The 113875-nt window shown below is 68.2% G+C and carries 103 protein-coding genes and 1 tRNA gene (2 of these 104 cut by a window edge); 52 read left to right on the top strand and 52 right to left on the bottom strand.

What is annotated here, in order from left to right; genetic code table 11:
• From DIZ26_RS34370 to DIZ26_RS34360, 3 genes are all read left to right on the top strand, one after another.
• Positions 1-1195, top strand: partial view of a dihydrolipoamide acetyltransferase family protein gene (locus DIZ26_RS34370; protein ID WP_112248701.1) — the 3' portion only. It extends 278 nt beyond the left edge of the window; only the last 1195 of its 1473 coding nucleotides appear in the window; its start codon lies beyond the left edge, outside the window; it ends in the stop codon at positions 1193-1195.
• 154 nt (positions 1196-1349) lie between these two features.
• Entirely contained in the window at positions 1350-3767 is a 2418-nt protein-coding gene (locus DIZ26_RS34365) for an NPCBM/NEW2 domain-containing protein (RefSeq protein WP_232828809.1), read from the top strand.
• A gap of 58 nt (positions 3768-3825) precedes the next feature.
• Positions 3826-4659: a DMT family transporter gene (locus tag DIZ26_RS34360; protein WP_198676413.1), complete on the top strand. Its 834-nt coding sequence runs from the start codon at positions 3826-3828 to the stop codon at positions 4657-4659.
• 40 nt (positions 4660-4699) lie between these two features.
• Here the strand turns inward: DIZ26_RS34360 and DIZ26_RS34355 are convergent, their stop codons facing one another.
• Complete coding sequence (locus DIZ26_RS34355) at positions 4700-6046, bottom strand: serine hydrolase domain-containing protein (RefSeq protein WP_112248699.1); 1347 nt, start codon at positions 6044-6046, stop codon at positions 4700-4702.
• A 132-nt stretch (positions 6047-6178) separates the two neighbouring features.
• On the opposite strand from DIZ26_RS34355, the gene DIZ26_RS34350 reads away from it, so the two are divergent.
• On the top strand, positions 6179-9412 hold the full coding sequence (locus tag DIZ26_RS34350) for an ATP-binding protein (protein ID WP_198676412.1): 3234 nt from the start codon (positions 6179-6181) through the stop codon (positions 9410-9412).
• A gap of 1 nt (position 9413) precedes the next feature.
• Here the strand turns inward: DIZ26_RS34350 and DIZ26_RS34345 are convergent, their stop codons facing one another.
• The 5 genes from DIZ26_RS34345 to DIZ26_RS34325 all read right to left on the bottom strand — a co-directional run bounded on the left by DIZ26_RS34345 (position 9414) and on the right by DIZ26_RS34325 (position 14301).
• Positions 9414-10040, bottom strand: coding sequence for a TetR/AcrR family transcriptional regulator (locus DIZ26_RS34345; RefSeq protein WP_112248697.1), 627 nt, complete (start codon positions 10038-10040; stop codon positions 9414-9416).
• Positions 10041-10364: 324 nt separating this feature from the next.
• Complete coding sequence (locus tag DIZ26_RS34340) at positions 10365-11183, bottom strand: ABC transporter permease (RefSeq protein ID WP_112248696.1); 819 nt, start codon at positions 11181-11183, stop codon at positions 10365-10367.
• Positions 11180-12163, bottom strand: coding sequence for an ATP-binding cassette domain-containing protein (locus tag DIZ26_RS34335; protein WP_112248695.1), 984 nt, complete (start codon positions 12161-12163; stop codon positions 11180-11182). The genes DIZ26_RS34340 and DIZ26_RS34335 overlap by 4 nt, the downstream gene beginning before the upstream one ends.
• 105 nt (positions 12164-12268) lie before the next feature.
• The gene (locus DIZ26_RS34330) at positions 12269-13585 is read right to left on the bottom strand and encodes an MFS transporter (RefSeq protein ID WP_112248694.1); all 1317 of its coding nucleotides are present in this window, start codon (positions 13583-13585) and stop codon (positions 12269-12271) included.
• The gene (locus DIZ26_RS34325) at positions 13582-14301 is read right to left on the bottom strand and encodes a GntR family transcriptional regulator (RefSeq protein WP_232828807.1); all 720 of its coding nucleotides are present in this window, start codon (positions 14299-14301) and stop codon (positions 13582-13584) included. The genes DIZ26_RS34330 and DIZ26_RS34325 overlap by 4 nt, the downstream gene beginning before the upstream one ends.
• A 379-nt stretch (positions 14302-14680) precedes the next feature.
• On the opposite strand from DIZ26_RS34325, the gene DIZ26_RS34320 reads away from it, so the two are divergent.
• The gene (locus DIZ26_RS34320) at positions 14681-16141 is read left to right on the top strand and encodes a S8 family peptidase (protein WP_232828798.1); all 1461 of its coding nucleotides are present in this window, start codon (positions 14681-14683) and stop codon (positions 16139-16141) included.
• A gap of 101 nt (positions 16142-16242) precedes the next feature.
• On the opposite strand, the gene DIZ26_RS34315 is transcribed toward DIZ26_RS34320, so the two are convergent.
• The 5 genes from DIZ26_RS34315 to DIZ26_RS34295 form a co-directional block, all read right to left on the bottom strand.
• On the bottom strand, positions 16243-16746 hold the full coding sequence (locus DIZ26_RS34315; protein ID WP_112248692.1) for a DinB family protein: 504 nt from the start codon (positions 16744-16746) through the stop codon (positions 16243-16245).
• Positions 16743-17273 (bottom strand): DinB family protein, encoded by a 531-nt coding sequence (locus DIZ26_RS34310; protein WP_112248691.1) that lies wholly within the window; start codon positions 17271-17273, stop codon positions 16743-16745. Before DIZ26_RS34310 ends, DIZ26_RS34315 begins: the two co-directional genes overlap by 4 nt.
• Positions 17274-17415: 142 nt before the next feature.
• A complete protein-coding gene (locus DIZ26_RS34305; RefSeq protein ID WP_112248690.1) occupies positions 17416-18948 on the bottom strand; it encodes an acyl-CoA synthetase in 1533 nt (510 codons plus the stop codon).
• 148 nt (positions 18949-19096) lie between these two features.
• Complete coding sequence (locus DIZ26_RS34300) at positions 19097-20215, bottom strand: DUF5938 domain-containing protein (protein ID WP_198676411.1); 1119 nt, start codon at positions 20213-20215, stop codon at positions 19097-19099.
• Complete coding sequence (locus DIZ26_RS34295) at positions 20215-21012, bottom strand: SDR family NAD(P)-dependent oxidoreductase (protein WP_112248688.1); 798 nt, start codon at positions 21010-21012, stop codon at positions 20215-20217. The genes DIZ26_RS34300 and DIZ26_RS34295 overlap by 1 nt, the downstream gene beginning before the upstream one ends.
• Positions 21013-21214: 202 nt before the next feature.
• On the opposite strand from DIZ26_RS34295, the gene DIZ26_RS34290 reads away from it, so the two are divergent.
• Positions 21215-21832, top strand: coding sequence for a TetR/AcrR family transcriptional regulator (locus DIZ26_RS34290; RefSeq protein ID WP_112248687.1), 618 nt, complete (start codon positions 21215-21217; stop codon positions 21830-21832).
• Positions 21833-22008: 176 nt separating this feature from the next.
• Here the strand turns inward: DIZ26_RS34290 and paaK are convergent, their stop codons facing one another.
• The 3 genes from paaK to paaI are packed head-to-tail and all read right to left on the bottom strand — an operon-like array spanning position 22009 to position 24991.
• Positions 22009-23322, bottom strand: a complete 1314-nt coding sequence (gene paaK, locus DIZ26_RS34285) for a phenylacetate--CoA ligase PaaK (protein WP_112248686.1) — start codon at positions 23320-23322, stop codon at positions 22009-22011.
• Between the two features lie 39 nt (positions 23323-23361).
• Positions 23362-24567, bottom strand: a complete 1206-nt coding sequence (pcaF, locus tag DIZ26_RS34280; protein WP_112248685.1) for a 3-oxoadipyl-CoA thiolase — start codon at positions 24565-24567, stop codon at positions 23362-23364.
• A complete protein-coding gene (paaI, locus tag DIZ26_RS34275; RefSeq protein ID WP_112248684.1) occupies positions 24557-24991 on the bottom strand; it encodes a hydroxyphenylacetyl-CoA thioesterase PaaI in 435 nt (144 codons plus the stop codon). The genes pcaF and paaI overlap by 11 nt, the downstream gene beginning before the upstream one ends.
• A gap of 149 nt (positions 24992-25140) precedes the next feature.
• On the opposite strand from paaI, the gene paaN reads away from it, so the two are divergent.
• From paaN to DIZ26_RS34260, 3 genes are read left to right on the top strand one after another with little or no spacing between them, the layout of a single operon-like run.
• A complete protein-coding gene (gene paaN, locus DIZ26_RS34270) occupies positions 25141-26826 on the top strand; it encodes a phenylacetic acid degradation protein PaaN (RefSeq protein WP_112248683.1) in 1686 nt (561 codons plus the stop codon).
• On the top strand, positions 26819-28207 hold the full coding sequence (locus DIZ26_RS34265) for a serine hydrolase domain-containing protein (RefSeq protein ID WP_112248682.1): 1389 nt from the start codon (positions 26819-26821) through the stop codon (positions 28205-28207). Before paaN ends, DIZ26_RS34265 begins: the two co-directional genes overlap by 8 nt.
• Positions 28204-28722 carry a flavin reductase family protein gene (locus tag DIZ26_RS34260; protein ID WP_112248681.1) on the top strand — a complete coding sequence of 173 codons (519 nt, stop codon included), beginning with the start codon at positions 28204-28206 and terminating at the stop codon, positions 28720-28722. The genes DIZ26_RS34265 and DIZ26_RS34260 overlap by 4 nt, the downstream gene beginning before the upstream one ends.
• A gap of 366 nt (positions 28723-29088) precedes the next feature.
• Here DIZ26_RS34260 and DIZ26_RS34255 read toward each other — a convergent pair whose 3' ends face one another.
• From DIZ26_RS34255 to DIZ26_RS34245, 3 genes are all read right to left on the bottom strand, one after another.
• Positions 29089-29430 carry a TraR/DksA family transcriptional regulator gene (locus DIZ26_RS34255; RefSeq protein ID WP_112248680.1) on the bottom strand — a complete coding sequence of 114 codons (342 nt, stop codon included), beginning with the start codon at positions 29428-29430 and terminating at the stop codon, positions 29089-29091.
• A 154-nt stretch (positions 29431-29584) separates the two neighbouring features.
• Complete coding sequence (locus DIZ26_RS34250; protein ID WP_112248679.1) at positions 29585-29896, bottom strand: hypothetical protein; 312 nt, start codon at positions 29894-29896, stop codon at positions 29585-29587.
• Between the two features lie 154 nt (positions 29897-30050).
• Positions 30051-30599: a sugar O-acetyltransferase gene (locus tag DIZ26_RS34245; RefSeq protein WP_112248678.1), complete on the bottom strand. Its 549-nt coding sequence runs from the start codon at positions 30597-30599 to the stop codon at positions 30051-30053.
• A 109-nt stretch (positions 30600-30708) separates the two neighbouring features.
• Here DIZ26_RS34245 and DIZ26_RS34240 point away from each other — a divergent pair, with 109 nt between their 5' ends.
• The 7 genes from DIZ26_RS34240 (at position 30709) to DIZ26_RS34210 (ending at position 40255) form a co-directional block, all read left to right on the top strand.
• Positions 30709-31647, top strand: a complete 939-nt coding sequence (locus DIZ26_RS34240; RefSeq protein ID WP_112248677.1) for a LysR family transcriptional regulator — start codon at positions 30709-30711, stop codon at positions 31645-31647.
• A 570-nt stretch (positions 31648-32217) separates the two neighbouring features.
• Positions 32218-33249, top strand: coding sequence for a zinc-dependent alcohol dehydrogenase family protein (locus tag DIZ26_RS34235; RefSeq protein WP_112248676.1), 1032 nt, complete (start codon positions 32218-32220; stop codon positions 33247-33249).
• 197 nt (positions 33250-33446) lie between these two features.
• Positions 33447-34727, top strand: coding sequence for an ABC transporter substrate-binding protein (locus DIZ26_RS34230; protein WP_112248675.1), 1281 nt, complete (start codon positions 33447-33449; stop codon positions 34725-34727).
• Between the two features lie 44 nt (positions 34728-34771).
• The gene (locus tag DIZ26_RS34225) at positions 34772-35671 is read left to right on the top strand and encodes a carbohydrate ABC transporter permease (RefSeq protein WP_112248674.1); all 900 of its coding nucleotides are present in this window, start codon (positions 34772-34774) and stop codon (positions 35669-35671) included.
• Positions 35668-36573, top strand: coding sequence for a carbohydrate ABC transporter permease (locus DIZ26_RS34220; RefSeq protein ID WP_112248673.1), 906 nt, complete (start codon positions 35668-35670; stop codon positions 36571-36573). The genes DIZ26_RS34225 and DIZ26_RS34220 overlap by 4 nt, the downstream gene beginning before the upstream one ends.
• A 168-nt stretch (positions 36574-36741) precedes the next feature.
• Entirely contained in the window at positions 36742-38385 is a 1644-nt protein-coding gene (locus tag DIZ26_RS34215) for a hypothetical protein (RefSeq protein ID WP_232828796.1), read from the top strand.
• A gap of 85 nt (positions 38386-38470) precedes the next feature.
• A complete protein-coding gene (locus DIZ26_RS34210) occupies positions 38471-40255 on the top strand; it encodes an NHL domain-containing thioredoxin family protein (protein WP_112248672.1) in 1785 nt (594 codons plus the stop codon).
• Positions 40256-40513: 258 nt separating this feature from the next.
• On the opposite strand, the gene DIZ26_RS34200 is transcribed toward DIZ26_RS34210, so the two are convergent.
• The 6 genes from DIZ26_RS34200 to DIZ26_RS34175 form a co-directional block, all read right to left on the bottom strand.
• On the bottom strand, positions 40514-40762 hold the full coding sequence (locus tag DIZ26_RS34200; RefSeq protein WP_112248670.1) for a DUF6458 family protein: 249 nt from the start codon (positions 40760-40762) through the stop codon (positions 40514-40516).
• Between the two features lie 187 nt (positions 40763-40949).
• Positions 40950-41726, bottom strand: a complete 777-nt coding sequence (locus tag DIZ26_RS34195; RefSeq protein ID WP_112248669.1) for a DUF4097 family beta strand repeat-containing protein — start codon at positions 41724-41726, stop codon at positions 40950-40952.
• A gap of 363 nt (positions 41727-42089) precedes the next feature.
• Positions 42090-43385: a hypothetical protein gene (locus DIZ26_RS34190; protein ID WP_198676410.1), complete on the bottom strand. Its 1296-nt coding sequence runs from the start codon at positions 43383-43385 to the stop codon at positions 42090-42092.
• On the bottom strand, positions 43382-44053 hold the full coding sequence (locus DIZ26_RS34185; protein WP_112248668.1) for a hypothetical protein: 672 nt from the start codon (positions 44051-44053) through the stop codon (positions 43382-43384). The genes DIZ26_RS34190 and DIZ26_RS34185 overlap by 4 nt, the downstream gene beginning before the upstream one ends.
• On the bottom strand, positions 44050-45375 hold the full coding sequence (locus tag DIZ26_RS34180) for a hypothetical protein (RefSeq protein ID WP_112248667.1): 1326 nt from the start codon (positions 45373-45375) through the stop codon (positions 44050-44052). Before DIZ26_RS34180 ends, DIZ26_RS34185 begins: the two co-directional genes overlap by 4 nt.
• 392 nt (positions 45376-45767) lie before the next feature.
• Positions 45768-47627 (bottom strand): acyl-CoA dehydrogenase, encoded by a 1860-nt coding sequence (locus tag DIZ26_RS34175; RefSeq protein WP_112248666.1) that lies wholly within the window; start codon positions 47625-47627, stop codon positions 45768-45770.
• 91 nt (positions 47628-47718) lie between these two features.
• On the opposite strand from DIZ26_RS34175, the gene DIZ26_RS34170 reads away from it, so the two are divergent.
• The 4 genes from DIZ26_RS34170 to DIZ26_RS34155 all read left to right on the top strand — a co-directional run bounded on the left by DIZ26_RS34170 (position 47719) and on the right by DIZ26_RS34155 (position 51713).
• Complete coding sequence (locus DIZ26_RS34170) at positions 47719-48246, top strand: histidine phosphatase family protein (RefSeq protein WP_112248665.1); 528 nt, start codon at positions 47719-47721, stop codon at positions 48244-48246.
• Between the two features lie 93 nt (positions 48247-48339).
• Positions 48340-49629 carry an MFS transporter gene (locus DIZ26_RS34165; RefSeq protein WP_112248664.1) on the top strand — a complete coding sequence of 430 codons (1290 nt, stop codon included), beginning with the start codon at positions 48340-48342 and terminating at the stop codon, positions 49627-49629.
• A gap of 3 nt (positions 49630-49632) precedes the next feature.
• Complete coding sequence (locus tag DIZ26_RS34160; protein WP_112248663.1) at positions 49633-50796, top strand: anhydro-N-acetylmuramic acid kinase; 1164 nt, start codon at positions 49633-49635, stop codon at positions 50794-50796.
• Between the two features lie 26 nt (positions 50797-50822).
• Complete coding sequence (locus tag DIZ26_RS34155; RefSeq protein ID WP_112248662.1) at positions 50823-51713, top strand: alpha/beta hydrolase family protein; 891 nt, start codon at positions 50823-50825, stop codon at positions 51711-51713.
• On the opposite strand, the gene DIZ26_RS34150 is transcribed toward DIZ26_RS34155, so the two are convergent.
• Positions 51703-52194 (bottom strand): AAA family ATPase, encoded by a 492-nt coding sequence (locus tag DIZ26_RS34150; RefSeq protein ID WP_232828795.1) that lies wholly within the window; start codon positions 52192-52194, stop codon positions 51703-51705. The genes DIZ26_RS34155 and DIZ26_RS34150 overlap by 11 nt on opposite strands.
• Positions 52195-52278: 84 nt before the next feature.
• On the opposite strand from DIZ26_RS34150, the gene DIZ26_RS34145 reads away from it, so the two are divergent.
• The gene (locus DIZ26_RS34145) at positions 52279-53343 is read left to right on the top strand and encodes a DNA polymerase III subunit beta family protein (RefSeq protein WP_112248661.1); all 1065 of its coding nucleotides are present in this window, start codon (positions 52279-52281) and stop codon (positions 53341-53343) included.
• A gap of 211 nt (positions 53344-53554) precedes the next feature.
• Positions 53555-53914: a hypothetical protein gene (locus DIZ26_RS34140; protein ID WP_157979898.1), complete on the top strand. Its 360-nt coding sequence runs from the start codon at positions 53555-53557 to the stop codon at positions 53912-53914.
• Here DIZ26_RS34140 and DIZ26_RS34135 read toward each other — a convergent pair.
• Positions 53862-54665: a CPBP family intramembrane glutamic endopeptidase gene (locus tag DIZ26_RS34135; protein WP_112248659.1), complete on the bottom strand. Its 804-nt coding sequence runs from the start codon at positions 54663-54665 to the stop codon at positions 53862-53864. The genes DIZ26_RS34140 and DIZ26_RS34135 overlap by 53 nt on opposite strands.
• Positions 54666-54667: 2 nt before the next feature.
• Positions 54668-55255 (bottom strand): TetR/AcrR family transcriptional regulator, encoded by a 588-nt coding sequence (locus tag DIZ26_RS34130; protein WP_157979897.1) that lies wholly within the window; start codon positions 55253-55255, stop codon positions 54668-54670.
• A 179-nt stretch (positions 55256-55434) separates the two neighbouring features.
• On the opposite strand from DIZ26_RS34130, the gene DIZ26_RS34125 reads away from it, so the two are divergent.
• The 3 genes from DIZ26_RS34125 to DIZ26_RS34115 all read left to right on the top strand — a co-directional run bounded on the left by DIZ26_RS34125 (position 55435) and on the right by DIZ26_RS34115 (position 57930).
• Complete coding sequence (locus DIZ26_RS34125) at positions 55435-57162, top strand: hypothetical protein (RefSeq protein ID WP_112248657.1); 1728 nt, start codon at positions 55435-55437, stop codon at positions 57160-57162.
• Positions 57163-57278: 116 nt separating this feature from the next.
• Positions 57279-57536, top strand: coding sequence for a hypothetical protein (locus DIZ26_RS34120; protein WP_157979896.1), 258 nt, complete (start codon positions 57279-57281; stop codon positions 57534-57536).
• The gene (locus tag DIZ26_RS34115) at positions 57529-57930 is read left to right on the top strand and encodes a G5 domain-containing protein (RefSeq protein WP_198676409.1); all 402 of its coding nucleotides are present in this window, start codon (positions 57529-57531) and stop codon (positions 57928-57930) included. Before DIZ26_RS34120 ends, DIZ26_RS34115 begins: the two co-directional genes overlap by 8 nt.
• Before the next feature lie 70 nt (positions 57931-58000).
• Here the strand turns inward: DIZ26_RS34115 and DIZ26_RS34110 are convergent, their stop codons facing one another.
• The 3 genes from DIZ26_RS34110 to DIZ26_RS34100 all read right to left on the bottom strand — a co-directional run bounded on the left by DIZ26_RS34110 (position 58001) and on the right by DIZ26_RS34100 (position 61414).
• Positions 58001-60322 carry a polysaccharide lyase family 8 super-sandwich domain-containing protein gene (locus DIZ26_RS34110; RefSeq protein WP_408610299.1) on the bottom strand — a complete coding sequence of 774 codons (2322 nt, stop codon included), beginning with the start codon at positions 60320-60322 and terminating at the stop codon, positions 58001-58003.
• A 176-nt stretch (positions 60323-60498) separates the two neighbouring features.
• On the bottom strand, positions 60499-61026 hold the full coding sequence (locus DIZ26_RS34105; protein ID WP_157979895.1) for a VanZ family protein: 528 nt from the start codon (positions 61024-61026) through the stop codon (positions 60499-60501).
• A gap of 314 nt (positions 61027-61340) precedes the next feature.
• Positions 61341-61414, bottom strand: a tRNA-Gly gene (locus DIZ26_RS34100).
• 235 nt (positions 61415-61649) lie between these two features.
• Here DIZ26_RS34100 and DIZ26_RS34095 point away from each other — a divergent pair.
• The gene (locus DIZ26_RS34095; RefSeq protein ID WP_232828794.1) at positions 61650-62090 is read left to right on the top strand and encodes a MarR family winged helix-turn-helix transcriptional regulator; all 441 of its coding nucleotides are present in this window, start codon (positions 61650-61652) and stop codon (positions 62088-62090) included.
• 236 nt (positions 62091-62326) lie between these two features.
• Positions 62327-62902, top strand: coding sequence for a dCTP deaminase (dcd, locus tag DIZ26_RS34090; RefSeq protein WP_112248653.1), 576 nt, complete (start codon positions 62327-62329; stop codon positions 62900-62902).
• A gap of 95 nt (positions 62903-62997) precedes the next feature.
• Here dcd and DIZ26_RS34085 read toward each other — a convergent pair whose 3' ends face one another.
• From DIZ26_RS34085 to DIZ26_RS38045, 5 genes are all read right to left on the bottom strand, one after another.
• Positions 62998-64479 (bottom strand): PQQ-binding-like beta-propeller repeat protein, encoded by a 1482-nt coding sequence (locus DIZ26_RS34085; RefSeq protein ID WP_112248652.1) that lies wholly within the window; start codon positions 64477-64479, stop codon positions 62998-63000.
• Entirely contained in the window at positions 64479-65993 is a 1515-nt protein-coding gene (locus tag DIZ26_RS34080) for a hypothetical protein (protein ID WP_112248651.1), read from the bottom strand. The genes DIZ26_RS34085 and DIZ26_RS34080 overlap by 1 nt, the downstream gene beginning before the upstream one ends.
• Positions 65994-66122: 129 nt before the next feature.
• Positions 66123-66341, bottom strand: a complete 219-nt coding sequence (locus tag DIZ26_RS34075; RefSeq protein WP_112248650.1) for a hypothetical protein — start codon at positions 66339-66341, stop codon at positions 66123-66125.
• Between the two features lie 43 nt (positions 66342-66384).
• Positions 66385-67215: a DUF4097 family beta strand repeat-containing protein gene (locus tag DIZ26_RS34070; RefSeq protein ID WP_112248764.1), complete on the bottom strand. Its 831-nt coding sequence runs from the start codon at positions 67213-67215 to the stop codon at positions 66385-66387.
• On the bottom strand, positions 67212-67958 hold the full coding sequence (locus tag DIZ26_RS38045) for a collagen-like protein (protein WP_198676408.1): 747 nt from the start codon (positions 67956-67958) through the stop codon (positions 67212-67214). The genes DIZ26_RS34070 and DIZ26_RS38045 overlap by 4 nt, the downstream gene beginning before the upstream one ends.
• Positions 67959-68084: 126 nt before the next feature.
• Here DIZ26_RS38045 and DIZ26_RS34060 point away from each other — a divergent pair, with 126 nt between their 5' ends.
• Positions 68085-68885, top strand: a complete 801-nt coding sequence (locus tag DIZ26_RS34060; RefSeq protein WP_232828793.1) for an SDR family NAD(P)-dependent oxidoreductase — start codon at positions 68085-68087, stop codon at positions 68883-68885.
• Between the two features lie 2 nt (positions 68886-68887).
• On the opposite strand, the gene DIZ26_RS34055 is transcribed toward DIZ26_RS34060, so the two are convergent.
• From DIZ26_RS34055 to adh, 6 genes are all read right to left on the bottom strand, one after another.
• A complete protein-coding gene (locus DIZ26_RS34055; protein ID WP_157979894.1) occupies positions 68888-69697 on the bottom strand; it encodes an LppX_LprAFG lipoprotein in 810 nt (269 codons plus the stop codon).
• 91 nt (positions 69698-69788) lie between these two features.
• Positions 69789-71939 carry a (Fe-S)-binding protein gene (locus DIZ26_RS34050; protein WP_112248646.1) on the bottom strand — a complete coding sequence of 717 codons (2151 nt, stop codon included), beginning with the start codon at positions 71937-71939 and terminating at the stop codon, positions 69789-69791.
• 177 nt (positions 71940-72116) lie between these two features.
• A complete protein-coding gene (locus DIZ26_RS34045) occupies positions 72117-74972 on the bottom strand; it encodes a M36 family metallopeptidase (protein ID WP_232828792.1) in 2856 nt (951 codons plus the stop codon).
• A 335-nt stretch (positions 74973-75307) separates the two neighbouring features.
• Entirely contained in the window at positions 75308-76507 is a 1200-nt protein-coding gene (locus DIZ26_RS34040; protein ID WP_198676407.1) for a S53 family peptidase, read from the bottom strand.
• Between the two features lie 253 nt (positions 76508-76760).
• Positions 76761-77138, bottom strand: coding sequence for a DUF779 domain-containing protein (locus DIZ26_RS34035; RefSeq protein ID WP_112248644.1), 378 nt, complete (start codon positions 77136-77138; stop codon positions 76761-76763).
• Positions 77138-78661, bottom strand: a complete 1524-nt coding sequence (adh, locus tag DIZ26_RS34030; protein ID WP_112248643.1) for an aldehyde dehydrogenase — start codon at positions 78659-78661, stop codon at positions 77138-77140. The genes DIZ26_RS34035 and adh overlap by 1 nt, the downstream gene beginning before the upstream one ends.
• A gap of 112 nt (positions 78662-78773) precedes the next feature.
• Here adh and DIZ26_RS34025 point away from each other — a divergent pair, with 112 nt between their 5' ends.
• On the top strand, positions 78774-80228 hold the full coding sequence (locus DIZ26_RS34025) for a GAF domain-containing protein (RefSeq protein ID WP_112248642.1): 1455 nt from the start codon (positions 78774-78776) through the stop codon (positions 80226-80228).
• 90 nt (positions 80229-80318) lie between these two features.
• Here DIZ26_RS34025 and DIZ26_RS34020 read toward each other — a convergent pair whose 3' ends face one another.
• On the bottom strand, positions 80319-81332 hold the full coding sequence (locus DIZ26_RS34020) for a LacI family DNA-binding transcriptional regulator (protein WP_112248641.1): 1014 nt from the start codon (positions 81330-81332) through the stop codon (positions 80319-80321).
• A gap of 173 nt (positions 81333-81505) precedes the next feature.
• On the opposite strand from DIZ26_RS34020, the gene DIZ26_RS34015 reads away from it, so the two are divergent.
• Both DIZ26_RS34015 and DIZ26_RS34010 read left to right on the top strand, forming a co-directional pair.
• Positions 81506-82411: an amidohydrolase family protein gene (locus DIZ26_RS34015; protein ID WP_232828791.1), complete on the top strand. Its 906-nt coding sequence runs from the start codon at positions 81506-81508 to the stop codon at positions 82409-82411.
• 112 nt (positions 82412-82523) lie between these two features.
• The gene (locus tag DIZ26_RS34010; RefSeq protein ID WP_112248640.1) at positions 82524-83087 is read left to right on the top strand and encodes a cysteine dioxygenase; all 564 of its coding nucleotides are present in this window, start codon (positions 82524-82526) and stop codon (positions 83085-83087) included.
• Positions 83088-83147: 60 nt separating this feature from the next.
• On the opposite strand, the gene DIZ26_RS34005 is transcribed toward DIZ26_RS34010, so the two are convergent.
• Positions 83148-83822, bottom strand: coding sequence for a haloacid dehalogenase type II (locus DIZ26_RS34005; protein WP_232828790.1), 675 nt, complete (start codon positions 83820-83822; stop codon positions 83148-83150).
• A 52-nt stretch (positions 83823-83874) separates the two neighbouring features.
• Here DIZ26_RS34005 and DIZ26_RS34000 point away from each other — a divergent pair, with 52 nt between their 5' ends.
• The 4 genes from DIZ26_RS34000 to DIZ26_RS33985 all read left to right on the top strand — a co-directional run bounded on the left by DIZ26_RS34000 (position 83875) and on the right by DIZ26_RS33985 (position 86808).
• On the top strand, positions 83875-84480 hold the full coding sequence (locus tag DIZ26_RS34000; protein ID WP_112248639.1) for a TetR/AcrR family transcriptional regulator: 606 nt from the start codon (positions 83875-83877) through the stop codon (positions 84478-84480).
• 101 nt (positions 84481-84581) lie between these two features.
• Positions 84582-85394 (top strand): class I SAM-dependent methyltransferase, encoded by an 813-nt coding sequence (locus DIZ26_RS33995; protein WP_112248638.1) that lies wholly within the window; start codon positions 84582-84584, stop codon positions 85392-85394.
• A 91-nt stretch (positions 85395-85485) separates the two neighbouring features.
• Positions 85486-85905, top strand: coding sequence for a hypothetical protein (locus DIZ26_RS33990; protein WP_232828789.1), 420 nt, complete (start codon positions 85486-85488; stop codon positions 85903-85905).
• A 24-nt stretch (positions 85906-85929) separates the two neighbouring features.
• Positions 85930-86808 (top strand): MarR family winged helix-turn-helix transcriptional regulator, encoded by an 879-nt coding sequence (locus DIZ26_RS33985; RefSeq protein WP_112248636.1) that lies wholly within the window; start codon positions 85930-85932, stop codon positions 86806-86808.
• 39 nt (positions 86809-86847) lie between these two features.
• Here DIZ26_RS33985 and DIZ26_RS33980 read toward each other — a convergent pair whose 3' ends face one another.
• Positions 86848-87963, bottom strand: coding sequence for a TIGR03118 family protein (locus tag DIZ26_RS33980; RefSeq protein WP_112248635.1), 1116 nt, complete (start codon positions 87961-87963; stop codon positions 86848-86850).
• Positions 87964-88102: 139 nt separating this feature from the next.
• Between DIZ26_RS33980 and DIZ26_RS33975 the strand changes: the two genes are divergently transcribed.
• Positions 88103-88927: a PhzF family phenazine biosynthesis protein gene (locus DIZ26_RS33975; protein WP_112248634.1), complete on the top strand. Its 825-nt coding sequence runs from the start codon at positions 88103-88105 to the stop codon at positions 88925-88927.
• Here the strand turns inward: DIZ26_RS33975 and DIZ26_RS33970 are convergent.
• A complete protein-coding gene (locus DIZ26_RS33970) occupies positions 88924-89559 on the bottom strand; it encodes a hypothetical protein (protein WP_112248633.1) in 636 nt (211 codons plus the stop codon). The genes DIZ26_RS33975 and DIZ26_RS33970 overlap by 4 nt on opposite strands.
• A 213-nt stretch (positions 89560-89772) precedes the next feature.
• Between DIZ26_RS33970 and kdpF the strand changes: the two genes are divergently transcribed.
• The 6 genes from kdpF to DIZ26_RS33940 all read left to right on the top strand — a co-directional run bounded on the left by kdpF (position 89773) and on the right by DIZ26_RS33940 (position 97551).
• Positions 89773-89862, top strand: a complete 90-nt coding sequence (gene kdpF / locus DIZ26_RS33965) for a K(+)-transporting ATPase subunit F (RefSeq protein WP_112248632.1) — start codon at positions 89773-89775, stop codon at positions 89860-89862.
• Positions 89862-91523, top strand: a complete 1662-nt coding sequence (gene kdpA / locus DIZ26_RS33960) for a potassium-transporting ATPase subunit KdpA (protein WP_112248631.1) — start codon at positions 89862-89864, stop codon at positions 91521-91523. The genes kdpF and kdpA overlap by 1 nt, the downstream gene beginning before the upstream one ends.
• A 65-nt stretch (positions 91524-91588) precedes the next feature.
• The gene (gene kdpB, locus DIZ26_RS33955; RefSeq protein WP_269815416.1) at positions 91589-93607 is read left to right on the top strand and encodes a potassium-transporting ATPase subunit KdpB; all 2019 of its coding nucleotides are present in this window, start codon (positions 91589-91591) and stop codon (positions 93605-93607) included.
• Positions 93608-93628: 21 nt separating this feature from the next.
• Positions 93629-94279 carry a K(+)-transporting ATPase subunit C gene (kdpC, locus tag DIZ26_RS33950; RefSeq protein ID WP_408610297.1) on the top strand — a complete coding sequence of 217 codons (651 nt, stop codon included), beginning with the start codon at positions 93629-93631 and terminating at the stop codon, positions 94277-94279.
• A 12-nt stretch (positions 94280-94291) separates the two neighbouring features.
• Positions 94292-96877, top strand: a complete 2586-nt coding sequence (locus DIZ26_RS33945) for a sensor histidine kinase (RefSeq protein WP_112248629.1) — start codon at positions 94292-94294, stop codon at positions 96875-96877.
• A complete protein-coding gene (locus DIZ26_RS33940; protein WP_112248628.1) occupies positions 96874-97551 on the top strand; it encodes a response regulator in 678 nt (225 codons plus the stop codon). Before DIZ26_RS33945 ends, DIZ26_RS33940 begins: the two co-directional genes overlap by 4 nt.
• A 7-nt stretch (positions 97552-97558) precedes the next feature.
• Here the strand turns inward: DIZ26_RS33940 and DIZ26_RS33935 are convergent, their stop codons facing one another.
• Complete coding sequence (locus DIZ26_RS33935) at positions 97559-98449, bottom strand: alpha/beta fold hydrolase (protein ID WP_157979893.1); 891 nt, start codon at positions 98447-98449, stop codon at positions 97559-97561.
• Between the two features lie 83 nt (positions 98450-98532).
• On the opposite strand from DIZ26_RS33935, the gene DIZ26_RS33930 reads away from it, so the two are divergent.
• On the top strand, positions 98533-99387 hold the full coding sequence (locus DIZ26_RS33930) for a hypothetical protein (protein WP_112248626.1): 855 nt from the start codon (positions 98533-98535) through the stop codon (positions 99385-99387).
• Here DIZ26_RS33930 and DIZ26_RS33925 read toward each other — a convergent pair.
• Positions 99363-100346, bottom strand: a complete 984-nt coding sequence (locus tag DIZ26_RS33925; protein WP_112248625.1) for an ArsR/SmtB family transcription factor — start codon at positions 100344-100346, stop codon at positions 99363-99365. The genes DIZ26_RS33930 and DIZ26_RS33925 overlap by 25 nt on opposite strands.
• A 57-nt stretch (positions 100347-100403) precedes the next feature.
• Between DIZ26_RS33925 and DIZ26_RS33920 the strand changes: the two genes are divergently transcribed.
• Complete coding sequence (locus tag DIZ26_RS33920) at positions 100404-101378, top strand: NADP-dependent oxidoreductase (protein WP_232828788.1); 975 nt, start codon at positions 100404-100406, stop codon at positions 101376-101378.
• Between the two features lie 33 nt (positions 101379-101411).
• Positions 101412-102659, top strand: coding sequence for an SGNH/GDSL hydrolase family protein (locus DIZ26_RS33915; protein ID WP_232828787.1), 1248 nt, complete (start codon positions 101412-101414; stop codon positions 102657-102659).
• On the opposite strand, the gene DIZ26_RS33910 is transcribed toward DIZ26_RS33915, so the two are convergent.
• From DIZ26_RS33910 to DIZ26_RS33900, 3 genes are all read right to left on the bottom strand, one after another.
• The gene (locus tag DIZ26_RS33910) at positions 102656-104077 is read right to left on the bottom strand and encodes an aromatic amino acid lyase (RefSeq protein ID WP_232828786.1); all 1422 of its coding nucleotides are present in this window, start codon (positions 104075-104077) and stop codon (positions 102656-102658) included. The two genes, DIZ26_RS33915 and DIZ26_RS33910, sit on opposite strands and share 4 nt — an antisense overlap.
• Before the next feature lie 137 nt (positions 104078-104214).
• Entirely contained in the window at positions 104215-104463 is a 249-nt protein-coding gene (locus tag DIZ26_RS33905; RefSeq protein WP_112248623.1) for a type B 50S ribosomal protein L31, read from the bottom strand.
• Positions 104460-105560, bottom strand: coding sequence for a CobW family GTP-binding protein (locus tag DIZ26_RS33900; protein ID WP_112248622.1), 1101 nt, complete (start codon positions 105558-105560; stop codon positions 104460-104462). The genes DIZ26_RS33905 and DIZ26_RS33900 overlap by 4 nt, the downstream gene beginning before the upstream one ends.
• A 136-nt stretch (positions 105561-105696) precedes the next feature.
• Here DIZ26_RS33900 and rpmG point away from each other — a divergent pair, with 136 nt between their 5' ends.
• On the top strand, positions 105697-105864 hold the full coding sequence (rpmG, locus tag DIZ26_RS33895) for a 50S ribosomal protein L33 (RefSeq protein WP_112248621.1): 168 nt from the start codon (positions 105697-105699) through the stop codon (positions 105862-105864).
• Positions 105865-105869: 5 nt separating this feature from the next.
• On the top strand, positions 105870-106175 hold the full coding sequence (rpsN, locus tag DIZ26_RS33890; RefSeq protein WP_112248620.1) for a 30S ribosomal protein S14: 306 nt from the start codon (positions 105870-105872) through the stop codon (positions 106173-106175).
• 1 nt (position 106176) lies between these two features.
• Here the strand turns inward: rpsN and DIZ26_RS33885 are convergent, their stop codons facing one another.
• The 3 genes from DIZ26_RS33885 to DIZ26_RS33875 are packed head-to-tail and all read right to left on the bottom strand — an operon-like array spanning position 106177 to position 108075.
• Entirely contained in the window at positions 106177-106935 is a 759-nt protein-coding gene (locus tag DIZ26_RS33885; protein ID WP_112248619.1) for an IclR family transcriptional regulator, read from the bottom strand.
• Positions 106936-106959: 24 nt separating this feature from the next.
• The gene (locus DIZ26_RS33880) at positions 106960-107172 is read right to left on the bottom strand and encodes a hypothetical protein (protein ID WP_112248618.1); all 213 of its coding nucleotides are present in this window, start codon (positions 107170-107172) and stop codon (positions 106960-106962) included.
• Positions 107173-108075, bottom strand: a complete 903-nt coding sequence (locus DIZ26_RS33875) for a GNAT family N-acetyltransferase (RefSeq protein ID WP_232828785.1) — start codon at positions 108073-108075, stop codon at positions 107173-107175. It abuts the gene before it with no gap.
• Positions 108076-108152: 77 nt separating this feature from the next.
• On the opposite strand from DIZ26_RS33875, the gene DIZ26_RS33870 reads away from it, so the two are divergent.
• The 5 genes from DIZ26_RS33870 to DIZ26_RS33850 form a co-directional block, all read left to right on the top strand.
• The gene (locus tag DIZ26_RS33870) at positions 108153-108896 is read left to right on the top strand and encodes a GNAT family N-acetyltransferase (protein WP_112248617.1); all 744 of its coding nucleotides are present in this window, start codon (positions 108153-108155) and stop codon (positions 108894-108896) included.
• Between the two features lie 95 nt (positions 108897-108991).
• Positions 108992-110536 carry a histidine ammonia-lyase gene (hutH, locus tag DIZ26_RS33865; protein ID WP_112248616.1) on the top strand — a complete coding sequence of 515 codons (1545 nt, stop codon included), beginning with the start codon at positions 108992-108994 and terminating at the stop codon, positions 110534-110536.
• Positions 110537-110553: 17 nt separating this feature from the next.
• Positions 110554-112209 (top strand): urocanate hydratase, encoded by a 1656-nt coding sequence (gene hutU, locus DIZ26_RS33860; protein WP_112248615.1) that lies wholly within the window; start codon positions 110554-110556, stop codon positions 112207-112209.
• Between the two features lie 142 nt (positions 112210-112351).
• Positions 112352-113350: an ABC transporter ATP-binding protein gene (locus tag DIZ26_RS33855; RefSeq protein WP_112248614.1), complete on the top strand. Its 999-nt coding sequence runs from the start codon at positions 112352-112354 to the stop codon at positions 113348-113350.
• Positions 113347-113875 carry the 5' portion of an ABC transporter permease gene (locus tag DIZ26_RS33850; protein WP_112248613.1) on the top strand. The gene runs 131 nt beyond the window's last position, so only the first 529 of its 660 coding nucleotides appear in the window; the start codon lies at positions 113347-113349; the stop codon falls past the right edge of the window. Before DIZ26_RS33855 ends, DIZ26_RS33850 begins: the two co-directional genes overlap by 4 nt.

The raw sequence follows: 113875 nt of genomic DNA, 5'->3' as shown, positions 1-113875 counted from the left end.
CACCGGTGCCGAGGACATGGTCCCGTCGATCCCCGACGGCGACGAGATCGAAGCCGGCAAGATCGGCGGCGCCGCTCCGGGTGGCCGGACGGCGGTCCTGGTCGGCTACGGCCCGAAAACCACCGAAGCAAAGCGCCGCCCGCGCAAGGGCGGGGCTCCTACGTCGCCCGGCGCTGCTGCTCCTGCGTCGCACGCTGCTGAAACTGCGGTGGCGCCGCAAGCCGCGCCTGCAGGTGGTGCCGCGCCTGGCTCGGCTTCGCCATCGCCGGCACTCGCCGGACCCTCCGCCTTCCCTTCGGTTGCCGAAGGCAACCGTGGGTCTGTGCATGTGCTGGCCAAGCCGCCGGTGCGGAAGTTGGCCAAGGATCTGGGGATCGATCTGGCTGAGGTGACCGCCTCCGGGCCGGGTGGGGTGATCACTCGGGCGGATGTCGAGAACCACACGGCTGCGGCCGTGACGTCCGTAGTACCGGCTGCTGCTCCTGTGGTCAGTGCGCAGGGGGACACCCGGATTCCGATCAAGGGTGTGCAGAAGGTGATGGCGCAGGCGATGGTGAGCAGTGCGTTCACCGCGCCGCATGTGACCGAGTGGATCACCGTGGACGTCAGCGCCACGATGGAGCTGGTCGACCGGCTCAAGCAGGACAAGGCGTTCCGCGACCTCCGGGTCTCGCCGCTGCTGATCCTGGCGAAGGCGGTCACGCTGGCGGCTCGCCGTACGCCGATCATCAACGCGGCGTGGGACGAGGCCGCCCAGGAGATCGTGCTCAAGGGTTCGGTCAACCTCGGTATCGCCGCAGCCACCCCACGCGGGCTGATCGTGCCGAACATCAAGGGCGCCGAGTCGCTCACGCTGCCCGAGCTGTGCGCGGCGCTGAACAACCTGGTCGCCGTGGCCCGCGAGGGCAAGACGCAGCCGGCCGACCAGGCCGGTGGGTCGTTCACGATCACCAACGTCGGCGTGTTCGGCGTCGACGCCGGTACACCGATCATCAACCCGGGTGAGGCCGCGATCCTCGCCTTCGGCGCGGTTCGCAAGCAGCCGTGGGTGGTGAACGACGAGATCGTGCCCCGCTGGATCACCACACTGGCGCTGTCCTTCGACCACCGCCTGATCGACGGCGAGAAGGGTTCCACCTTCCTCGCCGACGTGGCCGGCATCCTCGAGGACCCCGCCCGCGCACTGATGTTCTGACGGGTCAGGCGAACACCAGGAACCCCGGGCGATCCGCCCGGGGTTCCTGCACGTCGAGCGCTGGTTTTCGCGCTGATTGAATGTGTTGTCGCCTGCGCACGGCCCGCGTACGTTCCATCGCAGTGAGTGCCCGCCCACCCAGATGGAGTCCGCCGTGCGCCGACGTCTGCTTGCCGCCTTTCTCGGAATCGCCTTGTTCAGTGGGCTTCCCGCACTTCCGGTGCAGGCCGCGCCGGCCGCCGCGGCTGCCAAACCGAACCTCGCGCCGACGCCGCCGATGGGCTGGAACAGCTGGAACACCTTCGGCTGCGACATCAACGAGAAGGTGATCCAGGGCACCGTCGACGCGATGGTGTCGTCGGGGATGGTTGCGGCGGGGTACGAGTACGTGAACCTCGACGACTGCTGGATGGCGCCGCAACGTGACGCCGCCGGGCAGCTGACGGCGGACCCGCGGCGGTTTCCCCACGGAATCAAGGCGATCGCCGACTACGTCCACGCCAACGGTCTCAAGCTCGGCATCTACTCGTCCGCCGGTTCGTACACCTGTGCCGGCCTGCCCGCGAGCCTGCACCACGAGACCGTGGACGCGCAGACCTGGGCGAGCTGGGGTGTCGACCTGCTCAAGTACGACAACTGCGGCGACCACGACGGCATGTCGGCCCAAACCCGCTACCGGACGATGAGCGACGCGCTGGTCGCGAGCGGCCGCGACATCCTCTTCAGCATCTGCGAATGGGGTCAGAACCAACCCTGGTTGTGGGCCTCGGAGGCAGGCGGTCATATGTGGCGGACCACCGGCGACATCGCCAACAACTGGCCGAGCGTGATGTCACTGCTGGACCAGCAGGTCGGGCTCGAGGCGTACTCCGGACCGAACCAATGGAACGACCCCGACATGCTCGAGGTCGGCAACAGCGGCCTGACCGACGGCGAAAGCCAGGCGCACATGAGCCTCTGGTCGATCCTGAACGCGCCGCTGATCGCGGGCAACGACCTTCGCAACATGCCCGCGACGACGCGGGATCAGCTGACCGACCCGGACGTCGTCGCGGTCGATCAGGACTGGGCCGGCCAGCAGGGCAAGAAGATTCGCGACGACGGCGACCTCGAGGTCTGGTCCAAGAAGCTCTCCGACGGCTCCGCCGCGGTCGTGCTGCTGAATCGATCGCAGAGCCTCGCCACCATCAGTACGACGGCCGGCGCACTCGGGCTCGGCGCCTCCTCGACGTACACGGTGAAGAACTTGTGGACCGACGCCGTACGGGCTTCAGGCGGGACGATCCGCGCGCAGGTGGCATCGCACGAGGCCGCGATGTTCAAGGTGACGCCGGGTGCTTCGGTCGGCCTGGCGCCACTGGTCGTGGTGGAGGCCGAGCCCGTGAAGCCCTACGTCTCCACGGCTGGGCGAGTCGACGTACGGGTGAAGATCAACAACGACGGCCCCGCTGCGCTGACGGCTGCGCAGCTTGCCCTGAATGCACCGAGCCCGTGGTCGACGACTCCGGCCGGATCGACGCAGTTGCCAACTGTCCCCGCTGGATCGACGGGTGTGGTGACCTGGCACCTCGCAGCCAGTCAGCCAGCCCTTGGACCGGTGGAGCTGACTGGGAGTGCTGACTGGACCTGGAACGGCAGCGTGCAGCACGCTTCGGGCGGAGGCGGCTTCACGGTGTCCGATCCGCCGCCAGTTGGTCGTACGACGCTGTCCGATCAGGCGTGGGTGTATTCGGAGAACTATTGGGGTCCGGTCGAGCGCAACCAGAGCGTGGGCGGTCAGGACTCGGGGGACGGCAAGCCGCTGACGGTCGCCGGCACGGTGTATCCGAAGGGACTCGGCGCCCACGCTCCTGGCCGGATCGGGTTCTTTCTCGACTCGAACTGCACCCAGCTGACCGTGGCGGGCGGCATCGACGACGAGGTGGGCGACCAAGGTCAGGTGCGCTTCGAGGTGTGGGGTGACGGGACCAGGTTGGCCCAGGCCGACGCGAGCGGCTCCGGTGGTGCCGTGACGCTGAACGCGAATCTGAGCGGTGTGGATGTACTGGAACTGCGGCTCGATCCAGGGGCGACGCCCGATTACGACCATGCGGACTGGCTCGATCCGCAGATCACCTGCCTCGGTACGCCGCCGCCGGCCGGCAAGTCCAAGCTCGGTGACCGGCCGTGGGTCTCCATGACGAACGGCTGGGGTCCGCTCGAGCGGAACCGCAGCGTCGGTGAGCAGGCTGAGGGCGACGGACAGCCACTCACGGTGGCCGGTGTGGTCTACCCGTCCGGTCTCGGCGGTCACGCGAACGGCGCAGCGAGCTTCTACCTCGGCAAGCAGTGCAGCAGCTTCACCACGTCGGTCGGCATCGACGACGAGGTAGGCGACCGCGGGCAGGTCCACTTCGAGGTCTGGGGTGACGGCACCCGCCTGGGCCAGGCCGACGCCACCGGAGCCGGTGGTGCTGTTGCGATCAACGCGACGGTCACCGGCGTCGCGGTACTGGAGCTACGTCTCGATATTGCCGGTAGCCCCGACTTCGACCATGCCGACTGGCTGAATGCGGAAGTCACCTGCAGTTAGCTCTTCCACGGTCAGGAACTCGGTGGTGGTTGCCCCCCTGCTCGTACAGGGTGGTGGGGTGACGGTGTTGCTGGCGGTGCTCGGTGCGGCGGTGCTGCACGCGGCGTGGAACGCGATGGCGCACGGCGTACCGGATCGCCTTGGTGGGTTCGCGCTGCTCGCGTTGTCGTCCGGCGCGTGTGCCGTCGTCGCGATCGCGATCACAGGGCTGCCACCGGCGAAGGCGTGGCCGTACATCATCGCTTCGGTGGTGGTGCATCTTGCGTACTACGGCGGGTTGGTCATGTCGTACAACCTCGGTCAGTTCAGCCAGGTCTACCCCCTGGCGCGCGGTACGTCGCCGTGGGTGGTCGCGGTGGTCGCGGTCGTGGTGCTCAACCAGCACCTGATGCCGCTGGAGTTGGCCGGCGTACTGCTCATCTCGGCCGGCCTGATCGCCCTGGTCTTCATCGGCGGCCGCCCAAAACGCCACCAGGCGCCTGCTTTGCTCGCCGCGTTCGGCACCGGCCTGCTGATCGCCGCCTACACGGTGGTCGACGGAGTCGCCGTCCGCAAGGTCCCGCTCGCGTCGTACATGGGCTGGACCTTCACCCTCCAGAATGCCGTCCTGATCCTCTTCGTCCTCTGGCGACGGGGCTTGAGCTTCCTCCGGGTAGAAAAGCGCTACCTGTACGCCGGCCTCGCCGGCGGCCTGGTCTCGCTCGCCGCCTACAGCCTCGTCCTATGGGCCCAAACCCGCGGAGCCCTAGCCGCCGTCGCTGCCCTCCGCGAAACCAGCATCATCTTCGGCGCCATCATCGGCGCCCTCTTCTTCGGCGAACGCTTCGGCCCCAAACGAGCCCTGGCCGCCACCGTAGTAGTAGCCGGCATAACCCTCATAACCCTCGCCTGACAGCAGCCTCGGGCACGAGCTGCGTGGGCGTCGTGCGGGGTTAGTGGTGTTGGCCGAAGGCTAGGGGTTGGCGGGTGCAGAGGTAGGTGGCCCAGTGGAGGGTGGTGGGGTCGCCGGTCGAGTCGCGGGTGATGCGGAGGAGTTCGCCGGTTTCGCGGCCGGAGACTGTGCGGTAGAGGTCGGCGGAGATGCGTTCGAAGACCGCGGGTCCCTTGTGGGCGGGGGCTCCTGGGGCGGCGGCTTCGAGGCGGCCTTCACGGACCGAGAAGACGAACGGCTGGCCCTCGGTGAACCAGGTGCCGAGGACGCCGGTGAGTTCGTCGGGGACCGAGGTGCCGGGGATCCACGGCTTGGGTGGCAGCGGGTCGTCGTCGAGCACCTTGATCGCCAGGTCGGTGGCGAGGCCGGCCGGGTCGGGGGCGGAGGTGGTGTTCATGAGCGCGATCCCCGCAGTACCGGACGGGCGGTGCACGAAGCTGCCGGTGATGTGACCGGGCATGCCGCCGGTGTGGCCGACGAAGACGCGTTCGCCGAGGCGGAGCAGCATGAAGCCCAGGCCGAAGCCGAGTTGCCAGCGGTCCACGTCCGCCATGATTTGCGGCTGGCACATCTCGTCGATCGTGTCCTTGGAGAGCACCTCGTCGACCGGATCGGCGATGAACGCCATCCACTTCGCCAGGTCCTCGGCGGTCGAAGCGAGCCCGCCGCATGCGTCCATCGCGCCGAGGCTGAGCAGCGGCTCCCGCACGGGCACATCGGAGAACGGCGGAACGTAGTACCCGGTGGCGGCCGGCCCGCCGTCCATGCCGACCGTCGTACGGCGCATCTCGAGCGGCTGCAGGATCCGCGCCTGCACCGACTCGTACCACGATCGGCCGTCGAGCCGGGCGACGATCTCGCCGAGAAGCGAGTAGACCAGGTTCGAGTAGTGGAACCGGTGGTGCGGCTTGCCGATCCGCTCGGCCTCGTTCCAGCCCGCAACCAGTTGCTCACGGTCCGGGAACTTCATCTGGTCCCAGACGTCCCCGACCGGTTCGCGCTGCATCCCGCTGACATGGCTGAGCATCTGCCGGATGGTGATTCCCGCGTGCTTGCTCTCGGGCACGAACTGCTCGAGCCGGTCGTCGAGGCTGAGCTTGCCCTCGTCGCGCAGCGCCATGATCGCGACCGCGGTGAACGTCTTGCTGTGCGAGGCGATCAGGTACTGCGTATCCGCGGTCGGCGCCACTCCCGGCGTCTCGAGATCGGCGGATCCCGCGCCGCCGGACCAAGCCAGTGCGCCTTCCCGTACGACGGCGCCCACCAACCCGGGCACGCGATGTTTGCTCTGACGCTCGGCGAGGATCCGGCTCAGATCGGACTGGGTCTTGGCGGCGATCTCGGTCACCCGGCCGACAGTAATGCACGACCCGGTCGGTGCTGGAAGGTGTCGGCATTCATGCCGGCCGGATCGGGGAGATGACAAAAGACAGGGGAGATGGGGCGGGTGGTGTGGGAGGCTGGAGGGGTGCGCATAGCGGTGCTTGGGCCTCTCGCGATGTGGGCGGCCGACGGTAACCCGCTGGACGTCCGCGGACTCCGGCTGCGCGGGCTGCTCGCGCGGCTGGCGCTGGACGCGGGGCGCCCGGTCGGGATCGACACCCTCGTCGACGGGTTGTGGGGCAGTGAGGCGCCGAGCGCCAACGCCCTGCAGTCGTTGGTGTCGCGGCTCCGGGCGAGTCTGCCGGTCACCGAGTCGAGCATCTCGGTGCAGTCCGGGCCGGCCGGATACACGCTGACGATTCCGCCGGAGTCGGTCGACGCGCTGCAGTTCGAGGATCTTCTACTCCGTGGTCGCCGGCTGCTCACCAGCGACCCGGCGCAGGCGAGGGCCCTGCTGACTCAGGCCGAGCGCCTCTGGCGAGGTGACGCGCTCACGGATCTGCGCGATCTCCCGTTCGCCGGGATCGAGGCCGACCGTCTCGCCGAGCTGCGACTGGGCGCGGCCGAGGACCTCGCCGAGGCCGCCGTGACCAGCGGCCACGCACGCGACGTGATCGCGGAGCTGGAGCGCCTCGCCCTCGCCCAGCCGCTGCGCGAACGCCTGCACGAACTGCTGATGAGAGCTCTGTACGCCGATGGTCGCCAAGCGGAAGCGCTCTCGGCGTACGAGCGGGTCCGGACCACGCTCGCCGAGGAGCTGGGTGCCGATCCGGGCACCAGGCTGCGCGAACTGCATGTCGCAGTACTGCGTGGGGACGTGATCGACCCGGCTGCTGTCGTCGCTGTGCCGACGCCGGTGCCGTCGGCGCCGAAGAGCAACCTGCGTGCGCCGCTGACCAGTTTCGTGGGCAGGTCCGACGATGTCGCGGAGCTGACCAGGCTGCTCACCAACGGCACGCGGCTCGTCACCATGGTCGGTCCTGGTGGTGCCGGCAAGACTCGGCTGGCGACCGAGACCGGGCGCTCACTGCTTGAACGCGGCAGTGATGGGATCTGGTTCGTCGAACTCGCTCCGCTCGGCGATGCGGCCGATGTCGCGCCGGCGATGCTGAGCGCGCTGGGCGCCAGCGAGTACGTGGACAGCATCAAGACCTCGCTGACTCCGACTCACCTACCTGCCAGCCGGGCCGCGACCGAGCGGCTGGTCGAGGTGATCGCCGATCGCCGCGTGCTGCTGGTGCTGGACAACTGCGAACACCTGGTCCAGGAAGTGGCCGGGCTGGTCGATTCGCTGCTGGCCGTCTGCCCGCGGCTCCGGGTGCTGACGACCAGCCGCGAGCCGCTCAGTATTCCCGGCGAGCACTTGCACCAGGTCGGCCCACTCGGGTTGCCGCCGGAGGACAGCGAGACCGACGCCTACCCGTCGATCCAGCTGTTCGTCGACCGCGCCCGCGCAGTACGGCCGGACTTCGCCGTCACCGACGAGAACCGGCAGGCGATCGGGGAGATCTGCCGACGGCTGGACGGGATGCCGCTGGCGATCGAGTTGGCCGCGGCCCGGTTGCGTGCGTTGTCCCCGGAGCTGATCGTCGAACGGCTCGCGGACCGGTTCAGGTTGCTGACGAGTGGTTCCAGGACGGCGCTGCCCCGGCATCAGACTCTGCGGGCCGTCGTCGAGTGGAGCTGGGACCTGCTCGACTGCGACGAGCAGGCCGTCGCCCGCCGACTGGCACGCTTCTCCGGTGGCGCGACGCTCGAAGCCGCCGAGCAGATCTGCAGCGGGCCAGGCATTCCCCCCGAAGCGGTGCTCGGTGTGCTCGCATCCCTCGTCGACAAGTCGCTGGTCGAGGCGGTCGCGGGTGAACGCTCGGTGCGCTACCGGATGCTCGAGACGGTCAAGGCGTACGGCGCTGAGCAGCTCGCCGCATCCGGTGAGCTCGACCAGGTGCGGAAGGCCCACACGCAGTACTTCGTGGACCTCGTCCGCCAGGGGAGCAAGGAGTTGCGGACCGGTTCGCAGCTGCAGTGGATCGCGAGGTTCGACGCCGACAACGAGAACCTGCTCGACGCACTCCGGACCGCGGTGGATCTAGGTGACGCGGACACCGCGATCGGTCTGGTCTCGGTTCTCGGCGAGTACTGGAACATGCGGGGCCGGCCGGCAGAGGCGGTCACGTGGTTCGAGGCAGCGCTGGGCGTGCCGGGTCCGACCGACCCGCTGGTCCGCGCCTACACGCTGATGATGTACGCCCTGGGCACCTTGTCGTCCGGTGGCGATGTGGCAGTGTCGTTCCCCAAGGCCATCCGTGGGCTGGCCCGCGTGCGGCTGCTCGCCCGCCGGCATCCCGTCGTCGCGGAAGCCGGTGTCGGTCGCTTCACCAACGCGATCTGGGCCGCGATCCGCCGCGACAAGGCCGGCTGCTTCCGGGAACTCGACGAGGCCCGGACCCACGACGACCCGTGGACCCGGAACATGGCCGTGATGATGTCGGCGATGTTCCGCGAGAACGAGGGCCAGGTCGACCAGATGGCCGCCGACCTCACCACCGCGCTGGCCGGTTTCCGGGCGCTGGGCGACCGGTGGGGTACTTCGCTGGCGCTGCGCGGCCTGGCGAGTCACCAGGGCACGGTGGGCGACTACCGGGGCGCGGTCGACTCTCTCGAGGAGGCGCTGAAGCTGACCAACGAGCTCGGTACCACCGAAGGGCTGTCCCAGCTCCTCGGCCAGTGCGCGATGTACCGGCTCGAGCTCGGTGACGAAGAGGGAGCAGTCCAGGACCTGCAGCGCTCGCGCCAGCTGGCCGAGGAGACCGGCAGCCGTGGCGGCGAGGGCATCGCGATGCTCGGGTCGGCCGTGATCGCCCGTCGCGCGGGCCGGCTGGACGAGGCGCTGGAGCTGGCGCAGGCGGCGTACGGAACCCTCGATCTCAAGGCGGAGCGGATGGCCCCGCACGGCCAGGCGATGATGCTCGGTCAGCTGACCCGGGTCCGGGTCGCCCGCGGCGAGCTCGCGGAGGCGCGCGAGTACGGCCGGCAGGCGGTCGAGCTCGCGCTCGGTACCGAGGACATGCCGCTGGCCGCGGGGATCGTCGAGTGCTGGGCCGAGGTCGAACTGCTCGCGGGCGACGCCGTGCAGGGTGCCCGGGCGCTGGGCATGGCCGGGGAACTGCGTGGCCTGCGGGCCGTCGGCGACACCGACGTACGCCGGTTCCAGGAACGGGTCCGCGAGGCGCTCGGAGCCGACGGATTCGAGGCGGCCTATGAAGCAGGCGCCGCACGGACCCGCACGGAAGCCTTGGCCGAGCTCCGGGCCCGGGTCACGCCGGCCTGAATCAGTTCACCATCAACGACACGGCCAGGTCGCGGAGCGCCCCGGAGATCTTCGCCTCCGGCGGCCGCGGGTCGGCGAGCATCCAGTCGTACACGACGGTGTTGACGGCGCCGATGAAGCACAGTCCGACGAACCGGAAGTCCCTCGGCTCGATCTCCCGGCGGGCGACCGCGGTCTCGCCGACCTGCACGACGCTGGAGATCAGCAGCTCCCGGAAGGCGATCCGCTGCTCCTCGACCGCAGGGCTGATCCCGACCACCTCGACGAACGAGATCCGGGCGCGGCGCGGATCGGCCATGATGGTCTGCAGATAACCGTCGACTGCCGCCACGATTCGCTCCCGGACGGGCGCGTCGGCTGTCGCGGCCAGCGCCTCACCCGTACTGCGGACGCCCACCTCGATGAGCTCGGCGTGCACCGCGAGCAGCACGGCCTCCTTGTTCCGGAACTCGTGGTAGAAGTGCCGCGTCGACACTTTCGCCTGTGCACACAGGCGTTCCACCGAGGTCGCGGGATAGCCTTCGGTCCCGAACAGCTCCAGCGCGGCGTCCAGCAGACGCTCCCGTCGTGCCGCCTTCCACTCGTCGACCGAGCGCCCGGAGTAACGGCGTACGGAGGGTTCGCTCATTGCACCTCTTGTCGATACCCCGTGCCTGAACTCTCGTCATCTTAGCCAGACCGACTCCCGATTTCTGACCAGTTTCCAAGCGAAAACTCCACCTTTCGCTTGCCCTGCAAGAGATCGGGCCCATCCGGCCCACGCCACCACCCCTTCGCCGCGTCCTCAGTCGGCTGGCTCCCACCACCTGAATCGCGAGGCTCCGAGGTCGCCTCCTCGGTTGCGCCCGGATGCGACTTCGTTGCTCTGAGCAATGAATTGTGGAACGCAGGAGCGCCCGTAGCTGGCGGCGGGGAGCCGGCACCTGCGGGCGCTCGTTCGGTACTGCGGGTTTCAGGTGCGGCGGCGGTAAGCGCGGATCGCCAGGGGAGCGAAGACCGCGATCAGGCCGACCATCCAGGCCAGGGTGATCAGTAGCGGCTTCTCGACCGGGCCGCCGAGCATCAGGCCGCGCATCACGTCGACCAGGTGGGCGACCGGGTTGATCTTGACCCAGGACTGCAGGAAGCCGGGCAGGGTGCCGGTCTGGACGAAGATGTTGCTGCCGAAGGTGAGCGGGAACATCACCAGGAACGCGATGCCCTGCACACCCTGTGCGGTCTTCAGTTTCAGTCCCAGCCAGACCCAGATCCAGCACAGCGACAGGGCGAAGAGCAGCACAACCAGGCAGGCGAGCAGCCCGTTGCCGACGCCGTTCTGGAACCGGAAGCCGAGGATGAACCCGGTGGTCATCAAGATCACGATCGACAGCGTGTACCGGACCGCGTCGCCCAGCACCGCACCGATCAGCGGCGCCACCCGGGCGATCGGCAGGCTGCGGAACCGGTCGAAGACGCCCTTGGCGAAGTCGTCGTTCAGACCGACGCCGGTGCCCATGGTCGAGAAGACCACCGTCTGGACGAGCAGACCCGGCAACAGATAGGGCAGGTAATCGTGCCAGGTGCCGCCGTTCGCGATGGCCCCACCGAAGACGAACAGGAACAGCAGCAGGAAGATGATCGGCTGGAACGTCACGTCCGCCAGTGCTTCGGGGTTCTGCTTGATCCGGACGATGTTGCGCCAGGCGAGCGTCAGGCTCTGCTCGACCCAGGCGAACGGCCTGCTCCGGCGGGCGGCGTGCGCCGCGACCGGTTCCAACGTGGCGGTGCTCATCGGCCCGCTCCTTCCAGTACTGCGGTGTCTTGGACGGCGGCGTGACCGACCAGGGCGAGGAACACCTCGTCCAGGCTCGGCAGCCGCAGGGACAGTTCGGTGACGGCGATACCGGCCTCGTCGAGCCGGCGGACCACGATGGGCATCGAGGTACCGTCCGGTACCGGCGCGCTGACCACCGCGTTCACCACGTCGACCGTCGGCCGTACGCCGACGGCCTCCGCGACGATGGCCGCGACCCGCTCCAGATGACCAGGCTCGGCCGGCCGTACGTCGAGCGTCTGCCGGCCGGCCTGGGCCTTCAGTTCGGCCGGGCGCCCGGAGGCCACCACCCGGCCCTTGTCGAAGACCATCAGCGAGTCGGCCAGCGCGTCGGCCTCTTCCAGGTACTGCGTGGTCAGCAGCACCGTGGTGCCGTCGAGGACCAGGTTGCGGATGGTCTCCCACACCCCGTTTCGGGCATGCGGGTCGAGACCGGTGGTGGGCTCGTCGAGGTACAGGATGCTCGGGTTGCCGACGAGGCTGGCGGCCAGGTCGAGCCGGCGCCGCATACCGCCGGAGTACGTCTTGGCGATCCGGTCACCGGCCTCGCTGAGTTCGAACCGCTCGAGCAGCTCGGCCGCCCGGAGTTTGGCCTGCGCCCGGGGCATGCCGAGCAGCCGGCCGATCATGACCAGGTTGCGGTGGCCGGACATGTCCTCGTCGACGGACGCGTACTGGCCGGTCAGGCCGATGATCTCGCGGACCCGGGGCGCCTCGCGGACGACGTCGAACCCGCCGACCGTCGCGTGTCCGGCATCCGGCCGCAGCAGGGTGCCGAGGATCCGGACCGCTGTGGTCTTGCCGGCGCCGTTCGGGCCGAGGACGCCGAGCACGGTGCCGGTGGGCACGGTCAGGTCCACGCCGGCCAGCGCGGTGGTGGTACCAAACTTCTTGACCAGACCTTCGGCCGAGATGGCGACCTGGTTCGTTGTGGACATCGGTTCCTCCCAGATGACTGTTTCTGGGACAACCGTGCTCCTGACCGCTGGTACCAGCCTGTCACTCGGCTGAGAGCGCATATCAGCCGGTGCCAGCGGCTGAGATCAACTCGTCAGCGGGACGACCTGGTTGGCGCGCAACGCCTCGTAGACCTCCGGGTTGTACCTGGCCAGGGTCGCGCGGGCGCGGCGCCGGTACCGCAGGATCTGCACCGTCCCGAGACCCCACAGCACGTACTGGAACGTCAGGGCCCACTTGAAGTCGCCGATGCCTTGCGGAGCACCACCGGACGACGCGTCCAGCAGTACCCCGACCATGCCGATGCAGATCAGCGTCGCGATGAACCCGCCGGTGTTGACCATCCCGTTCGCCGCGCCGAACCTGGTCGCCGGGTTGAACGTCCGCGCGTAGTCCAGCCCGAGCATCGAGCCAGGACCACCAGCGGCCTGTACGACGATCAGCAGGAGCAGCACCGGCATCGGGGCCCGCCCGGGCCAGAGCAGTACTACGGTCCACATCGTCACGGAGCCCGCGATCACCGCCAGCACGATCCACGAGCGGTAGAAGGGAAACTTGGCGGCGTACCGGCCGACCAGTGGGCCGTAGCAGAGGCCGGCCAGGACCGGCAGGATCAGCATGGACGCCGCGGTCGTCGGAGCGAGGCCTTCGCCGCGAACCAGGAACGGGTAGCCCCAGAGCAGGCCGAAGGTGCTGCCGGAGAAGCTGGTGGTGAAGTGCGTCCAGAGCCCGAGCCGGGTGCCCGGTTCCTTCCAGGCCCGGCGCAGGTTGCGGCGGACCTCGGTGAGCGATTGCTTCGTCCGGTGCAGCGGCTCGTCGTACGGGCTGTTGCGGAGCAGGAAGATGACGGCCAGACCCGTGATCAGGCTCAGCACGCTCGCGCCGGCGAAGGTGGCGGTCCAGCCGAACGCGTTGAACGCGGCGGCCATCGGTACGGTCGACACGATCGCGCCGATTCCACCGAGCATCCCGGTCGCCTGCGACATCACCGGCTGGCGAAGCGCCGGGAACCACGACATCACCACCCGCAGAACGCTGATGAAGACGAGCGCATCGCCGACACCCAGTACTGCGCGGGCCGCGAGCGCGGCTGGGTAGGAGTCGACCAGGCTGAAGGCGGACTGCGCGATGAAGAGCAGGCCGGATGCGGCGATCAGGAGGCGTCTGGAGCCGTAGCGGTCGAGCAGAATGCCGACGGGGACCTGCATGGCGGCGTACACGGTCAGCTGGACGACGGTGAAGCTGGCGAGCGCGGAGGCGGAGATGTGGAACCGCTCGGCCGCTTGGAGGCCGGCGACGCTCATCGAGCCTCGGTGCAGGACGGTGACGAGGTAGGTGAAGACAGCGGTCGCCCACACCGCCCAGGCTCGCCGACCGCCCAGAGGGAAGCGGAGCTCGGTCACTGCACGCCCCGCAGATCTGTCGCGGCGACGTGGATGTGGGCGATGACGAGTTCGCGGAAACGCTTGGCGCTGTTGCCGCCGAGCGCGTCGATCATCTCCTGGTGCGCGGCGACGGACTTGTCCATCCGCGCGGGCTGCACCTCGATACCCGGTACGCCCATCCGGACCTGGCGGTCGCGCAGGCTGTTGTAGAGCTTGGCGAGGATTTGGTTGCCGGCGGCACCGACGATGGCCTCGTGGAACGCCCGGTCGGCCTCCAGGAAGCTCTTCGCGTCGCCGGCCTTCTTGTGCTTGCGCATCTCCTCGACCAGCGGGACCAGCTTGTCCACCAACTGCTTGCGGCGCGGCCAGACCTTGGCAGCGGCGTGCGTCTCGATCAGCTCGCGCGCTTCGAGGACGTCGTTGATCTCCTGCGGCAGGACCGGCAGGACGAGCGCGCCCTTCTTCGGGTACAGCTTGACCAGGCCGGACTCCTCCAGGCGCAGCAGGGCCTCGCGTACCGGCGTACGGGAGACTCCGACCGCGGTGGCCAGCTCTCCCTCGGTCAGCAACTCGCCGCCGGGGTAGACCCGGTCGAGGATCGCTGCCTTGACATACGCGTAGACGCGCTCCGCTGCCGGGATCCGCTCGGCCGCCGGACCCTCCTCGGCGACGATCCGCGCGATCTCGGTCGTCTCGTCCCCCAGTACCACCGTCGCCGGCTCTTGCTCCGGCACCCCGCTACTCAACTCTCACCCTTATCCATGCAGCTCGTATCTCTGTTGTATCTATCTTACACATCAGGATCCACCGCCCTCGGCGCGGAGAGGTCCAGGCAGCTGTGGACAACGGGTGTCAACAGGGGACGTGCGCCTGGATCGGCTGTTGACTCCACAGGTTGTCCACCTGTCAGCCTCGCTTGTCCACGAGTTATCCACAGGGCCTTCCACAGCTGTGGGCAAGGGGTCGTGGGCGGAGCGTGACGGTGGGAACGGTGGGTACTGCGGAATGCAGGGTTTCCCGTGTCTTGGGTGGTCAGGAGCCGCTGAGGTCGCGAACCGTTCTAGAGTCACCCGGAGCGTTTCCGTTCACTCGCTGTCGCCCCGAGGAGAGAGTGTGTTCCGAACCTTTGGTACCCGCCGGCTGAGTGCCGGACTGGCCGTCGCCGCGCTGGCGTTCACCACGGCCGGCGCCGCAACCGCTGCCCAGGCCTCGCCGTACGCGGCGAGCGGCTCCGCCACCACTGCCGCCGCCGAGTCTGGTGTGCTGATGAACTACGTGGTGAACACGAAGGCCAGCCCGGGTCACGTGCGCAAGGTCGTGGCCGCGGTCAAGGCCGCCGGCGGCACCGTGGTGCAGGCGTACGACCAGATCGGCGTGGTGGTCGCCCAGTCGACCAACCCCGACTTCCGTACCGACGTGCGGACCGGCCGCAACGGCCGCGAAGTCCAGTCGGTCGGCGCCACCCGGACCGCCGCCGTCAGCGAGGGCCCGGTCGGCTCCGCTGCCGCCAAGCTCACCTCGGCCAAGAGCATGATGGCCGGCCAGGCCGCGCCGGTCGCGGACCCGCGCGAGGCCGAGCAGTGGGACATGAAGCAGATCAAGGCCGACCAGGCGCACGAGGTCACCGACGGTTCGCGTCGGGTGCTGGTCGGGATCAACGACAGCGGTGTGGACGACACGCACCCGGACCTGGCGCCGAACTTCGACGCCCGCGACTCGGTCAACTGCATCAACAACGGCGTACCCGACACCACCGTCGGCGCCTGGCGGCCGACCACCAGCTTCCACGGCACACACGTGGCCGGCACGGTGGCTGCCGCCCGGAACGGCATCGGCATCGTCGGAGTCGCGCCGGGCGTCCGGATCGCTTCGGTGAAGGTGGTCAACGACGACGGGTTCATCTACCCGGAGTACGCGATCTGCGGCTGGATCTGGGCCGCCGAGCACCACATGGACGTGACGAACCACAGCTACTACATCGACCCGTGGGAATTCTGGTGCAAGGACAACGGCGACCAGGGCGCCGTCCAGGAGTCGGTACGGCGTGCTGTCGCATTCGCCACCAAGAAGGGCGTGCTGTCCGTCGCGGCGGCCGGTAACTCGAGCTACGACCTGGCCAACAAGACCACCGACAACGGCAGCCCGGACGACAGCACCCCGGCACCGCGCCAGCTCAACAACAGCTGCCTCGACCTGCCGACCGAACTGCCCGGCGTGATCACGGTCGCCAGCACCACCCAGGCGCGGGCGCTGAGCAGCTTCTCCAACTTCGGTCTGAACAAGATCGACGTCGCGGCTCCTGGTAGTGGCATCCTGTCCACCTTGCCGGGTGGCGGCTACGGAACGATGAGCGGTACTTCGATGGCGTCGCCGCACGTCACCGGCGTCGCCGCCCTGATGAAGTCGGTGCACCCCTGGTGGACGCCGCGCGACCTGGAGAAGGCCCTCCGCAAGGAAGCCGACGACACCGCGTGCCCGACCACCCCGGACGCCCGCTGCACCGGCACCACCGCCAACAACGCCTTCTTCGGCGAAGGCATCGCCGACGCCCTCGACGCAGTACACCGCCCCTGAACTGAGCCAGGGGGCCCTCCGCCCAGGACCCCCTGGCTCCCAACCGCCAGCCCCCGCCGCGCCGCGCGCCGGGGGCTGTTCCACGTACTACGCCAAGCGGGCTAGCCGGTCTTGCCGTCGAGGAGTTCGCGGAGGATGTCGAGGTGGCCGAGGTGGCGGGCCGTTTCCTCGATCATGTGGCAGAGGATGAACCGCACCGAGGCTTGGTTTCCGTCGCGATCAGGTGCGCGCTGCACGTCGTCGAGAGAGAACCCGGCGACGATCTCGTTCGATCGAGCGCACTCCTCGTCGTACTCGTCCAGCAGTCGGGCGAGCGGGACGCCGTCCACCATCATCTCCTCGTTCCGCGGACCACCTTCGGTCCACGGCGTCTGGCCGGTGTCCGGAACGCCGAGCAGGTCCTCGTGGAACCAGGAGTACTCGATCCAGCGCATGTGCGACACGAGTCCCGCTACCGTCATCAACGGCGAGGTCGGCAGCAGTTTGCGATAGGCGTCGGCTTCGCTCAGTCCCTCGCACTTGCCGCGGACGAGCGATCGTTGCAGGTCGAGCCAGCCGACGAGCTGCGTCCGTTCGTCACCGGTGAGCGGAGGTCGGCCGGTCACTCGGGCGCCTTGGTGTAGCTGGTCGTACCGTCCAGCAGTTCGCGGATGATGTCGAGGTGACCGAGATGCCGCGCGGTCTCCTCGATCATGTGGCAGAGGACGTACCGCAGCGAGGCGGCTTCGCCCTTGGCGGCGTACGGGCCTTTCTCCACCTCGTCCAGCGACAATCCGGCGATCGTCTCGTTCGACCGGGCGCACTCGGCGTCGTACTCGTCCAGCAACTGAGCCAGCGGTACGTCGTCGACGAACATCTCCGCGTCGGGATGCCCGTCCTCGGTCCACGGGGTCTGCCCGGTGTCCGGCACGCCCATCAGGTTGAGCTGGAACCACGAGTACTCGTTCCAGCGCAGGTGGGCGACCAGGCCCGCAATCGTCATCAGCGGCGAGGTTGGCAACAGCTTGCGATGCGCGTCTTCCTCGCTGAGGCCTTCGCACTTCATCCGCACGAAGGATCGCTGCAGATCCAGCCAGCCGGTCAGTTGGGTCCGCTCGTCAGAGGTCAGCGGCGGACGGGAAACAACAGTCATTCAAAGCTCCAAGGAAGAAAGGAGCTGCCCGGGATCTCAGTCGCGGGTGCGACGGACAGGCAGCACGACGGGAACACTCGACATCGCGCTCACCTCCCTTCCGTCGCTCGACCGCAACCTTAACTGTCGCGGGTGTCATCGCCTACTGATTTAACAGGCGTGCCTTCACCTCGTTCTTGAGCACCTTGCCCACCTTGGACCGGGGCAGGTCGTCCCAGACCACGACCTGTTTGGGCGTCTTCACCCCACCGAGCCGGCTCTTGACGAAGTTCCGTACTTCGGACTCCGTCACCGTCAGCCCCGGGTGCAGTTGCAGTACGGCGGTCACCCGCTCGCCCCACTTCTCGTCGGGCATCCCGACGACGGCGCAGTCGCGAACGGCCGGGTAGGCCATCAGCGCCTGCTCGACCTCGGCCGAGTAGACGTTGAATCCGCCGGTGATGATCATGTCTTTCGCTCGATCCACTAGGTAGAGGTAGTTGAACTCGTCGAGGAACCCGATGTCCCCCGTGTGATGCCAGCCGTACTGCGAGGAAGCCGCCGTCGCCTCCGGGTCCCGGTAGTAACCGGCCATCACCAGCGACCCCCGGACCACGATCTCCCCGCGTTCGCCACGACCGGCCAGTTGCCCGTCGTCGGTCATGATCGCCACCTGGGTGAGCGGACTCGGCCGCCCGGCGGAGGTGAACCGCTCGACCGCCATCGACCCGTCGGCGTGGAAGTGGTCGGCCGGCGCCATCGTCGCGATCATCATCGGCGCCTCGCTCTGACCGAACAGTTGCCCCATCACCGGCCCGATGCGGGTCAGCGCCTCTTCCAGGCGTGCCGCGGACATCGGCGCGGCGCCGTACCAGAAGCACTGCAGGGAGTTCAGATCCGTTGTGGACAAGGCATCGTGGGACAGCAACATGTAGATGAGCGTCGGCGGCAAGAAGGTATGAGTGACGCGATGCCGTTCGATCAAGGCAAGGAAGTCGCCCAGGTCCGGCGCGGGCATGATCACCACCTCGCCGCCGAGCGCGAGGATCGGGAAGCACAGCACGCCGGCCGCGTGCGTCAACGGAGCAAGGGCGAGATAGGTCGGCCGCCCCTCGAACGGGTAGCTCATCAAGGTGATCGCCGACATCGTCTCCAGGTTCCGCCCGGTCAGCATCACCCCCTTCGGCCGGCCGGTGGTCCCGCCGGTGCCGACCAGCAGCGCGAGGTCGTCGAGGGCCGGCGCCTCCCACGGATCAGCCGGTACGCCGTCCAGCCAGTCGACCAAGCTCGTGGCTATCGGCAAGGAATCGTCCAGGCAGATCACCGTGGTCAGCTTGGGTAGGTCGGGCAGGATCCGTTCGACCAGCGGGAGGAACGCGCGCTGGAAGATCAAGCAGGAGCAATCGAAGGAGTCCAGCAGTTCGCGGTTCTCGGCCGCCTCGTTGCGAGGATTGATCGGGCACCAGACCGCGCCGGCCCGGGAGATGCCGAAGACGCAGGCGAACGAGATCGGGTTGTTCGCCGACAGGATGGCGACCTTGTCGCCCGGTGAGATCCCGGACTTGTGCAGTGCGCGAGCCACCTGGTGGGAGAACTCCTGCACCTCGGCATAGCTGAGGCTGGCCCCGTTCATGGTCAGGCAGGGCTCGTCCGGTCCGAGCGAGGCCCCCTTGTCGAGGTAGTCGAACAACCGCACGCCAGCTCCCAAACGCGATTCCCCAGTCCCGGTAGGTGGATCCAGGTGCAGGTGCGGGAGCGCCCGGGGGGTGGGTAGAACTCCCGCACCTGGTCCTGGTGTCCCGCGCCGGGTACGCCTCGTCCTGTGGCGACCCCGGCGCGGGCGATCAGTGGTGCACGGTCACGACCGGCTCGAGTACCAGCCCGAAGCTGCGTAGTACGCCGAGTAGTTCGCGGTGTCCGAAGGCCTGGCAGGCCGACGCGAGTCCGGCGCGACGCGGCGGCTGCTGAAGCAACGAGTACGCCGCGTACGCCTGCAGTGCACCGGTTTGCTTGTAGTTGCTGTTGCCGTGGATGACACAGTGCGCCCGGCCGAGCGGACCCGAGGCGTGGACCGAGTCGAGCGAGGTGTTGATCCTCGGGTTCTCCCGGGGTGGCATGCTCGCCTGCACCGAGGCGGCGACCTCGCCGAGCGCGGCGTCCTGCTGGTCGAGGGGGAGCGTCTTGATCTGGCTCTCCACCATCTTCACCGCCTCGACGACGCCCTGCATGACGGTCCGGTCGAAGACGCCGCCGGCCACCTTGACGTTGGCCACCCGGGGGTCGTGCCTGAACCACACCGGGTGGCTCGTCCCACCCCAGGGCAGCGCGAGGGCACTCGCATGCTGTCCCGGGACGTTCACCTCGAAAGTGGTCAACGGATCCCACTTCACGAGTTCGTTCTGTTCGAGGTAGTGCCAGTCCGCCTTCAGAATGGTGAAGATCGTCTGGGTCGACGCGTACGTCGGGAAGCCCTTCCAGAGCACCAGGATGTCGAGCGTGTCGAGCCCCGGTGTCTCCAGGCAGATGTTCGCCGCGATCTCGCCGGTCGTGTACATCTGGGCGACACCCGGCGACAGCAACAGGCCTTGCGCGGCGAACTTGTCGCTCCAGTTCTTCTCCGCCTCCAGCATCCAGTCCTGCTCGCCGGTGGTGTCCAGGTAATGGCAGCCGGCCGCCAGGGACGCCTCGACCACCTCGGGCCCGTACTTGACGAACGGGCCGACCATGTTGCTCACGACCTTGGCGCCGCTGAACAGCTCGGTGAGCGCAGAGACGTTGTGCTCGACCTCGACCACCTCGTGGTCGACAGTCTCGATACCGGGGACCTTGTCGAGAACCTCTTGTACCCGGGCCTTGTCGCGTCCCGCTGCGATGAAGGGGACGTTGTATTCGCGCAGGTACTCGCAGACGAGCCGGCCCGTGTACCCCGAGGCGCCGTACACGACGACCGGTTTGCCGCCCATCACATGCCCATTCCGCCGTCGACCGGCAGGCCCGCGCCGGTGATGAACTTGGCGGCGTCGGAGGCCAGGAACACGACCGCGTCGGCCATGTCGCCGACCTCGCCGAGGCGCCCGAGCGGGGTCAGCCCGATCACGTCACCGACGGCGGCTTCCGCCGACGGCCAGAGCCCGAGGGTGACCATGTCCGCGGCCAGCTGCATGCCCATCTCGGTCGGCACCAGGCCGGGGTACACACAGTTGACGCGTACGCCGTACCCGAGCTTGCCGGACTCCATCGCGGCGACCCGGGTCAGCCGGTCCACCGCCGACTTGGTCGCGGAGTACCCGGCGATGCCCGGGAACGGGATCGTCGCCGCAACGCTGGAGATGTTGACCACCGAGCCACCAGACCCCGCCGGTCCACCCGGGCGCATCGCCCGGAACGCGTGCTTCACGCCGAGCGCGGTGCCCAGCACGTTGATCTCCAGCATCGTGCGGACATCGGCCGGATCGAGGTCGACGACCAGACCGGACAGTTCGACGCCGGCGTTGTTCACCAGGATGTCCAGACCGCCGAGCTCAGCGATGGTGGCGGTGACGGCCGCCTCCCAGTTCGCGTCGTCGGTGACATCCAGTGGCACGAAGGCGGCGGTGGCGCCGGTGTCCTTCAGCCGGTCCGCGGTCGCCTTGCCGAGATCTTCCTGGATGTCCGCGATCACCACCGAAGCACCGGCCTTCGCCAGCGCCTCGGCCATCCCCGCCCCGAGGCCACGAGCGCCCCCGGTCACCAGCGCCTTGCGGCCGGTCAGGTCGTACATGCACTTCTCCTCCCGCTGCGGGGTGCCCGATCACCGATGAGGTGCGGTGACCGGGCGGTCCTGACAGCGTTGTGGAGATCTGGACAGTCGTCAAGAGTTCCTTGGACAACTGTCAAGAAATCGTTTCGTTCGGGGTACAGTCGGAGGACTACCTCCGGCGCGATCCGATCGTGGTCGCAGCCGGGATTCCAGGAGGCCTGACGTGACCGAGGTGACCGATCGCATCTCGCGCCGGCAGGTGGACAAGTTCGCGGAGCGCCGCTCCCAGCTCGCCACCTCGGCGCTGCGAACGCTGTCCCAGCTCGGCTACGCCCGCACCAGCCTGCGCGAGATCGCGCAGAACTCGGAGTTCTCGCACGGCGTCCTGCACTACTACTTCCGCGACAAGGTCGAGCTGATCATGTACTGCGTCAAGCAGTACAAGGCCGAGTGCGTCACGCGGTACGACCAGATCGTCGCCACCGCCGAGGACGCAGACCAACTCAAGGTCGACTTCGGTGCGGCCCTGGCCGTCACCTGCGAAGAAGACGCCACCATGCACCGCCTGTGGTACGACCTCCGCAACCAGTCCCTCTTCGAGGAGTCCTTCCGCGAGGACACCCTGGAGATCGACAAGTCCCTCGAACAGATGATCTGGCGCATCGTCACCACGTACGCCGACCTGGCCGGCCGCGACCTCACAGTCACCCCCGCCACCGCCTACGGCCTCCTCGACGGCCTCTTCCAGCAAGCCCTCTTCCGCCACCTCGCCGGCGACCCCACCGCCCTCCCCACCCTCCGCACAGCCACCGAACAAACCCTCCCCAAGTTCCTCACCTGACTCCACCCGTGCCCACACCTGCGGGCGTTCCCTCCTGAAAGTGTGGGCTGGCGCGGGGCGTACAGATCGACAGGTAGTGCACCTCCGTACGGCGTACACGGGGTGCCGGGTCGCGCTCAGGTGCACTAGTTGCCGTCGGCTACTACCTGTCCGTCGGCACGCCGGCGATCATGCGGTCAGAGGTGGCGGCGGTCGTTGATGCGTTTTGCTTTGCCCAGGGAGCGTTCCAGGGCGTGGGGTTGCAGGATCTCGACGCTGGCCGAGATGCCGATGCGGTTCTTGATGAGGTTGGTGAGGGCGTTCGCGGCGGGGGTGTGGTCGGTGAGGCCGGGGGCGGCTTCTACCTGGACGGTCAGTTCGTCGAGGCGGTTGGGGCGGGTGAGGGTGCAGAGGTAGTGCGGGGTGAGGCCTTCGATGGTGAGGATGAGTTCTTCGATCTGGGTGGGGAAGACGTTGACGCCGCGGATGATCATCAAGTCGTCGGTGCGGCCGGTGATCTTCTCCATTCGGCGCATGCCGGGGCGGGCCGTGCCGGGGAGGAGTCTGGTGAGGTCGCGGGTGCGGTACCGGAGTACCGGGAAGGCCTCCTTGGTCAATGTGGTGAAGACTAGTTCGCCTTCGGAGCCGTCCGGGAGTACCTCGCCGGTGACGGGGTCGATAATCTCCGGGTAGAAGTGGTCTTCCCAGATGTGCAGGCCATCCTTGGTCTCGACGCATTCCTGCGCGACGCCGGGGCCCATCACCTCGGACAGCCCGTAGATGTCGACCGCGTGCATCCCGGTCCGTGACTCGACCTCGGTGCGCATCTGCTCGGTCCACGGTTCGGCGCCGAAGATTCCCACCCGCAAGGAGGTCTCGCGGGGGTCGATGCCGCGAGCAACCATCTCGTCCATGATCGACAGGAAGTACGACGGCGTGACCATGATGATCTGGGCGCCGAAGTCGCGGATCAGGTCGACCTGGCGTTCCGTCATCCCGCCGGAGACCGGTACGACGGTGCAGCCGAGCCGCTCGGCGCCGTAGTGCGCACCGAGTCCACCCGTGAAAAGTCCATATCCATAAGCGACATGGCACACGTCTCCCGCGCGACCACCCGCGGCGCGGATCGAGCGGGCGATCAGGTCGGCCCAGTTGTCGATGTCGGCCCGCGTGTACCCGACCACGGTCGGGCGCCCCGTCGTACCGGAGGAAGCGTGCACCCGGACGACCTCGGTCCGCGGTACGGCGAACATGCCGAACGGGTAGTTCTCCCGCAGGTCGTGCTTCGTCGTGAACGGCAACCGGCTCAGGTCCTCGAGCGACTTCAGGTCGTCGGGTGCGAAACCAACGCCGTCCAGCGCCGCGCGATAGTGCGGGACGTTCTCGTACGCCGCGCGCACGGTCGCCTGGAGTCCGGCGAGCTGCCGCGCGCGGAGCTCGTCCACGGACAGCCGTTCACCGGCGTCCTGGAGCTCCACCGGACACGCCTCACCGAGGAACCGATCGGTCATCCCAACCTCCCTAGAGCCCCAGTATTGCCCTGGGTAGCACTACGGCCGTGCGAGCAGGGTCGCGATGCCCTGACCCACCCCGATACACATCGTGGCCAGCGCGTACCCGGCGTCGCGGTGGCGAAGCTCGAGAGCGGCTGTCAGGGCGAGCCGGGCGCCGGACATCCCCAAGGGGTGTCCCAGGGCGATAGCGCCGCCGTTCGGGTTGACGTGCTCAGCGTCGTCGGGAAGCCCGAGCTCGCCCAAGACCGCGAGCGACTGCGCCGCGAACGCCTCGTTCAGTTCGATCACGCCGATCTCGGACAACGCGATGCCGGTGCGCTCGAGAAGCTTGCGGGTGGCCGGGACCGGCCCGATCCCCATGATCCGAGGCGGTACGCCGGCCGCGGCGGTGCCCACGATCCGCGCCAGCGGCGTGACGCCGAGCCGCGAGACGGCCTCGCCGCTCATCACCAGCAGAGCAGCAGCCCCGTCGTTCACGCCCGACGCGTTGCCGGCCGTCACCGTGCCCGGCGAACGGAACGGCGTCTTCAAACCGGCCAGCGCTTCGAGAGATGTCTCGCGCGGATGCTCGTCGACTTCTACGGTGGTCACGGCGCCCCGCTTGCCAGGCACGGAGACCGCGGCGATCTCCTCCGCCAGACGCCCGTTGGCCTGCGCCTTCGCGGCCCGTTGCTGACTGCGCAACGCGAACAGATCCTGGTCTTCGCGAGAGATGCCGAAGTCAGCGGCCACGTTCTCGGCCGTCTCCGGCATCGAGTCGATCCCGTACTGCTTCTCCAGCAAGGGATTGACGAACCGCCAGCCGATCGTGGTGTCGAAGATCTCCGCCTGCCGAGAGAAAGCACTAGTTGCCTTCGGCATCACGAAAGGTGCCCTGGACATCGATTCGACGCCACCGGCCAGCACGATCTCGTTGTCTCCGGCAATGATCGACCGAGCCGCCGAGGCGACCGCATCGAGGCCGGAGCCGCAGAGCCGGTTGATCGTCGTACCGGGCACGCCCTCCGGCAAACCCGCCAATAACAAGGCCATCCGGGCGACGTTGCGGTTGTCCTCGCCGGCCTGGTTCGCGCAGCCGAGGATCACATCGTCGATCGACGCCGGGTCGAGCGCGGCGTGCCGCGCGAGCAGCGACGAGATTGCGTGCGCCGCGAGGTCGTCCGGGCGGACCGCGGCGAGCGCGCCGCCGTACCGGCCGATCGGGGTGCGAATACCGTCGACCAGAAATGCCTCACGCGCCATCGTTGCTCTCCTTCAACACTGTCCCCGGCAATTGTCGGCTCCGACCGCGGAACTCGGCGATCAGGTCGTCGCCGCGGCGGACCGTGACGTCGTAGATCCCGTTCCGCCCGTACGACGCTCGCTCGCGCGCCTCGGCGACCAGGAGGTCCCCGCGCTGAGCCGGTGCGACGAAAACGATGTCGGCCCCTTGCGCGACGGTGACCTGGTTGCGGGAATTGCAGGCGAACGCGAAGGCCGAGTCGGCCAGGGTGAAGACGAAGCCGCCGTGCGCGATCCCGTGCCCGTTCACCATGTCCTCGCGCACCGGCATCTCCAGGACGGCCGTTCCTTCGCCGACCCGGACCAGACGCATGCCGAGGGAGGCGCTGGCACTGTCGTCGGCCCACATCGCCGCGGCAACGGCCGCGGCCAGGTCCTCGCTCATCCGTCCACCAAACTGAGTCCCGTTGAAGCTCACTGCAGAGGGGTTGTGACACTCTATCGGCGATCTGGTCATTGACTGTAACATCACCTCTGAGACCCGGCCTACGCTGTTCGGTAGCAGCAGGCAGTTCCCGACCCTGGAGCGCGCAGATGACCACCGCACCGACCCGTACCGATTGGCTCGCCGCGCATCGTGAGCGCCTGGACGGAGCTCTCGCCGCGATCCGCAGCCGGGGCTACTTCTCCGCGTTCCCCGAGTCGCCGAGCCCGCGGGTGTACGGCGAGACGGCGGCCGAGGACGGCAAGGCGGCCTTCGAGGCGCACCGCGGTACGGCGTACCCGGTCGAGACGCCGGGCTCGAACGGCACGGTCAGCACCGAGGAATCGCCGTACGGGATCTCGCTGGACGTGCAGTATCCGCGCACCGTCGAGGACGGCCTGGACGAGCTGCTCGCGGCGGCCCAGCAGGGGATGCCGGACTGGCGCAAGGGCGGGATCGAGACTCGCGTCGGCGTGACGCTGGAGATTCTCGACCGGCTGCACAAGCGCGTCTTCGAGTTGGCCAACGCGGTGCAGCACACGAGCGGTCAGGCCTTCGTGATGGCGTTCCAGGCCGGCGGCGCGCATGCGCTCGACCGGGCGCTGGAGGCGATTGCCTACGCGTACGAGGAGATGAGCCGTTACCCGGCCGAGGCGGTCTGGGAGAAGCCGGCCAAGGGCGACCCGATCCGGCTGGAGAAGAACTTCACCGTCGTCGGCCGTGGCGTCGCGCTCGTCATCGGCTGCAACACCTTCCCGACCTGGAACTCCTGGCCCGGCCTGTTCGCGTCGCTGGTCACCGGCAACGCGGTGGTCGTGAAGCCGCACCCGCTGGCCGTGCTACCGCTCGCGATCACCGGCGAGGTCTGCCGCGAGGTGCTCGCCGAGGCCGGCTTCGACCCCAACCTGGTCACCCTGGCCGTCGAGCACCCCGGCGACGGGCTGGCCAAGCCGCTCGCGCTCCGGCCCGAGGTGAAGATCATCGACTTCACCGGCGGCAGCGAGTTCGGCGAGTGGCTCGAGCAGAACGCGACGCAGGCCGAGGTGTTCACCGAGAAGGCTGGCGTCAACGCCGTACTGATCGACTCGACCGACTCGTTCAAGGCGCTCTGCAACAACCTGGCCTTCACGCTGTCCCTGTACTCCGGCCAGATGTGCACCACCACCCAGAACCTGTTCGTCCCGGCCGACGGGATCGAGACGGACGAGGGTCACAAGTCGTTCGACGAGGTCGGCGCCGGGATTGCGAACTCGATCGGCAAGCTGCTCGGCGACGACGCGCGCGCGGTCGAACTGCTCGGCGGCATCGTCAACTCCGCCGTCGTCAACCGCCTCGAGTTGGCGCCGGAGTACGGGCAGGTCGTGCTCGAGTCGCGCGCGATCAAGCACCCGGCGTACGAGGATGCGGTGGTCCGTACGCCGTTGCTGGTCGCGATCGAGGCCAAGGACGAGGAGGTGTACGGACGCGAGTGCTTCGGCCCGGTCTCGTTCCTCGTCCGTACGGCGGACACCGACGAGTCGATCCAGCTGTTCCGCAAGACCGTCGACGAGGGCGGCGCGATGACGGCCGGGGTCTACTCCACGGACGAGACCGTGCTGGAGAAGGTCCGCGACGCGGCGCTCGAAGTCGGGGTGGCGTTGTCGGAGAACCTGACGGGCCAGGTCTTCGTCAATCAATCGGCTGCTTTCAGCGATTTCCATGGCACCGGAGCGAATCCGGCCGCCAACGCGACGTACACCGATGGTGCGTACGTTGCGAGTCGCTTCCGCGTCATTCAGTCTAGGCGTCATGTCTGACGCCCTGGATTCCGAGAACCTGCGAGAAGCACTCGCGTACTACGACAGCTGGCTGGCGTTCAACCAGCGCTACCAGCGGATACCCGGGGTCCAGGCGGCGGTGTACGCCGGCGAGGCGGTCGCGCTCTCCTCGGCGTACGGGCTCGCCGATGTCGAGCAGGGCGTGGAGCTGACGCCGCAGCACCTGTTCCGGATCGCTTCGCACTCGAAGACGTTCACCGCGACCGCGGTACTGCAGCTGGCCGAGCAGGGCAGGCTGCGGCTCGACGACAAGGCTGAGCTGCACGTCACTGAGCTGGTCGGGACTCGGCTGGGCGGGCTCACCGTCCGCGAGTTGCTGGCGCACGCCGGTGGTGTCACGCGCGACAGCGGCGATGCGGGCTGGTGGCAGCTGGTCAAGGCGTTCCCGGATCGCGAGGAGCTGCTCGCCGTACTGCGTGACGACACGTCCGCGGTGATCGCCGACAACGACCGGTTCAAGTACTCCAACATCGGCTACGGGCTGCTCGGACTCGTGATCGAGGCGGCCGGCGGTACGTCGTACAACGACTACGTCCAGACCGCGATCGTGGACAAGCTCGGGCTCTCCGGGCTGGGTCCGGAGCTGGATGCCGCGCGGAGTACGGAGTACGCGGCGGGCTACAGCGCGTACAGCTACGCCGACCACCGGGTGCCGATCGATCACGTGGACACCCGGGCGCTGGCGTCCGCGACCGGGTTCTTCGGCAGCGCGAGCGATCTCGTCACGTACTTCTCGGCGCATTTCCCGGGCGACAACCGGCTGCTGACCGACAAGTCGAAGCGGGAGATGCAACACCCGCTGTGGCAGACGACGGAGGAGGACTGGCCGCGGTACGGGCTCGGTCTGCAGGTGTCGAAGAGCGGCAAGCGGAAGCTGTTCGGCCACGGCGGCGGGTACCCGGGGCACATCACCCGGTCGCTCGTCGACGGCGAGCAGCGGATCGCGGTGTCCGTGCTGACGAACGCGATCGACGGCCCGGCCGGACAACTCGCGGAAGGCTTCTTCAAGCTGCTCGACCTGGCCGGCTCCAAGGAGCGTGGGACCGAGGCGGGGCTGGAGCGCTTCACCGGCCGGTTCGCGAACCTGTGGACGGTGTACGACTTCGTCGTACTCGGCGGGCGTCTCTATGTGCTCGACCCGACCTCGCCCGACCCGGCAGCCGAACCGCAGACACTGGAGGTCGACGGCGACGAACTGCGTGTCACCGGCGGCTCGGGGTACGGCTCGTACGGCGAGTCCTACCGCTTCAACTTCGGCCCGGACGGTCAGGTCGAGTCGGTTCGCGGATCCGGCGGACTCCTCTCTCAGCCGATCGACCGTTTCACCCTCCCCGACCGGGTGCGTACCGTGCAGGCATGACGATCCACGGGGAGCACCCCTTCCTGCCACCGGAGTCGGAGCGAAGCCCGGTACGGCGGTTGCGCGGGCGACTGCCATCGCCGGTCGGCCTCTGGACCACCGCGTACGACGGCAAGCGCGCCGGGCTGACCGTGTCGTCCATGCTGATCGCCGACGGTGAGCCCGGTCTCGTGATCGGGCTCATCGACCCGGACTCCGACCTGTGGAAAACGTTGCGCTCGGCAAGGACCGCCGTGGTCAGCCTGCTCGGCGCCGGCCACCAGCAACTCGCGGACGCCTTCGGCTACGTCGCTCCCGCACCCGGCGGCCCGTTCCGGATGATCGACTGGACCGACACCGCCTGGGGCCCAGCCCCCGTCGGCGTCACCACCTGGGCCGGCTGCACCCTGGTAGACCCCGATCCCCCCGAACTCGGCTGGTCCCTCCAGGTCCACCTCGAAATAGCCCACGTAGAACTCCACCCCGACGACCTCCCACCCCTCATCCACCGCCGCGGCCGCTACACGGTGCTGTAAGCGCCCTGCCCACGCGACCTCTTACGTCGGTCGCTCTCCACCCCCTGCTACGGCACTCCTCCGCTGCCTCCCTCTGGGATCAGCGGAGGCCAGTCAGTTGGCCGAGGGCGATTGCCAGATCTCGATCGCCGCCGACGGCCACCATGCGCTGACAGGTGGCGTCATCGGCGGCGCTCTGGTGCATCACGTTGGTTGGCGGTGTGTTCTCGGGCCTTGCGGTGGATCCGTTGCGTGAGGGGAGTGTGTACCGGCGGACAGGAGGTGGCGGGAGTGGGGTAGTGCACCTGAGCGTGAGGAGGGGGAGCGTACGGCGTACCAGGGTGTGCACTACCTGTTCGTCGGTACGCCGGGCTCGCGGTGGTTGGGTTAGTTGGTCGAGGCGCAGGTGGTGCAGGTGCGGGCTGTTGGGCGTGCTTCGAGGCGCTCGTCGGAGATTGGGCGGCCGCAGAGCTCGCAGGTTGTGTAGGTGCCTGCGGTGAGGCGGGCGATGGCGGCGTCGATTTCTGTCAGGTGGTGGCGGGCCTGTTCGGCGAGGGCGCCGAGTTGGGAGCGTTCGAAGGCGATCGTCGAACCCTCGGGATCGTGCTCGTCATCGGCGTTGCTGTCGCGGGATGCGGCCACCATCGCATCGAAGTCGCCGGTCAAGCTCGCCAGGCGCCCCAGCGTCTTCTGCCGCTCACGTTCGAGGCGCGTCCGCTGATCGTCCATCTGTCCATTCTCAACCGTCGTCGCCCGCGAGTTCCTGGCCTGGCTCAGCGCCAGCTTCCCAGCCTCGCCCAATACGACCAGCACCGCGCCTATCTCTTCGGCGGCAGCCCGGCAGGGTTGTTGCCCGGGCCCGCCGCCCTCGGCTTCGTGCTGCTCAGGTCGGCGCCGACATACCTGGCGACGGAGCTGGATAGACCAGCGGAGCCAGCACTCGGGCGGCGGCCTCGGCGCCTTGAGTTGCTTCGACGGCGAAGGCTTCGGCGATCAAAGCCCGGGCCGCTGGTGACGTGTCAGCTGCGTGCTCCTCGGCGAACTCGCGCGCGTCCTGGGAACGATCCGCCAGCAGTGCACCCTGGACCGTCGCCGCGATGACATCGGCTCCGGCGGTTCCTGCCCAGCCCAGCCCTTCGGTCCGCCAGCCCGTGTCGGTCTGGTCGGCAGGTGGAGCGCTGTGCTGGTCGTCCATACCCCCAGATTGTAGGCAGCTGAAGCCGCTGGAAGGACCACCGCCAGTTGCACCCGGCCGCCTGCGGCCGAGCGCAACCATCAACGGGGTTCACCCAGGAGCTCTGCCGGTCCTGATCCGGTACGCCGTAGGCCTGAGACAGCGCCTCGACGCGTCACTTCTGGCTGATGTCTCGGATGTGCTTGGCTGGTACGCCGGCGGCGAGGGTGTTCGGGGGGACGTCGTGGGTGACGACTGCTCCTGCGGCGATGACGGAGTTCTCGCCGACGGTGACGCCTTGGAGGACCATCGCGCCGGCACCGATCCAGACGTTGCGTTCGATCCGGATCGGGGCGGCGGAGATGCCGTCGCGGCGGGAAGCAGGCGGGACCGGGTGGCCGGAGGTGATCAGGCTGACGCCGGGTCCGATCATCACGTCGTCGCCGATCTCGATGCCGCCGATGTCGTTGAGCTGACACCGCTGATTGATGAAGACGTTGCGGCCGACGCGGATGTTGATCCCGTGGTCGCAGTACAGGGGCGGGATGAGGGTGAACGTCTCGTCGACGGGATGCCCGGTCAGTTCACTCCAGACCGCGCGGATCGCGTCGCGGTCGTCGTACGAGAGTGTGTTGAGCCGCTCGGTCATCCGGATCGCACGCTCGACCCGCTCGCGGATGCCGTGCACCTCGGTCACGCCGCTGTCGGTCCAAAGCTTGGCCATGTTGCTCCTCACTCGTTTGTTGAGTGGTGATGCAAACAGGGCGCGGCAGGACCGCACAAACAACCGCCGGATCGGCGAGCCACAACCCTTGGTTGTCTAGGGTGATCGGGTGGATCTCGAGGCCGTCCGGACGTTCGTGGCAGTCGCCGATGGAGGGCAGTTCCGCATCGCGGCCGACGAACTCGGCATCACGCAACAGGCTGTCTCGAAGCGCATCGCCGCCTTGGAACGAGAGCTCGGCGTACTCCTCTTCGCTCGTTCCGCCCGCGGCACGCAACTGAGCGTCGACGGGCAGGCCTTCCTGCCACACGCCCGCGAACTCCTTCGGGTCGCCGACCGCGCGATCACCTCGGTCCGGCCTGGTCGGCGCGCCCTGCGCATCGACGTCCTCAACCGTCGCGCCGCCCCGGCCGCAGCGCTGCACGCCTTCCACCAAAGCCATCCCGGCATCGATCTCGACGTCGTCACCTTGCCCGACGCCGACGTGGACTCCGCGGTCGCAGCCGTCGCCGATGGAACGATCGACGCCACATTCCGAGCCGTCACGCGGCGCCAGCTCGCTCTTCCCGTCAAGGCGTTCCGGGTCATCGACGACCCTCACCAGCTCCTCGTCGGCCCCCGCCACCCGCTCGCGGAGGCGACCAGCCTGACGCCCGCCGACCTTAGGCCGTACCGGATCTGGATGCCCGGCATGATGCCTGGCTCCGAGTGGCGCCTGTACTACGAGGAGCTCGCGCGCGCCTTCACGCTCGCGATCGACATGGGAGGTCCGAGCTTCGGCGTCGAAGTACTCCTCGACGAACTCGCGCACTCCACCGACCTCGCCACCTTCGTCGGCGAAGGCACCCGCTATTTCTGGCCGGAGACGTTCGACCTCCGCCGCATCCCCATCGTCGACCCCACCCCGGTCTATCCCCACTCGATCATCTGGCGCGACGACAACCCCCACCCAGCCCTCGCAGCCTTCCTCCACCACCTGCAATCAACCACCACCCCTCCGACGGGGAAGACCTGGGTCCCTCACTGGGCTGAAAAGGTAGAGAACTAGTATTACGGGCAGTCCGCCCCCGCGGCTCCTCCGTCGCCGCTCCCCACCCCCCAGCTACGGCGCTCCTACGTCACGCCTTCCGCTGCCTTTGTTCGAGGGGATTGCGCTGATGTCGGGCTCGCACTGCGGATCGGGATCTCATCGGACTCGCCGTCACCCACATCGTTGCGATCGCCGGCCTGGTCAGCCCTCGAGCCGTCGAGCTCGCGAACGCCACCATCCAGCGAACAGACAGTTGTGCGAGGTGGAGCCGTCATTTCCGCGGACACGCACCGAGCGGCGGTGCGTCTCGCGTCGCACACGAGGTGGGGCGCGACATAAGAGCGCCAGAGCTGGGGTATGCCGAGAGGCGTCGAACTGCTCGGCGGTCGCATCGGAGCTGCAGATCAGCGAATTGGCTTGGTTGCGGTCTCCGAACGCGACCAACCCGATTCAGAGATGACGCCGGCCCCACGCGTTCGAACAAAGGCAGCGGTAGGTGCGACGCAGGAGCGCCGTAGCTGGGGGGTGGGGAGCGCCGACGTAGGAGGTGCGTGGGTGGCAGTCGTTGAAAGATCTAGAGTGCTTGGCATGAAAGCGACGACGATTCATGCGCCCTTCGATGTGCGGCTCAGTGACGTTCCGGATCCGGTGATCGAGAAGCCGACGGATGCTGTGGTGAAGATTGTTGCCGGGTGCATCTGTGGGTCCGATCTGTGGTCGTACCGCGGGGAGAACAAGATCACGCCGGGGAGCAGGATCGGGCACGAGTACGTGGGGATCGTGCAGGAGGTGGGGTCGGAGGTCCGCACGGTGAAGCCGGGTGACTTCGTCGTCACGCCGTTCGTCGCGAGCGATGGGACGTGTCCGAACTGCAAGGCCGGGCTGCAGTCGGTTTGCCAGAACATCGTGGGGATCGGCAGCAAGGGTGCCGACGGCGGGCAGGGTGAGTACGCGAAGGTGCCGTGGGCTGATGGCACGCTCGTTGCGACGCCCGAAGTACCGGACGATGCGTTGGTTCCGTCGTTGCTGACGCTGTCCGACGTCATGGGTACGGGCTGGCATGCGGCTCGGTCAGCGAGAGTGAAACAAGGTGACACCGTCGTGGTGGTCGGCGACGGCGCTGTTGGTTTGTGTGGGGTTCTCGCCGCCGCCCGGATGGGTGCTGAGCGGGTTGTCGCGCTGTCGCGGCACGAGTCGCGGCAGAAGCTCGCCCGCGAGTTCGGCGCGACGCACATCATCGCCGAGCGTGGGGACGAGGCGAAGGCCGCAGTACTGGAGCTGACCGACGGGGTGGGAGCGGACGCCGTACTGGAGTGTGTTGGCACCGACCAGTCGTTCAAGACCGCGTTCGATGTCGCCCGGCCGGGCGCGACCGTCGGGTTCGTCGGCGTGCCGCACGGTGTGGAGGTGCCGATCCGGACGATGTTCAGCCGGAACGTCGGGTTGGCGGGCGGTGTCGCTCCGGCGCGCCAGTACCTGCCCGAGCTGATGGCGGACGTACTGTCGGGAGCGATCAACCCGGGTCTCGTCTTCGATGCGGAGCTGCCGCTGAAAGCGGTTGCCGAGGGCTACCAGGCAATGCACGAGCGGCGCAGTATCAAGGTTCTGCTGCGCCCCTGACGGCGACTGGCCGGAAACCCACGCATTGAGTTCAGGCCGTGAAGGCCCTCAACAATTGCGCACATTAAGGTGTCACATCTACACAACGTGCGTGTGTAGAGCGTTGACACCCGCCCGTACGCGTGCCCAGAGTTGGCCCGTCAAGGGGGCATTCATGATGTCCAGACAGCTCCATGAGCTGATCGGAGAGTGAAAAAATGCGTGGTGGTTTGAGCAAGACCTTCGCGGTCATGGGTGCCGTGGGTCTTCTCGCGGTCAGTGCCTGCGGTAACAGCGACGACAACTCCGGTGGGGGCGGCTCGTCGGCCAGCAAGGACGTCACCGTCTTCACCTGGTGGGCCGACGGTGGCGAGAAGGCCGGACTGGACGGCCTGGTCTCGACGTTCAACACCGAGTGCAAGGACTACAAGTTCGTCAACTCCGCCGTGGCCGGTGGCGCCGGTTCGAACGCCAAGCAGGTGCTGGCGAACGACCTGGCCGCCAAGAAGCCGCCGTCGACCTTCCAGGCGCACGCCGGCGCCGAGCTGGGCGACTACATCAAGAACGGCCAGGTCGACGACGTCAGCGACCTGTACAAGGAGTTCGGTCTGGACCAGGCCTTCCCGAAGAGCCTGCTCGACAACCTGACCGTCGACGGCAAGATCTACTCGGTACCGGCCAACGTCCACCGCGCCAACGTCGTGTGGGCCAACCCGACGGTGCTGAAGAAGGCCGGCCTCGACGCCACCAAGGCGCCGGCCTCGGTCGACGCCTGGATCGCCGACCTGGAGAAGCTGAAGGCGGCCGGGGTCAAGGCTCCGCTGGCCACCTCCAAGGGCTTCGCCCAGGAGATGGTGATGGAGGTCGTGCTGCTGGCCGAGCTCGGTCCGGACAAGTTCACCGGTCTGTGGAAGGGCGACACCGACCCCAATGGCGCCGATGTGACGGCCGCGCTGACGAAGTACCAGAAGCTGCTGAGCTTCAGCAACGTCGACCGTGACGCGGTCGACTGGCCGGACGCGCTGGGCTACGTCAACAAGGGCCAGGCCGGCTACACCGTGATGGGTGACTGGGTCGCCGCGCAGCAGCTCGCCGACAAGGTGCCGGACTCGGCGTACACGTACTGGCCGGCGCCGGGCACCGCGGGGGACTTCCAGTTCCTGGCGGACTCGTTCACGCTGCCGACCGGTGGTCAGGACCCCGAGGGCGCGAAGTGCTGGCTGAAGGTGGTCGGTAGTTCGGAGGGCCAGAAGGCCTTCAACACCAAGAAGGGCTCGATCCCGGCCCGGTCCGACGCGGTGCCGACGGACTACCCGAAGTACCAGCAGTCCGCGATGGCCGACTGGAAGTCGAACAAGATCGTGCCGTCCTGTGCACACGGCGCTGCCTGCAGCCTCGGCCAGAACGACAGCATCCTGTCCGCGATCAGCCAGTTCAGTGGCAAGCCGGACGTCGGGACGCTGCAGAAGGCCCTGGCGGCCGCGATCAAGTCGTCCTGATCCGCGTTGTCCTCACCGATCGCTAGAGATCTGGAGTCCTGAGCATGCATGGAAGGATCCGTACCTGGGGTCCGGGTGCGTTGGTGTTGCTGCCGACGGTGTTGTTGCTCGGGTACTTCGTCTACGGGTTGATCGCCTGGACCTTCAACACCTCGTTGACGGACAAGCACAACGCCCGCCCGCTCCCGACGAAGCATGTCGGGTTCGAGAACTACGTCAACCTGTTCGGTGAGGACCGGTTCCTCAACTCGCTGAAGAACCTCGGCGTGCTCACGGTGGCGTTCATCGTGGGCACGCTGATCTTCGGCGTGTTGTGGGCACTGCTGTTGGAGAAGGGGGTCACCGGCGAGGGCGTGTTCCGGTCGATCTTCCTGTTCCCGATGGCGGTGTCGATGATCGCGTCCGGCGTCGTCTGGGGCTGGTTGCTGAACCCGTCCCAGGGCGACGACGCGCGCGGCCTGAACCGGCTGTTCGACCTGCTGCACCTGAATTTCCTGGAGAATCCGTGGTGGACCGCGGGGAGTCGATGGACGACGATGGCGTCCATCGCGCTGCCCGCGGTCTGGCAGTTGTCGGGGTACATCATGGCGCTGTTCCTGGCCGGCTTCCGCGGTATCCCGCCGGAGCTGCGCGAGGCGGCGCGGGTCGACGGCGCGTCGGAGTTCAAGCTGTACCGGTACGTGCTGTTCCCGCAGTTGTCCCCGATCGCGTTGTCGGCGCTGATCATCCTCGGGCACATGTCGCTGAAGCTGTTCGACCTGATCTACGCGATCACCGGGCCGAACCAGTTCCGTACCGAGGTGCCTTCCGTCTACATGTGGAACACCTTGCTACGCAGCGATATGGCCAAGGCGGCTGGTATCGCGATCGTGCTGCTCGCGGTCGTCGCCGTCCTCGTCATTCCCTATGTCGCCTACACCGTCCGGCAGGAGAGCGAAGAATGACCGTCGTGGAGGCATCGGCTGCCACCGGTAAGGCCGCGGCGGCGATCAGCCGGAAGCCGCAGCGCAGTACGATCAGTGACGGATCGACCAGGAAGAGCCGGACTGTTCGCTACGTCCTGCTGCTGTTGTTCCTGCTCTTCGTCCTGACGCCGGTGTACGTCGTACTCATCACCAGTTTCAAGACCTCCAGCGACACCACCGCAGCCGCGCAGTGGTCGTTGCCGCAGACCTGGACCCTGGAGCCCTGGCGCAAGGCCTGGGACGTCCTCGAGCCGTACATGGTCCGCTCGCTCTCCCTGGCGGTGCCGGCGGCGATCATCGCGTCGATGATCGGTTCGGCGAACGGGTTCGTGCTGGCCCGCTGGCGGTTCCCCGGCGCGAACCTGGTGTTCGCGTTCATCCTGTTCGGGATGTTCATCCCCTACCAGGCGGTGATGTTGCCGCTGCGGCAGACGTACCAGGACCTCGACGTGACCCGCGGCATCCCGACCCTGCTGATCACACACGTGATCTACGGTCTGCCGATCTGCACACTGATCTTCCGCAACTATTACGCGACCGTGGTGCCGAACGAGATCATCGAGTCGGCCCGGGTGGACGGCGCCGGCCTGATCCAGACGTACGCGCGGATCATCCTGCCGATCTCCATCTCCGGCTTTGTGGTCACGCTCATTTGGCAATTCACGTCGGTCTGGAACGACTTCCTGTTCGCGCTGTTCCTGACCCAGCAGAACAACGGCCCGGTCACCCTCGGCCTGGCGGCGCTCGCGGGCGGCCAGAAGGTGGACTACGCGGCCTCGATGGCCGGTGCCCTGATCACGTCCTTCCCGACCCTGCTCGTCTACATCCTGCTCGGTCGCTGGTTCATCGGCGGCCTGATGGCAGGCGCCCTCAAGGGCTGACCCCCGTACTACGGCCTTGCGGCTCGCGCGCACTCCGGTGAGCGCGAGCCGCGCGTCGTACTGGATTCACGTCGGGTGTGTGTGTCGTCACGGCGTGTCGAGACCTTCATCCACAGGACGCGCGCACGGCCCTGCGGGCAGGTGCTCATCAGCGGTAATCTCGCCAGGGTGACCAAGTCACGAGGCCGGGACGGACGCGGCAGCCACCTGCGGCTGGTCGACTCCAGTCCGGGCTCCACCCCAGCGCAGCCGCCGGCGGGTGTCGTGGGGACAGACCTCGACACCACGCCGAGTGTTGCCGTGCTGGAAACCCTGCAGGAAACGCTGCAACTCGACCTTGCTGCGGCCCCGCCCGCGCTGCATCCGGTGATCGCGGAGGCCTCGGTCGCCCGATCCGCCGCGTTGCTCGCCGACCAGCTCTGGCCGGCCGGGCAACCCGACGAGATCGGTGAGGTGGAACGGTTCTTCTGGGCCGACGCAGCTCGCGTGCTCGGCGAGCGGCGGGACCTGGAATCCTTTGTCCTGTTGACGAGTCTGGCGCGAACGGTCGGTCCGGCCGGGCGGTTGCCGCTGCAGCGAGCGCACCTGTCGCGCGGGCGTACGCAGTACGGGGTGCCTGATTGGGTGTCCCGGATCGCGGGGTTCCGGCTGACCAGCGCGATCGTGTCCGAGGACGTCAGCGGGGACGGGCTCAGCGTCGTGCTCGACTACGACGACGACCAGCATCCGCACACCGTGGTGGTGTTCGTCGACAACAACCAGGGCGCGATCGCGAAGGATGTGTTCGTCGGGCCGCCGGTCGATCGGGTCGTCGAGGCCTATCAGCGGGGCGGGCGGGTCACCGTGCGCACCGTCCGGCCGGCGACGGCCGCCGGGATCATCCTGCAGGCGCTGGGGGAGACCCACGATCACGACGACCCGCCGGTGACCGAGGACTTCGAGTTCTTCTCGGGTCTGCTGGTGAACCGGCTGACCCAGTTGCCGGAACGGCCGATCCGGCCGCCGGTGCGGCCGCAACTGTCCGGGCGGCAACGCGACCAGCTGGTGACGGAGTTCCTCGACTCCGGCTATGCGAGCGGTCTGCCCGACGACGCGGCCGATATCGCGCGACTGTGGATCGACCATGCTGTTGACCGGACGGTTGGCGGGCCTCTTCGGGTGAGCGCCGTACTGGTCGAGTTGTTCCTTTCGTACTGGTTGCCGCGCAAGGTGCTTGCCGACAGCACCTACTTCGCCGCGGTGCCGTTGGTGGTGAAGGCTTGGCTCGAGTTCGCGGGGGAGCGGACGGCGCTGGATCTGGCGACGATCGAGGAAGCCGTCGACGCCGTGGACGTGTGGACCCCTGCGTTGGAGGCGGCGGCGCTGGCGGAGCCGATCGGGTCCCGCACCGGCGAGCGGGTGTTCCTGGACGACACCAGCGAGGACCTCGAAGACGCCTACCGAACGCTGGCCGGCCTCGGCGCGCCCCCACAACCGGACCTCCGCGGCCTGGACAAGTCTCAGGCCGCGACCTTGACCGTGCTCGCCCCGCACGCCTGGCTGCTGGCCGGCGAGACCCTCGGTACCGACTACGCCGCCGAGGCCTACGAGATCGCCGACCGCCTGGTCCGCGACGCCCCCGACCTGCTCACCAAGGCCCGCCTCTCCACCTGGCCCCGAGCCATCGTCTGGCTCCTGGCCCACCGCCACCGCCTGGTAGGCCCCGGCGAACCCCTCACGCCGTTGGCTTTGGCGTCCGAGCTCTCCTCCTCCCCACCCACCCTCCGCAAAACCGCCAAACTCCTCACAGACACCCTGATCCTGCCCCGCTGAGCAAAGCGAAGGGAAGGAAGGCGAAGGGACGGTCAGTAGGTGGGCGGGCGCTCGGGCCGGTTGAGGTGGGACGGACAATGGGCGTATGCATGTGCGCGCGCCGGAGCTCAAGGGTCGGGGATGGTTGAACACCGGGGGACGGGAGCTCAAGCTCGCGGACTTCCGCGGACGGTTTTTGTTGCTCGATTTTTGGACCTTTTGCTGCATCAACTGCCTGCATGTGCTCGACGAGTTGCGGCCGTTGGAGGAGAAGTACGGCGATGCGCTGGTGATCGTCGGCGTGCATTCGCCGAAGTTCGCGCATGAGGGGGAGCAAGCGGCGGTCAAGGCGGCGGTGGAGCGCTATGAGGTTGCGCATCCGGTGCTCGACGACCCCGAGCTGGTGACCTGGCAGAACTACACCGCTCGCGCCTGGCCGACGTTGGTGCTCGTGGACCCGAACGGGTACATCGTCGCGCAGTACTCCGGCGAGGGGCACGAGCACGCCCTGGATGCCCAGTTGGCCGAGTTGATCGCCGAGCACGAGAAGGCCGGCACGCTCACCCGGGGCAAATCGCCGTACGTCGCGCCGGAGCCAGAGCCGACCGAGCTGCGCTTCCCCGCCAAGGTGGTTGCTTACGGCAATGGATTCCTGGTGGCCGACGCCGGGAACCACAGCATTGTTGAGCTGGCGGACGACGCGACGACGGTGGTGAGGCGGTTCGGCACCAAACGGCGCGGATTCGCCGATGGTCCTGCCGACCAGGCGTCCTTCTCCGAGCCGAACGGGTTGACCCTGCTGCCGGACGAGGTCGCCGCGAAGGTTGGGTACGACGTGGTGGTCGCCGATACCGTCAACCACGCGCTCCGCGGGATCAACCTGAGGACCGGCGAGACGCGGACGCTCGTGGGCACCGGCAAGCAGTGGATGGACGGCGACGGCACCGGCGTACTGAGTTCGCCTTGGGACGTCGCCTGGTGGCAGGACAAGATCTGGATCGCGATGGCCGGCGTACACCAACTGTGGACGTTCGACCCGTTCACCGGCACGACCGAAGTGGCCGCCGGTACGACGAACGAAGGTCTCCGCGACGGAGCGTTGGAGCAGGCCTGGTTCGCCCAGACCAGCGGCCTCGCGGTCGACGGCGATCGGCTCTGGCTCGCCGACTCAGAGATCTCGGCCCTGCGCTGGGTGGACACCGAGGTGCACACGGCCATCGGGACCGGCTTGTTCGACTTCGGCCTGCGTGACGGCAAGGCCGAGGAGGCGTTACTCCAGCACCCACTGGGCGTGACGGTCCTCCCCGACGGGTCGATCGCGATCGCCGACACCTACAACGGCGCCGTACGCCGGTACGATCCGCGCGCCGGCCTGGTGGAGACGATGGCGACCGGTCTCGCCGAGCCGAGCGGAGCTGTTGTATCAGGCAACGAACTGCTCGTGGTGGAGTCGACCGCGCACAGGCTGACCCGGATCCCGCTGGGCGCGTCGGCCAAGCCGGACGAGTTCTCCACGAGGACCCAGCGGCCGCCGATGGAGATCGCGGCCGGCGAGGTGACGCTGGAGGTGGTGTTCTCGCCGCCGCCGGGTCAGAAGCTCGACGATCGGTACGGGCCGTCGACCCGGCTCCTGGTGTCGTCGACGCCGGAGGCGCTGCTGAAGGAGGGTGCAGGCGATACGACCGACCTGGTTCGTCGCCTGGTGATCGACGAGCACGTCGGCGACGGGGTGCTGCACGTCGCAGTACAGGCCGCTTCTTGTGACGACTCGGCCGAAGTCGAGTTCCCGGCCTGCCATCTCCACCGCCAGGACTGGGGCGTACCAGTGCGAGTGACGGCAGATGCCGCCACTCGCGTCGAGCTGGTGCTGTCAGGCGCCGCCAGAAGCTGAGCTGCGAGCCCCAGAAAGTCGTGCGCGAGCACTAGAAGCTGAGCTGCGAGCCCCTGAAGCTCGTGCGCGAGCACTAGAAGCTGAGCTGCCAGCCCCAGAAGCTCGTGCGCGAGCACTAGAAGCTGAGCTGCGAGCCCCTGAAGCTTGTCTGCGAGCGCTAGAAGCTGAGCTGCGAGGGCTGGTGGTGCTGCCCTCTGTCCTTCCTTGCAAAGTCTAATTTAGTGCTTTTGTGCTCGCTCAGCGGAGTTGTCCACAGGGTTATTCGGTGATGTCGCGGTGGTGTTCTTCGACTACGCGGTATTCCTCTTCGACCGCGGGGTCGATCGCTTCGGTCGGGACGCGGCGGCGCCGGTTGGTGATGTAGAACGACAGGGCGATCCCAGCGAGGCCGGCGAGCATCAGGATGTACCCGACCGCGGTCAGGTTGACGGCGTCCCACGAGTCGCGGACGGCGAACGCGAAGATGGCGCCCACCACCATCAAGAAGATCCCCACACCGATGCTCATACCCGAGCCCTCCTCGAGAAGATCCAGACACTTAGACGCTACGCCCGTCCCGGCACCGAGGTCCATCACCTACGTGTGTCGGTGGTCACCCACGGCAACCAGCCAGGCTGGTACGACCTCCACGTACCCGCGCGTAAACCCCGTCCGTCGGCTGCGCGCAGTCCACCGGCCAGGCGCAGCCGATGGGTCAGTTGGAGTGGAGAACTACGTCGCCGCTGACAGTCGTCGCGGTGATCTTGTGGTCCGCCGACGTGTTGTTGGTGAGGTCGTTGTCGATCTCGCCGCTTCGGGTGTCCGCCGCGATCTGGTAGTCGCCCGCGGGGGCCTTGACGGTGATGTCGCCGCTAGTGTCCTCGGCCTTGACGTCGGTCGCCTCGTCGAGCGCGATCGTCAGATCGCCGGAGACGGTCTTCGCGTTCACCGGACCCGCCTTGAGGTGTTCGGCGTGGAGATCGCCCGAGCTCGCGTCGAAGTCGAGCTTCCCGGACAGTCCGTCGATCACCGCGTCGCCCGAGGTGAGGGTGAGCCTGACGTCGCCGCTGACGTCTTCGAGTTCGACCCGGCCGGAGTTCGAACTCGCGTCCACCCCGCTGACGCCGGCGATCGAGAGGTCGCCGCTGCCGTGCTCGCCGGTCACCTTCGTACCGCGCGGGACGGTCACCTCGAAGTCGACGTGGCACTGCCAGCCGCAGTCGTTGGTCAGCCGGAGCGTCTCCCCGTCGACCTTGTACGCATCACCGTGCTTCACCAGCCAGTAGGAACGCTTCTCCTTGACGGTGGTCTTGTCGCTGTCGCCGACCTTGATGGTGATGTCCGCATTCGCGGAGTCGAGCCTGACCTCCGAGATCTTGCTGGTCACCTCGTGCTGGTCGCTGGAGTCCTTGTCGCCGACCATCCAGAGCGTGCAAACCCCCGCCGCCGCCACGAGCAACGCACCCACCTGCCGGGTGTCAGCCATCGCCATCCGCCTCTTCTCGTCCCTGCCCCACTTGTCGCTCGACAGTAGGTCCGGGACGCCGGCAGGCGGATCAGGCACAACCCCCAGAACCGCCCTGACCCCAACCCCCGAAACAACCCGAACTCAGGAACGGCCGACCGAGAAAAAGACAGCTGCCGTCTGCAGCGGTCGAGCTGAGGGAAAGCGAGGTGAGCGCTGAAGCCCGGTGGGTCGGGGAGGAAGTGCCGGGTCGGACAGGCGATAGCCCGGTGGGTCGGGGAGGAAGTGCCGGGTCAGACAGGCGATGTGGGGTGGGTCGGGGAGGAAGTGCCGGGGTCGGGCAGGCGATGTGGGATGGGGCGAGGGAAGGGCGTGATGGTTGGGGTGGGTTCAGGACTTGTATTCGCCGCGGGATACGGCGGCAGCGAGATCGTTGCCCAAGGCGCCGAAGAAGGTGCGGGCCCAGAGGTCGGTGCCGTGCCAGTACGGGCCGTCGTCGCCGGGGAGCGACTTCGGCGCTACTCCGCGCTTGAGCGCCTGGCGGCATTCCGCGCAGAGCGGCAGACTCACCGTGGTGCCCTCGGACTCGACCTGCGTCGGACGCCCAGAAGACCTTCCGTGCAAGGGATTGAACGCACAAAGCGCCTGTACTACGGGAGGCTTGCGCCCCTCCGCGAGAGCTTTCGCGATCTCCAGTTCGCGCCGGCCCTGGTCGAGCAGCACCATCGCACCCACCACGTCGACCAGATCGCGAGACGCGTCCAGTACTCGCTCGGCCGCGTCGTGCGCATCAAGGGCCAACTGCTGATGACGCAGCCCGTCACCGGCCACGGTCGGCAGAGCGGCCAGCTCCGAACCGAGGTCGGTCAGCTCTGCCGTCGTCTCCCGGGTCAACCGACGACGACGCTCTGCGGCCACCGTAGCTGCGACATGCGGCGGAATACTGAACGGCTTCTCCCGACGGACCGCACCACCACTACCGCGCCGCCGCAACCCGATCCACAGCCCCAGCGCGACCAGAATCGCCAGCACCGCCAAACTGATGCCTAAGGCAACCAAACCACCAGAGGGACCGCCGTCGGACGAGGCCGCATCGCCCGACCTCGCTCCGGCCCCCTCCGGCTTCGGCGTGGTCGCCGGCAGCGGCGGCCCGGCCAACAGCTCGTAGAACCGAGCCAGTACCTCGGTCGGCCCCGCGTCGTACCCGGTGTCGTCCAGCGCCCGATCCCGAGCCGGGCTCAGCACCTTCTCGTCGAGCGTCGGGACATCCTTGATCTCGTACCACGGGAAGCGCCCGCCGCCATCGACCACGACGTACAGGCCCGGTTTGCGGAGCGCATCCATCACCAGCGTGATGACGTTGCTTTCCTTGCCCTGGAACGCGTCGCTCGGGCTCAGCGGCAACACGATCGTGTAGACCGGATAGCCGAGCGCCTTCGCCTTCTTCCGGACGTCACCGATCATCGTTGCGGACAGCGCCGGCGCATACACAGGATCGATGTAGACAGGATCCTTCACCAGTGCAGCGGCAATCTCCCGAGCACGCTCGGCCGGCGTCTGCTCCGCATGGCTTGGCGCTGTTTGAACCAGAAGAGAGTCCTGGGCCGGGACCGCCAGCGCAGGGGCCGGCAAGGCGAGAGCGCCGAGGAGGAGAATGCCGGCAACGAGGCCGAGGCGGGGCTTCATGAATGTCCTTCGCGTCGTCGGGCGACCAGAGCCGCCAGGCCTAGGACCGGCAGGGCGAGAAGTGCTCCGCCCATCAGGCCGAGGGTGAATCCACCGAGTCCGTTGCCGAGTGCCTTGGCCGGGGTGAACCGTTCTGGTTCGTACGTCGGTTCCGGCTCGTCGGGCAACGGCGTCGTCCGGGCGGCACTGGGCTGGTAATCGCTGTCTACCTCGACCTCGTCCAGGTAGGCGGCGACCTCGTCGGCGGCAGTCGCCTTCGACGAAGAGGCGTAGGTGGTCCGCGGGCTGCGTACTGCGATCAGGTGGGCCGCGCCGCTCGTCGAGTACTCGTCGAGGACGAGGTAGAGACCAGGCTTGCCGTTGGCCACCGCGAGCCAGCCGGCGAGTTGGACGACGTCCCTCTTCTCCGGGAACCACGGACCCGTCGGCACCGCCGCGGCGTACACCGGCACCGGCGCCTTGGCGATCAGCTCCGCCGCCCGCCGTACCGACTCCGCCTCGAACCCTTCCGACCCGGCGAACAACGGATCGACGTACACCCGATTCGTCTTCCAGGCGGCAACGGCTGCCGTCACCCGCGGGTCGGACCGGAAGTCGGCGTTTGCCGGCGTGGTGGAGGTCAGTACGACGAGCAGGCCGGCCGCCAGCGCCAGCAAGACCCGCCTCATCGGCCGGCCCCGTAGACGCGTTCGACCCGGTCCGCCAGATCGTCTTCGAGCGCACCGAATCCGGTCGCCAGCAACGGCTCTTCCTTCGGATCGAGGGTCCAGTACGGAACGGCCTTGCGATCGAGCCCGAGCAACCCGGACTTCTTCCACAGCCGGAACCCGCGCGGAGTCTCGCCCCGAGCCAGCACCCGCGCACAGGCAGGACAAGCCGGTACTTCGGTGTCCTCGGTCCAGGCAGCCTGGACGCTGCCCGGCTGGTGGGTCGGGTCGAAGAAGCAGGGCGGCTGGACCTCCTTGCCCCCGGCAACTTGTTGAGCTTGCCGGGCTAGCACCAACGCGCCCGCGGTCGCTGCCAGGTCCTCCGGGGCCGCACTCCGCAGCGCGCGGGCAGCCGTCAACCGCTCCGACGCGTCGTCCCGTTGATCCAGCAGCTCGGGCAGCTTCACCTTCGCCCGGCCCCGGTCCGACGCCGTGATCCGAGCTTCCAGGTCGCGTACTGCGCGATCCGCCTTCGCAATCCACCGATCCGCCTGCAGCTGAACCGAGGCGATGCGGGTCGGCGTTCCAGCTTCGGTCGCGCCGATGCCGGCCTTCGCCTTCGAGCGCGCCTTCGTCTTCGAGCGCGCCTTCGACCTGAGGCGGGCTTTGGCGGACGGTCGCCGGCGGTGGTGCCGCAGCGTCAGACCGATCACCAGCAGGAAGCCGACCAGTCCGCCGGCGCCCATGCCGATGAACGCGGACAAATCCTCCTTGTCCGTCGTGGACATGCCGGAGTCGTCCTCGTCCGCCGGATCCAGGTCACCGGCCGGTACGTCGGGCAGCGGGCGGCCGTCGTACGCCGTCGCCGCTTGCTGGATGGTCCGGACGATGCCCGGGGCCGGACGGCTGGTGACGACCTTGTTGTCCCACTTGTCGTCCAGCTGGACCCGGGTCAGGCTGCGCCCTTTCAGTCCACCCGGCCGGATCAAGGTCTCCTCGCCCGACCAGTTTTCGCCGGCGGCCGTCCAGACCAGATACAACCCGGGTTGCCCGACGCGTGCCTGCAGCAACGTCGGTAGGTCGAGATCGCCCGATCTGGTGACCGGGGTCCGCGGTAGCAGGGCGATGTACACCGGGAAGCTGACCGTCCGGGTCGCGGCGCGGATCCGGTCCAGCTCGGCCTGCGGGAAGCTCGACCGCATCGCCGGATAGAGGTAGACGTGGTCGGTCCGCCAGGCTGCGGCGATCTGGTCCGGGAGTTCCGGCGGGGCCGCCGCGGCGGGGAGCGGGAAGAAAAAGGCGAGCGCGGCCAGTGGCACCAGGCGCAGCAGTCGGGCGGACATCGAAGCCAGCGTACGACGCGACGAACTGAGCCGAGATCCCGCCTGCGGAGCCAGCCGACGACGCGACGAACCGAGCCGAGATCCCGCCTGCGGAGTCAGCCGACGACGCGGCGGAACCGGACGAGCTCCTGCCTGCGGAGTCGGCGTACGACGTGGGGACACGTCTTCGTTGACGCTGCGGCGGTCGCAGGGGTTCCGGACGAAGCGCGGCCCTGGCCTGGACAGGGGAGACCAAGCCAGGGGCGCGCATCGCACGGGCAGAAACGTTCCTTCATCAGCCCCGCGCTCACCAGGGCAGATCGCGGGGCAGATCAGCTGCCCCGCGACCGGGCCTCCGACTCGGCCCGCGCAAGCGGCCGAGCCGGAGGGGCCTCACCCCGGTCGAACAACGGTCAGAAAGCCGACTCGGGCAGATCCATCACATCGAGGTCGGTCAGCTCGGCCTTGATCCGCTCGGCGCGCACAGTCGGCATCGTGGACCGGACGAACCACTGCGCGGCCGCGAGCTTGCCGGCGTAGAAGTCCTGGTCCGCGGGCGACAGCTCGCCACCCAGCTTCTCCAGTGCGACCTCGGCCTGCCGCAGCATCAGCCAGGAGCACACCACGTCGCCGAGCACGTACAGCAGCCGGGAGGTGTTCAGGCCGACCTTGTAGATGTTGCGCGGGTCGCCGTTCTCTGCCTGCGGGTTGCTCGACATCAGCGCCTGGCCCATCACGCCAAGGATCTTCTGGGTGTCCTCCAGGCCCCTGGCGAGGAGTCCGCGCTCTTCCTTCAGCCGGCCGTTACCGGCCTCGGAGGCGACGAACTGCTGGATCTGCTCGGCGAGGTGGCCGAGCGCCTTGCCCTGGTCCTTGATGATCTTGCGGAAGAACAGGTCCTGACCCTGGATCGCCGTGGTGCCTTCGTACAGCGTGTCGATCTTGGCGTCGCGGACGTACTGCTCGATCGGGTAGTCCTGCAGGAAGCCGGAGCCGCCGAAGGTCTGCAGCGACTCCGTGCCGAGCAGGGTCCACGACTTCTCGGAGCCGTAGCCCTTCACCAGTGGGAGCAGCAGGTCGTTGACCCGCTCGGCCTCGAGATCGTGCTCGCCGGCGTACCGGGCCTGCTCGGCGCGGTCCTGGTAGGTCGCGGTGAACAGCACCAGGGCACGCAGCGCCTCGGAGTACGACTTCTGCGTCATCAGCGAGCGGCGTACGTCGGGGTGGTGGGTGATCGTGACGCGCGGGGCGTCCTTCGCCGGGTTGGTCAAATCGGCGCCCTGGACCCGCTCCTTGGCGTACTCGAGCGCGTTCAGGTAGCCGGTCGACAGGGTCGCGATCGCCTTGGTGCCGACCATCATCCGCGCGTACTCGATGACCTGGAACATCTGCGCGATGCCGTCGTGCACCTCGCCGAGCAGGTAACCCTTGGCCGGGATCGTCTCGCCGAAGGTGATCTCGCAGGTCGTGGACACCTTGATGCCCATCTTCTTCTCGACGTTGGTGACGAAGGCGCCGTTACGCTCCCCGGTCAGCTCGCCCGTCTCCAGATCGAAGTCGTACTTCGGTACCACGAACAGGCTGAGCCCCTTCGTCCCCGGGCCGCCGACGCCCTCGATGCCCTGCGGGCGGGCGAGCACCAGGTGCACGATGTTCTCGGTCATGTCGTGGTCGCCGGAGGTGATGAACCGCTTGACGCCCTCGATGTGCCACGTGCCGTCGTCCTGCAGGGTGGCCTTGGTGCGACCCGCGCCGACGTCGGAGCCGGCGTCCGGCTCGGTCAGCACCATCGTCGCGCCCCAGCCGCGGGCGATCATGTGCTGGGCGATCAACTTGTCCCGCTCGGTGCCGTTACGCCACAGCACGTGGGCGAAGTTCGGCCCGGCCGCGTAGATGTGGATGGCCGGGTTGGCGCCCAGGACCATCTCGGCGGCGGCCCAGCGCAGCGAGGGCGGGGTCGGCTGGCCACCGAGCTCCGGCGGCAGCTCGAGCTTGTACCACTCGGCGTCCATGTAGGCCTGGTAGCCCTTCTTGAACGCCTCGGGCATGGTCACCGAGTGCGTCTCCGGGTCGAACACCGGCGGGTTGCGGTCGGAGTCCTCGAACGACGCGGCCAGCTCGTTCTTCGCCAGCCGGTCGATCTCGCCGAGCACCTCGCGTGCGGTGTCGACGTCCATATCGGCGTACGGCCCCTGTCCGAGCACCTCGCCACGGCCCAGGACCTCGAGCAGATTGAACTCGATGTCCCGCAGATTCGACTTGTAGTGGCTCACGCGGTTTCCCCTGCCTCTTCGCTGCATGTACTCACGAGTAACTTAAGTATATACCCGTCAGTAACAGACGCAAAGGGAGTTGGCTGGGGCAATGACTGTGAAGCTCATCTACGAGACGCACTCGACGACCGTCGACAACGAGGGCGGCGTCGCGACCGGATGGTTGCCGGGCGTGCTGTCGGCCGCGGGCGAGCGGGAGGCGGTGGAACTGGGGCAGCGTCACCCCGAGGTCGATGCCGTTTTCAGTTCCGATCTGCGCCGCGCAGTACAGACTGTCGAGCTCGCCTTCGCAGGACGGGACATTCCGTACTTCCAGGACTGGCGCCTGCGCGAATGCAACTACGGCGACCTCAACGGTGCTCCGAGAGAACGCCTCGAGCCGCGCCGGCGGTACGTCGATCACCCGTTCCCCGGCGGCGGCCAGAGCTACCGCCAGGTCCTCGCCCTCACCAGGTCCTTCGTCGCCGACCTCAAGACCCTGTACGACGGTCGCACGGTCCTCGTGGTCGCCCATTCGGCCAACCGCTGGTCCCTCCAGCACCTCGTGGACAACACCGCACTCGAAGATCTCGTCGACGCACCCTTCGACTGGCAGCCCGGCTGGGAGTACGAGGTCTGACCAGTGGTCGTCGGGTCGCCGTGGCGGAAGATATAGACCAAGATGGGAACCGAGACGGGAGGAAAGTTACCGGGGGCTGAGCCGAGGAGAGCTATGAGCAGCACCGCGCGGGTCGAGGACCGGGTGGACCGGCGGTCGTTGGTGGCCGGCACGGTCGGGAACTTCGTCGAGTGGTACGAGTTCGGCGCCTACGGGTTCTTCGCGACCGTGATCGCGGCGAACTTCTTCAGCAGCACCTCGACCAGCGACGCCGAGAGCCTGATCAAGACGTACGCCTCGTTCGCGCTGGCGTTCTTCTTCCGCCCGATCGGAGCAGCCGTCTTCGGCCGCCTGGGCGATCGGATCGGTCGCAGGCCGACCCTCATCCTGGTGCTGCTGCTGATGACCGGCTCCACCACGCTGATCGGCGTACTGCCGACGTACGCGACCGTCGGGGCCGCGGCGCCCTGGCTGCTCACGCTGGTCCGGGCACTCCAGGGTTTGTCCGCAGGTGGTGAGTTCGGCGGCGCGGTGTCGATCATGACCGAGTTCGCCCCGAAGACGAAACGCGGCCTGTACGGCGCCTGGCAGTCCTTCACGGTCGCGCTCGGGCTGCTCGCGGGTGCCGGGCTGGCCGCCGTCCTCGCGACAACCCTCAGCAAGGACGCGCTCTCCGACTGGGGTTGGCGCGTGCCGTTCCTGCTCGCGCTGCCGCTCGGCCTGGTGGCGCTGTGGCTGCGCCTGCGGTTGGCGGAGACTCCCAACTTCGATCGGGTCAAGGAAGAGCTACGAGAGCCCGCGGACAAGACCGAGGTGGCCAAGGCGATCGCGCTCGGCATCGGCCGGCTGATGGGGTGGTCGGCGGCCGGCTACACCTTCTTGGTGGTGATGCCGTCCTACCTGCAGGCGACCTTGCATGCGACGTTCCAGCAGGCGCTGGTCGCGACAGTGCTGGCGAACCTCGGCTTCGCGGTGTCGATCATGCCCGCGGGTTGGCTGAGCGATCGGATTGGCCGCCGTCCGGTAATGGTGACCGGCGCCGCGCTGGTCGTCGTACTCGCGTTCCCATTGATGAATCTCCTGCAGGACAAGGGGAGTTCGAATGCGGCGAAAGGGGCCGCGGTGTTCGGGGCCGGGCTGGTCGTCGGGCTGATGGCCGGGCCGGGGCCGGCGATGCTGGCCGAGATGTTCCCGACCCGGGCGCGCTACACCGGCCTCGGGCTGGCCTATTCGCTGTCGAATGCGGTCTTCTCCGGCAGCGCCGGCCTGATCATCACCGAGCTGATCAAGCGGACCCACAACGTCGACATCCCGGCGTACTACGTGGCGGTCACCTCCGCCATCAGCGTGCTCGCCCTGCTCACGCTGCGCGGCGACGACCATCGACGAGAGTTGCGGGACTGACGTATGCGGGTCATCGGACTGATGTCGGGTACGTCGTACGACGCGATCGACGCGGCGGCAGCAGATCTCCGGCTGGAAGGCGACACGATCGTCCTCACGCCACTGGGCCTGCTGAGCCGCCCCTACCCGGACGATCTGCGCCGGGAGCTGGCCGGATCGTTGCCGCCAGCAACCACGTCGTTGGAGCAGGTATGCCGGCTGGACACCGGCATCGGGCAGGCCTTCGCCGCCGCAGCCGGGCAGGCGGTCGAGCAACTCTGCGGCGGTCACGCCGACCTGATCGTGTCGCACGGCCAGACCGTCTTCCACTGGGTCGACGGCGACCAGGTCCGCGGCACGCTCCAACTCGGCCAGCCGGCCTGGATCGCCGAAGCCACGGGCACCACCGTCGTCTCGGACCTGCGCTCGAGAGACGTCGCGGCCGGTGGCCAGGGCGCACCGCTGGTCAGTATCGTCGACGTGCTGTGGCTGCGCGGCCGCCCCGGTGCGCCGATCGCGCTCAACCTCGGTGGGATCGCCAACATCACCGTGATTCGGGACGAGCCGATCGCGTTCGACACCGGGCCCGCCAATGCGCTCGCCGACGCCGTTGTCCAGGAACTCACCGGCGGCCGGGCGAGCTTCGACGCCGACGGCGTGATGGCCGGGCGCGGCACAGTCCACCCCGAGTTGTTCGAGCGGCTTCTGGCCGAGCCGTACTACGGCCGGCCGGCGCCCAAGAGCACCGGCAAGGAGCTGTTCCATCTCGGCTACCTGGCGCACGCGATGGACGGCCTGCCCGAGGTCGCGCCGGACGACCTGGTCGCCACCGTGACCGCGTTGACCGCGCGGACCGTCGCCGACGCGGTGCACAAGTACGGCGGGACGGAGGTGATCGCCGCCGGTGGCGGGATCCGCAACCCGGCCCTGATGCACCGGCTCGCGGAGGAGCTGGGCGACGGCGTTCCGCTGCGGAGTACGGATGAACTCGGGTTGCCATCGGTGGCCAAGGAGGCGTACGCGTTCGCAGTACTGGGGTTTCTGACGGTGAACGGGCTGGGCGCGACCGTGCCGAGTTGCACGGGCGCGCGGCACGCGAGTGTGCTCGGGTCGATCACGCCGGGTGTGGGCCCGATACCGCTGCAGTCGTCGCCCGCGGTGGCGCCGGTGAAGCTGCGATTGAACTGAACCCACCGTCATGTGACGATCCAGCGGTGATCACCGCCAAGGAAGTCCAGGTCGACGGCCGACCCGCGCTGCTGACAGTCCCCACCGACGAGCCCGTCCGAGCCGGGGTCGTCGCGCTGCACGGGTCCGGCAACTCGTCGTACCGGCAGGTGATCTTCGAGCATCTCGCGAACACGCTCGCTCCGCTCGGCGTGGCCGTCCTCAGCTTCGAGCGGGAACCCTGGCCGCGCGACGACGTCGACATCCCGTACGACGTCCAAGCGGCGGGCGCGGTCGCGGCGTACGAGGTGCTGAAGTCGTACTACGACGTGCCGACCGGCTTCTGGGGAGTGAGTCAGGGGACGTGGATCGCGGCACTAGCGGCCCAGCGGCTGCCGGAGACCGCGTTCATGCTGCTGCTCGGATGCTCCGGGGTCAGCCCGGCCGAGCAGATGCGGCACGCCACGATCGAGTCCGTCCGGCGGGCCGGGTACGACGAGGCCGCGGTCGCCGCTGCCGTGGAGATCCGCGACCAGGTGGCAGACCTGCTGCGCGGCAAGCTCGATCGCGCGCCGGTGGACGAGCTGCTGCGGCGGCAGGCGGACCAGCCGTGGTTCGACCTGGCCGGCATCCCGGTGGACCTGGGTGAAGAGCTGCCGCTGTGGCACGAGATCGACTTCGCCTCCGAGCCCCTCTATGCGACGGTGACGTGTCCCGTCCTGCTTATCCACGGTGAGGACGAGGCGAATCTGCCCGTCCCCGAGACGCTGGAAGTCTGGGGCCGGGCCGCGGCGGCGTCGGGCAACACGCAGATCGAGAGCGTCCGCATCCCCGGGGTCGGGCACTGGCCGGGGTCACCCGATCGCTCGCTGGAAGGGATCAGCGCCGACTACACCGAGATCCTGCGCGACTGGACCTCGAGATTCCTTACTCGTTGACCCAGGCAAGGATCTTGCGGGCCGACTCCTCCGGCGTCCCGTCGCCGGCGACCGAGCGCGGGACCAGCTTGCGGATCTCGGCGGCGTCGGCGAGCGCCTCGGCGATCTGCTCCTCGGTCCACCCGCGCGCTGCGAGTCGCTTCCGGCGTACGGCGTCGGGGCAGTCGAGGTGCAACCAGCGGCCCTCGGGCAGCTGGGCCGGGACGTCCGGCGTCAGCAACAGCATCGGCGTGCCGGACCGGCGGACCAGCTCGGTGATGCGCATCCAGAGCGCGTTGTACGCCGGCCAGTTGGCCGCCGCGGCCGAGGTCGCGATGTCGACGCCGAGCACCCGGCCGTCGGCATCGAGCAGCTCGTCCATGTCCATCACGACCAGCTGGCCCTCGCCGGCGGACGTGGTCCGGCGCAGCCGCAGCAATTCGGGCACGACGGTCGACTTGCCCGCGCCGGGCGCTCCGGTCACCACGAACAACCTCGACACGGTCCTATTTTCACCTCCAGCCGCGACTCGGGCAGCCCGACGGGAGTTGACCTTCGACTTGGTCGAAGTCGGAGGATCAGCGGCATGACAGGCGAGCTGCTGACCATCAGTACCTTCGCGCGGCGGGTCGGGCTGACGCCGAGCGCCCTGCGGTTCTACGACGACTGCGGACTGCTCCGCCCGGCCGAGGTGGACGACCAGAACGGCTACCGGTACTACTCACCGGAGCAGGAGCAGCGCGCTGTGTTGCTGCGGGATCTGCGCGAGATCGACCTGCCGCTGGCCGACGTACGCGTCGTCCTGGACGAGGCGCCTGCGCAAGGCGCAGCCGTGGTGCGGGCGCATCTGCGGACGGTCGAGAGTCGCGCGGATACGGCTCGGCGAGCGGGCGCGCGGATCCTGGCGATGCTGCCGGCGGTGCCGTACGAATGCGCGGTGACGCTGGGCGGAGCGGAGTTGGCCAGCGCGATCCGGCAGGTTTCCGCGGCCGCGGCGCCGACCGATGAGATTCCGGCGCTGGCGTGCGTGCTGGTCGAGCTCGGTGAGGACGAGGTCACGCTGGTCGCCAGCGACCGGTACCGGTTGTCGGTGCGCAAGCTGCAGTCCCTCGGGTTCCGGGGCAACGCTCGAAGCCTGCTGGTGAAGGCGAGCGAGCTGGTCGACCTTGCGCGCTGGGTGGCCGCGGCGGAGAAGGTGACGATCGAGGTGGGTCTTGGCGGTTCGGCCGTCGTGCGGGCCGGCGAAGAGTCGCGGGAGGTCGGGGTGGTCGAGGACGACTTCCCGGCGTACCAGTCGATCCTGGACGGGCTGGCGACGCCGGTCTGCCGGGTGGTGGTCGACCGGCTGCGGCTGCTCGAGTTGCTGACCGGCGAGATCGTTGCCCTGGACATCAAACCCGGCCGGTTGACGGTCGGCGAGGCCGGCGAGAACGGTGCAGCCGTCGCGCCGAGCAAGGGTGAGCTCGAGGTGGTCGGGGTCGGCGAGGTGCGGGTCGGGTTCACGGCGGCAGTGCTGGCGGCCGCGCTGAGCGTGAGCGTCGGACCCGACGTCCTGCTGGAGATCTCCGAGCCGGCCACTCCGGTCGTCGTCCGCTCAGCCGACCAGGGCACCTTCACCACCCTGGTCATGCCCGCCCGTCTCGACGCCTGACGCGCGGCTCGGACAACGTGCTCGAAGGTCAGCCCGAGGCTCGCGGTACTGCGGTATGCGGCGGGGATCGGCGGGGCGGGCGCCTGTTCGGCCACGCTGCGACTGTTCGGACTGCCGCGATTTGAGCGGATAGGGGTACCTTGAGGGGATCGGAGGGGTGGACGTTCACTGTCGAGCGCCTTGGAGTCTCCGGTCTGACGAGGCGATGTCGATGTCGATTCCGCTGTACCTACCGTCGTCCCGCCCCCTGTCGCGTTCGCGGAACCAAGCGAGCCCGGCCGATCCCGTTGCCGCCGGGCGCCTGACCGGTGTCGGCGAGCCGGTCCGCCGTACGCCGTCGGACATCACCTTGGCGGTGATCTTCGCCGAACTGACCGCCGCACGCGCCGCCAACCAGGCCGAACGCGGTACGCCGCGGCTGGGCAGTGCGGGCGGCCCCCGCGCCGACCGCCTCCTGGTCAGCCTGGAGACCTGCGTGCACGCGCTCGAGGACCGTAACCTGCCGATCCCGCCCACGCTCAGAGACGAACTTCGCCTCCGCCGCGCCCTGTACCCGACGCCCAGGCGTTAGGACGCGGCGGTCCGCCCCACGACACTGCCGCTGGGCGGACAAGCCGCTGCGTCACGGTCGCTGCGACCACCCAGACGGCGGCCAGCGTGCCGAGCGCGAACTTGTCGCCGTTCTCCTCGTCGAAGAGCAGCAGCAGGCCGAGGTTGATCGCTGCGTGGGCTGCTGTCGCGACGGCCAGGTTGGCGCCACCGGCGATCTGCAGGACCGCGCCGATCACGACCGAGATCGCCACGGCCATCACCACGAACAGACCCATGTAGACGAGCCCGTGCTCGAAGCCGCCGATGTGCCAGAACCCCCACAGCAGGCCGACGATCAGCGACGACCGTAGTACGGAGAAGCGCGTTTGCAGGTAGGGCTGCAGGTAGGCACGCCAGCCGAGCTCCTCGCCCGCGGCGCCGACCGTCATCGTCAGGACCAAGGCCCAGAAGGGGAAGTGCAGTCCGTCGCTCCACCAGCCATGGATCGGGTGCCCGGCAACGACGTGGACGCCGATCGAGGCGAGCATCGTGGCCACCACGATCGCCACGATCAGCGCCGATCTGCCCGCAACGAGCGCCGGCGGGGTGAACCGGGCCTGGACCGGGGTGGTCCGGCGGAACAGCAAGAACATCACACCGACGGCCAGGGCGGGTGCGAACTGCACCAGCTGGATCAGGTCGGGGCTGGGGCCGGTGCCGGCCTGCACAGCGTTGAGGACGCCCGAGAAGAGCATCGTGGTCAGGTAGAAGACCACCACACGCAAGAACATCGTCACTCCGGTAGATAAGGCGAGAGCAGCAGGTCCAGCTGGTCCCGCAGGAAGTCGGTGAGGGTTCCCCAGCCGTTCACGGCCCAGACCTGCAGGGCACCGTTGAAGCAGACCAGGGTCAGTCGGGCCAGGGCGAGCACGTCGACATCCGGCTTGAGTTCGCCTGCCTGCTGAGCGGCCGCCAGCAACCGGGCAGAGCTGTCGACGATCGCGGCCGAGTGGGCGAGCGCGTGGGCGCGGAACTCGGGATCGGCGACATCCAGCTGGACGAACCCGAGCCCGTTGCCGAGCTCCTCGCGATGCTTGATGTGGGCAACGCTGGACAGGGCGAAGTCGCGCAGCGTCGCCAGCGGCGAGGTGTTTCGCGCTTCGGCCTCCCGGACCGCGCGCAGCACCATCTCCGGCGAGCGCGCTGCCGAGGCCAGCAGCAGCCCGCGCTTGGACCCGAACCGCTGCATCAGGGTCGGCGGAGCGAGCCCGACGCGTGCGCCGACTGCGGCGAGCGTGAGCTTGGTGGGGCCGAGCTCGGCCAGCACCTGGCGGGTCGCGTCGAGGACGGCGTCGTCACTGATCAGACGTGGTCTGGCCACGGCGCCTCCCTCTCGCGGTTTGTGAACAGCCATTCATTAACTCGGCCGAGAGTAACAGATCTTTGTCCGATCAGTTATTCCTTCACGACGGGTGGACGGCGGGGTGCGCCTCGCTAAGGTCTGTGCCGGTCGGCCCTCCGCCACGGGCCGAACTTGTCGTACCAACGGGGAGCTCCACCATGCGTTTCGCCCGCGCCGTCCTCGGCCTGCTACTGGCCCTGGCCGGGTTGCTGATCACCATCGCCGGTGCCGTCGCCGCCTTCTGGCTGGTCGGCCCGGACGACACCGTCGACACCGGTGCGCACCGGCTGACCGGCAAAGGTCTTGCCGTGATGACCGCGCCGGACCTGCTCGACCGGCACGGTCCGACGCTGCACGTGACGGCGACATCGGCCAAGCCGGTCTTCGTCGGGATCGGCCAGGACCTCGACGTGGCCAGCTACCTCGGCAGTTCGCAGTACTCGCGGGTGGTCCGGCTGAGCCTGCCGCCGAAGTTCCAGACCCAGGAGATGACGGGTGGGCTGAGCCCGCTCACCCCGCCGGCCGAGCTGGACTGGTGGACGGTGAAGGCGAGCGGTGCGGGCAAGCAGTCGATCAGCTGGCCGATGGCCGACGGCGCGTACGACGTGGTCGCGATGAACGCCGACGGTACGCCGGGGACCGACGTCGGGCTGACTCTCGGCGTTGAGCTGGCGGGGTTGTTCGGGACCTGCCTGCTGGTCTTCGGGGCCGGGCTGGTGCTGTTGATGGTCGGGCTGATGCTGCTGTTCTTCCGACGACGCCGTCCGCCGGTGCCGCTGCCCGCCGTGGCGGTGGTCAAGCCATTGCCCGAGTTCGTGACGGCGGGCGCTTCGTCGGCGCCCTCCCCGCCGGCAACCCCTTCTTCGCCGTCGAACCACGCGCCGGCGTACCAGTCGCCGACGTACAAGGGCCCGGCTCGCCGGGTCGCCGGTACGGCGGTGTTGTTGCTCGTGGCAACTGGTTGTGTCGCGGTGCCGGTGAAGAACACCAGCGCGTCGACGAGCCGCCCGGCGGTCACTGTGGCCGACGGCCAGGCCGTCGTCGCGCGGTACAACGAGCTGAACAATCAGGCCAACCAGGCCCGCGACCCGAAGCGGTCGGAGGCGATCGAGGGCGACCCGACGCTGGCGATGACCCGGGCGGGGTACCAGATCAGCCGCAGTACCGATCCGGCCGGGAAGAACCTGATCAAGCCGTTCACGTACGTCGCACCGAAGATCGGCGCGCCCCAGTTCAGCTCGTACCCGATGCGGTTCGTGGTCGACTCCGGTGTCTCCAACGACGCGAACAGCCGCCAGCTCGGCGTCTGGCAACGCCAGAACGCCGGGACGCCGTGGGTGCTGACGCACTCGGTCTACCCGGCGTCGACGATGCCGCTGCCGTCGTTGGAGGGGCTGCGGGTCCCGACCCAGGCGGATATGGACAAGCTGTCCAGCCTGCCGCAGGCGGCCGCCGCAAATCTGGCGGTCTACCTCACCGGCGGCGCGCGATCGCCCAAGTCTGCGCTCTTCACGCCATCGCCGGGCATGGTCAACCTGCTGAACCAGCGGGTGAAGGAGCGGACCGCAGACGTGGCGCAGAGCTACATCGCGAACGCCACCGACACGTTCCGCCCGTCCGGCGATCCGGTCACCTTCATCACCTCGGCCGGCGAAGGGCTCGTCTTCCTGACCGTCACCGAGCAGTACCTGCAGCTGATCGAGCCCGGCTCCAACGCCTACTGGACCAGCGGCGAGGTGACCGCCTTCAGCAGGATGGTCAAGTACACCCAGACCCTGCACCGCGACTACCTGCATCAGATCGCCGTCGTCATCCCCCTCAAGGGCGGCGGCCGCATCCGCGTCCTGTCCATGGACGGCCAACTGGTCGGCGCGGGCGGGTCCTGATCACGGTTGGTTATCAGGGGTTGTGTGCGGTGGGTGACGGGTTGATGCTGTAGGCCGGTTGCCGGCGAGGCGGGTGGGGATCGGTCTCGCGGCATTGGGGGGAACAAGGGTGGGGTATGCGATCAGGACGTTTGCTGTGTACTGCTGCGGTGCTGTTGCTGTCCGTCGGACTGCTGACGGGATGCGAGGCGGAGGAGAAGGCCGCGGGTCAAGTGCCCGTCGCTGCTCCGGTGACGACTGTGGAGACGACGCCGTCGGTCGAGGTGACGCCGAGTGAAGTCGCGCCGACGCCGGTAGAGGCCAGTACGGCCGGTGCAGCCGACCGCGCCGCCGGTGTCTGCGGCACCGGTGACGGTGAAGCGGACGGTGATTGAGACCAAGACGATTCCGTTCAAGAAGCGGACCGCACTGGACTCGTCGGTGCCCAAGGGACAGAAGTCGATCACCAAGCGAGGCGTCAACGGCGTACGGCGGCTGACGTACGAGGTGACGCTGGTCGACGGGGTGCAGACCGCTAAGCGACTGGTCAAGCAGGTCGTGTCGACCCAGCCGGTCACACAGATCACCACTGTCGGTACCAAGGTCGACGAGCCGTCCGGCGGCGGTGGCTGCGACCCCAACTACTCCGGCTGCGTCCCGATCGCTAGTGACGTCGACTGTGCAGGCGGCAGCGGCAACGGCCCGGAGTACGTCCAGGGCCCGGTCACTGTGATCGGCTCAGACATCTACGGCCTCGACGCCGACCACGACGGCATCGGCTGCGAGTGATCACCGCTGCGACAAGAGCCAGCGCCAGCGAGCCCGTTCGGTCACCGATGGGTACTACGACCGAGGGGTGTCAGGGCTGGAGGACGGTGGACAGGGTGCGGCCGTAGGTGTGGTTGGTGTTATAGGTCAGGCGGGTGCCGGTGACGGTATGGGTGACCGTGGCGTCGCCGGAGACCTTGCGCAGCCATTGGCCGGTGAGGGTTGTGGTGATGGTGGCTCGCCTCATCGTGGGGTCGGAGACGGCGACCGTGGTGGTGCGGTCCGGGTGTCGCTGGGTCAGGACCGAAGCGGGGCCGTCGATAGTGAGACCGGGCAGCGCGTGGCGTCCTGGAGTGAAGGTGTTGGCGGCAGTGAGGTTCAAGGTCGTGTGACGGATCGCCTGCAGTCGTTTCGTGTTCGAGAGCAGCAGAAGCCTGCCGTGCGCGTAGGTGCGTAGCTGCGCCTCGGTTGTGTTGGGGACCAGGGCGTAGGCGAGCGTAGTACTGGCAGAGGTGAGGGTGAAGACCTTCTTCGTCACCGCGGTGTCCGGGTTGGTCGCACGGATCGCGCGGCGGCTGCGGGTGACGTCTGTGAGGTCTGTGGTCACATCGCTGGGGGCAAGTAAGTAGTAGCCGACAGAGGTGCCCGCGGTGACGTTGGCGTAGCGCAGCCACCTGGCGTCGCGAGTGACTACTACCTGGTCCGTCGGTGCTGCTATGCGAGCGTCCAGGGACGTCGTAACGGCTCTGGTGTCGTCGCCGATGCCTGCGGCGAGTACGACGATCTCCTCGTCGAGCATGAACCACGACTTGGTGGAGCGCGCATTGCGGTAGACCACGAAGTCGTCCGGCAGAGAGTCGCGTTCGGCGTACGCGACGTCGTCGGACTGGATCCAGCCGGCTGCCCCGTACGCACCGAGGGTCGCGCCACCGGAGTACTGATTGGTGCCGCGCGGGAAGTAGACGTAGGTGTTCTGCGCTTCGGAGGAAGCGGTGAAGACGGGGGGATTGTCGTAGTACTGCGTGCCGTAGAGCTCGGGGATCGTGCGGCGCTCTTCTACTGGTGCAGTGACGCCGGCGAGGGTGTACGGCGAGACAGTGGTGAAGTAGTCGACGCCAAAGGACTTCGTCTGGTCCTGGCCCGACAGGTAGAGGTAGTGCGCGCCGTCGCCCTGGAACCACGGCATCAGGTTCTCGCCGCTCATGTACTCGTACTTGCTGATCCGGTCCGAACTGCGCGCCAATGCGAACGCGAACCCGGGTCGCCGGTGCACCGTCCGGTCCATGGCGTTGAAGGCGACACTGCTGGCCGGCGGATTGAGATCAGCCGCCTGTACTGCGGGGTCGCTGATGATGTCGGCGAAGCGGGCCACGCTGACGGGGGAGACGAAGCTGTTCGGGTTCAGCGTCGGCCGCGCGGTGAACTTGACGTAGCCCTTGAGCAACGCGGCATCCGCGGCCGTGGCGTAACCGGACAGGTCCACGATCGCCTCCACCACGACCGCCACGTCGTCGTACCCGGTGGTGGTCCGGCTGACCGCACGGCCCTTGACGATCTCCATCATCCAGCCCTCGAAGATCAACGGCGCGAAGCCGTTCACCACCCAGCCCTGGACGACGCCGACGAGGTCGCTGCTCTGCGCGTACCCGGTGCCTTCGAGCATCTTGATCGTCTGGACGACCCGGCTGAGCAGGCCCTTGCCGTACGACCCGGTGTACGCGACCGAGTCGTGCTGAATGAACGAACCGTCCGCGTAGTACCCGTCGGTGACGCCGTGCTGCAGGTCGTACGGGTCGATGGTTGCGAAGACCGTGAACTGATCCTGCAACGCCTTCCTGATTCGGGCGTCGTCCTCGAGCAACGCGCCCTGGATCACCCGGTTGGTGGTGATGTCGGCGAGGTTCGCCCCGGTGTGGAAGCGGGAGTCGAGATTCACGTCGCCATTTGTCCCGTTGCGCAGATAGGCGTCCATCGACGCGACGTACGTCGTGATCAGGTCGCGCGGCGCGTCCAGCAGGGCGAGCGTGCGACCGACGTACGTCGAAATGCCGATCTCCCAGGTGAACCAGTTGCCGTAGTACCCCTTCGCCTGGTCGCCGTAGTAGTTCGTGTGCAGCCAGGTGAGCTTGTCGAGCAGCCGCGTGCGAATCGCGGCGTTGCCCTGCAGTTCGGACGCGGGGCCGGGGCGTCGGGTGGCGAGCGCGATCTCGTAGAGGTGCTGGTACGACGCGCTGAGGTTCGGGTCGCTGGTGCCGAGGGGGAGACCGGCGAAGAGCTCGCCCGGCTGGGCGCGATCCATCGCGCTGAGCCAGGTGCGCGCCGTCTGATCCATCGCCGCGAGCTTGGCCGCAACCTCCGGCCGCCCGTTGGACTCCGCAGTCCCGGCAAAGACCGCGACGGCATTGCCGAGCAGTTTGGCTTGGCCCGGCGACTCGTCGACACCCCCGGCGATCGCCTGTGCAGGCCGTACTGCACTCAACAGCGCAGCAGCTGGAACAAAAGACAGCAGGCGGCGACGCGTGATCTCCACTGGCACTCCCGGGCGAAAGGGAAAAACCTCACCCCCCGAGTCAACCAGCCGAAACTAACTTACGGCAACCGCCAATCCCGACTGACGGCCAGCTGGTGACGGACGCTCGCAGCGATGATCGCTGCCAGTGTGCAGCCCGCGGTGTTCAGCAGGATGTCGGTGAGATCGCCGGCGGTACCGAGCGGAGTGAACGTCTGCAGCGCCTCGATCATCGAAGAGATCACGGCTGCACCTACGAACGCGACCAGGACGACTCGGCGCCGGTTCGCATGGCGCGCGATCCAGGGCAGGACGAATCCGGCCGGCATGAACAGCAGCACGTTCATGACGATCTCGGTGTCGGCGGCTGCGGTCTGGGTGGCGAATGGAACCCAGTTGAAGAAGAAGGTTCCCGACTCGTCCCGAGGTCTGCCGCCGAGGGTGACCGCCAACAGGCCGACACCCCACAGGACGCCGAAGGTCGTTGCCAGCCGAGCTGCTCGGGTGAAGTCGCGCGACCGGGTCAGTCTGGTCAACCGCACCGCCACCCAGGCAAGGAACGCGAACGCCACCACGGCCGCGGGAATGACGCGGTTGTCCGGGATCACGGACAACTGACTACCACGACGGCCGGCGCGTTCACGGCTGGACGATATCCGGACGGATTTTCCGCTTCATGTGGAATCGAAATCAGATGTGCGCGTGTTCAGTGGGGGTCTGTTGCGGGGGTCAACGTTCTTCGCGTGCTCGGCTAGCTGACGGGGGTCGGGTCGTCGACGAGTTCTGGGTGTTGGATTGTCAGAACCTGGCGAGCGTTTGCGAGGAGGTGTCGACGAGGCGTAGCCAGTGGGCGATCGAGGGGGTTCGGGGGGTGGGACGACGAAACCCCAGGTCGGGAGGTTGGTCCTGACCTGGGGTTTGGTGGAGCGGGTGACGAGAATCGAACTCGCACTGTCAGCTTGGGAAGCTGATGTTCTGCCATTGAACTACACCCGCCGGGCTGGCTGTGAACCAGCAGACCGCAGGATCATACCTGAGGCCGTGGGCGGTTTGCACGGGGGGTTCTGGGGGAGTTTTCCACAAAGGGCGCGCCCAGGACTGGGCAGGCCGGTCAACATCTGGCAGATTAGAACGCGTTGCCGGGGGCAACATTCGACGCAACGTGAGGATGCGGTCCCTGCCGGGACCGGACAAGATGGTTGCGGGGCAACTGAAAAGAAGGGGTGAACAGGTGGCAACTGAAACCAACGATGCGCTGGAGAACCTGGAGAAGGAGCTCGTCACGTTGGCGCGCCGGCTGCGTGGTCTGCAGCGGACGCTGTCCGACGAGGCACATCCGGACCTGGAGCCGGCGCAGTACGCATTGCTCAACCACGTCGAGGACCTGGCGCCGGTGCGGATGGCGGATCTGGTGGCGGCACTCGAGGTGGACAAGGGACCGGTCAGCCGGGCCTGCGCACGGCTGGAGGAGGAAGGCCTGCTGAAGCGAGCCGCGGACAAGTCCGACGCCCGGGCGACCCTGCTGACGCTGACCGCCAACGGCAAGCGCAAGCTGGCGGCCGCGCGGAAGAAGCGGCACAAGGTGATCGAGGACCTGCTCAAGGACTGGTCGCCGGCCCAGGTGAAGACGTTCGCCAGCCAGGTGTCGAAGTTCAACAAGCTGGCCGGCTGATCCGTTGCCGAAGGCCCGTAGCTGGGGCGATCCGGGGAGCTGAGGGCTCCGGAGGGCCATCTTCGGGCCTGTGGCGGCTGCGACCGGTCGATCGCCTGACCGGTCCGCCGAGACAGTCGCGTCACGCCGGTGCGGCCGTTCAACTGGGCGCGGAAATCTGTCCCGTCGTTGTGCAGGCCCATCCCGGGCCGGGCGGGGCAGGCGCAAACGACGGCGTGCTGCGGTAGGTTGCGTTTGTGCTGCTCTCCGACCGCGACATCCTGGCCGAGATCGACGCGAAGCGGGTCCAGCTGGACCCGTTCGATGCTGCGATGGTGCAGCCGTCGAGCGTCGACGTACGGCTGGACCGCTTCTTCCGGGTGTTCGAGAACCATCGCTACCCGCACATCGACCCGGCCGAGGAGCAGCCCGACCTGACCCGGATGGTCGAGCCGGAGGGTGAGGAACCGTTCATCCTGCACCCCGGCGAGTTCGTGCTCGGCTCGACGTACGAGCTGGTGACGCTGCCCGACGACGTGGCGGCGCGGCTCGAGGGCAAGTCCTCGCTCGGCCGGCTCGGCCTGCTCACCCACTCCACCGCGGGTTTCATCGACCCCGGTTTCTCCGGGCACGTGACGCTGGAGCTGTCCAACGTGGCGACGCTGCCGATCAAGCTCTGGCCCGGGATGAAGATCGGCCAGCTGTGTTTCTTCCGGCTGTCCTCACCCGCCGAGCACCCCTACGGCTCCGCGAAGTACGGCTCGCGGTACCAGGGTCAGCGCGGCCCGACGCCGTCGCGCTCGTACCAGAACTTCCACCGCACCGACATCTGACCCGGTACGCCGAAGGGCCCGGTACGCCGAAGGGCCCGGTACGCCGAAGGGCCCGGCACGGATATCCGCACCGGGCCCCTCTCAGGCAGCACCGATCAGCCGATGGCCTTCTGAACCACCAGGATCTTCTCGGTTTTGAGATCCGCGTTGTTGCCCGGCTCCTGCAGGTAGACGCTGCCGTACTTCGAGACCATCAGCGGCGACTGCTGGTTGCCGGACAGCATCGAGGTGTCACCCCAGCCACCCGCGTTCCCGTAGCCGGACGAGTCCTGCGGTGTCGTCCCCTCCGTCGGAGTCGCGCTGGAGGTGCCAGTGGGAGTAGCGCTCGGAACGACGACGTCCTGGCCGGTCTTCGCGTCCAGGATCGCGGGCTGGCTGTCGGCCTGCCCGTAGACCAGTCCGTTGTAGATCGTGGTGATCTTCGGTACCACCCGGTTGGACGTCGAGTCGTAGCCCCAGACCAGCTTCCCGGTGGCATCGTCGAGTCCCGAGATGGCGGTCTTCTGATCACCCAGCGAGCGGTTGCAGACGACGGCAGCCACATGGTCGGAGAAGCAGGTCGCGTCGTTGGAATCTCCCGACGGCGGCAGCTTGTTCTCGACCACTTCGCCGGTCGCGATGTCGACGGCATAGATCGCGTTCGCGTGGTCGGCATTGTCGCCGGCGCCGGCGAGGAAGCCGCTGCCGGCGAAGTAGCCGTGCTTGCCGCCCGAACCGGTCGGGGTCAGGTAGTTCATCGCCGGCACCGGCACCGTCTTCTTGACGGCTCCGGTGACACCGTCGGCCTGGACGATCGCGTTGTCCTTGGCGCCTTCCGGCTGGCTGCCCTTGGCGCCGACGACGACACCGTTCAGTACGCCGGCCGCGCGGATCCCCGGGATCGTCGTGGCCTTCTTGGTCACCGGGTCGGCGAACACAGCGAAGTCGCGGACCTTCGATGGCGCGGCCTCGTTGTAAGTGGCCTGGAGACTGACCACGATCTGGCCGGTCGCCGGGTCGAAGGCCGGCGTGCCGAGGCCGGAACTGGTGTTGCCCGGCCCGAGCAGGGTGCTCAGATCGGCTACGGCCGTGGCCAGGAGGTCGCCTTCGGCCGGATCGATCCACTGGAAGCTCACTTGGTCGTGCGCCTTCTGCGTTCCGCTGCCTTCGACGACCTGCTTGTAGGCGACCGCGACGACCTCCTTGCCGTTCAGCTGGACGGCCATCGGCGCGGTGAGGCCGGTGGTCTTCGTGGTCGAGTCCTTGGCGGACGGAACCTCCCAGCTGTTCGCGTCGAGGGTGTTGCCCGCCAGACCGGTGCGCAGTCCGTACAGCGCGGTCTTCCCGACCATGCCGGCCTCGGTGTAGTACAGGTTGGGCATTCCGGCCACACCGCCCTTGGCCAGGGCCGAGACCGGTGCGAACGCCTTGGGCTGGTCGAACGTCGCCAGCTCTGGGCCGGACGGGGTCGACGCGCTCGGCGTCCCGTTGTCGGTCGACGTGTCGCCGGCCTTGTCGTCGCCGCCACTACAGGCACTCAGCAGCGCGATCGCGACGGCCGCGGTGAGAACGGGACGGAGTACGCGCAGGTCTGCCATCAGCCGACCGCCTTCAGGATCTGCAGGGTGCCGCTGAAGTCGTCGCTCAGCTCCGGCTCGGCTAGATAGACGCCACCGTATTCGGAGACGCTCTGCGGCGACTGGAGTTGGTTGGCCGGTTGGGCAGCAACGGGGGCGCCGGAGCTACCCCCGGACGGCGAGCTGCTGTCGGTCGGTGTCGGGTCCTCGCTCGGAGTCTCGCCAGGTGTGCCGGTCGGCCCGGCGGTGTCCGCGCCGGTCGGGACGGTCGGCGTCGGAGTGGGGATGTCCTGGCCGGTCAGCGCGTTCAGCAGGACCGGCTTTGTCTCGGCGCTGGCGTAGAGGACGCCGTGGAACGCCGCGGTCACCTGCGGCACCACCCGGCCTGCGCTCGCCTCGGTGAAGCCCCAGGTCTTCTTCCCGGTCGTGTCGTCGAAACCGACGATCTCCGCCTCGGCTGCCTCGGGCTGATCGGCTGTGCAGACAACCGTCTTCTGGCCGTCGGCGAAGCAGCTGTAGTTCTGCAGGTACTGCGTCTTCTTCACGGCTGTCTTGGTTTGGACGACGGCACCGCTGGCCGGGTCGACAGCGTAGAAGTAGCCGACGTAGTCACCGGCGAATCCGATGCTCTTGTCGTACTTCTGGCCGTACAGGTAGACGTATTTGCTGCCGTTGGCGCCGGTCGGGGTCAGCCCTTCCAGCCCGGGCAGCAGACCCGACTTGGTGATGCGACCGGTGGCGGCATCGACGAGAGCGACCGTGCGCCGCGTGTTCTCCTTGCCCTGTGTGCCGACCAGGACGCCCTTGCTGAGCCCGGCCGGCCGCATGAACGGCAGGCCGACGGCCTTCTTGGTAGCCGGATCGGCGATCACGGTGACGATGCCGGACTTGGCGCCGATCATGCTGGCCGGCGAGACCCCGACCGCCACCTGCCCGGTGGCCGGATCGAAGGTCAGGTTGGTGAAGCCGCCGGGCAGGCCGCTGTTCACCTCGGCGTCGCCGAGCAGTGCCGTCACGTCGAAGGTTGCCTCAGACAACGGCTTGCCGTCGGCCGGGTCGAGCCAGCGGAACAGCACCGAGACTCCTGGCTTCGCCGTGCCGGCGCCCTTGACCCGCTGGTAGTAGGCGACCGCGACGGCCGGCTTCCCGTTGAGTTGTACGGCGACCGGGACCGACGCGTCGTTGATCACCACGCTGCCGTCGGTGGTCTCGGTGGCCAGCGTCTGCCAGGGCTTGGCCGGCCCGGCGAGGTTCTGGCCATCGACACCGCGGAGGCTGTTCGCCACGGCGGTCGAGCCGACCATGGCGACCTCGGGCTTGAACGAGCTGTGCCCCGTCACCTCGGGCAGGGAGTATGCGTAGGTGGCTTCGAAGGACTTCGGCGGGTCGTACGGCGTCAGGGCCGGCGCACTCGGCGTACCGGGGGTCTGGCTCGCGCCGTCCTTCGAGCTGTCGGTGGATTTGTCGTCACCCCCACTGCAACCGGCCAGCAGAACGACTGCGGCGGTGGCGGCGGCCAGTGAACGCAACACCATCGGATCTCTCTCTTCCCCAAGAGTCTTGAACCACAGGACGGCCCAAAACCTAGCAGCGTCAGCGGGTCGGAGCGGTGAGCAGACCCAGGCGTTGCAGCAAGCTGCAAAGTGCCTGATAAGACATCGATCTCACCGCACCACGGACAGGCCGGTACGACGGTGGCGGGGCTGCGGTTCGAGCCGGTCGGCCAGCCGGCGCAGTACTCCGGCGAGCTCGTGTCGCGGACCGGCGGATTCGCCCTCGGCCCGCACCGCGTCGCGCCGTTCGTTGCGTAGGGCCCGTAGTTCGGCGGTCCTGATCTGCTCGGCGACCCGGTGGCGGGCGACCTCTTGGTGTTCGGTGATCATGGTGGTTTCTCCTTCACAGGGTGTTTGCTGGGTGGGTGGTGGTTCAGACCCGGACGACGGTGATGTCGCCGGAGACGGTGCGGGCCCGCAGGACCAGCGAGCGCTCGCCCTCGGCCGGCCGCTCGCCGGCTTCCAGATCGCACCGGATCTCGCCGGTGACCGTCTTCAGATCCAGATAGGTCGGTACGCCGTCCGGTACGCCGATGTGTACGTCGCCGCGGGCCGTCTCGGCCCGGACGCTCGGCCCGTCGGCGAGCTCGACCGTGACGTCACCGGAGCCGGAGGTGGCGACCGAGTGGTCGCGGATCCGCTCGATGGTGATGTCACCGGAGCCGACCTTGACGGTGGTCGGACCCGCGGCGTCGCCGATCCGGATGTCGCCCGAGCCGGTGCTGAGGCCGAGGGAGTCGGCGGCCTCGCCGATGTCGATCGCGCCGGAGCCGGTCTTGGCGCGGACCGGGCCACCGGCGTACCGGACCCGGAGCTCGCCGCTGCCGGTGTTCGCGCCGAGGCTGCCCTCGACCCGGTCGAGCTGGATCTCGCCGGATCCGGTCGACAGCCGCGACTCGCCCAGCGTGGTGCTGGCGATGATGTCGCCCGAGCCGGTCTTGATTCGGGTGATCAACTGCTCCGGGGTCTGGATCCGGACCCGGATCTCCGGGCCGCGCCGGACGTTGCGGGGCGCCTCGACGACCACTTCGCTGTTGACGACCTCGAACCAGACGCTCTCCTCGTCGCCTTCGTCGGCATCCACCGACACCAGGGTCTTGTCGCCGTCGACCGGGAGGATCTCGACCAGGCCGGCGCCGATGTCGATCCGGACGCTGTCGATCTCGCCCGGCTCGGCGACCACCTGCGAATGAAAGCCGCTCACTGTGCCCACCCCGTCATCTGCTGTCCCGGTCCGCGTCCACCGCGGCGTCCGTGGTTGTCCCGGCGGCCTTCGCGCCGCCGGTCGCGGTCACCGCGCTTGTCCCGCTCGCCGAAGACGCCGTCGGGTCCGAACGGGCCGTCAGGTCCGAACACACCGTCCGGGCCGAAGACTCCGTCGGGTCCCAGCGGTCCGTCCGGTCCGAGCGGGCCGTCGGGGCCGAAGAATCCGCCTCGCGGTGCGCGCGGCGGGCGGGGCGGCCGGGGGCCACCACGACGGCCACGGTCACCGGTCAGCGCGGTCATCACGGTGCGCATCAGCCACGCGTTCGAGGAGATGCCCTCGGTCGCGGCGGCTTCGTCCACCTTGTTCTTCACCGAGACCGGCAGCCGCAGCGTGATCCGCGCGGTCGGCTCGTCGGCGTCCGGGGCGATCTCCTCGGCGACGGCCTCACGGTCGGCGGCCTCGTCGTCCAGGTCGTCGTCGGAGCTGGTCAGCTGGCTCGGAGCCGGCGTGACCACGAACTCGGGGCGGCCACCGGCCATCCGGAGCTCGACCGAACCGGGCGACAGCTCACGGCTGATCTCACCGGCGGCATCGGACAGGGCTGAGATGAGGGCCAGGCGGCCCGCGTCATCCAGCGTGGCACCGAGGCGCTGGGCCACGGAGCGGGTTTGGTCGTCGGCCAGGGCGGTGGCGTTCTCCACGCTACGGCGGACCGACTCGAGGTAGTGGTCAAGTTCCATGACGCAATACTGACGTCACAATGACGTCACTGTCAACCCCTCGTGATGTCACGACGCCGCCATCATGCCGTCAGGGTGGGCTCCGGGTGCGGCAGAATGAGGGTTCACCGAGGCGAGGAGTGCGTTGTGAGTGTGTCCAGAGGAGTGCTCGTCACCGGGGCGTCGCGAGGCGTCGGGGCGGCCACGGCGAAGGCATTCGCGGCAGCCGGGGACCGGGTCGTGCTGCACTGCCGCAGTGCCGCCGACGAGGCCCGCGCAGTACTGGCTCAGTTGCCTGGCGACGGTCATTCCGTCGTCACCGGAGACGTCGGTGATCCGGCCGGAATCCCTGCCCTGGTTGAAGAATCGGCCGCATCGCTCGGCCGCATCGACGTGCTCGTGAACAACGCCGCCCTGTACGTCGAGGAGCTCGTCGCCGGGTCCCGCCGGATCGGGCATCCGCTCGCGGACACGTCGTACGACGAGTGGGTCGCGGCCTGGCGCAGAACGCTCGCGGTGAACCTCGAAGGGGCGGCGCACCTCACCTGGTGCGTCGCGCGGCAGATGCTCGACGTGGCGCCGGCCGATGGCGTCAAAACGGGTGCCATCGTGAATGTCGGGTCTCGCGGCGCCTATCGCGGCGAGCCGGACGTACCGGCGTACGGAGCGGCCAAGGCGGGACTGCACGCCCTGGGGCAGTCGCTGGCCGTGTCGCTGGCGCCACATGACATCACCGTGACGTCAATCGCGCCCGGATTCATCGCGACCGACATGACCGAACAGCTGTTGGAGGGACCGGGTGGCGACGCGATCCGGGCTCAGAGCCCGCACGGCCGGGTCGCGACCGCCGAGGAGGTCGCCGACGCCATCGTCTGGCTCGCCTCCCCAGCCGCCACCTGGTCCACCGGCGCCGTCCTCGACTTCAACGGCGCCTCCTACCTGCGCTGAGGTCAGCGCTTGACGATCTTTGACGCAGGAGGTGCGGTGATGGTGACCGGGTGGTTGTACTCGCTCATCTTCATCACCATGCTGACGCCCTGCAGGTTGAACGTCATCTTGTGCACGAGGTGATCCGGGCCCATCCAGACCGTGTACGGCAGCGTCTTCGGAGCGCCGGCGGGCAGCTTCTTGCCCTGGAGCTTGAGGGCCGCGGCGGTGTTGACGCTCACCTGGTAGCGGTCGAGCTTCACACCGTCGACGGTCTCCGACCGGACGAACTTCACCGTCTGCAGGCCCTTCCCGAATGCTTCGAACGTCTTCGTCGGGTCGCTACCGTTCAGCAGCTCGCTGAAGTTCTCCGCTCCGGGCGTGTGCTTGAGGTCGACCTTCAGGAACTTCCCGGCCGGGGTTGCCCCGGGCATCGACATGTAGAGCATCCCGCCGACCACAACCATCTTCGCGGTCTTGCCCTGGAACGCGAGGCCACTCATCTCCAGCGAGGCGGCCAGCGGCTTGGCCTGCTGGTAGCCGCTCATCGTCATCACCGTGCGGCCTTCGGCGGTCATCGTGGCGACCGTCCGCCAGGTCTTCTGCTTGCCGAACGCCGCGCTCATCGCCGGCACGAAGGTGACCCTGTTCAGGTGGGCGACCGGTGCGGCCTTCAGGGGTGCGGCGGTCGCGGGCGCGGTTGGCGCCGAGCTGGTGACCGGTGTGGGCAGCGTGCCGGTGGCTTCCTTCTTGTCGGCGCCACCGCAGGCAGCCAGGCCGAGTGCCAACGGCACGGCGATGGCGGCAGCTGCCACCCGAGTACGAAACCTCACGACAAAACCCCTCCTAGTGGACCCACCCCGAGCCGCTGGATCTTACGGCCCGGACGGGTCCAAGAGGAAGACTTTTTGCAGCAAGCTGCAGCTACTGACCTCGTTTGACAGAGGTGAGCAGGAGTTGGGCGACGTCCTGGACCTCGACGGACTCGCGGGCCGAGCCGTCGGCCTGCTTGGCGGTCAGGCCGTCGGACAGCATCACCCGGCAGAACGGGCAGCCGGTGGCGATCTTGTCCGCGCCGGTCGCGACGGCCTCGTCGGTCCGGTTCAGGTTGATCCGGCTGCCGGTCTTCTCCTCCATCCACATCCGGGCGCCACCCGCGCCGCAGCAGAAGGACTTCGTCTGGTTCCGCGGCATCTCGGCGAACTCCGCGCCCGGGATGATGTCGAGCAGCTCGCGCGGCGCGTCGTACACCTGGTTGTGGCGACCGAGGTAGCACGGGTCGTGGTACGTGATCTTCTGGCCGTTGAGCGCGCTGTCGGTCGGCGCGACCGGGGTCAGCTTGCCCTCGCGGACCAGCCGGTTCAGTAGCTGGGTGTGGTGGATGACGTCCAGCTCGACACCGAGCTGGGAGTACTCGTTCTTCAAGGTGTTGAAGCAGTGCGCGCAGGTGGAGACGACCTTCTTCGCGCCGGTCTCCTTGAACACCTCTGCGTTCTGCATCGCCAGCTGCTGGAAGACGAACTCGTTCCCGGCCCGCCGCGCAGGATCACCGGTGCAGGTCTCACCATCGCCCAGTACTGCGAACGAGACACCCGCGATGTTCAGCAACTCCGCGACGGCCTGAGTCGTCTTCTTGGCGCGATCCTCGAAGGCACCCGCGCAGCCGACCCAGAACAGGTACTCCACCTCGGCCAGCGTCTCGACATCCGTGCCGACCTGCTTGACCTCGAACGGCAGGTCCTTGGCCCAGTCCATCCGCCCCGACGGGTTCATGTTCCACGGGTTGCCCTTGTTCTCCAGGCCCTTGAACAGCCCGTTGAGCTCGGACGGGAACGACGACTCGATCAGCACCTGGTAGCGGCGCATGTCCATGATCGCGTCCACGTGCTCGATGTCGACCGGACACTGCTGCACGCACGCGCCACACGACGTACAGGCCCACAACGCCTCTTCGTCGATCACGGCGACATCGGGCGAGCCGACCAGCGGGCGCTCGACCTCGGCCTTCACCAGATCGGGCAGCGACTGGCGCTCTTCGTCCGAGGAGGCCAGCAGGTACGGCGCTTTGGCGTACGCGTGCTCGCGCAGGTTCATCATCACGAGCTTCGGCGACAGCGGCTTCTCGGTGTTCCAGGCCGGGCACTGCGACTGGCAGCGGCCGCACTCGGTACAGGTGGTGAAGTCGAGCAGGCCCTTCCAGGTGAAGTCCTCGATCTTGCCGACGCCGAGCGCCGCGTCCTCGTCGAGTTCCTCGATGTTCTCGAAGTCGATCGGGGCGCCGTCGACCATGATCGGCTGCAGCGCGCCCAGCGCCGTACCGCCGTCGGCCTTGCGCTTGAACCAGATGTTCGGCCAGGCGGTGAACCGGTGCCAGGCCACGCCCATCGTGGCGTTCAGCGAGATCGTGATCATCCAGGCGAACGAGATCAGGATCTTGATCATCGCGACCAGGTAGATCGCGTTCTCCAGACCGTGCTCCGACAGCTCGCCGAACAGCGACGTGCCGATGAAGAACGTGGTCGGGAAATGGAACTTCGACGCCTCGCCGAGCTGGTACTCCAGCCCGCGCAGCAACAGGATGCAGATCAGTACGCCGAGGATCGTGTACTCCACGTAGTACGCCTGCCACGCCCGCGAGCCGAAGAACCGGCTGTACCGGCCCTTCTCCCCACGAGGCAGGTTGCGCAGCCGGATCGCGATCAGGCCGATGATCGAGACCAGACCGGTCCAGGTGAGGAACTCGCTGACCCACTCGAAGACGAACCAGTGGCCGATCACCGGCAGCACCCAGTGCGCGGAGAACAGCTGCCCGAACGCCGTCACCAGGCTGAGGAACAGCCCGATGAAGCCGAACGCCACGAACCAGTGCAGTACGCCGATGTGGCTCCACTGCAGCATCCGGGTGTGCAGCAGCGACTCCTTGGCGAGGGTGGCCGTGCGCTGCCCCGGGTTGTCGGTCCGGCGGGCCGGCTGACCGAGCTTGATCACGGACACCATGTGCCCGATCGTCTTGCCGAACAGCGCGATGCCGACGGCGGCGACCGCGAGCGAGACGACGATGGCGAGGATCTGCATACCAGCGATGTTATTGGTTGGTTACCGGTCAGTCATGTCGGTGAGGGCCTCATCACGCCAGCGTGTCCCGTCTCACTCTGCGCCGAACCCGCCGAAGGACTGCCGGGCCGCCCGGAAGGCCGCGGACAAGCCGAAGGGCCGGCCGAGCGATGCGCTCGACCGGCCCAGCGGGTTCTGCTACTTGGTACCGAAGACCTGGATCTCCGACATGTCCGTGAACTTGCAGCCGCCGAAGGCGCCGGCGGGGCAGTTGTTCTGGAAGTCGGGGACCTGCGGGCTGAGCATCACGAACCGGACGAACTTGATGCCGGTCGCGTTGCCGCTCGGGGTGAGCTCGGTGTACTTGCCACGGTTGGCCGCGGTGAAGGTACCGGTCTGGGCAGTGGCCCAGGTGGTGCCGTCGACCGAGGTCTCGATCCGGTAGTCGCCGGTCGAGGCGCTGCCCGGGTCACCACAGGTGTTGGACGGGTCGACCGAGAACTTGGTGACGTTCACCGCCGCCGGCAGCGCGATGTCGATGTGCTTGGGGATCATCACGTTGGTCGGCGTACCAGCGTTGTCACCGGTGGTGCTGCCCCAGCCGGTGCCCTGGCTGCTGTCGATCGCGAAGCCCGGCCCACACTGTGGGCTGAAGTCCGGACCGTTGAAGGCCTTCACCGCACCGCCGCCGGAGGCCGAGGCCCAGTTGCGCCGCGGGCTGAAGTTCGCCGTGGTGCCGCTGCCGGACACGGTGACCGACTGGTTCAGGATCTCGTAGCCCTTACCCGCGACCACGAACTTCGGGTAGGTGCCCGGGAAGACCCCGGAGATCGTGTACTTGCCCTGGGCGTTGGTGACGGCGCTGTAGTCGCCGCCGAAGCCCGAGTCGTGCCCGGCGATGAAGACCAGGGCGCCGTTGACGGGCGCGTTGGTGTCCTTGTCGATCACGGTGCCGGACAGCGTCGCGGTCGCGCCGGTCGGCGGGACGTGGAAGTCCTCGGCCGGCAGCGAGTCGCCCGCGTTGGTGGCGCCGGCGAACCAGCCCATGCCGCGGTTGGCGAAGATCTTCCACAGCGCCTTCTGGTTCGCGCCACCGAAGGCGACCATGTCGGCCTGCAGGATCGCGTTGCGCATGTCGAGCATCGACGGGTCGGCCGGGGACAGCTCCATCCCGCGGGTGATGTCCGACAGGGCCATCGTGCGGCCCAGCTTCTTGCGGATGTCCCACAGCGTCTGGGCCCAGACCTCACCGGAAGCGTGCACCTCGGGTGCGCCGCCGATGGTCGGGAAGTCGCCGTAGGTGTAGCCACCCTGCGAGCCGTCGATCCCCACGCAGTTCGCCGAGGCGGAGCCGACCGAGCAGTCCATCGCCTGGGTGCGGAACAGCGCGCCGAAGGAGACGTACTTGCCCTCGAGCACCTCGCCGTCCTTGCTGGTGTCCTTCTCCAGGCCGTGGGTGACCAGGTAGTCCATCGCGTAGAAGTCGCTCCACGCCTCACCCATCGAACCGGCCTGGATGCTGTTCAGCGTCGAGTTGCCGGAGGCGTCGACCACCAGCCGGTTGGACAGACCGTGGGTGTACTCGTGGTACAGGATGCTGGCGTCGTTCGCGCCGCTGCTCGGGACGAACGCGTCCTGGGTGTCGTCCGCGCCGGGCGTGTGCCACAGGTACATCTGCATGGTCGGCGACAGGCCGTCCGGCGGGGTGTTCATGTTCGCGTTGTCGAGGTGGTTCGCGTCCGGGCCGCCGTTGGCGTCCGTGGCCGCGCCGTCGAGCGCGTTCAGGCTGACCGGGTCGCCGCCCTTGGCCTCGAAGTTGCCGGCCGCCGGGGTGAAGCCGATCGGCTTGGTCTCCAGCCAGTCGTGGAAGTTGCTGGCCAGGTAGAACGCGTTGGTGACGTCCTGGTTCTTGTTCACCTTCCAGGAGTCCGGCTTGGCCGGATCCCAGGTGCAGATGAAGGCGGCCGAGCACAGCTTGCTGGAGTTGTTCTTGTTGAACGACTTCAGCACGTACTCCGCGCCGTGCTTGGTGCCGGGCACCTTGACGCTCTCACCGGGGTTGGCGACGTTGTCGTCGTTGACGTCGGCGAAGGCGTGCACGGAGGTGCCGTCGAGGGTGGTGGCGCCCTTCAGCAGGAAGCCGCGCTGGAAGAGGTTGACCACGTGCTGCTGACCACCGCGGGGAGCGCCGGGGTAGTTCTCCTGGACCAGGGCGTCGCCGTTGGCCTCGTCGGTCAGGTCGCGGCGATACAGCACGGCACCGGACTGGGCGTCGATGACGTGCGTGTAGTTGAGGGAGTCGCCGGCCTGGGTGTACGTCGCCCAGCCCTTGCGCAGACCGTCCGCGGTGTAGAACCACACCAGCTTGGCCTGGTCGCCGTTGGTCCAGTTCTTCACGTTGCCCTTGGCGGTGCCCTTGACGGCGGCGGCCTTGCCGTCGACGTCGGAGGCAGCCTTGCCCCGGGCGGAGTCGGCGGAGACCGCCGGACCGGCCGCGCGGCTCGCGGCCATCCCGTTCAGGCCTGCCACCGGCGAGCCCTGGATCGAGATCAGCTGGCCGCGCTTGGTGACGTTGGCCTGCAGGCCGTTGCCGAACAGCGGGACGCCGTTGACGACCTGCTCCCACGAGACGTGGTGGGTGCCGACGATGTCCTTGTAGTCCTTGCGGAGCCGGAGCGTCTGCAGGTCCTTCTCGGACAGGTGGAAGATCTCCGGGTGCGCCCGGATGTAGTCCAGCGCGACCTTGGCGGCGGGCTTGTTGCTCGGGCCGGTGAGGAAGCCGTTCAGCTTCGCCACCTGCTTCGGCGTACCGGTCACCTGGTCGACGGAGACGACGCCCTGGCTGCCGAGGGAGTTGCGGAACTTCTGCTGTGCCGCACCCTGCTTGCTCATGGTGCGGGCGGCGTTGGCGTAGTCGACCCGGTCGCTGGGCGTCCGGGCGTCGAAGTTGCCCTTGCGCTCCTTGGCGGCCTTCTTGTCCGACTGACTGGTCTGCTTGGAAGAGTCAGGACCTGGCTTGGCGGATGGTGCCGCCAGCGCACCGCTGGCAGTCATCGCCAGCACAGTGGTGGCTGAGACAGCGGTGACTGCCAGAAGCCCCCGCCCCCTGCGTGATGTGGTCACAGCTAAACGCTCCATGAAGTTGTGTTTGCGGATCGCCCTCCACGACCCGTCCGGCCTGACCATAAGCCTGGTTCTGCGTGCACGGAAGGGTTATTCCCGGAATACCACGCAGACGAGGGTTGTCCTTCGTGCATGCGCTTGTACGGGGAGCAACCAATGATGTCGCATAGAGCATTCACTCAGCTGCGAAGAGTATCGAATTCCGGGCATGCCAGTAGCCGACGGCAACTATGCCGTCGGCTACTGGACCTGGTGGAGCCGGTGGGTCAGAAAGCGCCGGCGCCGTTCGGGGTACCGAGGCCGGTCGGGCCGTCCCAGCCGGTCCGGGCGTTGCACCACTGGGTCGTGGGGCAACTGCCGTTGGAGCCGGTGGTCACGTCGAACAGCGAACCGCTGTGCGCGTACGGCAGGGCGTTCGCGTAGCCGGCGGTGTTGCCCGACAGCGCGTAGACCGAGGCGATGATCGGCGCGGCCTCACTGGTCCCGCCGAACTGGGCCCAGGTCGAGGCCGTCTTGCTCGTCGGGTAGTAGATCGCCATGCCGCCCTTGCCCGGGTCGGCAGCGGCGGAGACGTCGGCCATCGCCCGCTTGGAGCAGCCGGTGCCGAAGCTCGATGCCGCGCTCAGAGCGGTGTTGACCGTGGAGCAACCCGAACCGGCGCCGCTCCAGACCGACTCCGACCAGCCACGAGTGTTGCTGGCGGCAACCAGTGACGTTCCGCCGACAGCGGTGACGTACGACGACGAGGCCGGGTAGCTGGCGCCCTGGTAGCCGTTGTCGCCGGTGGATGCGGTGACAGCGATCCCCGGGTGGTTGTAGTACGTGCCGTACGTCGAGTCGGCCGAGTCGCCGCCGCCGTAGCTGTTCGAGATGGCGACGACGCCGGGCTGCTTGGCGGCGGTGACGACCGCGGTACCGAGGTCGGCGAAGCTGGCCGAGTTGGCCTGCACCACCACGATCTTGGCGTCCGGTGCCGCCGCGGAGACCGCGTCGACGTCGAGGGCCTGCTCGCCGGCCCAGCCGGTGTTGAAGCGGGGCAGCGAGGTACCGCCGGTCTGGTTGATGATCCGCAGGCAGCCGTTCGCGACGGTGCAGGCGGACAGGCCGAACTGGCTCCGGTAGACACCGAGGTCCCGCTCCAGGTTCGGGTAGCCGTAGGCGTCGACGATGGCGACCGTGCGGCCGTTCGCGCTCAGGCCGTTGAGCTTGTAGGCGTCGCGCAGGCCGGCCGGGGTGAGACCGGTGGCCGGTGGCGTGGCCGTAGCCGGCGAGACCCCCTTGGCGTCGACCAGTTTGAAGGCGTGGCAGCTGGCGGTGTGGGGCGAGGTGGCGGTCGCACAGACCTTGGCGGCGTGCTTCCCGGCGGTGTACGGGGTGGGAGCCGCGATGGCGGCTCCGGTACTGGTCAGACCTGCGACGGCTAGTGCGCCGACACCCAGGGCGGACACGAGAATCCGTTGCTTCAACAGAACTCCTCGAGCTGGGCTGGCCCGCTCCGGCACAACACGGTCGGGGCGGAACCGGCGTTGATTGGTGTTCGGAATCGTCCGCCCGCGCGCCGCCGCCGTACCAGCGGTTCCGCCCCTGACAAATGTCATGGGTTTCAATCCGGCATCGCCGGTTTTTCCTTTCATTCCGGCCAGATTGTGCCCTCGGAGAAGATTGAAGGATTCCCCCTGCCTTTCCGCGGCGCACCCTTTGCGGCAGTGCGGCCGGCCCTCAGAGCAGACCGAGGGACGTGGTCTCGGCGTCGGTGAACAGGCGGGAGCGGATCAGGAAGCGGACGCCTTCGGGCGCTTCGACCGAGAAGCCGCTGCCGCGGCCTGTGACGACGTCGACGGTGAGGTGGGTGTGCTTCCAGTACTCGAACTGGTTCCTCGACATCCAGAACCCGATCGGCTCCGCCAGCCCGTCGACGGCGAGTTCGGCCAGCAGGATGTCCGCGTCGCCGGTCCTGAACTCGCCGTCGGGGTAACACATCGGCGAACTGCCGTCGCAGCAGCCGCCGGACTGGTGGAACATCAGCGGGCCGTGCAGCTCGGTGAGGCGGCGGAGCAGCTCCGCCGCCTCCTCGGTCAGCGTTACCCGCTCGGCCATCAGAAGAAGCCGAGCTTGTTCGGGCTGTAGCTGACCAGCAGGTTCTTGGTCTGCTGGTAGTGGTCGAGCATCATCTTGTGGTTCTCGCGGCCGATCCCGGAGTTCTTGTAACCACCGAAGGCAGCGTGCGCGGGGTACGCGTGGTAGCAGTTCGTCCAGACCCGGCCGGCCTGGATCTCGCGGCCCGCGCGGTAGGCGGTGTTCATGTCCCGCGACCAGACGCCCGCGCCGAGCCCGTACAGGGTGTCGTTGGCGATCTTCATCGCGTCGGCGTAGTCGTCGAACCTGGTCACCGAGACCACCGGGCCGAAGATCTCCTCCTGGAAGATCCGCATCTTGTTGTCGCCCTCGAAGATGGTCGGGCGGATGTAGTAGCCGCCGCTCAGGTCGCCGCCGAGGTCGGCCTTCTCGCCACCGGTGAGCACCTTCGCGCCCTCGGCCCTGCCGATGTCGATGTAGGACAGGATCTTCTCGAACTGGTCGTTGCTGGCCTGCGCGCCCATCATCGTCTCGGTGTCCAGCGGGTTGCCCTGTTTGATCGCCTCGGTCCGTGCGGTCGCGTCGGCCAGGAACGAGTCGTAGATGCCGGACTGGATCAGTGCCCGCGACGGGCACGTGCACACCTCGCCCTGGTTCAGCGCGAACATCGTGAAGCCCTCGAGCGCCTTGTCGTAGAAGTCGTCGCGGGCGGACGCGACGTCGTCGAAGAAGACGTTCGGGCTCTTGCCGCCGAGTTCCAGCGTCACCGGGATCAGGTTCTCCGACGCGTACTGCATGATGAGCCGGCCGGTCGTGGTCTCACCAGTGAACGCGACCTTGGCAACTCTGTTGCTGGCGGCAAGCGGTTTGCCGGCCTCGACGCCGAACCCGTTGACGATGTTCAGTACGCCGGGCGGCAGCAGGTCGCCGATCAGCTCCATCAGCACGTGGATCGACGCGGGGGTCTGCTCGGCGGGCTTCAGGACGACGGCGTTGCCGGCCGCGAGGGCCGGAGCAAGCTTCCAGGTCGCCATCAGGATCGGGAAGTTCCACGGGATGATCTGCGCGACCACCCCGAGCGGCTCGTGGAAGTGGTACGCCACGGTGTCGTCGTCGAGCTGCGAGATCGCGCCCTCCTGGCCGCGCAGCGCGCCGGCGAAGTACCGGAAGTGGTCGACCGCCAGCGGCATGTCGGCGGCCAGTGTCTCGCGGACCGCCTTGCCGTTGTCCCAGGTCTCCGCGACCGCGAGCAGTTCGAGGTTGTCCTCGATCCGGTCCGCGATCTTGTTCAGGATGTTCGCCCGGTCGCTCGCCGAGGTCCGGCCCCAGCCGGGGGCCGCGCCGTGCGCCGCGTCGAGGGCGCGCTCGACGTCGTCGGCCGTGCCGCGGGCGATCTCGGTGAAGTTCTCACCGGTCACCGGGGTCGGATTCTCGAAGTACTGGCCCTTGACCGGCGGCACCCACTCGCCGCCGATGTAGTGGTCGTACCGGGATTTGAACTCGGCCGGGCTGCCGGTCTGGCCGGGGGCTGCATAGATCGTCATCGGTCCTCCTGCGGAGATGTGGCGTGCCCGCACCGTAGATCTCGCGACGTTGCATCGACGTTGCACAACTTCGCCCCCTTGAACGGCGGGTACTTCGGGGCGACGCTGGAGCGTGGACCCACGCGAAGAGGCCCGGCGGCTCAGCGAGCTGTACGACGGGGTGCTCGGCGCGGGCCGGGTGTCCGGCGCACCGCGCCCCGTGGTCGCGGAGTCCTGGGAGCGTTCACTCGCGGCAGCCGTCGATCCTGAGCTGGACGGGCCGCCGATGGTCATCTCGACCGAATTGCTGGAATCGCTGCGCGAGAAGCATCCGCTGCGTGCGGTCCTGCCCCTGCTGCGCCAGACGCTGACCACGATCGCGGACGAGGCTTCGCACATCATGATCGTCACCGACGCGCACGGACTGATCCTGTGGCGTGAGGGTGCAGCCGACGTACGCCGGCAGGCCGACCGGATCGCGCTGTCCGAGGGCGCGAGCTGGTCCGAGGACTCGATCGGGACCAACGGGATGGGGACGGCACTCGCCGCCGATCAGCCGGTGCAGATCCACTCGGCCGAGCACCTGGTCCGCAGGATCCACGCCTGGACCTGTGCGGCCGCGCCGGTGCACGACCCGGATACCGGCAAGCTGATCGGCGCCGTCGACGTCTCCGGACCACTGCGCACTGTCCATCCCGCGATGATGGCGCTCGTGACGGCTGCCGCCCAGCTGGCCGAGGGGCAGTTGCGGGTCCGGATGGCCGCGGCCGACGAACAGCTTCGCGCGCGGAACATGCGGCACCTGATCGCCCTCGGCGATACGCCCGGCGCGTTGCTGACGCCCAGCGGCCGGGTGCTCGCCGTACAGCCCCTCGAATGGCTGCCCGGCCGGCTGGAGATCGCGGCCGGCGCGGACCGGGTCGAGCTCGGCGACGGACGTGAGGCCGTGGTCGAGCAACTCGACGAGGGCTATCTATTACGGATCCCAGGCGTCGTACGCCGGACGCGCGCGTCGCTGCGGCTGAGGCTGCTCGGTGCTGACCGGCCGAGCGCGTTGATCGGCGGCCGGGAGATCGCGCTGACGCTTCGGCGTGCCGAGGTGCTCGCGTTGCTACTGCTCCATCCGGCGGGACTCACCGCCGAGCAGTTGATGCTGCAGTTGTACGGCGACGACGGCAACCCGACGACGGTCCGGGCCGAGATGCACCGACTCCGGAACGTGCTGGGCGAAGGCATCCTCGACACCAAGCCCTACCGGTTCCTTGCCGACGTGACCGCCGACGTCACCGATGTCCAGGCCGCCCTCCGCGCCGGCGATCTGGCCACGGCGATCAGCCTGTACTCCGGTCCGCTGCTCGCGCGCTCCGATGCGCCCGCACTCCGCGCGGAACGCGACGAGCTCGACGCGACCTTGCGCGGCGCAGTACTGGAATCGAAGGATGCCGAGCTGCTGTGGCGGTTCGCTCAGACATCGGTGGGTGCCGAGGATCTCGAAGTCTTCGAAACGCTGGCCGAGGTGCTGCCGGTGGCCGATGCCCGCCGGGCCGCGGTCGGTGCCCGGTTGCAGCGGTTGGCCGTCGAGCGTTGAAGCTGGTGACCGGATGGTGGACGGTGTCTCTTAAGTCGACTGAATTAGTCTAGTTTCGACGCTGTGGATGTTGTGGTCCGGAGGTCGTCGTCACGCCCGGCTGGGTGGGGCGGCGACCGAGCCGCGCTCGATCAGGGTCGGCTCGACGGTGGTGCGGCGGACCCGGCGGTTGGTGTCGACGGCGGAGGTGACGCGGGCGACGACGTCCGCGACCAGCTCGTCGAGCGGCCAGTGGAAGGTGGACAGCGGCGGGGTCAGCAGCTGGGACATCGGCTGGTCGTCGTACCCCAGCAGGGACAGGTCGTCGGGCAGCCGGATGCCGAGCTCGGTGCAGGCCGCGTACACCCCGAAGGCCATCGAGTCGGCCAGCGCCAGGATGCCGGTCGGCCGGGGACTAGTGGTCAGGATCGTGCGGGCGACCTCGGTCGCGCCGGCCAGATCGTGCGGACACGGGACGATGCGGATCTTGAGCTTCAGTCCGAACGCGATCCGCTGAGCGATCTCCTCCGCCGGCCGCTCCACCTCGAAGCGGCGGGACGGACTCAGAACGGCGACGCTGCGGTGACCGGCCTCGGCCAGCCGGCGGAGCGCCGTACTGACGCCGGTCTCGTTGTCGAACAGGACCTCGGACTTCGCCTTTGCGGCCGGCAGCGCGTCGCCGATCGCGATCACGGCCGCCTGCTGGGCGATCCTGGCCCAGGCCTTGGCGCCCGGGTCGATCGGGATCACCACGATCGCGTCGGCGCGATGGTCGACCAGGTGCTGGGCGAGTTCCAGCTGGCGGTCCGCGTCGCCGGCCGAGTCGATGATCCAGGCGTTGCGGTCCGGGGCGAGCAGTTCCCGGCCGAGAGCGGCGGCGAGGCGTTGCTGCCAGAGGTCTTCGAGCGAGGCGCAGAGCACGCCGATCGAGCCGCTCCGGCCGGACGCGAGGGCGCGAGCGACCGGATCGGCCTGGTAGCCGAGTCGCTCGGCGGCTTCGTGCACGCGCGCCTGCGTTTCCGGCGTGCCTTGCAGACCTCGCAACGCATACGACACGGCCGCCATCGAGAGGCCGGTCTCCGCCGCGATGTCCTTGAGGGTCGGTCGGCGGCTGGTTCCGGACATGGCATCGACCCTAGGGCACGGCTGGGACAAAAGCTGGCCGGTGGCTGTCGCGGGCCGGCGGCGAGGTTGACAAGGCAGGCTTTGAAGCGCTTCACTGTACGCAGCTTGAAGCGCTTCAAAGCGGAGCGGACTACCAAGTCTGACCGGGTCAAATTCGAGTGGAAGGGGTGCCGGTGACCGCCGTGATCGATGTTCACCAGCACCTGTGGCCGGCTGAGTTCGTCGAGCGGCTGCGCGACCGCACCGAGCCGCCGTACCTGGACGGCTGGACCTTGCACACAGTCGGCGAACCGGCGTACGAGGTGGATCCCGCAGCGCATGAAGTCGGCAAGCGAGCTGCGGTGGAGCAGGATGCCGGGACGACGCTGGCCGCAGTGTCGCTGTCCAGCCCGCTCGGGATCGAGCAGCTCGGCGATGCTGCCTTGCTCGACAGTTGGCACGAAGGCGCGGCATCGTTGCCTGAGCCCTTCAAGGCCTGGGCCGCTGTCAACCTCCTCGAGCCCGACCTCGACGGCCTGAAATCCTTACTGGGTAAGGGTTTCATCGGTCTGCAGTTGCCCGCCCATGTGCTCGGTACGCCGGCCGCCTGGGCCGGGGCCGGCGAGCTGCTGGCCGTTGCCGAGCGGCTGAACAAGCCGGTCCTCATTCACCCTGGTCCTGCCGCTCCACCAGCTGGAGCTGTGCCGGGGTGGTGGGCGCCGGTGGTGGATTACACGCTGCAGCTGCAGGCGGCTTGGTGGGCCTGGCATGCGTTCGCTGGCCGGACGGCTTTCCCGCGCCTTCGGCTGTGTTTCGCCGCCGCAGCAGGACTGGCGCCCGTTCACCACGAGCGCCTTGCTGCCCGTGGTGGTCGCCTGGGGACCATCGACCCGAACCTCTTCGTCGACACCTCGAGCTACGGACCGCAGGGGATCGACGCGGTGGCCCGGGTGCTCGGCATCGACCAGGTCGTCCACGGCACCGACCGCCCGTACGCCGGAACGGTCGAACTCCGCCAGGGCGCGGCCGCGACCGCGGTGATCCGCTACAACAACCCGCACCGCCTGCTGTTCGGTGTCGACCCGGCGGCGGAGAGATGAACCAGTACAGACTTTCCGGCCGCTGTCGCGCCGGAGACACCGCGCCCCGTCGTACGGGGATCCACCATCAACCATGCCGAGTGATCGGCGTCTTCTCCGAGAGGGGAGTGCAGTGACTGTTCAGCAAGTTTCCGACGCACCCGTCGTACCCGCGCGTCAGGCCAGCCGGCTCGTGGAGCTCAACGGCTGTCTGTCATTGGACAACCTTCCGGGCCGTGACCTCGATCCCAGCGAACTGGCCGAACTGGCCGGCGGGATCGCGGCCCAGCCGCACCTGTGGGAGGACAAGGTCGCCTACAGCGACGAGGAGCGCGTCTTCGCCTCGCTGCACCGCGACGCCAACGTGGACGTCTGGCTGATCTGCTGGACTCCGGTCAACGACACCGGCTGGCACGACCACGACGTCTCCTCGGGTGCGGTCGCCGTCGCGCGCGGCAAACTCGTCGAGCACAACCTGGCGATCGGCGTCGAGTCCGTCGAGACCGAGATCGAAGCCGGCGACGTGTACGGCTTCGGCCCCGACCACATCCACCGCGTCGTCGGCCTCGACAAGGGCAGCGTCACCGTCCACGCCTACAGCCCGCCGCTGTGGCGTATGGGCCAGTACTCCGTCAAGGACAACGTCCTCCGCCGGGTCTCGGTCTCGTACGCCGACGAACTCCGCCCCCTCGACTGACGAATCCACGAGCCGCCCGTCTCCCGCGCCGGAGCCGGGCGGTTTCGCACACCCGGCCGGTCAGCCCGCGAACTGCGCCGCGAGTTCCTCGAAGTCGCCCACGACGAGGTCGGGCGCGGTGAACGTCCTCGGGTACGACGTCCGCCGCCGGTCGACGTACCACCCCTGCAGCCCGGCCCGCTTGGCGCCGTCGATGTCCCACGGGTGAACGGCCGCGAGTGCCATCCGATCCAGCGGCACTCCGCACGCCTCGGCCGCGTATTCGTAGGCCGCTCGGTGCGGCTTCCAGCGACCCGGCTTCGTCACGTCCAGCCGCTGCTCGAGCAGCGGCAGTAGTCCCGCGTCGGTGAACATCTGCTCCGACATCCGCGCGGCGCCGTTCGTCAGGGTGACCAGGCGAAGCCCCGTCGCGTGCAGACGCTGCAGTCCCGGTACGACGTCGGGGTGAAGTTTCAGCTGAGTCATCCCCGACAGCACGCCCCGGACCGCATCGTCGCCGGCATCGACTCCCGCGGCGGCGAGCTGCCCGGTGAGAATGTCGGCGGCGATCGCGCCGAAGTCCGCAGGCGCTTCGACAGCGGTCAGCGCGAACCCGTCCCGCAAAACGGCGGCGAACCAGGTGTCGAGGCTGTCACCGGGCAGGCCGGCGGCTTCGAACCGCTGCCGCATCGGCGTCAGATCGGACAGCGTCTCGTTGACATCCAGGACCAGGACCTCAGGGCGGCTTGCGGCCATCACGACCCCTTCCATAAACTTGGACCAGTCGTTCCAAGATAAGGGGTGTGCGGTGCCGGATGTCAAACACTTCGAACCGGACGGGGTGCTCGGTATCGCCGAGCTGCTGTTCTGGCGGCAAGGCGTCGCGGCGACCGGGATCCAGGACGTGGTGGCGGCGACCGGCCTGAGCAGATCGAGCCTCTACAACGCCTTCGGCGGCAAGGAGGGGCTGTACGTCGGCGCCCTGCACCGGTACGTCGAGCAGCGCTCGAAGCCGATGTTCGCCCGGCTGGCCGAGGATCGTCGCGGCCTCCCCGCCATCGAGGACTTCTTCCACCGGCTCGTCTCGGTGCGCTGTAGAGGCAAGTTCGCCGGGTGGGGCTGTCTGGTGTCGAATGCCCACCTCGAAAACCCTTCCGGGGAAGCAAAAGCAGTCCTGGACAGCCACCAAGCCGGCCTGAAAGCGGCAGTGCAAGCCGCTCTCGAAACCGCCGCCGAGCTGAAGCAGCTCCGTCCCGGCCTCGACCTGAGCGCAACGGCGGAGCACCTCACGCTCCTCGCCTACGCCATCAATCTCCGCTCCCGCGCCGGCGCATCCCCCCGTCACCTCGGCACCGCGGTCACCGCCGCCCTGAGTCCACTGGCACGTGATCGGCCGTCACCCCGGAAAGCCTGATACCGCAGGGGATCGGGTGAGCTGATCTGCCCCTGGTTGCCCTGGGTTGCCCCGGGATCTGGCCTGCCGGACGGAGCCGACGGCCTCGAGACTCGGTTGGTATGACGACTTCTGTTGATCTTGAGACGCACTACACGAGCCGGCACGACGAAGGGAGTCGGCTGAGTTCGACGCTGAAGGGACAGTTGGAGCTCGCCCGGGTGCGGGACCTGTTGGAGCGGTACCTGCCGGAGCCGCCGGCCGTCGTCGGGGACATCGGAGGCGGCCCTGGCGTGCACGCGAGCTGGTTGCAGAAGCGGGGCTACGACGTCGAGTTGCTGGATCCGGTGCAGCGGCATGTCGACCAAGCCGTGGCGGCCGGGATCGACGCGGTACAAGGGGATGCGCGGCGGCTGCCGTGGGAGAACGAGTACTTCGACGCCGTGTTGCTGGCCGGGCCGATGTACCACCTGCCCGAGGCCGCGGATCGCCGGCTGGCGTTGCGGGAGGCGGTCCGGGTGATCCGGCCGGGTGGGTTCATCGCGGTGATCGCGATCAACCGGGCGGCGAACCTGATCGGCGCCACGCTGGCGAACAAGCTGCAGCAGCGGGAGAAGATCGTCCGCGAGATCCTGGAGACCGGGTTCAGTCCGGACAACGAGCGGATGGCCGAGACGACGTACCACACGGTCACGCAGTTGCGGACGGAGTTGACCAACGCCGGGTTGCGGGCGGTCACGGTGCACGGGCTCACCGGGCCTGGCGGCTGGCTGACGGTCGCCATCGACGCGCACTTCATGGACCAGCCGTTGCCGGCCTCGTTGAGCGATCCCGACCCGTTGCAGACCGCGCTGGCCTGCACGCGGATGGCCGATCAGTACCCCGAGCTGATCGCCTCCAGTTCGCTCCTGTTCGCCGTTGGTCAGCGTGCTTAGGGAGCGGCTCCGGCGGCGCGCGGTCCGGTATGTCGAGAATGGCTGGACCGTAGCGCCGCTGGTGGTCCCGAGAGCCGGGGTATGTCTCTGCGTGCGTGGTGACTGCGTCGATCCGCACCTGGCCGGACCAGTCGTCCGTAGTGTCCGGCACGCCGACGCGATCTGGAGCGAACATCCATGGGACATCGCGCTGATCACCGATGCGTACGACGTGGTCGACGTGCCCGCGCAGTACGGCGCGTTGCTCAACCAGTTGCTCAAGGCAACGTGTCCGACGGCGATGGCGCCGGCCGGGCGGCGCTGGTGGTTCTTCGTCGTGGCCGGTTCGGTTCCGGCCGCCAAGGTCGCAGCGGCAGGCGGCGTACTGCGCTCCGGTCCGGCTGAGTGGCTTCCGGCACCTGGCACGTCCACCGAAACCACCGGCCGCATCCGCTGGCTGGTCCATCCGCATGTCACCAGGTGGCGGCCATACCAGCGCCGCGATCCCATCGATCTGGTCCTCCCGGCGTGACGATTCTCTGACTATAGTCAGAGAATGGGGATCGCCGACGTCCGGAGATTCAACCGGACCGTGACGCAGCGGATCGGTGCGCTGAACGACGCGTACATGTCGCGCGACCGGCCGCTCGGGCAGGCGCGGGTGCTGTGGGAGATCGGGCCGCACGGCTGTGACGTGCGGGCGTTGCGGGCGCGGCTCGATCTCGACTCCGGCTACCTGAGTCGTCTGCTGCGCGTGCTCGAGAACGACGGGCTGGTCGAGGTGAAGCAGAGCGGTGACGACGGCCGGGTCCGCATCGCCCGGCTGACCGAACACGGCCGGACCGAGCGCGCTGTGCTCGATCAGCGGTCCGACGACCTCGCGAAGTCGATCCTCGATCCGCTCACCGAGCGCCAGCAGGAGCGACTGATCGCCGCGATGGGCGAGGTCGAACGGTTGCTGATCGCCTCGACCGTCCAGATCGGCATCGTCGACCCGCGACGTCCGGAGGCGAAGTTCTGCGTGCAGTCGTACTTCGAGGAGTTGGGCACCCGCTTCGACGGCGGCTTCGACCAGGCCCGGACCATCTCGGCCGACGTCGACGAGTTGACCTTGCCCGCCGGGCTGCTCCTGGTCGCGACGCTGCATGCCGAGCCGGTCGGGTGTGGCGGGTTGAAGTTCCACTCGGGTGAGCCGGCCGAGGTGAAGCGGATGTGGGTCTCCCCGGACGTGCGCGGTCTCGGCCTCGGCCGGCGGTTGCTGACAGAGCTCGAAAAGCAGGCGGCGGCCCGAGACACCGCAGTACTGCGGCTCGAGACCAACCGCAGTCTGACCGAGGCGATCGCTCTTTATCGCGCGGCCGGCTATGGAGAGGTCGAAGCCTTCAACAACGAGCCGTATGCCCATCACTGGTTCGAGAAGCGGCTGGCTGAGTAGTCCCCTGAAACTGCTCAGCCGGCCGCAACAACTCGAGGGCTACGGGTGTCGCAGCACGCCGAGCAGCCCGTGCGTCTCGTCGTCGATACCGGCGGAGAACCAGACGGCGTCGGTGCCGCCGGTGGTCGCCGTACCGGGTAGCAGGGCCCAGAGGCCGGGGATGACCAGCGTGTGCCCGTGGGTGTCCTTGACCTGACCCTCGATCTTGTTGGCGAAGCGGCCGTGCGACTTGGCCTTGACGACGTTGATGCGGCCGTCGCCGAAGTTGCCGATCAAGAGGGATCCGGCAAGCTCGCCCCACGAAGCGGGCGCGATCGCCAGACCCCACGGTACGTTCAGCGAACCACGGGAGGCGATCCGGTCGACGAAGTGGCCGTTCACGGTGTACTCGTCGACGAAGCCCAAGCCGCGACCGGCGGCTTCCTCACCGGTCTTCGGGTCGACCTTGGCGTAGGCGACGAAGATCCGGCCGTTCAGCGTCTGCACGTTGAAGGGCGAGTAGCCCTTCGGCAGGAAGAAGTCCTTGAACGCCCACCACGGCTGCTTGACCGGGTGGAAGGCGCTGTCGAAGACATCGATCCGGCGCTGCGCGAAGTTCGCGGCGTACAGCTGATCGCCCTTCGCAGCGGTGGCGATGGCGAGACCCGTGTAGACGGCTCCCGGCGTGGTCGCCTTGATCTCGGCGGCACCGATCAGCGGGCTGACCGGCGGTCCCCAAGCGGCGATCTGGCCGGTCAGCGTGGCGAAGATGAACCGGGCCGGCGCGCTGACCGTGCCGTTGGTGAGCTGGAAGCCGGTGCCCGAGTTGTTCACCTGGCCGGTCGGGTGCGGTACGCCGACGCGGACGGTCGGCACCTTGGTCGCGGTGGTGGCGCCCGCGGCGGAGGAGTACAGCGTGGAGGACGAGGTGCCTTCGTTCGACGCCCAGATCGGCGTGGTCGCGCCGAACGAGAGACCCCACGGGTTGACCAGGTCGGGATCCTGTAGCGCTGCCATCCCGGGCAGGTCCGACACGAGGTTGACCTGCTGGACGGCGAGGTCGTGGTGGTGACCGTAGGACTCGTGCGCGCTGGCGGTGCTCGGCGCGACCAGGGCCAGCCCGCCGATCAAGGCGGTGGCGACGGCGAGTGGTCGGCCTTTGGTACGTAGCGACATGACACTTTCCTGTCGGTTGGGAAGTGGAACACCGCCTACACGGACGAAACGTGGCTCCGGTTCACGCCTTCGGCAACCGAAGGCCAGTCGGCCGGAACTGGGTATGGATCGTGTCCACGCCGGCGCTTAGCGTCAGGGAATGCGAATCAGGGTGGTGGATGCGTTTACCGATCAGGCGTTCGCGGGGAATCCGGCCGGCGTGTGTCTGCTGGCGGCCGGCGACTGGCCGGACGAGGCCTGGATGCGGGCGGTGACCGCGGAAATGCGGCACTCCGAGACCGCGTTCGCCCGGCCGTCCGAGCAGCCGGATGTCGACTGGGATCTGCGCTGGTTCACGCCTGTGGTGGAGGAGAACCTCTGCGGGCATGCGACGCTCGCGACCGTCCACTCGATGGTCGCCGAGGGGCTGGTGGCTGAAGACGGCAAGGTTCGTTTCAGCAGTCGGAGTGGAGTCCTGATCGCGGAGGTCGGCGCCGACGGCTGGATCACGCTCGACTTCCCGATCGCGGAACTCACCGAGAGGCCGGCGCCCGACGGACTGGTCGCCGCGCTAGGCGCAGTACCGGAGGCTGTCTTTGGGACCGGGGCGCTACGCGATCTGCTCGTGGTGTTGCCGGACGAGCAGACGGTGCGTGGCTTGGCACCGGACTTCGATGCGCTCACCGAGTTGACCGAGCGGGAGGACCTGCGCGGCGTCGTGCCGACCGCGCCCGCGGCCGACGGAGCGGAGTACGACTTCGTCTCGCGGTTCTTTTCACCAGGTGACGGGCTGCCCGAGGATCCGGTGACCGGGAGCGCGCACACCGCGCTGGCGCCGTACTGGGCGAAGCGCCTCGGGCGGGACGACCTGGTCGGTTACCAGGCGTCCGCCCGCGGCGGCCTCGTCCGTGCCGTCCCGGCCGGCGACCGCGTCTACCTCACCGGCCGCGCGGTCACCGTCCTGGACGGGGACCTGCTGGTCTAGGCCCAGGTCTCGGCGTGGGTGACTACGCCGTTCGGGGCGCTGATCTCGGTGGCGACGTCGTCGGCGTCGGCCTCCAGCGGCTCGAACGGATATTCCGGTACGACGTACGCGCGTGCTCCGGCCACCAGATCGACGCCGGGTAGCTCGAACCACGCCTCGCCCATCTCGCGGCTGATCTCGTAGATCGCCTGCTCGGCGGTGTCCACCGGGTCCGGCTCGCCGGAGTGCTCCAGCTCGGCGGGGTGCCGCTCCTGCGCGGCCCGGCCGGCGTCGAGCAGCGCGTCCAGGTCGACGACGCGCAGGTCGAACCGCGAGACCACGCTGATCACGTGGTCCTGCTCCTGCAGTTCGTCTTCCTCGTCGGCGCCTTCGGTCTCTTCCTCCAGCAGCAGCGGTGCCGTGCCGGTGTACTCGAAGACCGCGTCGTTCCAGCCCTCGACGAGCTCCTCCAGCGCGACGTTCTGCTCGTACAGCGCGTCCTGCTCGTCCGGGCCGCCCTTCATCGCCAGCAGGGCCTGGGTGTGGGCCTGGAGGCGCTCGGCGAGCAACTGGCTTGCCTCGGCCAGAGCCTTGCGGCCCTCTTCCGAGAAGAACTGGTCCCCGGAGAACTGCGGCTCATCCACTTCAGTCACTGCGTCATTCCTTAACTATCCGAGGGCGTCTCATTGCCAGGCGTAAGTATGCGCAACTCCGGCCGGAGACCGAAGTCCAGTCCGCCCACTGTCCGCATGAGAGCGGTGTGAGAGGTCGGCGGCGTGGTGTGAGAGAGCTGCGAGAAGACCCGTGTGCCGGCCGGCGGCGGTGTGCAGTGGAGGCATGAGTACTTCTGCCGGGCTGGACCTGTCGTGAGCGCCGAGAACATCGCCGGGCTCGTGATCGCCGTGGGGTTGGTCCTCTATCTGGTCGCCGCCCTGATCTTCCCTGAGAGGTTCTGATGTCCGACACCACAGCCGGCCTGCTCCAGGTCGGCTTCCTGATCGCGCTCCTCGCGGTCGCCTACCGGCCGCTGGGCGGCTACATGGCACGGGTCTACAGCTCGGACAAGGACTCGCGCATCGAGCGCGGCACGTACCGGCTGCTCGGGGTCGACGCCAGAGCCGAACAGACCTGGGCCGTCTACGCCCGATCGGCCATCGCCTTCTCCACCGTCAGCGTCGTCCTGCTCTACCTCCTCCAGCGTCTGCAATCGCACCTGCCGCTGTCCCTCGGTCTGCCGGACATCGGGTCCGGCCTGGCCTTCAACACCGCCGCGTCCTTCGTCTCGAACACGAACTGGCAGTCGTACTCACCCGAGGCGACGATGGGCCACCTGGTCCAGTTCGCCGGCCTCGCGGTCCAGAACTTCCTCTCCGCCGCCGTCGGCATGGTCGTCGCGGTCGTCGTGATCCGCGGCTTCGCCCGGTCGAAGACGGACCGGCTCGGCAACTTCTGGGTCGACCTGATCCGGACCGTACTGCGTATCCTGCTGCCGATCGCCGTTGTCGGCGGGCTCGCCCTGGTCGCGATGGGCGTCGTGCAGAACTTCTCCGGCGGTCACGAGGTCACCTCGGTGATCGGCCAGACCCAGACCATCCCGGGCGGTCCGGTCGCCAGCCAGGAAGTGATCAAGGAACTCGGCACGAACGGCGGCGGCTACTACAACGCCAACTCCGGACACCCGTTCGAGAACCCGAACGGCCTGTCGAACCTCTTCGAGATCTTCCTGCTGCTGCTGATCCCGGTCTGCCTGACCCGCACCTTCGGCCTGATGGTCAAGGACAAGCGGCAGGGCTACGCGATCCTCGGCGTGATGGGCACCCTGTGGGCAGCCTTCACCTTCGCCGCCACCTTCTTCGAAACCCAGGGAGCCGGTACTGCGACGCAAGCGGCCGGGGCCGCGATGGAGGGCAAGGAGACCCGGTTCGGCGAATGGGCCTCGGCCCTCTTCGCCACCTCGACGACCGGTACTTCGACCGGCGCGGTGAACTCGGCCCACGACTCGTTCACCCCACTCGGCGGCGGGACGGCGCTGTTCCACATGATGCTCGGCGAAGTCTCACCCGGCGGAACCGGGACCGGCTTGTACGGCATGCTCGTGCTCGCTGTCCTCACGGTGTTCGTGGCCGGCCTGATGGTCGGCCGGACCCCGGAGTACCTGAAGAAGAAGATCACCGCGCGCGAGATGAAACTGGTCTCGCTCTACATCCTGGCCACGCCGACCGTCGTACTGGTCGGTGCCTCGCTGGCGATGGGACTGGCCTCGGCGCGGGCGTCGATCTTCAACACCGACAGCCCGCACGGGTTCTCCGAAGTGCTGTACGCGTTCACCTCGGCCGGGAACAACAACGGCAGTGCGTTCGGCGGACTCAGCGCGAACATTCCCTTCTACAACACGGCTCTGGGGCTGGTCATGCTGATCGGCCGGTTCCTGCCGATCGTCATCGTGCTGGCGCTGGCGGGTTCGTTCGCGCAGCAGACCCCGGTACCGGTGACCGAGGGCACGCTGCCCACCCACAAGGCCCTGTTCGTGACTCTGTTGATCGGCGTCGTGCTGATCGTCACCGGCCTCACCTACTTCCCCGCACTCACCCTCGGACCCCTCGCGGAGGGACTGTGACCACCGCTCTGAAAACCCCTGTCGTGCCGCCGGCCGAGCAGGTCGCGAAGAAGGCGCCGTCGGGTCTGTTCGACCCGAAGATGCTGCTCACCTCGCTGCCGGACGCGCTGCGCAAGCTCGATCCGCGGGTGATGGTGAAGAACCCGGTGATGTTCGTGGTCGAGGTGGGTGCCGTCGCTTCGACCGTCCTCGCCTTCACCGACTCCAGCGTGTTCGTGTGGTGGATCGTGGTCTGGCTCTGGCTGACGGTGATCTTCGCGAATCTGGCCGAGGCCGTCGCGGAGGGGCGAGGTAAGGCCCAGGCGGCCACGCTGCGCCGGGCCAAGACCGAGACGACCGCCCGCAAGCTGTCCGCGGACCGCCTGAGCGAGCAGGAGGTACCGGCCGCGTCGCTCCAGCTCGGCGACCTGGTCGTGGTCGAGGCCGGTCAGATCATCCCTGGCGACGGTGACGTGGTCGAGGGCGTGGCCAGCGTGGACGAGTCGGCCATCACGGGCGAGTCGGCGCCGGTGATCCGCGAGTCAGGCGGTGACCGGAGCGCCGTCACCGGTGGCACGAAGGTGCTCTCGGACCGGATCGTCGTCAGGATCACCACCAGGCCGGGCGAAAGCTTCATCGACCGGATGATCGCGCTGGTGGAAGGAGCGTCCCGGCAGAAGACGCCGAACGAGATCGCGCTGAACATCCTGCTGGCCAGTCTGACCATCGTGTTCCTGATCGCGACGGCGACGCTGCCGACCTTCGCCTCCTACGCTCACACCGAGCTGAGCCTCGTCATCCTGGTTGCCCTGCTGGTCTGCCTGATCCCGACCACCATCGGGGCCTTGCTGTCGGCCATCGGGATCGCCGGGATGGATCGGCTGGTCCAGCGCAACGTGCTGGCGATGTCCGGACGCGCGGTCGAGGCCGCCGGTGACGTGAACACCCTGTTGCTGGACAAGACCGGCACGATCACGCTGGGAAATCGGCAGGCCAGCGAGTTTATTCCGCTGACCCGAACCACCGAGACCGAACTGGCCGACGCGGCGCAGTTGTCCAGCCTGGCCGACGAGACGCCGGAAGGCCGCTCGATCGTGGTCCTGGCGAAGACGCGGTACGGGCTGCGCGAACGGCACACCGGTGAGTTGCCGCATGCAACGTTCATCGAGTTCACGGCGCAGACCCGGATGAGCGGGGTGGACCTGGACGGCCGGCAGGTCCGCAAGGGTGCGGCCGGCGCGATTGATGCCTGGCTTCGCCACCAGGGCGGCACTGTGGTGCCGGAGCTCGGGGAGATCGTCGACGGCATCTCCACCTCCGGCGGAACGCCACTGGTAGTTGCCATGAGCAAGGATGGCGTTGCCCGGCCACTCGGCGTGATTCACCTCAAGGACGTCGTCAAGGAAGGGATGCGGGAGCGGTTCGACCAGTTGCGGGCGATGGGCATCCGGACCGTGATGATCACCGGCGACAACCAGTTGACCGCGAAGGCGATCGCCGAAGAGGCCGGGGTCGACGATTTCCTGGCGGAGGCGACGCCCGAGGACAAGCTGGCGCTGATCAAGCAGGAGCAGGCGGGCGGCCGGCTCGTCGCGATGACGGGAGACGGGACGAACGACGCCCCCGCGCTCGCGCAGGCCGATGTCGGCGTGGCGATGAACAGCGGTACGTCGGCGGCCAAGGAAGCCGGCAACATGGTCGACCTGGATTCCAACCCGACCAAGCTGATCGAGATCGTCGAGATCGGCAAGCAGTTGCTGATCACCCGCGGCGCGCTGACCACGTTCTCGATAGCGAACGACGTGGCCAAGTACTTCGCGATCCTGCCCGCCCTGTTCGCGGCGGCCTACCCGGGGCTCGATCGGCTGAACGTCATGCACTTGCACTCGCCGGAGTCCGCGATCGTCTCGGCCGTCATCTTCAACGCGCTGGTGATCGTCGCACTGGTCCCGCTGGCGCTGCGCGGCGTGCAGTACAAGCCGTCCTCGGCGTCGGCGATGTTGCGGCGCAATCTGCTGATCTACGGCGTCGGTGGCCTGATCAGCCCGTTCCTCGGGATCAAGCTCATCGATCTGCTCGTCTCGCTCGTCCCCGGTATCCGCTGAAACCGAAAGAGGCAACACACCATGATGGCAAGCAGGCTTCCCGCGACGATGCGGCAGTTCGGGGTGGCGGCCCGGGCACTGATCGTGTTCACGCTCGGCCTCGGGGTGATCTATCCCTTGGCGATGACCGGACTCGCGCAGACTCTGTTCCACGGCAACGCGAACGGTTCGGTGATCAAGGTCCACGGCAGAGATGTCGCCTCGGACCTGATCGGCCAGGCGTACACGCGGCAGGCGACCAAGGACGGCAGGCCCGAGGTCGATGCCGACGGCAAACCGGTGATGGTTGCCGACCCGCTGTGGTTCCAGACCCGGCCGTCCGCGGTGGAGTATGACGCGACGGGCAGCGGCGCCTCGCAGTACGGGCCGAACAATGCCGACCTGCTGGCCGCGGTCCAGCAGCGCCGGAAGGCTGTGGCCGAGCTGGAAGGTGTGGATCCGGCCCAGGTGCCGCCGGACGCCCTGACGGCCAGCGGCAGCGGCCTCGACCCGCAGATCAGCCCCGCGTACGCCGCGTTGCAGGTCGGCCGGGTCGCGCGGGAGCGCGGACTCGATGTCGCCGAGGTGCGACAGTTGGTGCGGGAGAACACCTCGGGACGCACCTTGGGCTTCCTCGGTGAACCAGCGGTGAACGTGGTCACGTTGAACGCCGATCTTTCCGCACTGGGCTGAGACGATGGAGACATGACTAGCAGCGGTCGCGGGCAGCTGAGGGTGTACCTCGGCGCCGCGCCCGGCGTCGGCAAGACCTACAAGATGCTGGGCGAGGCGCAGCGCCGGCGCGAACGCGGTACGGACGTGGTGGTCGGCCTGGTCGAGACGCACGGCCGTGAGCACACCGCCGCGATGCTCGACGGGCTGGAGGTGGTCCCGCGCAAGATCCTGGACCACCGCGGCGCGAGCTTCACCGAGCTGGACCTGGACGCCGTGCTGGCCCGCCGGCCGGAAGTGGTGCTGGTCGACGAGCTTGCCCACAGCAACGTTCCGGGCAGCCGGAACGCGAAGCGCTGGGAGGACGTCGACGAGTTGCTGACCGCCGGGATCGACGTGATCTCGGCGGTGAACATCCAGCACCTGGAGTCGATCAACGACGTGGTCGAGAAGATCACCGGAGTACCGCAGCAGGAGACGGTGCCGGACCGGGTGGTCCGGGCGGCGGATCAGATCGAGCTGGTCGACATGACGCCCGAGGCGTTGCGCCGCCGGATGGCACACGGCAACGTCTACGCGGCCGACAAGATCGATGCTGCCCTGGGCAACTATTTCCGGGTCGGCAACCTGTCGGCCTTGCGCGAACTGGCCCTGCTGTGGCTGGCGGACCGCGTCGACGCCGGCCTGCAGCAGTACCGTGCGCAGCACGACATCGACTCCACCTGGGAGGCGCGTGAGCGCGTCGTGGTCGCGCTTACCGGCGGGCCCGAGGGCGAGACCTTGATCCGGCGTGCGGCCCGCATCGCCGCCCGCTCGTCGGGCGGCGACCTGCTCGCCGTCCACATCGCCCGCTCGGACGGGCTGACCGGCGCCAATCCGGCCAAGCTGGCCCAGCAGCGGCAGCTCGTCGAGAGTCTCGGCGGCACCTACCACCAGGTCGTCGGCGAGAACGTCCCCGAGGCGCTGCTGTCGTTCGCCCGCGCCGAGAACGCCACCCAGCTGGTGCTCGGCGGCAGCCGTCGCTCGCGGCTGGCCGCGCTGTTCACCGGTCCCGGGATCGGGGCGAGCTCTCTGCGGGACTCCGGCGACATCGACGTACACATCGTCACCCACTCGGAGATGGGGCGCGGGCGGCTGCCCAGGGCGCAGGGCAGTCTGTCCAAGCGTCGCCTGATCTACGGCTTCGTACTGGCGCTGGTGCTACCGCCATTGCTGGCTCTCCTGCTGGGCATCGGTGACGATGCTCTCAACCTGACCAGCAACGCGCTCGCCTTCCTGTTCGCAGTCGTCGTCGTCGCTCTGGTCGGTGGCCTCTGGCCGGCGATCGTGACGGCCGTTGCCGGCACGCTGGTGCTGAACTGGTTCTTCACCCCGCCGGCCCACTCCTTCACCATCACCGAGCCGAACAACGTGCTCGCGCTCAGCATCTTCGTGCTGATCGCCGGCCTGGTCTCATCCGTGGTCGACCGCGCCGCTCGCCGGACCAGGCAAGCGGCCAGGTCTTCGGCCGAGTCCGAGACGCTGGCAACGCTGGCGGGATCCGTACTCCGCGGCGAGACCGCCCTGCCTGCCCTGCTCGAACGGGTCCGGGAGGCCTTCGGGATGACCGCCGCCTGCTTGATGGAACGACTCGAGACCGACGAGCTGACCGAGACCTGGCGACCCATCGCCTCAGCCGGTACGCCGACCTGCCGGCGCCCGGAGGACGGCGATGCCGAGATCCCGGGCCGCGACGACCTCGTCCTGGTCCTGCAAGGTCGCTCGCTGGCCGCCGACGAGCGCCGCCTGGTCGGTGCCTTCGCGGCCCACGCGGCCGCGTTGGTGGACAAGGCCCGGCTCAGCGAGGCCGCTGCCGAGGCGAAGCCATTGGCCGAAGCAGACAAGCTCCGTACTGCGCTGCTCCGTGCGGTGGGCCACGATCTGCGGTCCCCGCTGGCCTCCGCGAAGGCCTCGGTGACCAGCCTCCGCAGCTCCGACGTGGACTGGACTCCTGCGGAGCGGGACGAGTTGCTCGAGACGGCAGACGAGTCCCTGGATCGGCTGACCCGCCTGGTGGACAACCTGCTCGACCTCAGCCGCCTGCAGGCCGGCGTACTGCCGGTTTTCACCCGGCCGATGGCGCTGGACGAGATCATGCCCGGCGTCCTGGCCGAGTTGGGTGATGCTGCCGCTGCGGTGACCGTCGACCTGCCGCACACCCTGCCACTGGTCGACGCGGACGCTGCCCTGCTCGAGCGGGTGATCGCGAACCTGCTGGCCAACGCGGTCCGGCATTCGCCGGCGGGACGGCCGCCGCTGGTCACCGGTAGTTCGCTCGGCGATCAGGTCGAGCTCCGGGTGGTGGATCGCGGACCGGGAATCCCGCGGGCCGACCGCGACCGGGTGTTCGCGCCTTTCCAGCGGCTGGGCGACACCGACAACACGACCGGGGTCGGGCTGGGGCTCGCACTTGCCCGGGGGTTGACCGAGGCGATGAACGGTTCGCTGCAACCCGAGGACACGCCGGGAGGCGGGCTGACCATGGTCGTATCGTTGCCAGTGGCAACCGTGCGGGCCGGTGACGCGCCGGTTCCGGGCAGTCGTGAGCGGTCCGCGTCCGGTCCGGAGGTGCAGGGATGACCAGGATCCTGGTGGTCGACGACGAACCACAGATCGTTCGCGCGTTGCAGATCAACCTGAAGGCCAGACGGTACGAGGTACACGTGGCCGACAGCGGTACGGCGGCGCTCAAGGTCGCCGCGCAGTACCCGCCCGACCTGGTGATTCTCGACCTCGGGTTGCCGGACCTGGACGGCGTCGACGTGATCCGCGGTCTGCGCGGCTGGACCGAGGCGCCGATCCTGGTGCTGTCCGGGCGGACCGACAGCACCGACAAGGTCGAGGCGCTCGACGCGGGCGCGGACGACTACGTGACCAAGCCGTTCGGGATCGACGAGTTACTGGCCCGGATGCGCGCGGTACTGCGCCGGAGCAATCTGGCCCAGGATCAGCCGGTGGTCGACGTCGGCGGTGCCCGCGTCGATCTGTCAGCGAAGCGGGTGACGCTGGACGGCGGCGAGGACGTCCGGCTGACCCCGACCGAGTGGCATCTGCTGGAGGTGCTGGTCCGGCATCCCGGCAAGCTGCTGTCCCAGCGGCAACTGCTGACCGAGGTGTGGGGACCGGGGTACGAGACGGCCGGCGGCAACCTGCGGTTCTACATGGGCCAGCTCCGCCGCAAGCTGGAAGCGGATCCGGCCCGCCCGGCGCACCTGCTGACCGAGCCGGGGATGGGCTACCGCTTCGAGCCGTGACGAACGGCTAGGCGCCGCGGGCCAGGAGTTCGTCGAGGATCTCGCCCTCGCGGCGGTAGGGCTCGAAGTGACCGAGGTCGCCGAGCTCACGCAAGGTTGCCGTGGGCAACTTGTCGACGAGGCGCTGGGCCGCGGTGAAGGGGCAGTTGCGGTCGGCGACGCCGTGCCACCAGGTCACGCTGGTCTTGATCGCGGTCAGATCGATGTCGGCCCAGTCACCGCCCATCGCCAGGGTCTCGTCCACCCAGCCGTCCATGCCCTGGGCGAAGGCCGCCTCGATCGCCTTGGTCTGCGCGAGCCGCCAGCGCGGGTCGCTCATCACCTCCAGGTCGGACGCCGGCGCGGTCTTCATCGCCGCCTCCAGCCCGGCCAGCGGCCCTGCCTGCATGGCCTCGTACGACGGAGTGAGTACCTCGCGTACGCCGGCCTCGTCACCGGCCCGGGCTGCCCGGAAGGCGGCCGCGTTGAGCGGGATCATCGCGTCGTACTCGTGGTCCTCCAGCGGTGGCAGGCCGACCGTGATCGTGGCGGCGATGACGCGATCGGGGTGGTGTGCGGCGAACGCGAGTACGTGCGGACCGCCGCCGCTGCCACCGGTGAGGTAGACGCGGTCCAGCCCCAGGTGATCGAGAATCGCGGCCAGGTCGTCGGAGTGCTCACGGAACCGCCGCCCCGGGAGCCTGCTGGAGCGCCCGTAGCCCGGCCGCTCGGTGGTGATGACCTGCAGTCCACGGTCGGTCCAAACCGATCGATCCGCCCGGATGCTCCAGCGCGACCCTGGCGTACCGGGCAGCCGCAGCAACGGCGTACCGGAGCCGGTTCGGGTCCAGGCGACGGTCCGGCCGTCCGGGCGAACCAGGTCCTCGTCGAGCACGTCGGCGTACAGGTCGTCGGTCATAGCCGCGATCATGCCAACCGTGCGGGTCGCGACGTGTCCGATTCGTTCAAGACTGTTGGCGGTCCGTGCGGGAAGGTGGAGGCATGGACCTTTTCACTGCTGCCCGGGACTTCGTCCGTACCGACGGCCGGCTGGTCGAGCGCCGGCTCTTCGCGACCCTCTTCGAAGGCGCCGATCCCGGCGGGGTGGTGGACGCGCTGCGTGGCTACCAGAACGCCGACGGCGGCTTCGGTCACGCGCTGGAGCCGGACAAGCGATGCCCGGACAGCCAGGGGCTCGACGTCGAGACCGCGTTCGACATCCTGCTGGCGGCCGGTGCCCACGACGACGACCTGGTACGCCGTGCCTGCGACTGGCTGGCGTCGGTCGCCACCGGTGAGGGTGCGGTCTCGCTGTGCACCCCCGCGATCGAGAACTACCCGCGCGCCGAGCACATGAGCGACTGGACCTATCGGCCCGATCTCAACCCGACGGCCGGTCTGGTCGGCCGGCTGCACAAGCTCGGTGTCGAACACCCCTGGCGTGAGCAGGCGGCGGCCTGGTGCGCGAAGACGCTCGCCGACGGTCTGCCCGGTGACGCCCACGCGCTGCACGAGGCGATGGAGTATCTGGAACACGCTCCCGGTGGAGTCGACCTCGACCCGATCCGCGAGCACCTGGCGAAGGTCTCGTACTTCCGAGCCGACGCCGACGACCCGGAGTACGGCGTGACGCCCTTGCACCTCGCGCCGACGCCGGACAGTGTCTGGCGACCGCTGTTCACCGACGAGCAGATCGCCGGGCACCTCGATCGCCTGATCGCCGACCAGCAACCCGACGGCGGCTGGGCCATCACCTGGGAACCTCCCGGCGCCGCGGCCAAACTCGAATACCGCGGAGTCGAAACCGTCCGCGCACTGCGAACCCTGCAGGCCTACGACCGCCTGCCGACCAGCTGATCGCCGAGTTCGGTGCGGGCGTAGAGGACGACTCGACCGGCCCGGGCCTTCGTGACCAGGCGGTTCGCAGTGAGAGCCGCGAGTTGTTGTGAGATCGCGCTCGGGGTGACTCCGCGGCGGCGGGCCAGTTCGAGCGTCGAGGCGGGGGAGTCGAGCGTGGCCAGCAGACCGGCTCGGGCGCGCCCGATCAACTCGTCGAGCGCTTCCGGCCCGGGCTCGACCGCGGTCTCCCAGAGCGTGCCGATCCCGCGCGCGGGGTACGCGACGGTCGGTGGCTCGTCGGCACCGACCGGGCTGATAGCGTGCTTCGCGAACAACGTCGGCACCAGCCAGAACCCCCTTCCCTGCACCACGGCGTCGTAGTCCAACCGGTACGACGAGACGCGCAGCCGTAGTACGCCGTCGGCCCAGATCGCGCTCGGATCGAGTCCGGTCAGTACGGCGGCTGCCCCGTCTCGGGCGAGCAACCTTGCCCGATAGACCATGTCGGCTTCGAGAACGGCCTGCATCCGGCGCCAGTGCGGCTCGATGGCCAACTCCCAATACGACTCCAGCAGGTCGCTCAACCGGTCCCGGAGGCGGCGCGGCTGCTCGCAGAGCCGAGCCAGTTCGGGCGGCAGCGGCCTGCCGCCGTACGCGCCGAGTACGTCGGTGAGTGCCCGGCCCGGTGGTGTCGCTCGGACCCGTCGAAGCTCGTCCTTCACTTCGGGCAGTGGCGATTCAGGTCGTGGCGTGAGGAAGTCCGGCAACCACTGCACCTCGGGAGCGACGAGCGACAGCAACAGGTCTCGGTCGGGCCAGTCCGCGATCAGCGCCTCGGTCCGGCGGATCCAAGGCAGGTGGACGACATGCGCCGAGGGTTCGTGCAGAGCCCACAGGCTGGTGGCCGCCTCCAGGAGCGGAGAGCAGGCGAAGCGCATGTCGGCCAGATCGTCGACGTCGAGCCGGTAGCTGATCATTTAGTCCCAGACTAACTCTCTGGCCGACACCACCGAGCCGATCGTTCGATGGGCGGCATGACCGAGATCCAGCTGGTGGGCCGTCCGACCGGCGTACCCACCGCCGACCTGTTCGCCTTCGTCGACTCCGAGCCGCCCGTCGTCCAGCCCGGGACCGCACTGGTGGAGAACCTTTATCTGTCCGTCGACCCGTACATGCGCCAATGCATGGACGAGCTGTGGGAACTGCATTCGCCGCTCGAGGGCCGCTCGCTCGGGCGCGTTGTTGAGTCGCGCACCCCGGAGTACGAGGTCGGTGACATCGTCTTCCACGGGAACGGCTGGCGGACCCACGCGCTCGTGCGTCCCGGCGAGAGCCGCCGGATCGAGGAGATCCCCGGCGTACCGCTGTCGGCTCACCTCGGGATCCTCGGTGGGACCGGGCTCAGCGCCTATGTCGGGCTGGTCCGGGTCGCGAAGCTTCAGCCGGGCGAAACCGTCTTCGTCTCGGCTGCCGCCGGCGCAGTCGGTACTGCGGCCGCCCGACTGGCCAAGCTGCTCGGAGCAGGCCGGGTGATCGGCAGCACCGGGTCGCGGGAGAAGGCTGAGCGGCTCGTCTCGGAGGTCGGCTTCGATGCCGCGTTCTGCTATCGGGACGGGCCGATCGTCGACTCACTGGCCAAGGCTGCTCCGGACGGCATCGACGTCTACCTGGACAACGTGGGTGGCGAGCACCTGGCCGCGGCCATCGACGTGCTCAAGCAGCGCGGCCGGATCGCCTGGTGCGGCGCGGTGTCCACCTACAACCACGAGGCGCCGGTCGCGCCCCGGAACCTTTTCGACATCGTCGGCAAGGAGCTGAGGCTCGAAGGCTTCCTGGTCCGCGAGAACCTGGATGCCAGACCCGAGCTGTACGACCTCGTCGTCCCCGAACTCCTGGCCGGCCGGATGGTTTCGGACGAGACGGTCGTGACCGGCTTCGACTCGATGGTCGAAGCCTTCCTGGCGATGTTGAGCGGAGCGAACAGGGGAAAGATGATCGTGCGGTTGTGACAGAATCGGCGGTCGTGAGGAGGCCGGTGGATCGTGTTGATTGGTGACAGCTGGGTGCGGTCGCTGATCTCTGCGATCGCCGCTGTCGTCGCCGCGGCCCAGCCGGTTGCGCCGCCCGCACCGATCGCCGGCCAACCGCCTGCGCAGGTCCGCAAGGCCGGGAACTGGGTCGGGAGCTGGGCGACCGCGGTCACGCAGGCCGACAGGACCGGCCTGTCCGCGACCGGCGTCGCCAACACCACCTTGCGCCAGGTGGTGCATCTTTCCGTCGGCGGCAACTCGGTCCGGATCCGGTTGTCCAACCGCTTCGGGATCCGGCCGTTGACCATCGGCCGGACCACCGTCGCGCCGCGCAAGACGACGGCCGCAGCGACGCCGAACGTCGAGATCCTGCAGATCCTCCCGCTCACCTTCAAAGGCAGGCCGGGCGTCACCATCCCGGTCGGTGCCGAAGTGCTCTCCGACCCGATCTCGCTGTCGGTCGCGGAGGACAGCGACCTGGTGATCAGCACCTTCTTCCCCGCCGCGACCGGGCCGCTCACGCAGCACCCGGCCGGCTACGCCACCGCCTTCAGCGCGTACGGCGAGCAGACCACGGGCGGCGGCGCGCAGTACCGGAAGGTGCCGGGGATGGCCCGGTTCGTCGTGTCCGAGGTGGACGTCCGTGGCTCCGCGAAGGGCGCGATCGTCCTGTTCGGCGACTCGATCACCGACGGGGCGGCGTCGCCGATGGACCGGAATCTGCGCTATCCGGATCAGCTCGCCGACCTGCTGCTCCTCCGCGACGTGGGCGCCCTGAATGCCGGGATCGCGGGGAATCGGCTGCTCGCGAATGCCGGGTCGTCGGGTGAGGCCGCGATCGGGCGGTTCGAGCGCGACGTGGTACGGCGTACCGGCGTACAGGCTGTTGTGGTGCTGGAGGGGATCAACGACATCCGGTTGACCAGGGGCGCGATCTCGGCGACCCAGGTGATCGCGGCGCATCGGCAGTTGATCGCGCGAGCGCATGCGGCCGGCTTGAAGGCGTATGGCGCGACACTCACGCCGTACTGGGCCTCCGCGCAGTACACGGTCGGTGGTGAGATCGCTCGGCAGGCCGTGAATCAGTGGATCCGGACCTCCGGTGAGTACGACGGCGTCGTCGACTTCGAGACCGCTCTCCGCGACCCGAAGTCGCCGCTCCAGCTCCTGCCCGCTTACGACTCCGGCGACCATCTCCACCCGAACGCAGCCGGCTTCACCGCCATGGCCAAGGCCTTCGACCTCAACCTGGTCGGCTAGCCGGATTCGGCTGGGTGTTCGACCTGGCGGTCGCCCCATTGGGTGAGGAGGCCGCGGGCGATCTCGAGGTCGTCGCGCAGAGAGCGGTCGGTGAGGTCGTCGGGGAGCGCGGCCAAGGCGTCGGCGAGCCAGGGGCTGACCGCGGCAGGCGCGAGTTGTTCCGGCGTGATGCCGGCCAGCCGGGCTGCTCGGACCGCCGTGACGAGCTCACAAGCCAGAACGTCCCGGAGTGCGTCGAGCAACTGCGCAGTGAGTACTGCGGCTTGCGGGGCGAAGCTCGCGTGGTGTTCAGCACCCCGGCTGAGGGTCGCCGTCCCCAGGGTCGCCGGTTGCGCGGTGGACCGGACCGAGGCGAGCGCGTCGTGGGCGACGTACTCGATCATCATCACGCCGGAGCTCGCCTCGGCGCCGCTGGCCAGGAACCGGCTCAGCCCGGTGAACTCCGGATCGACCAGGTTGGCGACGCGGGAGGTCGACAGGGTCGCCACGCTGTGCAGGCTCAGCCGCAACGAGTCCAGGGCGAGCGCGATCGGCATCGCATGCCAGTTTCCGTTGTGCAGCACGGTGTCACCGGCGACGAGCGGGTTCTCGGCGGAGGCGTTCAGGTCGATCGTCAAAGCGTTGCCCAGGGCATCGACATGGTCGACGGCGGGTCCGAGGACCTGGGCGAACGCACGCAGACCGAAGGGGTCCTGGATTCTTGCCGGGGGCAACGGCAGCTCGTCCAGCAACCCGCGCATCCGGCGGGCGACCCGGACCTGCCCTGGTTGCGGGCGCGCCTCGTGCACCCGTACGTCGTACACCTCGGCGTTGCCGCGAAGCGCGACGTGGGAGAGCGCGCCGACCAGCGGTACTACGTTGATCAGGGTGGCGGCTTCGACGTACGCGAGGCAGGTGTCGGCCAGCGTGAGTGCGTTGCTGGACAGCAGGGGGAGCGCGCTGGTCCCGTCGATCACGTCGCCGAGTGCGAGCCCGAGTTCCGCGAGCGGGCCGAGGTCGCCCGTGCCGATCGCGCCACCGCGGTGCAGATCGGGCAGGTTGTCGTCGTTGAGCAGGCCGACGATCGCGTCGGCGACCTCGGGTGCCAGCCCGGAGCCGCCAGTCGCGAGCTGGTTGACGCGGATCAGCAGGCCGAGTCGCACGACCTCCTTGGGGTACGACGTGGTGCCGGTGGTCGAGTGCGACGCGAGCAGCCGGGCGCCGTGCTCCGGATCGTTCGTCAGCACGTCCCGGTTCGCGCCGACACCGGTCGTCCGGCCGTAAACCGGACGATGCAGGGCGATCTCCGCGACGGCCGCGGCCGAGTCGGCCATCTTCTTGCGAGCGGTCTCGGCCAACTGCACCGGCGTCCGCCGCTGCCCGAGCGAAACCACGTCCAGCGGCGTCAGCCCCACCCCGGAAATCTCGATCGGCTCCACCCGCCCAGTGTGCGACCTGTGACCCACACCACGGCGTACCCGCCTACGATCTTCCGTCTGAGATCCGAGACAGTTGGTTTTGGGAACGCAAAAGCCCGCCACTCACGAGGAGTGGCGGGCCGTTGGGGGCGTGAGTGTTACGAAGCCTTGCCGTAGCGCTTGTTGAACTTCTCTACGCGGCCCTGGGTGTCCATCACGCGCTGCTGGCCCGTGTAGAACGGGTGGCTGGCGGACGAGATCTCGACGTCGACGACCGGGTAGGTGTTCCCGTCGTGCCACTCGATGGTCTCGGTGCTCTGGCGTGTCGAGCCGGTGAGGAAGCTGAAGTTACCGGACTTGTCCCGGAAGACGACCCGGCGGTAGTCGGGGTGAACGTCCTTCTTCATGCTGCTGCACTTCCTTCCAGATAAGGGGCGAACGGATCGGTCAGCTGAGCTGCCGATTCATCCGCACGAAGGACACAACCATCCAGGCGGCGCTCTAATTCCCAGATGTCCAGATCGATTCCGGTGATGGACAGGTACGTCGCGCGATCGCCGTGCTCGGGGTGCCACTCCAGTGCCGAGCGGGCCTGATGGGTCCGGCCCACCTCGGACCAGCGGTCCGCCGGAAGGTCGGCCAGCCAACGGCCGAGTACGCCGAGGGAGATGTTCGTGCCGAAGCTGTCCCAGCCGAGTCGGAGGTCCGGTCTCGATGCGAGCCAGACCGTCCCCTTGCCACGGGCCGTCCCGGCGACGATGTCCTCGAGGGCGTCGTACAGGCGTTCGGGGTGGAACGGCCGGGTGGACTGCCAGACGAGCGTGCGAACCCGGCCGCCGTCCTGCAGTGGCGCACTGATGGTGCCCGGCTCGACCCAGGTCTCGGCCGTGTCAGGATCATGCAGCCGTACGCCGAGCAGGCCGGCCGGGTCGGTCCGGACCATCGCCTGCGGGTTGATCGCCCGGGCCAGTGCTGCGACCGTTTCGTCGGGGCTGCTCAGGATCACCGCGTTGGCGTACTCGAGCTGACGGGCGACGACCTCGGCGATCGCGCGGCCGTCCTCGGCAGCGGTCGGGATGCCGCGGTCGTGGATCAGGCTCTCTCCGGTCAGGTCGGTGACCACCGTCGCGGTGTCCAGGACTGTCAGGACGGCGTCCACTCGGAGCTCGTCGCTGCCGTCGCGGGCGATCTCCTCGGCGAGCGCCTGGGTGTCGCCGGCGCCGGGGACCGACACGATCACCGCTTGGTACTTGCCGGTCGCTGCGATGCTCAGCAACAGCGCCACCAGCGATCCGCGGATCGCACAGGAGACGCAGGGGTGACCCATCCGGATCACCTCCTCGTCGATCACGCCGGCCGAGGTCCGGGCGATCCGGACGACGGAGCCGCCGGCGAGACCGCTCACGTCGTACTCGACAAGTACCGCGCTGGGTGTCAGCAGGGTGGTCGCGACGGCGTTCCGGCTGGGCTCGTCGATCCCTGTCAGCAAGGTGACCGGCAGCATGGCGTCTCCCGTCTTATTGAAAATGATTACCAGTAACGTACACTGCTCAGGACGGCTGGGAATACCGGGTCGCACCGCCGGTGTTCACCGTACCCAAGCATTCGACGGCGCCTCGGCGCCTGGAAGGAAAGGTCAGATGGCCAAGCGCGACGGAGTTCGCCCGATCATCAAACTGCGGAGCACCGCGGGCACCGGGTTCACCTACGTGACCCGGAAGAACCGGCGCAACGACCCCGATCGGCTGACCCTCAGCAAGTACGACCCGAAGGTCCGCCACCACGTCGAGTTCCGCGAGGAGCGGTAGCAGGCGTGGCGAAGACCAGCAAGATCGCCAAGAACGAGCAGCGTAAGAAGACTGTGGCCCTGTACGCCGGGCGCCGGGCGGAACTGAAGCGGGTCATCGCCGATCCCACCAGTTCGTTCGACGCCCGCGGCGAGGCGCAGCTGAAACTGCAGAAGCTGCCGCGGGACGCGAGCCCGATCCGGGTCCGTAACCGCGATGTGGCCGACGGCCGGCCGCGTGGGTTCCTCCGCAAGGCCGGGATCTCCCGGGTCCGGTTCCGCACGATGGCCCATCGTGGCGAACTGCCGGGAATCACCAAGTCGTCCTGGTAGATCAACCGTGCAGCCGGCGCGTCAACGCGTCGGCTGCCTGTTTCGTCCGGCGGGCCAGCGCCGGGATCGCTTCGGATGGGACGGATTCGGTGCGGAAGGTGACGCTGATCGCGGCGACCGGATGGCCGGCGTGATCGACGGCGGCACTGGCCACCGAGGCGAATCCCGGCGTGATGTGTGATTCCTCGATGGCGTATCCCTGGCGCCGTTCGTCGGCCAGCAGCCGCCGCAACTGGCTGAGCGTCTGCGGGCCGGCATCGGTACGCCGTACGAAGCTCTCCGGGGTTGGGAACAGTGCCCGGACCTGCGGGGCCGGGAGCTCGGCGAGGAGGGCCCGGCCGGATGCCGTCAATGTGGCGGGCAGGCGTACGCCGACGTCGGTGACGAGCGTGACCGGCCGGGGTGGCTGTTCTTTCAACAGGTAAACGAGTTCGCGGCCGTGCAGGACGCCGAGGTGTGCGGTCTGGCCGACGTCCGCGACGAGTTGGACGAGCAGCGGCCGGGCCAGTCGTTCGAGCGGATCGTGCCGTAGATAAGCGGATCCGATCTCGAACGCAGCGACGCCCAGCCCGTACCGCTTCTCCTCCGGCAGATGGACGACGAAGCCTTCACTGATCATTGCCTTGAGCAAGTGATACGTCGACGAGCGTGGCAGGCCGACCGCGGAGGCGATGCGCTCCATCGGTACCGGACCGGGCTGGGTGGCCAGGAACGTCAGTACCCGCAAGGTGCGGGTCGAGGCGGGAACGTTGCCGCTCACAACAGCGAGCGTAGTGCCCAGCGGTCAGAATCGGGCCGATTGGCGAGCCGGGGGCTCCGTGTCCGCCGGGGTCTGGCGCTTGCGGCGGAGCCACAGTCGCAACGCCTCGCCGAGCAGGGCCAGGCCGAACAGGCCGAGCGCGACACCCCAGGCGAAGTCGTCCTCGCCGGACAGCAGGAAACCGACACCGGTGGCCAGCGCGGCGAAGACGGTGATGGCGATCAGGAATCTCGTCATTTACAGGGTCTTCTCCGCGGTCCAGGCCGATGCTGTGGTCTCGTAACCGAGCCAGCGGTTCACCGCGAGCATCGGCGCGTTGTTGCTGTCGTTGCCGGTGAAGGCGGTGACGAATCCGGCGTCGCGGCTGCGCGTGAGAGCGGCCGACTTCACCACTTTGGCCAGCCCGCGGCCGCGGTACGACGGAATCGTGCCGGTCAGGTTCGACCAGATCACCCGCCGCTCGGGGTCGGCCGTCGTACTCACGAACGACACCACCTGCCCGTCTTCGGTCAGCAGGGCGATGCTCAGATCGCGGCGGAGATCCGGGTGATTCCAATCGGCCGCGAGCCATTCGTCGTACGCCGGGGTGTGCGACAGTCCGCTCGGATCGCCGTCAGCCACCGCAGCCCACGCTTCCCAGACCTTGTGCGGATCGATCTCGTCGAAGGTGACGACCTGAAGCCCGTCCGGTACTGCGGCGGGCGCGGGTGCCTGGCTGAGCTCGGCCTTGGCGTGACTCATCTGCCGGGCCAGGGTGAATCCGTTGTCGGCTGCGAACTTCTTCGACTCGTCGTCGTCCGACACGACAACCAAGAGGCTGCCGGCGCCGGAATCCACAGCCGCGTTGGTGATCGCCTCGGCGACCGCGGTCCCGATCCCACGCCGCCGCTCGGCCGGCGGCACGTGCACCGTCACCCGCAACCGCGGCGAGCCGCCCGCATCTTCGGCCGGCAGGTAGACGTTGCCGTAGCCAACGACCTTCTCGTCCTCCACAGCAACCAGCACGACCCGCGAGGTGTCGGTCCGCAGCTCGGCCTCGATCCCCCGCGCCGTCTTCACCAGATGCGGCATCGCTGCCGCCCACACCCCCGCAATCCCCACCGCATCCCCAACCCCCGCCACCCGAATCTCAAACCCCATCCCCCGACCCTAGATCCCCACAGGGTCGCCGATAAACCGTTGGAACCGGCCCGTGCGTCAGCCTTAACGTCATCGCCATGACCATCACGGTGACCCGCTCACCGGACCAGGAAGGCTGGATCGCCTCGCGCGACGGCGCCGCGATCGGTGAACTGCATCCTTGGCTCGCGCCCGACCGCAAACTGCGCCTCTTCTTCGGCGACACCGAACCGACGGCGTACGAGGCGTTGATCGCCAAGATCAACGGACCGTGCCTGACCACTGTCAACGAAGCTGATCGCTTGGCGATCGACGCGCTGGTCGCCCTGGGCTTCACCTCCGTCCGCCGGGAGGTGCAGTTGGAGATTCCGGTGACGCGAACCGGTTTCGAGTTGCCGGCGGGGTACCGGCTGATCAGCGCAGCTGATACCGGAGTACGGGAGTTGATGGCTCTCGACGACGCGCTCCGGAGCGATGTACCGGGTGCTGAAGGATGGGAATCGGACGAGGCGTCGTTCCGCGAGCAGACCTACGACTCGCCGTACTTCGACCCGGCGACCTACCTCGTCGCTGTGGCTCCCGATGGCTCCTACGCTGGGCTGGTCCGGGTCTGGAACGGGCCGCGTCCGCTACCCCGTCTCGGTCTGATCGGCGTACTGCGGGACCACCGTCGCCGTGGACTTGCCCGTGCTCTGGTCTCCGCGGTCCTCAACGTTTTGGCTGATCGCGGCGCCGTCCTGGTCACCGCCGAAGCCGACGAAACCAACACCGCCTCCTTGACCCTCCTCGCGTCCTTCGGCGCCACGCAGGTCGGCGCGGAACTGGAGCTCGCCCGGAGCTGAACGAGTGCTCGGGTCGCGCGGGTTGTCTCGGGTTTGAGACGGGAAGGGGGGTGGGGGTGCTGGTGGGTGGGGGTGGGGCGCGGTGGAATGGGCTGGTGCAGACAGCAGAGGTGGTTGTGGGCGTCGGGCCGTTGAGTGCGGGCGACGTGGTGGCGGTGGCGCGGTACGGCGCGTCGGTGCGGATCGATGATCAGGCGCTCGAGCAGATCGCGAAGTCGCGGGCTGCGATCGAGGCGCTCGCCCATGCGGAGACCCCGCATTACGGCGTGTCCACCGGGTTCGGGGCGTTGGCGACGCGGCATATCGCGCCTGAGCTCCGGGCTCAGCTCCAGCGCAGTCTGGTCCGGTCGCACGCGGCCGGCTCCGGACCCGAGGTCGAGACCGAGGTGGTCCGGGCGCTCGCGTTGCTCCGGCTGTCCACGCTCGCGACCGGCCGGACCGGGGTCAGGGTCGAGACCGCGCAGGCGTACGCCGGGCTGCTGAACGCTCAGCTGACCCCAGTCGTGCACGAGTACGGCAGCCTCGGTTGCTCAGGCGACCTCGCCCCGCTGTCGCACGTTGCTCTCGCGGTGATGGGGGAAGGCAAGGTCCGCGATGCCGCCGGCAATCTCCGCGATGCGGGTGAGGCGCTCGCAGCCGCCGGACTCACGCCGGTCGTCCTCGCAGAAAAGGAAGGCCTCGCGCTGATCAACGGCACCGACGGCATGCTCGGCATGCTGGTGCTCGCGCTCGCCGATCTCGACCGCCTGCTCAAGACCGCCGACATCGCGGCCGCGATGAGTGTCGAAGGCCAGCTCGGCACCGACCGGGTCTTCGCCGCCGACCTGCAAGCGCTGCGCCCGCACCCGGGGCAGGGCGCGGCCGCCGCGAACCTACGCGCAGTACTGGCCGACAGCCCGATCGTCGCGAGTCACCGCGGACCGGACTGCAACCGGGTCCAGGACGCCTATTCACTGAGGTGTTCCCCGCAGGTGCACGGCGCTGCCCGCGACACCTGCGCTCACGCCGCGACCGTCGCCGGCCGTGAGCTGGCTGCGGCGATCGACAACCCGGTGGTGCTCGAGGACGGTCGCGTCGAGTCCAACGGAAACTTCCACGGCGCACCGGTCGGCTACGTGCTCGACTTCCTCGCGATCGCCGTCGCCGACGTGGCCAGCATCAGCGAACGGCGTACGGACCGGTTCCTCGATGTCGCCCGCAACCACGGGCTGAACGCCTTCCTGGCCGACGATCCCGGTGTCGACAGCGGCCACATGATCGCGCAGTACACCCAGGCCGCGATCGTGTCCGAGCTCAAGCGGCTCGCCGTACCGGCCAGCGTCGACTCCATCCCGAGCAGCGCGATGCAGGAGGACCACGTCTCGATGGGCTGGTCGGCTGCTCGCAAGCTCCGCAAGAGCATCGACGGTCTCCAGCAGGTGCTGGCGGTCGAGATCCTCACCGCCGCGCGCGCCCTCGACATGCGCAAGCCGCTCGAACCGTCGCCCGCCACGGCCGCAGTACGGGCTGTACTGCGTGAGCATGTCGAGGGACCCGGCACCGACCGGCACCTCGCCCCCGAGATCGCGCACTCCGTCCGGCTTGTTGCTGACGGCACCTACTTGTCCGCTGTCGAGGCCGTCACCGGCCCGCTGTCCTGAGAAAGGCTGGATCACCCATGTCCGGACCACGTCCCGTTCGCGCCCCTCGCGGTACCACCCTCACCGCCCGCGGCTGGCAGCAGGAAGCCGCGCTGCGGATGCTGCAGAACAACCTCGACCCCGAGGTCGCGGAACACCCTGACGAACTGGTCGTGTACGGCGGCTCCGGCAAGGCCGCGCGCGACTGGAACTCCTTCGACGCGATGGTCCGCACGCTGACCACGCTGAAGAACGACGAGACGATGCTGGTGCAGTCCGGCCGGCCGGTCGGCGTGATGCAGACGCACGAGTGGGCGCCGCGGGTGCTGATCGCGAACTCGAACCTGGTCGGCGACTGGGCCAACTGGGAGGAGTTCCGCAAGCTGGAGGCGATGGGCCTCACGATGTACGGCCAGATGACGGCCGGGTCGTGGATCTACATCGGCACCCAGGGAATCCTGCAGGGCACCTACGAGACGTTCGCGGCCGTTGCGGCGAAGAAGTTCGGCGGCTCGCTGGCCGGCACGATCACGCTGACCGCCGGCCTCGGTGGCATGGGTGGCGCGCAGCCGCTCGCGGTCACGATGAACGACGGCGTCGCGATCTGCATCGACGTGGACGACTCCCGGATCAAGCGGCGGATCGAACACCGGTACCTCGATGTGCAGGCGACCTCGGTCGACGAGGCACTCCGGCTCGCTGAGGAGGCCAAGGCGGCCCGCAAGCCCTTGTCCATCGGCGTTCTGGGCAACGCGGCCTCGATCGTGCCGGACCTGCTGCAGCGCGGCGCGCCGATCGACATCGTGACGGACCAGACCTCGGCCCACGATCCGTTGATGTACCTGCCGGTGGGAGTGGAGTTCGAGGACTGGACCACGGCACGCGAGAAGGACCCGGCCGGCTTCACCGAGCGCGCGCAGGAATCGATGGCGCGGCACGTCGAGGCGATGGTGGGCTTCCAGGACGCGGGTGCCGAGGTGTTCGACTACGGCAACTCGATCCGCGACGAGGCCCGCAAGGCCGGGTATGCGCGAGCTTTCGAGTTCCCCGGATTCGTACCGGCGTACATCCGGCCCTTGTTCTGTGAGGGGAAGGGCCCGTTCCGGTGGGCCGCGCTGTCGGGCAACCCGGCCGACATCGCCAAGACCGACCAGGCGATCCTCGAGTTGTTCCCGGAGAACGAGCACCTGACCCGGTGGATCAAGATGGCGCAGGAGCGGGTCGCGTTCCAGGGGCTGCCGGCCCGGATCTGCTGGCTCGGTCAGGGCGAACGCGACAAGGCCGGCCTGCGGTTCAACGACATGGTTGCCTCCGGCGAACTGGAAGCGCCGATCGTGATCGGCCGCGACCACCTGGACACCGGCAGCGTGGCATCGCCGTACCGGGAGACCGAAGGGATGCTGGACGGCTCGGACGCGATCGCGGACTGGCCGCTGCTGAACGCGATGGTCAACGTGTCCAGCGGTGCGTCCTGGGTGTCCATCCACCACGGTGGTGGCGTCGGGATGGGCCGGTCGATCCACGCCGGTCAGGTATCGGTTGCCGACGGCACCGAGCTCGCCCGGCAGAAGCTGGAGCGGGTACTCACCAACGACCCGGGGATGGGCGTGATTCGGCATGTGGATGCCGGGTACCAGCGGGCGGAAGAAGTCGCGGCCGAGCAGGGCGTCAGGATCCCGATGCGGGAGAGCTGACAGTTTGCACTGTGCGACCGAGGCAATCCATAGCGCTAAGGTGCACATTCATCAGGGATGAGATTCGGTCAATTGGGGTGGTACCGGGCTCTCGTCACACTAGGATCGTGCGGGCGATCTCCGACGAGCGCGAAGGGGCGCCATGATCGAGTTCGAAGACGTCACCAAGCAGTATCCGGACGGCACCGTCGCCGTCGACCAGCTGAGCCTGCGGATCCCGAGCAACGAGATCACCGTGTTCGTCGGGCCGTCCGGCTGCGGCAAGACGACCTCGTTGCGGATGATCAACCGGACCATCGAGCGCAGCAGCGGCCGGATCTCGATCGACGGTGAGGACATCAACGACAAGGACCCCGTCGTCCTGCGGCGCGGTATCGGCTATGTGATCCAGCATGCCGGGCTGTTCCCGCACAAGACGGTCGTCGACAACGTCGCCACCGTGCCGAAGCTGCTGGGCTGGGACAAGAAGAAGTCGCGCTCGGTCGCGATGGAGTTGCTGGAGCGGGTCGGCCTCGACCTCAAACTGGCCGAGCGGTATCCGGCCCAGCTGTCCGGTGGCCAGCAGCAACGGGTCGGGGTGGCCCGCGCGCTGGCCGCCGATCCGCTGGTGATGCTGATGGACGAGCCGTTCAGCGCGGTCGACCCGATCGTGCGGCACCAGTTGCAGGAGGAACTGCTCCGGCTGCAACGCGACATCGGCAAGACCATCGTGTTCGTCACGCACGACATCGACGAGGCGATCAAACTCGGCGACAACGTGGCCGTACTGCGGGTCGGCGGCAAGCTGGCCCAGTTCGCGCCACCGAAGGAGCTGCTGGCCGATCCGGCCGACGACTTCGTCGAGAGCTTCATCGGCCAGGACCGCGGCTACCGCAAGCTGACCTTCCTCAAGGCCGACCACCTGCCACTCGGCCCGGTGCCGGCCGACCTCTCGCTCGGCGACAACGGCGAACCGCTCGGCTGGCAGAGCAACGGCGAGGTCCTGCCGATCGGCGCCGCCTTCCGCACCGGCGACTCGCTGCGCGCCGCGATGGACGCCGTACTGACCTCCCCGGTCGGTCAGGGCATCTGCGTCGACGAATCCGGCAAGGCAGTCGGCGTCATCGACTACACCACCCTCACCGGGGCACTCCGACCATGAGCTGGATCGGTGACAACACCGGCTTGATCTGGACGCAGCTCGGGCAGCACATCTATCTGTCGCTGATTCCGATGGTGCTCGGGCTGCTCATCTCGGTGCCGTTGGGGTACGTCGCGACCCGGTTCTCCTGGCTGGCGAACCCGCTGGTCGCGCTCGGTGGGGTGCTCTACTCGCTGCCGTCGATCGCGCTGTTCATCGTGTTGCCGGCCATCATCGGCACCAAGGTGCTGTCGCAGGCGAACATCATCATCGCGCTGACCATCTACGCGGTCTCGCTGCTGATCCGGAACGTGATCGACGGACTGCGGTCCGTGCCCGAGGACGTTCTGCAGGCCGCAGTGTCGGTGGGCTATGGAACGCTTCGCAGAGTGGTGACCATCGACCTTCCCATCGCCGTACCGGTGATCTTCACCGGGCTGCGCGTCGTCACGGTCGCGAACATCTCGATGGTCAGCGTCGGCGCGATCATCGGCGTCGGCGGGCTCGGTCAGCTGTTCACGCTCGGCTTCCAGCAGGACTTCCTCA

Origin of the sequence: Kribbella monticola (genome assembly GCF_003261635.1) — a bacterium.
In the GTDB taxonomy this organism is placed as follows: domain Bacteria; phylum Actinomycetota; class Actinomycetes; order Propionibacteriales; family Kribbellaceae; genus Kribbella; species Kribbella monticola.
This window is presented reverse-complemented; position numbering and strand designations above follow the sequence as displayed.

Excerpts from the sequence above, each read along its gene's own strand:
- DIZ26_RS38045 (WP_198676408.1), bottom strand. The coding sequence starts at position 67,958 with ATGGAACTTGACCACTACCTCGAGTCGGTCCGCCGTAGCGTGGAGAAC.
- DIZ26_RS34045 (WP_232828792.1), bottom strand. The coding sequence starts at position 74,972 with ATGACTGCCAGCGGTGCGCTGGCGGCACCATCCGCCAAGCCAGGTCCT.
- DIZ26_RS34140 (WP_157979898.1), top strand. The coding sequence starts at position 53,555 with ATGTCGATTCCGCTGTACCTACCGTCGTCCCGCCCCCTGTCGCGTTCG.
- DIZ26_RS33945 (WP_112248629.1), top strand. The coding sequence starts at position 94,292 with ATGACTAGCAGCGGTCGCGGGCAGCTGAGGGTGTACCTCGGCGCCGCG.
- DIZ26_RS34340 (WP_112248696.1), bottom strand. The coding sequence starts at position 11,183 with ATGAGCACCGCCACGTTGGAACCGGTCGCGGCGCACGCCGCCCGCCGG.
- DIZ26_RS34200 (WP_112248670.1), bottom strand. The coding sequence starts at position 40,762 with ATGAGCATCGGTGTGGGGATCTTCTTGATGGTGGTGGGCGCCATCTTC.
- pcaF (WP_112248685.1), bottom strand. The coding sequence starts at position 24,567 with ATGGCGCGTGAGGCATTTCTGGTCGACGGTATTCGCACCCCGATCGGC.
- DIZ26_RS34180 (WP_112248667.1), bottom strand. The coding sequence starts at position 45,375 with ATGTCCGCCCGACTGCTGCGCCTGGTGCCACTGGCCGCGCTCGCCTTT.
- DIZ26_RS34345 (WP_112248697.1), bottom strand. The coding sequence starts at position 10,040 with ATGAGCGAACCCTCCGTACGCCGTTACTCCGGGCGCTCGGTCGACGAG.
- DIZ26_RS33985 (WP_112248636.1), top strand. The coding sequence starts at position 85,930 with ATGGGGATCGCCGACGTCCGGAGATTCAACCGGACCGTGACGCAGCGG.
- DIZ26_RS33995 (WP_112248638.1), top strand. The coding sequence starts at position 84,582 with ATGACGACTTCTGTTGATCTTGAGACGCACTACACGAGCCGGCACGAC.
- DIZ26_RS34035 (WP_112248644.1), bottom strand. The coding sequence starts at position 77,138 with ATGGCCGAGCGGGTAACGCTGACCGAGGAGGCGGCGGAGCTGCTCCGC.
- DIZ26_RS34250 (WP_112248679.1), bottom strand. The coding sequence starts at position 29,896 with ATGGACGACCAGCACAGCGCTCCACCTGCCGACCAGACCGACACGGGC.
- DIZ26_RS34075 (WP_112248650.1), bottom strand. The coding sequence starts at position 66,341 with ATGATCACCGAACACCAAGAGGTCGCCCGCCACCGGGTCGCCGAGCAG.
- DIZ26_RS34300 (WP_198676411.1), bottom strand. The coding sequence starts at position 20,215 with ATGGGCGGCAAACCGGTCGTCGTGTACGGCGCCTCGGGGTACACGGGC.
- DIZ26_RS33980 (WP_112248635.1), bottom strand. The coding sequence starts at position 87,963 with ATGTCGCTACGTACCAAAGGCCGACCACTCGCCGTCGCCACCGCCTTG.
- DIZ26_RS33870 (WP_112248617.1), top strand. The coding sequence starts at position 108,153 with ATGACCATCACGGTGACCCGCTCACCGGACCAGGAAGGCTGGATCGCC.
- DIZ26_RS34235 (WP_112248676.1), top strand. The coding sequence starts at position 32,218 with ATGAAAGCGACGACGATTCATGCGCCCTTCGATGTGCGGCTCAGTGAC.
- DIZ26_RS34160 (WP_112248663.1), top strand. The coding sequence starts at position 49,633 with ATGCGGGTCATCGGACTGATGTCGGGTACGTCGTACGACGCGATCGAC.
- DIZ26_RS34165 (WP_112248664.1), top strand. The coding sequence starts at position 48,340 with ATGAGCAGCACCGCGCGGGTCGAGGACCGGGTGGACCGGCGGTCGTTG.
- paaI (WP_112248684.1), bottom strand. The coding sequence starts at position 24,991 with ATGAGCGAGGACCTGGCCGCGGCCGTTGCCGCGGCGATGTGGGCCGAC.
- DIZ26_RS34245 (WP_112248678.1), bottom strand. The coding sequence starts at position 30,599 with ATGGCCAAGCTTTGGACCGACAGCGGCGTGACCGAGGTGCACGGCATC.
- DIZ26_RS34255 (WP_112248680.1), bottom strand. The coding sequence starts at position 29,430 with ATGGACGATCAGCGGACGCGCCTCGAACGTGAGCGGCAGAAGACGCTG.
- DIZ26_RS34135 (WP_112248659.1), bottom strand. The coding sequence starts at position 54,665 with ATGTTCTTGCGTGTGGTGGTCTTCTACCTGACCACGATGCTCTTCTCG.
- rpmG (WP_112248621.1), top strand. The coding sequence starts at position 105,697 with ATGGCCAAGCGCGACGGAGTTCGCCCGATCATCAAACTGCGGAGCACC.
- paaN (WP_112248683.1), top strand. The coding sequence starts at position 25,141 with ATGACCACCGCACCGACCCGTACCGATTGGCTCGCCGCGCATCGTGAG.
- DIZ26_RS34210 (WP_112248672.1), top strand. The coding sequence starts at position 38,471 with ATGCATGTGCGCGCGCCGGAGCTCAAGGGTCGGGGATGGTTGAACACC.
- DIZ26_RS34190 (WP_198676410.1), bottom strand. The coding sequence starts at position 43,385 with ATGAAGCCCCGCCTCGGCCTCGTTGCCGGCATTCTCCTCCTCGGCGCT.
- DIZ26_RS33920 (WP_232828788.1), top strand. The coding sequence starts at position 100,404 with ATGACCGAGATCCAGCTGGTGGGCCGTCCGACCGGCGTACCCACCGCC.
- DIZ26_RS33905 (WP_112248623.1), bottom strand. The coding sequence starts at position 104,463 with ATGAAGAAGGACGTTCACCCCGACTACCGCCGGGTCGTCTTCCGGGAC.
- DIZ26_RS34125 (WP_112248657.1), top strand. The coding sequence starts at position 55,435 with ATGCGTTTCGCCCGCGCCGTCCTCGGCCTGCTACTGGCCCTGGCCGGG.
- kdpC (WP_408610297.1), top strand. The coding sequence starts at position 93,629 with ATGATGGCAAGCAGGCTTCCCGCGACGATGCGGCAGTTCGGGGTGGCG.
- hutU (WP_112248615.1), top strand. The coding sequence starts at position 110,554 with ATGTCCGGACCACGTCCCGTTCGCGCCCCTCGCGGTACCACCCTCACC.
- DIZ26_RS34220 (WP_112248673.1), top strand. The coding sequence starts at position 35,668 with ATGACCGTCGTGGAGGCATCGGCTGCCACCGGTAAGGCCGCGGCGGCG.
- DIZ26_RS34225 (WP_112248674.1), top strand. The coding sequence starts at position 34,772 with ATGCATGGAAGGATCCGTACCTGGGGTCCGGGTGCGTTGGTGTTGCTG.
- DIZ26_RS33880 (WP_112248618.1), bottom strand. The coding sequence starts at position 107,172 with ATGACGAGATTCCTGATCGCCATCACCGTCTTCGCCGCGCTGGCCACC.
- paaK (WP_112248686.1), bottom strand. The coding sequence starts at position 23,322 with ATGACCGATCGGTTCCTCGGTGAGGCGTGTCCGGTGGAGCTCCAGGAC.
- DIZ26_RS33855 (WP_112248614.1), top strand. The coding sequence starts at position 112,352 with ATGATCGAGTTCGAAGACGTCACCAAGCAGTATCCGGACGGCACCGTC.
- DIZ26_RS34145 (WP_112248661.1), top strand. The coding sequence starts at position 52,279 with ATGACAGGCGAGCTGCTGACCATCAGTACCTTCGCGCGGCGGGTCGGG.
- DIZ26_RS34335 (WP_112248695.1), bottom strand. The coding sequence starts at position 12,163 with ATGTCCACAACGAACCAGGTCGCCATCTCGGCCGAAGGTCTGGTCAAG.
- DIZ26_RS34020 (WP_112248641.1), bottom strand. The coding sequence starts at position 81,332 with ATGTCCGGAACCAGCCGCCGACCGACCCTCAAGGACATCGCGGCGGAG.
- DIZ26_RS34230 (WP_112248675.1), top strand. The coding sequence starts at position 33,447 with ATGCGTGGTGGTTTGAGCAAGACCTTCGCGGTCATGGGTGCCGTGGGT.
- DIZ26_RS34050 (WP_112248646.1), bottom strand. The coding sequence starts at position 71,939 with ATGCAGATCCTCGCCATCGTCGTCTCGCTCGCGGTCGCCGCCGTCGGC.
- DIZ26_RS34260 (WP_112248681.1), top strand. The coding sequence starts at position 28,204 with ATGACGATCCACGGGGAGCACCCCTTCCTGCCACCGGAGTCGGAGCGA.
- DIZ26_RS34005 (WP_232828790.1), bottom strand. The coding sequence starts at position 83,822 with ATGGCCGCAAGCCGCCCTGAGGTCCTGGTCCTGGATGTCAACGAGACG.
- DIZ26_RS34195 (WP_112248669.1), bottom strand. The coding sequence starts at position 41,726 with ATGGCGATGGCTGACACCCGGCAGGTGGGTGCGTTGCTCGTGGCGGCG.
- DIZ26_RS34295 (WP_112248688.1), bottom strand. The coding sequence starts at position 21,012 with ATGTACGACCTGACCGGCCGCAAGGCGCTGGTGACCGGGGGCGCTCGT.
- DIZ26_RS34185 (WP_112248668.1), bottom strand. The coding sequence starts at position 44,053 with ATGAGGCGGGTCTTGCTGGCGCTGGCGGCCGGCCTGCTCGTCGTACTG.
- DIZ26_RS34080 (WP_112248651.1), bottom strand. The coding sequence starts at position 65,993 with ATGGTGTTGCGTTCACTGGCCGCCGCCACCGCCGCAGTCGTTCTGCTG.
- DIZ26_RS33875 (WP_232828785.1), bottom strand. The coding sequence starts at position 108,075 with ATGGGGTTTGAGATTCGGGTGGCGGGGGTTGGGGATGCGGTGGGGATT.
- DIZ26_RS33940 (WP_112248628.1), top strand. The coding sequence starts at position 96,874 with ATGACCAGGATCCTGGTGGTCGACGACGAACCACAGATCGTTCGCGCG.
- DIZ26_RS34120 (WP_157979896.1), top strand. The coding sequence starts at position 57,279 with ATGCGATCAGGACGTTTGCTGTGTACTGCTGCGGTGCTGTTGCTGTCC.
- DIZ26_RS33930 (WP_112248626.1), top strand. The coding sequence starts at position 98,533 with ATGGACCTTTTCACTGCTGCCCGGGACTTCGTCCGTACCGACGGCCGG.
- adh (WP_112248643.1), bottom strand. The coding sequence starts at position 78,661 with ATGACGATCTATGCAGCCCCCGGCCAGACCGGCAGCCCGGCCGAGTTC.
- DIZ26_RS34265 (WP_112248682.1), top strand. The coding sequence starts at position 26,819 with ATGTCTGACGCCCTGGATTCCGAGAACCTGCGAGAAGCACTCGCGTAC.
- DIZ26_RS34170 (WP_112248665.1), top strand. The coding sequence starts at position 47,719 with ATGACTGTGAAGCTCATCTACGAGACGCACTCGACGACCGTCGACAAC.
- DIZ26_RS33900 (WP_112248622.1), bottom strand. The coding sequence starts at position 105,560 with ATGCTGCCGGTCACCTTGCTGACAGGGATCGACGAGCCCAGCCGGAAC.
- DIZ26_RS34310 (WP_112248691.1), bottom strand. The coding sequence starts at position 17,273 with ATGACTGTTGTTTCCCGTCCGCCGCTGACCTCTGACGAGCGGACCCAA.
- DIZ26_RS33935 (WP_157979893.1), bottom strand. The coding sequence starts at position 98,449 with ATGACCGACGACCTGTACGCCGACGTGCTCGACGAGGACCTGGTTCGC.
- DIZ26_RS33975 (WP_112248634.1), top strand. The coding sequence starts at position 88,103 with ATGCGAATCAGGGTGGTGGATGCGTTTACCGATCAGGCGTTCGCGGGG.
- DIZ26_RS33925 (WP_112248625.1), bottom strand. The coding sequence starts at position 100,346 with ATGATCAGCTACCGGCTCGACGTCGACGATCTGGCCGACATGCGCTTC.
- DIZ26_RS34085 (WP_112248652.1), bottom strand. The coding sequence starts at position 64,479 with ATGGCAGACCTGCGCGTACTCCGTCCCGTTCTCACCGCGGCCGTCGCG.
- kdpA (WP_112248631.1), top strand. The coding sequence starts at position 89,862 with ATGTCCGACACCACAGCCGGCCTGCTCCAGGTCGGCTTCCTGATCGCG.